The organism is Natrialbaceae archaeon AArc-T1-2, assembly GCF_030273315.1.
Classification (GTDB): Archaea; Halobacteriota; Halobacteria; order Halobacteriales; family Natrialbaceae; genus Tc-Br11-E2g1.
Genome location: NZ_CP127174.1, coordinates 512,434 through 620,861 on the forward strand (window position 1 = coordinate 512,434; position 108,428 = coordinate 620,861).

Here is a 108,428-nt window from a genome sequence, read left to right on the forward strand (position 1 = left end):
GATCCGGCGATTCGGCGGCTCCTCCGTGGCGTCCACGACGACGAGACGCTTGGCTTTCTGCTCGAGCTCGCAGAACGAGGGGCGACGGACGTTCGAACGATCCTCGAGCGGTACGACGTCTGTGAAAGCGACCTCCACGGCCGGCTGGCCGAACTCGCCGCCGCCGGATTGCTCGAGGAGGTCGACGTCGACGGCGAACGCGGCTACCGGATCAGCGACGACTGCGAGCGAGCGCTGTCGGCGATTCGGGACGCGACGACTGCGAGCGAGGACGAATTGACCGCCGACGCGCCGGACTAGTCGGACGCGAGCAGCTCCGCCTCCGGCGGGTTCCCGCGTTCGAGTCGCGACCGGTTCGAGGTGGCGTCTTTCTCGACGCGGACGAGCGAGTCGGCCGCACCGACGAGTTCCTCGTCGTGGCTGACGACGACGATCTGTTCGACGCCGAGTTCGCGCATCGACTCGACGAGCGAGACGAGTTGCGTGACGTGGCCCGAATCCAGGAAGACGGTCGGCTCGTCCAGAATGAGCGGCGGCATCGGCGCGGTCCCGTCGACGCCTTCCGCGAGCAGCCGGTAGATCGCACATCGCAGACTGAGGTTAAACAGCGCCCGCTCGCCACCCGAGAGCTGGTCGGGTTCGAGCGACTCGCCGTCTTTCTGGTAGACCGTTAACCGGTACTCGCCGTCGAGGTCGATGCCCGCGTAGGAGTCGTTCCGGTAGACGAGTTCGAACGTCTCGTTCAGCAGCCGCTCTAAGGTTTCGACGTTACGCTGGCGCAAGTCAGCACGGAGGTCGCCGTAGGTCGCCTGTAGCTGTTCGGTCTCCGCATACAGCGATTCGAGCCGGTCACACCGACTCTCGACGGCCCCGAGTCGGTCCCGAAGCGATTCGAGCTCCTCGAGTTCGTTCTCCGTCGCGCCGATTGCACCCTGTACCTCTTCGAGGGTGCCCTCGAGTTCCGCGAGTTTCGTCTCGACTTTCTCGATGTAGTCGGCAGCGTTTTCGGCGTCCTCGCGGGCGGATTCGACTCGGGTTTCGTCGAACTCGGCCTCGAGGTCGCGTTTGCGCTCGCGTTTCTTAGAGAGCGTCTCGCGTCGCTCCGCGTTCAGCGTCTCCCAGTTCTCGCGACGCTCGCGTCGCGTCTCGATCTCGCGTTCGAGTGTCGTCCGTTCGTCGGCGATCGTTTCGACTCGCTCGAGCGCCTCGAGACGCGTTCCGATCTCGCCGCGTTCGGTGTTTATCTCGCCGAGTTCGGCCCGGACCTCCTCGAGGTCGCTCTCGCGTTCCTCGGCTTTCGTCCGTTTCGTCTCGGCTTCGGTCTCGTACTCCTCGGCGTCGGCCAGCAATCCGTCCCGGTTCTCGCGGCGGGTGTCGATCGCCTCGCGCTTCTCCGCGAGCAGCCGGGAGACGTCCTCGCGTCTATCCTCGAGGCGGTCGACCGTCCGCTCGGCCTCCCGAAGCCGTTCGGCGCGGTCGATCCGCTCTTCGAGGTCGGCTCGCTCCTCGGCGAACTCGTCACGCCGAGTCTCGAGTTCCGCGAGTTCGTCGCGGCGGTCCTCGAGGACGTCGACGTGTGGCGAGTCAGCGACCGGCTGACCGCATTCGGGACACTTGCCTTCTTCGAGCAAGGCCTCGCCGTCTTCGATCGCCGCCTCGACGGTCGCGATCTCGGCCTCGAGTTCGTTCGTCTCGGCGAGGAGTTCCTCGCGGTCGGCCTCGAGACGCTCGAGGTGACCGGCCGCGTCACCGAACGCGATCGGGGCGTCCTCGAACGTTTCCCGTGCGCGTTCGATCTCGACCTCGAGTTCGTCGAGGTTCCGTTCGCGTTCTGTGAGCGTCTCCTCGTCGTCTTCGAGCGTCGATTCGATCTCCTCGGCCTCCTCGCGAGCACGCTCGGCCCGTTTCTCGAGGTCGTCGGCCGCCGACCGGAGTCGATCGACGTCGTTCGTCCCCTCCTCGATCGCGACCTGTATCTCGGTGATCCGCTCTCGAAGCTCCTCGTCGCGGGCCTCGAGTTCGTCGATCCGGTCTTCGACCGACGCGCCCTCGAGGTCGGCGTCTGCGAGGAGCCGGTCGCGTTCGTCGGCGAGTTCCTCGCGACGGCTCTCGAGTTCGCGGATTTCCTCGGCGGCGTCCTCGCGTTCGCGTTCGGTCTCGGCGATCTTCTCACGTAACTCCTCGATCTCCGTCTCGAGGTCGTCGATCTCCGTTCGCGTCTCCTCGTGACGGTCGAGAACCTCGCGGGCCTCCTCGAGGGTCCGGCGGGCCTGCTCGCGTTGGTCCTCGAAGCGGTCGATCTCGTCACGAACGGCGACGCGACGGGACTCGAGGCCGTTCAGGCGCTCGTGGAGGTCTTTGTTCTCTTTGGTCTCGACCTGTTCGCGCAGATTCTCGAGGACGTCTCGCTGGCCGTCGAGTACCGTCTTCACGCCCAGACGGGCGTCGCTGGCTCGCTCGCGGTACTCCTCGAGCGAACCGAGCTGGAGGAGGTCGTCGATCATGTCCTGGCGGTCACTCGGCGAGGCGTGGATGAGCTTGTTGACCTCCCCCTGGCGGACGTACGCGCAGTTGACGAACGCGTCGGCGTCCATCCGCAACAGCTCGGTGATCCGCCGGCGGACGTCACGGGCTCCTTCGATCGTTCCGTCGGGCGTCTCGAGGACGCATTTCGTCGTCGCCGCCCGGTCGCCGCGTCGTTTCAGGCGACGGTCGACGTGGTAGTCCCGTCCGTCGTGGGTGAACCCGACCGCGACCTCACACTCGTCTTCGCCGGTCGTGATCACGTCGTCTAAGGTGCGGTCGTCGAGGGCCTTCGAGCCGTACAGCGCGAAGAAGACGGCCTCGAGCAGCGTCGACTTCCCGCTGCCGTTGACGCCGTAGACGACCGTGACGCCGTGTTCGAGCGCGAGGTCGGCGTCGTCGTAACACTTGAAGTTTCGCAGGCGGATCCGCTCGACTCTCACGAGTACTCACCCATCGAGATCTGTTCGCCGTCGGTCGGTTCGCCCGTCGTCTCGGAGGCGTCTCCGTCTCCGTCGCCGTCGCCTTCGTCATCGTCGACGCCGTCTGCAGACGCCCCTGTTTCTTCGACGGCCGCCTGCCCGTCCGCTGCCGGCTCGAGCGTCGTGGGATCGTCCTCGAGCAGCTCCTGGACCCGTCGTTCGACCGTTTCGCGGACGTTCGCGTCCGCGACCGCACCGTCTCTGACCGTCCGGTCGATCTCGCGGGCGGCGTCGCTCAGTCCGAGCTCGCGAACCCGCTTGCGGACGGCGTCGTCGGGGTCGGCGAAGTGAACAGAGAGTTCCTCGTCGTCTCCTTCGATCTCCCGGCGGTCGTTGACGCGAGCGATCAGGGCACCCCGCTCGAGGGCGAACTCCTCGATCGCGGCGGGCGTGATCGGTTCGCCCTCGCCCTCGACGGTGACGATTACGACCGCATCGGCGAGGTCGTACTCCCGAACCCGGTCGCGGACTCGATCTGCCCCTTCGTCCTCCGCGAGAGTGACGTCGACGAAGACGAACTCGCGGGCGTCCTCGATGGCACGGCGGGCGATCCGGACGTCGTCTGCGAGGGTGAGGAGGTTGTAGCCACGCGCCTCGCGTTCGCTCGCGCTCGCGCGTTCGGTCGAGCCGCAGTACGTGACCCAGGTGTCGGCGACCTCGGCGGTGCCGGGGGCGTGATTGTCCCCGAGCAACACGGCGTCGAAGTCGACGGTCGCCTCCTCGAGGACGGTTTCGGTGTCCCAGTCGGCGTGGGCGAACGGTTCGAACAGGCCGTGGCCGACGAGGACGGCGTGGTCTGCCGTCTCGGGGACGGGTTCGAATTCGTAGGCGAGGTCGTCGCGTCGCGAGCGCGGGACGAAATCGAGGCCGTAGAAAGCCACGTCGTCGATCACGTGGGGCGTGGCACCCAGCCGCGTGGCCAGTCCCAGATCCTCGAAGAGATCGAGCCACTGGGCGTCGCGTTTCCCCTCGTGGTTGCCGACGATCGCGAGAAACGGAATCCCCGCTTCGGAAAGCGTCCGGAGGACGTCGATCGTCCCCTGGAGGTCGACCAGCCCTGGCCGGCGGTCGTGAAAGAGGTCGCCGGCGTGGACCACTGCGTCGACGTCGTCGGCGACGGCGTCTGTAGCGACCGATCGGAACGCCTCGAGGAAGTCACGTCGTCGCTCGGGCGCGTTGTACTGCTGGTACCCGATGTGGGTGTCGCCCGTGTGTATCACCCGCGTCATCTATCAGCCCGTTGGACACCGTCCCCTAAAGGGGTTCGGAGAGCGCAGTGAAACTGATCGGAACCGGACGTCAACGGCCCACCGACGTGGGGAGATCACCGTCGACGGACCGCTCGCGTGAGCTCAGGATTCGATGTCCAGACTGTACAGTCGCTTGCGAGCGTCCGAGAAGGAAAACCGGGAGTCGACGACGTGTTCCTCGTCGAGACGGTTGAGGGCGTACCGAACGGTCCGAGTCGGAAGCAGGGTCTCCTCGGCGATCTCCTGTTGGGTCATCGTGTCGTTGTACTCGAGTACCTTCGCGACCAGTTTCGCACTCGGAGGGAGCTCTCGAACGTCTTCCCAGCTCCCGCGGGAGTTGGATTCGTCCTGTCGGAACGGCTCTGTTGTGCTCATCGTACTCCGCAGTTGTGCATACGGCTTAATAATATTTTCTGTTCCTATATATAACTTTGAGTAATTGGCATGGGCCGGCTGTGGCTACCCGAAGTCTCTTATGAACCAACCCCTTACGCACGGGTGATGAGCGATACTGTGGACGACGTCGACCTCCCGTACGACGAAGAGGAGGCGTCCCAACAGGAGAAAATACGGGCGCTCGAGGAACGCCTGGAGGTTCTCGAGAGTCAAAACGAGGAGATGCGAGATAAACTCCTCGATGCGAACGCCGAGAACAACAAGTACCAGCAGAAACTCGAACGCCTCACCCACGAGAACAAAAAGCTCAAGCAGTCGCCGCTTTTCGTTGCCACGGTTCAGGAGATGGCCGACGAGGGGGTCATCATCAAACAACACGGCAACAACCAGGAGGCGCTGACCGAGGTCACCGAGGAGATGCGCGAGGGTCTAGAGCCAGACGCACGCGTGGCCGTCAACAACTCGCTGTCTATCGTCAAGACGCTCTCCGACGAAACGGACGTGCGTGCTCGCGTGATGGAGGTCACCGAGAGCCCCGAGGTGAGCTACGAGGACATCGGCGGTCTCGAAGAACAGATGCAGGAAGTGCGAGAGACGGTCGAGATGCCCCTAGAGAAGCCCGATATGTTCGAAGAGGTCGGCATCGATCCGCCGTCGGGCGTGTTGCTGTACGGGCCGCCGGGGACGGGCAAGACGATGCTCGCGAAGGCCGTCGCCAACCAGACCGACGCGACCTTCATCAAGATGGCCGGCTCCGAACTCGTCCACAAGTTCATCGGCGAGGGGGCAAAGCTCGTGCGTGACCTCTTCGAGGTCGCACGCGAGCACGAACCCGCCGTGATCTTCATCGACGAGATCGACGCCATCGCCTCGAAGCGCACGGAGTCGAAGACCTCCGGCGACGCCGAGGTCCAACGCACCATGATGCAGCTGCTCTCCGAGATGGACGGCTTCGAGGAACGTGGCGAGATCCGGATCATCGCCGCGACGAACCGGTTCGACATGCTCGATCGCGCTATCCTCCGGCCGGGACGGTTCGATCGGCTCATCGAAGTTCCCAAGCCAGACGCGGAAGGCCGCGAGATCATCTTCGAGATCCACACCCGCGACATGAACGTCGCCGACGACGTCGACTTCGCGGCCTTAGCCGAAGAAGCCGAGGACGCCTCTGGTGCCGACGTCAAGGCCGTCTGTACCGAAGCCGGTATGTTCGCCATCCGCGACGATCGCACCGAGATCCGCATGGAGGACTTCCGCAACGCCTGGGAGAAAGTCCAGGCTGAAAGCGACGAGACCGACGAGGTCTCGAAGACGTTCGCCTGATCCGTCACGGTCCGTCGGCGTAGTCATCGCTCCACCTCATTTTCTCTTCGCACGGTCGGGATCACAGTCACGGCGAACGCATCGCGTTCGACTACAACATTGCGAACAACAGCCACGGCACGAGAAACAAAACGACGGTCAACACAACCAGAATTAGCAGGTAGCCCACGACCGTCCCTCCGATCGCCGTCCACGCCGGATGATCGAACTCGCTCAGGTCGACTGTCATACCCACACACTGTAGCGACGGCGACATAAACGTACCGAGAGTGAGGCGACACCGGTCCGGGTCGCTTTTGTCCGCCCGGTCGCTACGGGCCGTCAATGACCAGAATCGTCGTGGTAGATAACCACGGACAGTTCACCCACCTCGAGCGCCGGGCGCTTCGTGACCTCGGCGTCGACGTCGCGTTGGTCGACAACGATACTCCGCCGGAAGACGTCGACGCCGACGGAATCGTGCTCTCGGGCGGTCCCGACATCGAGCGACGCGGCCGATCGGCGGCGTACCTCGAGGACGACCGACCCGTCCTTGGCATCTGTCTCGGCATGCAGATCATCGCCGACGAACTCGGCGGCCGCGTCGACGAAGGCGAGTACGGCGGCTACGCCGACGTCTCCGTCGAGATTCTCGACGACGAGGATCCGCTCGTCGGCTCGCTCGCCCCGGAGACCCGCGTCTGGGCGAGCCACGCCGACGAGGTCAAGACGGTTCCCGAGGGGTTCGACCGGACGGCCCGAAGCGACGTCTGTGGCGTCGAAGCCATGAGCAACACCGATCGTGACCTCTACGGCGTCCAGTGGCATCCTGAAGTCGCCCACACCGAAGAGGGCGAAGCAATCTTCGAGAACTTCCTCGAGATTTGTGAATCGGCATAGGGGCAGTTTAATACTGCCGGACGTAAGTCGTGAAAGATTCTCGCCGCCTCGGGGTGGCGAGAATCTTCACACAGTTACGTCCGACAGTATAAGTATCACCGGCCCTGAAAACCCTCTATGAGTCTGGGACAGCGCGTCTCGAGCGACCACCAGCTCGCCCGGCTCCTCCAGATCGGAGTCGTCCTGGAGGAAGTCGTCGAGTCACGCGCCGCCCACCACCTCGAGTCCCTCCCGGAACACGAACGGGAGGCGATCGACGAGGAGGTCCGGGAGCTGCTCGCCGAAGCGACCGAAGAATCCGCCGACCACCGCGAGCGCCTCGAGGCGCTGATCGACGAGCTAGAGGCCGAGACGGTCCCCTACGAGGAGATAAACGCCTTAGTCGACGCTCGCTACGGGCCGCCCGAAGATACGGACGGCGTTCTCTACGATCAGCTCTGTAACGAGGAGACGGCCTACAAGTTCTACGACGATCTCATCGCGGCGATCGAGGCTGCAGACGTCGAATTCGCCGTCGATCGAGATCGGGTCCTCGAGACGCTCCGTGACATTCGCGAAGAAGAGAAAGAGGGGGCCGAGGAAGTGACCGAGATCATGGAGCAACGAGCATGATGGGGGTACCGACGGATACGGACGGTGATCAGGCGTGAACACGGCCGACCAGTACCTCAAGGCGGTCTATCTCGCACAGCGGATCGAAGACGGACCGGCCTCGACGGGTACACTCGCGGAGATGCTCGAGGTCAGTCCCGCAAGCGTCAACGAGATGATCGGCAAACTCGAGGACCGAGAGCTCGTCGAACACGAGAAGTACAAGGGTGCGACCCTGACCGACGACGGCCTCGAGCGAGCCCACGACGCCCTCCAGACCTACTGCATCATCGAACGATTCCTCGCAAACGTCCTCGAAGTCGAACAGTTCCGCGAGGAGGCACGGACCTTAGAGAGCGTCATCGACGACACTGTCGCCGAACGGCTCGATACGATCATCGACCGCCGGGCGGAGTGTCCGGACTGTTTCGATCCCGACCGGGACTACTGTGAGTACCTGGAAGTCGAGGTCGAAGGCCGGGCCGATTAGTCGGATCCGATGAGGTCGTCGTACGACGAGCGTTCGATTCGAAACGAGCCACAGCGCGTACAGGCCTGTCTGTTCAGTTCGAACTCGCGACCGCAGTTGCGACACTCGTAACAGCCCTCCACAGAGCGGCTCTCGAACAGCCGTCGGACGCGGCGAGAGAGTGTCATTTATCGAGATATTCACGGACTCGAGTATTGTTATCGAGAGACTACGACGCCGAGCGATCGGGATTCGAGACGGACGAGCCACGTGTTCGATCACGGCGACGTCTTGCGATTAATACGGGAATTACTTTCTGGAAGGAACGTCACCGTCGCGAGGACGACGTCGGCTGCGGGCCGTCGCCGAGGGTCGACGCGAGCCACATCGCTTTTGGGTCGACGTGTGAACGAGAACACATGGACAGCATCGGCGTCGTCGTCAATCCCATCGCAGGGATGGGCGGCCGGGTCGGGCTGAAAGGTACCGACGGCAAGGTCGAGGAGGCGCGTCGGCTCGGAGCCGAGCCACGGGCACCCGACCGGGCCCGCGAGGCACTCGAGGCGCTGTTTCGGCGCGAGGCCGACCTCACGGTCTATGCAGCCGGTGGTGAGATGGGAGCACGCCAGGCCCGCGCGGCGGGCTACGATCCCGAGGTCGTCTCCAAACCCGACGGCGAGGAGACGACTGCCGCAGACACGAGAGTCGCCGTCCGGGAGTTCATCACACGCGGCGTCGACCTGATCCTCTTCGTCGGTGGCGACGGGACGGCAGTCGACGTGGCCGACGTCCTCGAGGACGAAGACGCGGAGACGCCGATGCTCGGAGTGCCGGCAGGCGTGAAGGTGTACTCGTCGGTGTTCGGCGTGACGCCGACCGACGCTGGCCGGATCGCCGCCGACTTCGACCGCGTCGAAGACCGGGAAGTGAACGATATCGACGAAGAAGCCTACCGCGAGGGCGAGGTTCGCGCGGAGCTGCGGGCCGTCGTTCCCGTCCCGGTCGCCGAGGACCTGCAGTCGAGCAAACAGCTCGCGAGCGGAAGCGTCGACGCGCTCGCGGAGGGGTTCGCTCGCGAGGTCGAACCCGACCGCACCTACGTCTTCGGCCCCGGTAGCACGGTCGGTTCGATCGAGCGGGAGCTGGGGGTCGATCCGTCGCCGCTCGGGGTCGACGTCTGGCGTGACGGCGAGGTGGTGGTACGTGACGCGAGCGAGGACGACATCCTCGCGGTCCTCGCGGATCCGGTGACGATCGTCGTCTCGCCGATCGGCGGCCAGGGCTTTATCTTTGGACGGGGTAATCACCAGATCTCGCCGGCCGTGATCGAACGGGCCGACGAGATCGAAGTCGTCGCCTCGAGCGAGAAGCTCGACGACCTCGACACATTGCGCGTCGACACCGACGACGAGGACGTCGACGAGTCGTTGCGGGGGTGGCTACGGGTCCGAACCGGCAGGTTCACGACGCGGCTCGTCGAGGTTATATAATCGACATTGTTTAAGGCTCCTCGTCGTGCCGCGCTTGCCTAGATGCATTACCCACATGAGAGGGAATATAATTGGAATATAGTCAAGATTAAGGCACGGAGGTTCCTACCCCATGTCATGGAAACGCGGAAAGTGCAGCGGCTCGGTCCATCAACGCTGGCGATGACGCTGCCTGCGGAGTGGGCCTCGGAACACGGCGTCGAGAAAGGTGACGAGGTATCGCTTCGAACCGGTGGGAAAGGAACCCTGACGGTGATGCCCGAGTCCGCCAGTTCGGAGGAGACGGAGGCGATCATCTACGCCGACAACTTGGACGCCCAGGCGGTCGAGCGTGCGATCGTCGCCCAGTACGTCCTCGGTCGACGGATCATCCGCATCGAGTCCGGCGAAACGCTCGACTCAGAGCACATAAATGCCGTCTACCAGGCGGAAACGCAGCTGATGGGTCTCGGCGTCATCGAGGAGACGCCCGAAAGCATCGCCATCCGGTGTTCGGTCGATCCCGAGGACTTCACGCTCGACAACTTACTGGAACGGCTCGAGCGCACTGGGAGTACGATGCGCGGCGAGGCGATCAAAGCGCTCGCACACGGCAACCCCGACCTCGCACAGCGGTCGCTCAACCGGGAGCGTCAGGCGAACAAGATCTTCGTGCTCTTGCTCCGGCTGATCTTCACTGCCTACCAGAACCCGAACCTCGCGCGTGCGGTCGGACTCGATAACGGCTTCCCGCTTATCGGCTACCGTTCGATCGCCAAGAACTTAGAGCTCACCGCGGACAACGCCGAAGATATCGCCCACATCATGCTCGAGGCCGACGACAACACCCTCGACGTCGGGCAGTCGACGATCCGACAGATCCGCGAGCTGAACGACCTCGTCGACGAGATCACGTCGGTCGCAGTCGAGGCCGCGGTCACCCGCGATTACGACAAGACCATCGAGGTCCGGGAGCTGTTCGACGAGATCAGCGACAGCGAACGCGAGATTCTCGACGGGTTGCCCGAGATGGACAACGAGAACCTGCTCCAGGTCAGGGAGGTGCTCGTCAGTCTCCAACAGACCGCCCAGTACGCGATGCGAAACGCCGAGATTGCGGCCAACCTCGCGCTCAACGAGGAGTCAGAACACACGACGATAAAGTAACCGCGGCACGCTTTCGGCCCGTTTATTCGTTCGCGCTGACTATCGTCACTCGTGACAACGACACTCGACCGAAAAGGCGGCATCGCCACCGTACGGGAAGCGGCTAGCTGGCTGGGACAGAACCCGGTGTTGATCGTCGCGTATCTCGCATTGGGAATCGTCAACGCGCTCGGCGAACTCGGCGTGCTGGCCGGTCTGTTGTCGATCGTGGGACTGTTCGTGATGCTGTACGTCGACGGACTCTCACACCTGGTGGCTAGAGACGAAGGCTTCGGCGAAACCGTCGATCTCTCGAGTGCCTCGGAGACCGTCGTCGATCAGTTTCTCTCGTTGATCGGGATCTTCATCATCTACGCCGTGGCCGTCACAATCGGGCTCATTCTCCTCATCATCCCCGGCATCTACCTCGCGTTGCGACTCTCGCTTGCGTTTCCCGCCTGTGTGATCGACCGCAAGGACACCTTCGAGAGCATCGACGCGAGCTGGGACGCCGCCGGCGGGAACCTGCTCAAACTCCTCGGCATTACGATCCTCGCTGCGCTCGTCTTCGGTGTGGCGACCGGCGTGGCCGCCCTCCTCACCGGTCTCGACGAGACGTTCTTCGCCGTCACGGTCGCCGTCTCGGCCGTCGTGACGGCGATCGTCGGACCGCTCGTCGAGCTGGCTTACGCTCGCGTCTACCTCGAGAACCGCGACCGGGCCGTCGACGAGCCGGACGACGGCGACACGACGGACGAACCGTGGGACGACGAACCGTGGGACGAGGGTGACGATACGTGGGACGACGGGACGGAGGCCTGGGACGAGCCGGAGTCGACCTCGTGGGACGTCGACGACGACGACCGCGACCGTCGAGATCGTTGACGCCTACGTGTCGACCACCAGCACCCGGAGATCGTTGACGCCTACGTGTCGACCACCAGCACCCGGAGATCGTTGACGTTCGTCCCCGTATAACCCGTCTCGAGCAACGCATCGGCGTCCTCGAGTGCGGTGTAGGCGTCGTTGTCCGCGAGCGCCCCTCGGGCCTCACTCGCGTCGTCGATCGTCTCGCGATCGACGATCGCCCCGCAGGCGTCGGTCGGGCCGTCGATTCCGTCGGTGTCGGCGCTGCCACAGACGGCGTCGGTGTCGGTCGCAGCGAGTTCGAGGGCCACAGCCAGCGAGAACTCCTGGTTCGGTCCGCCCGTCCCGTCGCCATGGATCGTCACCGTCGTCTCGCCGCCTGAGAGCACGACGGCCGGCGGCGTGACGGGATCGCCCACCGTCGCGATTTCCTCGGCGACTGCGGCGTGGAACCGGCCGGCCTCGCTGGCTTCCCCACGGATACGACTCGAGAGAACTATCGTCTCGTAACCTCGTTCTCGGGCGGCCTCGCGAGCGGCGTCGATCGCCGTCCGCGCGTTGGCGAGCAGGTGCCAGCCGGCCCGTCTGACGGCCGGATCGTCTCGTCCCGGCGTCTCGGCGAACTCGCCCGCGACACCGCGTTCGAGACGGCCGGCGACGGCGTCCGGAACCTCGAGGTCGTATCGCTCACACACCTCGAGTGCGTCCTCGAACGTGCTCGGGTCGGGGACCGTCGGTCCGCTGCCGATCACCGAGGGATCGTCGCCGACGACGTCGCTGATCGCGAGCGTCGCCACGGTCGCGGGGGCCGCCTCGCGTGCGAGCTGGCCGCCTTTGATCGCCGAACAGTGTTTGCGGACGGCGTTTATCTCGTCGATCGACGCGCCCGACGCGAGCAAGGCGTCGGTGGTCGCCTGCAGGTCTGCAAGCGAGAGGCCGTCGGCCGGTCGACACCACAGCGCGCTCGCACCGCCGGTGACGACCGCGAGAACGAGCGTCTCCTCGCCGGCATCCCGGGCGAACTCGAGCACCCGTCGGGTTCCCGCCACGTTTCGCTCGCTGGGCGTCGGGTGATCGCCCTCGTGGACGTCGACGCGGTCGGCGTTCGCCCCCGCTGTCGTCACGACGATACCGCCGGCGAGTCGGTCGCCGAGGACGTTCTCGAGCGCCCGTGCGACGCCGCCTGCGGCCTTGCCGCCGCCGAGGACGACGATCCGGTCGACGCTTGCGAGGTCGTAGGCGGCGTCGTGAATACGGAGTTCGGCGTCCGCGAGCGAGACTGCGTCGGAGACGACCTCGGCGGGGAGCGAGGCACGGATCCCGGCCTCGAGACAGTCGAGTGCGGTCTCGTGTGCGTCGGTACTCGCGTGTCGGCCCCTGTGAGTGAACATGAGGAGACGTTCGCGCGCTCGCGACAAGAAGGCTACTCGAACCCGCAGTGTCGTTTCAACGTCGACCGTCTCTATACACCCGGTCATGATTCGTTCAACAGTCGGCTGCCGGGAGTGGCCTCGATACGGGTTCAGTCGGTCGTTCAGTCCACGCGACCGTTGACTGGTCCATGACCGGGTGTATATACCACTCAACGGTTCGAACTCCCTATACGGTATCGTCTTCCTCTTATAGCAACAAGACGGCTATTCAGAGGCCCAAACGGGAAAAACATCGTTATCGGTTTTGATCGGCAGGTCTCCAACTCACGACCCTACCGAAAAGTCGCTTTAGTCCCAGACAGCACTCACGGAGAACGGGGGCACCATCATACAGCCATAATAGCAGTGTAAAGGCCCCCATCCCGATCTGAATCCAAATATACGTCGAGAGGTCGCCTGCCAGCAACTCTCTCTGATATCGAGCAAAGAGCACCATGAATTCATCAACGAACCCGTGATGATGCCCGTGGGTTTCTCCTTGGGCAAGTGGCCAGAGCATGATCCCGAAATCGAGTTCTCCGCTTCCTCTAGCGTAGCCGTCGGTCACGTCGGCAGGAAGGTGAAGGAGATAGCCTACCCCGAAGGCGAGACCCGCCCGTGAACGTCCATGTGATCGCGCGAACATTCCGACGACGATCGTCAGTGGGACGGCAAAGAAGACCGAGTGTCCGAGCGCATATCCCGTCTCGAAGACGCCAAACTCCCACGCCAGCGGTTTATCGATGATATCCGGCAGAATGGAGCCGAACACGACCGCGAACGCTTCGAGTCCACGAGGTGAATCCCGGTAGTACAGGTGACAAAACAGCGAATAAACGAGATAGCCCATTACTGCGTGTTCCCATGGCCACATAGGCGACGGCAGTCTGCTTTCGCTAGTAGTTATACGTCACATAATAGCCGTGTGTCGTTGGTGGTCCACTTCTCGAATATACGGCCAGTGCCGTCCGACAAACCAAATCAGAACCTGCCCATACACGTCGGACAGGTACATAGCCGTTCGTGCGCCCTAGCGAGCACTTCTTCCATTTGCTCCGACTCACCGTTTCGCTCCTCAGTTCGGGCGGGTATCGCTTCATTTTCAGTCGATACGCCAGTATCGGGTGACTCCGAAGTCGTGGAATCAGACCGAGCAGCGTCTGTCCCGGGTTGGCTCGCACCAAAACCTAGTGCAAGAACGGAGACGATACCGAAACTGAACGTGCGTCTCGTGACGTGATCAGCGACCATGTTTGTTCTATTAGGTTGATGGATATTAACGTTCGGCCGCTCCCTGTTACACTCACTGTCCCAGGGTGACGAGTGTTCGTACTGCCCTCAGTCATTTATCGGTCGTGTCCCAAACTCGTCTAGAGTCGTAACTGACTCCTGTGGAAACAGGGTCACCTCTGGTACCTACCCCGAAGTGACCCATGCACGCCACAATCGACGCGCAAGTCACGGTTAGCATCGACTTAGACAAAACGCTACCGCTTGCCACTCTCGCTGAATCTCTCACAGAGCTTCACCTCGAGGCGACGATCCTCGAGGAGCTTGTCAAAAGCCTCGACGAGCGCCTCGTCGAGGCGTACTGTGGGGAGAAACACGCGCGCGGAAACGGCGATCGCCGTTTCCAGCGCGCCGGAACCACAACACGAACAGCTGTGACAACCGCAGGAGAGCACGAATTTTCCCTTCATCACGTCAAAGACACCGCTGCCACCGGTGACGATCCTACCTACTTCCGCCCTCTCGAAGATCTCATCAAATTCGACGGGCAGCGCATCTATCAAGAGGATATTTCGCTCCAGAGTACCGAACTCGCTACGTCGCTCAGCTTTCGTGATGCCGTTGCCCACGGCGACGGCTTCACTCCGATGCCTTCGAGAACCACGATCAACCGCCGAGTCCGTGAGTACGGCAGCAAACTCGGTGACTTCGTTCGTGATCGGCTTCCTGGGACGAATGCAGACACTGTCGTTCCTGACGGAACGAAGTGTCATAGCCAGGACGATCACTGCACGTACCACGACGTCAACGTCACTCTCGGACAGATCACCGAAGACAACGCGGAAACCACGCTCTTAGACGTCAATGTCAACGAACCGTGGGACGATACAGCAGAAGATCTCGAAGAGAACGAGGCGATCACTGACGACGCGACGGTCGTCAGTGACGCCGAGGAATCCCTCGTCGACGCCTTCGAGACCAGCTATCGATCTCATCAGCTCGATCTCGTTCATGTCGGTCGAACGCTTGGATACAAGCTGTGGAAGGACGGTACCTTTTCGCTCGAAACGCGGAAAGCGATCGCCTCAGACGTCACAAACGACTTGTTCCATCTGAAAAACTCGGTTGCGCTCCATGCATCGAGGAATGAGCGTTTGGCGATCCGCGAGCGGATCGACCAAACGCTCGAGAACCTCACGAAGGAGGCGTGGCGCTTAGAGCAACAGGACTCTCCAAAAGCAGCGGCGTACCTCCGAAAATGGGCACAAGCAACCGTCACATTCGCCGAACTCGCACTCGAGGGACAAGAGGTTCTGTGGACATCGAACGTGGTTGAACGAGCCATGGGCGAAATCTCGAAGCGGTGTAAAAACCAGTGGATGAGATGGACAGAGTCCGGCTTAGAATCGCTCCTCTGGCTCAATCTCGTGAGATATGCCGATTCCGAGCAGTTCGCGGCGTTCGCCGACGAACTGCTCGAGCGTTCAGCCAAAACAGCCATGACATTGGAGGTGTCAGTTGACGCTACCAGAGGCGAACTCTAGACGAGTTTGTGACGGGACCCATTTATCGGGAAGGATCGTCTTGAACAAGTCCAGTGGAGTGGCCGATACACGCTTTGTATCTTGCACGCACCAATGGAAATGTCCAGTCTGAGACAGGTGTGTGAAGCGAGTAGCTATCCGCAAGTCCGCAATTGATCACCCACTCAGACGAGCTTTCGAAGGAGGCCGTACGCCGCGTCCCGCAGCCGGGCGGGGAGAAATCGAGCGTAGACTCCGTACTCGGCGACCGGTCCGACGGGATACCGGTCCGGCGGCTCCGCACAGGTCGCCGAATCGACGATCGCCGCGGCCACCTCGTCGGAGTTGACGGCGAGCGGTCCACCGCCACCGATCAGCTGGGCGTCGTCGTAGATCTCGTACAGTTTCTCGTATGCGGGCGTCTGTCCGTCGGGGAGCTCCTGTTCGACCCGGTCGACGAACTGCGTGTCCACCGGCCCGGGCTCGACGAGCACCACGTCTATGCCAAACTCCTCGAGTTCGGCACGCAAGGCGTCGCTCATCGCCTCGAGGGCGAACTTCGAGCCCGAGTACGCGCCCGTCCCGGCGAAGGCGATCCGTCCGAGGACGCTCGAGACGTTGACGATTCGTCCGTCACTCTGGGCGCGCATGTGCGGGACGGCGGCCCGGGTGAGCCGGTGAGGACCGTAGACGTTGACGTCGAACTGCCGGTGGAGGTCGACGGTGGAGACGTCCTCGAGTGGCCCCATCTGGGCGTAGCCCGCGTTGTTGACGACACAGTCGATCGCACCCCCGAGTTCGACGGTCTCCTCGACGACGGTCGCGACCTGGTCGGGATCGGTGACGTCAAGCGCCATCGTTTCGCAGCCGGCCTCGGCGAGGTCTGAGATGTCGTCCGGGTTGCGAGCCGTCGCGACCACGAGCCAGTCGTCCTCGAGGAACGCGCGTGCGGTCGCCCGGCCGATGCCGGACGAACAACCGGTGATGAGCACGCAGCGTTTTCGGGTGTAGCGACCCTCGTCGGCCGTGGTCGGCGCGTCCTCGTCGGTCGTCCCCGACGGCGGTTCGTCGTCGCTCGAGTGCGACCCGTCCTCGCGGGACGAGCCCGCCTCTTCGACGTCCGCTGTCCCTGCCATACGCGAGACGTTCACGCGAAGCTACCTAAGTACCGACGGTTCGGTTCGTCGTGTCCATCGATCGAGACCGACTGCGCTCACGTGACGACCATCGCGCCACCCCAAAGCGCCAGTAACACGCCGACGACGACTCCGGCAGCGGTCCGGGAGAGACCGTGGGTCTCCTCGAGGCCGGCGGTGAGGATAACCCACTGCCAGACGAAGACGACGACCGTTACGGGCAAAAGCGGCGTCTCGAGCGAGGCAAGCGCCGCCAGCAGCTGGTCGGGGTAGCTCTCGACCGGACCGGTCAGCTCGAGTCGACCGAGGGCGTACCGGAGCCCGAGGAGGGCGACGACGAGCCGGAGGAACTCGGGAACGACGGCCCAGGCGGCGACGCCTAGCGTGTCGAGGTAGCCGCCGTCACCACCCGAGAGGCGTGCCGTGATGAACAGCGTCGTTCCGGCGATCGGCCAGAGCAAGAGCCCACCGAGGAAGGCGTGGGCGGTACGGTCGTAGGCGGCCTCCCGGAGCATCGCGCCGGCGTCGCGTTCGATCGTCTCGGGTTCGTCACAGCCGTCGTCGATGTCGCCGACGTCGGGAGAGGGGCCGTCACACACCCACTCCGGCGGTCGGTCGGGATTGTCGACGGTGACGGTCGCGTCGGTCGTGTCGGCGAGCAGTCCACCGAGGTAGACGACGCTTCCTGCGAGTGCGAACGCGAACGCGAGGACGACGACGAAGCCGACGGCGGCGCTTCTCGCACGCGGATGGTCACGAAAGAACGTTCGCGGGGACCGAAAGAATCGCCTGGCTGCTCGGATCGCGGCTGGAGGCATACGCGAGCGTGATCACCGCTCGCTAAATACGTTCTCGTTCGGCTGAGCTCTCCTCGTACTCGGCTTTCGCCTCGTCGGCGTAGCCGTCGGCCAGCCGGATCGGTTCGGGAAGTTTGTACGTCGAGGCGAGCTCGAGGGCGACGTCGGCGGCGGTCTCCGGGCCGACGCGGTGACCAGAGCTCACGTAGAGAGGGTTGATGTGGCGGTTCGGCGAGTCGTACTGTCTCGTCTGGACCGCATAGCCGAGTACGGTCCCTTCGGGAGCCTCGACCCGTTCGGTCGCCTCGATCGGGACCCGAGTACCGACCGGCAGGTTCTCGAGGCCCTTCCGCGGTCGTCCACAGAGCAGGCTCTTGGCGACGCCGACGCTCGGAACGTCACAGACGACGCCGATGTGGGTCGCGATACCGGCCTGCCGGAAGTGGATGCGTCCGCTGCCGTCGAACAGGAACAGGTCGGGCTCGACCGACAGCTCCGCGAGTGCTGCGAGGATCGGCCCGCCCTCCCGGAAGGAGAGCAGTCCCGGGATGTAGGGGATCTCGAGGTCGGCAACGGCGTGGACGCGCTCGATCACCTCGCCGGCCTGCATGGCGACGATCGCGCTGAGCCCACGGTCGTCGTCGAGAAACGACTGGTCGACGCCGGCGACGATCGGCGGGTCCCCGCTCGCGGTCGCCGCGAGCGGATCGGCAAGCGCCGCGGGATCGACCCCGAGGTCGTGGTCGTCTTCGAAGACGGCCGCGCGTGCGATCTCGCGCTGGAGGGCTTTCATCTCCGTTCGCGTGAGTTCGGGATCGGGTGCGAGATCGGGTCGTGGCGATGTCATCGGATGGTATGTCTAACGCGCGTACTCGAGCGAGCGCCGTTCAAAACGGGCCGCGACCGCCAGGGCCGCCTGGACCGCCCGGCCCGCCCGGGCCACCGGGGCCACCACCGAGTTGGATCTGACTCGGCGTGCGAACGTTCTGGGTTCGCTTGACGTACTCGCCGTAAGCCAGCCCGATCAGGAGGCCAACGAGGTGGGCAGCGTGGGCGATGTCGAATGCCCCCGCAGCACCCCCGCCGATGAACGCGAGGCTAAGGAGAGCGATCCCGGCCGTGAGGACCCAAAGCGGCATCGGGAGGATGAAAAAGAGGTACACCCGGAGGTTCGGATTCAGGATCGTCAGTACGCCCATGATCGCCAGGGCGGCACCGCTCGCACCGAGTACGCCCGGCGTCGTCGGCGTGATTCCGCCCTCGAGCAGCCGGATGCCGACCTGGCCGAGCCCCGCGAGCGCACCGCTTGCGAGAAACAGGATCGAGAACTTCCGGGATCCAACGTACCGCTCCACGAGCGGGCCGAAAAAGAAGATCACGATGCTGTTGAAGACGATATGCATCAGGTCGCCGTGTGCGAAGATCGAGGTGAACCACGTCCAGACGTACTCGGGGTTCTGGGGCGTCAGGACGAACAGCGTCCGTGCAACCCCAACGCCGAACAGGGCGGTTACGAACAGTTGGGCTGCGAAGGTGATCCACATCAGCACGAGCACGGCGTACGTCGCGTTCCCCCGGAAGTACGCGAGCGGTCCACCGGGACCCGTATCGATCGGGAGCTTGTCGGCGAGACTCGAAGACGTCGACCGGCGGTCGCCGACGCTGTCGTCGAAGCCACTGTCGAAGACGCCGCCGGGATCGTTCCAATCTTGCAACCCGGAGCAGCCGTGGTTCTCCGGCAGCCTGTGTTCGGAACAGTACGTCCCCCCACAGTGCCGACAGTTGTACGGCATGCTTTCTTCGCTCCCACACACGTCACACTTCGCCATTGGGCAGGGGTATGCGGCCGAATGGTATGGGGTTTGGGGTTCCAATTTCGGCTGGGTCGCTCGAGTCGGCGCGTTTTTCTCCTCGCGGTCGAACGATCCGGTATGGACGCGGTAGCGCTCGAGAACCTCCTGGCGCGGGACAGACGGAGCGATCGACCGGCGCTCGAGGACGCGACGGGCCGGAGCTACGACTACCACTGGCTCTGTACTACCGCCTGGAAGTCGGGCAACTTCCTGCGTCACAGCGGCGTCCGGGCTGGGGTGACCGTCGGCGTCGTCGGTGCCGGTCCGCTCGCCCTGTTGGCCTTTCTCGGGACGGCGCTGCTCGAGGGGACGACCCGGTTCGATCCGCCGACCGAACTCGGCGACGACGAGTCGGTTCGAGCGCTCGTCGCCCCCGTCGACGACCTCGAAAGTTACGATCTCCCGCGGGGGGCCCAGCGCGTGGGCTACGGCGACGAACCCGATCGACCCGACGTCCACTACTTCGACACCGGCCTGTGGAGCGAGAATCCGTCGTTTCCGCCAGTCGAGATCGACCCCGAGACGGCACTGCTCTCCGACGGCGAGTGGACCGTCTCACACGAGGCGGTCCTCGAGGCGGCCGGCAACCTCGTCGCGGCGTACGGGATCGACGAGGGGACTCGCGTCGCCGTCGCCGGGCCGCTGTCCGATCATCGGACGGTGACAGCAGGCGTAGTTGCACCGTTGCTCGCCGGCGGCGTGATCGTTCTCCCGGGTGCGGGCACCGACGACGCCGTCGATCTCGCCGTCGGTGACGACGTCGGCGGAGCCGACCGCGTCGCTCTCGAGGCCGTCTCCCTGGACTGAGAGCACGAGCCGCTCGTCGCTCGCGCCGGATAATTCGGCATTACGCTACCGAAAACAATCGTTACGTTCCGCGTCTCGGATCGAAAAACACGCGTAGTGGCGGGCGGTCAGGACGCTGGTCCCGTCGCGCTCAGTCGTCAGCGACGGGCGAGACCGTGGTGTCGTCTGTCGACAAACCGTCGTCCGCTGGCGGCTCGGCACTCGTCGGGTCGACGCCCCACAGCGCGTACGCGACAAGTAGTGCGGAGCCGACCGCACCGACGCCGACGCCGTAGGCCACCGACACGCCGATGGCCGACGCGATCGCGGCTCCGAGCACCAGCGGTACCGGAATCGTCCCGAGGAGGTAGTCGTACACCGTTCCCTCCACGACTGGGCCGGTACGACGACGAGTGACGTCTACCACGGTCATACTCGATCCCTCTATTTGATACTACTACATCCCCCCACTTAATAATTATCCTAGGAATGTATACCACTGTTTGGTAAACAAACAGGGTTATATATTTATAAGTTATCTCTATTATTTAGAGCGTCGGATCAGGAAGGGGGTTGCCGCGAGAAACGCTTTTCTGTCTCGACCACCGAACCCACACATCGTCGATGTTCGGGTACTACGAACGGCTTCTCGTCGCCATGGCCGGATCGATACTGCTCGGCGTGGCGGCGAGTTTCCATCCGGTGGTGGAACTCTACCAGGGGGCCGGTACCGGTGCGCTCGTCGCGACCGTCTTCCTCTACGAGGCGCTGTTTCGGAACCCACCGCTGCCGCCGACGGATCCACGCGTGGCCGCGGGAACCGCCGTCTGGCACGGCTGTCTCGCAATCGTCGTCCTCGTGGCCTTGCTGTGATCGGCTCGTGACGGCTCCGATCGAACCGCCACGCCGCGAGAACGAACCGCTTTACCGGCGGGGGCCGAATCGCTACCACGGATGCGTCCAGCCCACCCCACGGAACGGGCCGTCGGCATGGAGTACTACGTCAGCGACGCCGACGGCGTCGGCGGCCGGTTGCGCGGAAGCGACGACCAGTTTCGCGTACGTGAACTCGAGCGGTTCGACACCGAGCCCGTCGACGCCGATCCCGACGCCTATCCACACCTCGTGTTTCGGGCGACGCTGTCGGGCTGGGACACCAACGACTTCGCCGCGCGGCTGTCGGACGCACTCGGCGTAAGCCGTGAGCGGGTCGACTGGGCCGGGACGAAAGACAAGTACGCCGTGACGACGCAGCTGTTTTCGGTCTACGGCACCGATCCCGGCGACCTTCCCGAGATAGCCGGCGTAACGATCGAGGTACTCGGCCGAGCCGGGCGCGGCCTCGAGTTCGGCGATCTCGCGGGAAACGCCTTCGGACTCGTCGTCAGCGATCCCGACGATCCGGAGCGGGCAGCGACGATCACGGCCGAACTCGCGAGCTTCGGCGGCCTCGGGGACGACGGAGACGGCGGTGACGGCGAGTCGACGTCGATCGGCGTCCCGAACTACTTCGGCCAGCAGCGATTCGGTAGCAAGCGCCCGATCACTCACGAGGTCGGTCTCGCCATCGTCCGGAGCGACTGGGAAGGGGCCGTCATGGCGTATCTCGGCGATCCGGCCGACGCCGAACCGGCGGAGACACAGGCCGCCCGCGAGTTCGTCGAGGAGACCCACGACTGGACCGAAGCGCTCGAGCGATTTCCCGACCGGCTGCGCTACGAGCGGTCGCTGTTGCACGAACTCGCCGAGTGCACCGGCGAGCCGGGTCCCGAGACGTTCCGGGCCGCCCTCGAGCGGTTCCCTTCGAATCTCCAGCGGTTGCTGGTTCACGCCGCCCAGTCGTACGCCTTCAACCGGATGCTAAGCGAACGTCTCGAGCGCGGACTCCCGTTCGATCGCCCCGTGGCGGGTGACGTCGTCTGTTTTTCCGACACCGACGCGCCGGACGGACTCGCCCTGCCGGATCCCGACCGCACCCAGTGCGTCGACGAACGACGGGTCGGGTCAGTCACGCGACACTGCGAGCGTGGGCGGGCGTTCGTCACCGCGCCGCTTGTCGGCACCGAGACCGAACTCGCCGACGGCGAGCAAGGCGAACTCGAACGGGACGTCCTCGACGAGCTGGGACTCGAGCCCGGCGACTTCGACCTGCCGGGAGAGTTTCACTCGACTGGGACCCGCCGGGCGATCCTCGTCCGGACCGATCTCGAACTGGAAGAGGATCCGTTGACGCTCTCGTTTGCGCTGCCGAAAGGCTCCTACGCGACGGTGGTCGCACGGGAGTTCCTGAAGGTCGATCCGGTGTGTCTCGGCTGACGGTGGTCGACGGACGGTACCGGGACGTCGGTACAGCACTCCGTATCAGTCGACCTCGAGCGACGCGAGCGGCCAGCGACCGTCGGACCGATCGGCCAGCCGATCGGCTGCGTCGTCGGTGATTCGATATCCTTCGTCCGTCGGTTCGACCTCCCCGTCTCGCGTCAGGTGCTCGAGGTGGGCGTAGGCCTCGCCGGGGCCGTGGAGGACGTGGATGTCCTCGAGGTCGCCGAAGAGGTGAGCGCTCACCGTCCAGGCGTCGGCCGGTCCGTGTTCCGCGAGCACCGACAGCACCCGGTAGGCTCGTTCCTCGTGGTGTTCGATGATCGTCCGAGCGCGTCCGGCAGGGTCCTCGATCGGGTCCCGATGACCCGGCCACGCCCGCTCGAAGCCCGCCGTGGCGATCGCCTCGAGCGTCTCGAGGTAGCGCTCGAGTGGCCTGTCGACCCGGACGTCGGCACCGCCGACGTTGGGCGTGTAGACGGGCAACAGCGCGTCGCCGGTGAGGACCTCGTCGGTCTCGAGAACGAACATCGCGAGGCCAGCGGCGTGACCCGGCGCGTGGACGGCCTCGAGTTCGAGGTCGCCGAACTGGAGCCGATCGCCGCCGTCGAACGGTTCGACGGCGGGATCCGGACCGCGCAGTTCGGCTCCGCTCTCGAGGTATGCGAGTAAGTCCTCGCGATCGTCCTCGGGCATGCCCCACTCCGTGAACAGCCGTCGGTGGGTCTCGCGGACGTCGTCCCACGCGCTCTCGACGCCCGCGATCAGCGGTGCGTCGGCAGTGTGGGCGTGGACTGTCGCCCCGCTTGCAGCCTGGATCTCGCCGGCCAGACCAGCGTGATCGGCGTGATAGTGAGTGAGTACGACGGCGTCGACGTCGGCGAACTCGAGCCCGTGTTCGGCGAGGCCGGCCTCGAGGTCGGCCCGTGACTCTGAGACGGCGACGCCGGTGTCGACGAGGACGATCTGCTCGCCCGAAAAGAGGTAGGCGTTGTTCTCGCCTTCGAAGACGGTGTTGCCAAGCGTGATGCGATGCATTACGTCCCGGTAGCGGCTGCGGCTAGTATATGTCGTCCGGTTCGAGTCGACGGCGTGTCGGCTGTGGTGAAGGTCTCATACTGACTGCTGTACATCCGTACCGGGGACACCGCAAGACGAGGCGCGGTTGCCCCGGTACATCGGTACAGCAATCCGTATCACCGGTCGCTGCGCTCCTCGAGGTACTCCCTCGTCCGTCCGAGCACGACGTAGTCAGTCTCCTGTAACTCGCTGATGGAGGCCGAGCCGGTGACGAACATCGCCGTGATGAGCTCGAGACGGAGGTCCTCGATCAGCTCGACGACGGGCTCTTCGCCCCGGCCTGCGGGGCCGAGAAACGGCTTCGCGAGCCCGCCCGCCGTCGCGCCGAGTGCGATCGCTTTCGCGACGTCCATGCCCGATCGAACGCCGCCGCTTGCGATGACGGTGTCGTGGGCACTTGCAGCCTCGAGGGTGCTGACGGCGGTTGGAACGCCCCAGGCGCGAAAGAGCTTGCCGACTTTCTCCTGGCGAGTCGCACCGACGGCCGCGGCGCGGTAGGACTCGATGCCCGACCACGTGGTGCCGCCTTTCCCGGCGGTGTCGATCGCGTCGACGCCCGCCGCGGCGAGGCGTTCGGCGGTCTCACGGGAGATGCCGTTGCCCGTCTCCTTGACGATCACGGGGACCGACAGTTCCTCGGCGACGCCGGCGATCTCCTCGAGACAGCCCCGGGCGTCGACGTCGCCTTCGGGCTGGACCGCTTCCTGCAGGAAGTTGAGGTGGACCGCCATCGCGTCGGCCTCGATCATCTCGACTGCCTCCTCGACGTCTCCGACGTCGTACTCGAGCAGCTGGGCCGCGCCGACGTTACCGTAGAGGAAGGCGTCGGGGGCCGCGTCGCGCACGACGGTGTAGGACTCGAGTAGCTCCTCGTCGTCTAACTCGAGGCCGGCGCGCTGGCTGCCGACGCCCATCGCGATTCCGGTCCGCTCGGCGGCGGCGGCGAGGTTGCGATTTATCTTCGTCGTGTTCGGATGCCCGCCGGTCATGCTCTCGATGACGATCGGCGCAGCGAGCTCGTGGCCGAACAGCGAAATCGACGTATCGATCTCGTCGCGGTGGATCTCCGGCAGCGCCTCGTGGACCAGTTCGACGTCCTCGAAGCCGGTCCCCGAGGTTTCGACGTCCTCTTCCTCGATGATTCGTATGTGGTCGTCCTTCCGGTCGGATGTTTCGGGCATCTCGTACGTCTCCATCACGCAGTGTGCGATAGGGGCGTGAAAAGGTGTCCATTGTCGTCGGCGACGGACGACGCCGGCCGTCCGTCGGATTTCGCCTAGCCGAGCCCCGCAAGCGCCGCGTTGAATCCAACGCCGACGACGACTCCGATGGCGACGACGGTTGCGACGTAGATCGCAAGTAGTCGCCGCTCGAAGAGCTTGTTGAGCAGGATCAAATTCGGGACGCTCACACCGGCACCGCCGATGACGAACGCGAGGACGGTTCCGATTGGAATCCCCTGGTCGGCCAGTGCTGCCGCGATCGGAAGCATCCCACTGAGACTGACATAAAGCGGCGCGCCGGCAAGCGCTGCCAGCGGCACGGCGAGTGGGTTCTCGGGACCGGCGATGCGCTGGAGCAGCGTCTGCGGGACCGCACCGTGGATCAGGGCACCGACGGCGATTCCCAGGAGGAGGTACGGAAGGGTCTCCCGGAAGAACGACAGCGCCCCGTGGCCGGCCGTCGAGATCCGCTCGCGGTGGCTCCGGTCGGGCTGCTCGAGGGCACACGAACAGCCGGCGGGTCCGTCGTCGGAGCAGCCCGCAGTCCCGCCGTCTGTGGTGATCGTCCGGTTCCCTGCCGTCACCTGGACGTCCTTGACGTACCGCTCGAGGGAGAGCGACTCGATAACGAGCCCGCCGACGATCGCGGCGATCAGGGCGGCGAGGACGTAGATGACGGTGATCTCGAGTCCGAAAATGCCCAACAGGAGAAACGCGGCGATCCAGTTGACGATCGGCGAGGCGAGCAGAAACGAGAACGCGAGTCCAAGCGGCGCACCCGCACCCAGCAGGCCGGCGAGAACGGGGACGGTCGAACACGAACAAAACGGCGTCACGGCGCCGAGCCCGGCGGCCGCAACGTTGCCAGAACCGCGGTTGCGTTCCTTGAGAAACGCCTCGACGCGCTCCGGCGGGAGGTACTCCTGGACCAGTCCGACGAGAAAGGACGCGCCGATAAACAGCGGGACGAGCCGGACCAGCAGGTAGACGAAGTAGTCCCACGACTCGGCGAGCGTGTCGGCCGGGAGCTCGATCATTCGTCGGGATCGGTCGTCTCGAGTGCGGCCGCGAGATCGAGCAGTTGCAGCGTCGCCGTGTCGGCGATCCGGTAGTAAGTCCACTTACCCGATTTCCGGGTGTTGACCAGTCCGACCTCCCGGAGCCGTCCGAGGTGAGTAGCGACGGTCGACTGTGGAATATCGAGGATCGCCTCGAGTTCACAGACACAGAGCTCACCGTCGCGCAAGGCCTCTAAGATGCAGATTCGGTGGTCGTTCGCCAGCGCCTTGAACGCGCGGTGCTGGCGCGTTAGCCGTTCCTCGTCGACGCGTCGGTCCCGGAGTTCGGGCAGCGTACACGTCGTAGCCTCTTCGAGTCGGTCGGGAAGGGAATCCTCGAGGTCGGTTCCGTCACTCATGGTCAGTTTTCGGATTCGGTTTCCTCGATCTGAACGCCACAGCAACAGTCGTCCTCGGCCCCCGTTTTGCCGGTGAGTGCGTCGATGATGCGTCCGACCAGCGAATTCGATGACATACGTATCGATTAAATACGATCTGTGTTAAGCGCTTCGGTGATAGAAGCGGCTGTTATCGATTACAGACGACCCAAGTCTGTATACACAGTTCGAACGTTCTCGATACGTTCTTCATCATCCGAATACGCTCGTTCCGTCGCAGCCGGCCACAGCGGGGCGACAGCCACCGGAATCGTCGCTTGCTCCGAAAAACGAGGGGAAGACCGCGTACCCGTTCGTACACCCGATCAGTACGTTCTCCGTTCGACCCCGCCTTCAGTTCCGACGTAGGTCGCGTTCACGAGGTCGACGAACAGGCCGTGCTCGAGGATGCCCGGGATCGCGGACAGTCGCGTCGCCAGCGCGTCGGGGTCGTCGATCTCGCCGAACTCACAGTCGAGCACGAGGTTGCCGTTGTCGGTGACGACGGGGCCGTCTTTCCGTTCGGCCGCTCTGAGCGCCGGTTCGCCGCCGAGTTCGCGGACGCGACGTTCGACGACCGGACGGGCGTCGGGCAACACTTCGACGGGGACGGCCCGCTCGAGCCGGTCGGCGAGCTTCGAGGGATCTGCGACGACGACGAATCGCTCCGCCGCCGCGTCGACGACTTTCTCTCTGGCGTGGGCCGCGCCGCCGCCTTTGATCAGGTCGCCGTCTGCGATCTGGTCTGCGCCGTCGATCGCGAGGTCGATTCCGTCGACCTCCTCGAGCGTCGTCAGCGGGACGCCGACGTCGATCGCGAGCCGTCGGGACTGGTAGGAAGTCGGGATGCCCCGAATCTCGAGACCGTCCTCGACGCCCCGGCCGAGTGCCCTGATCGCGTGTGCGGTCGTCGAGCCGGTGCCGAGACCGACGACGTCGCCGTCTTCGACGTCTTCGGCCGCCCGTTCGCCGGCGCGGCGTTTGGCCGCGTCGGATCCGCCGTTCGACTTCATGTCCACACGAGTACGCGGCAGTGCCAAAAGGGTGTCTGACTCGCCCGTTAGAGCCGTTTCCGACCACGGCAGTCGGTCTGCCGTCGAAGGTCGTCGGAATTACGAAACTCACCAATGCTCGAACGACGGGCCTGTGGGTGCTCCGGACCGGTGACTTTTTTCCCGTGCCCACCCTCGTAGACGATGAGACCGATATCTACCGGCCGTATCGTAACGATTTTGTTATACATGCCACATTCGATACGCTTTTAGCGCGGTAGGCCAAACCGACGTATATGTCAGCTGCAACGACGCCGGCCGTCGGCCACGACGAGCTCGCCGTCCTCAAGCTACTCGCACTCGAGGGGGGACTCACCGGCTCACTCAAGATTTCCTGTTCCGGACTCGCCGACCGGCTCGACGCGTCGAACCAGACCGCCTCGCGGCGGCTCCGACGACTCGAGAACGCCGACTTCCTCGAACGCGACACCGTAAGCGACGGTCAGTGGGTTTCGATCACCGAGGCGGGCGAACGGGCACTGCGGGCCGAGTACGAGGACTACCGGCGCATCTTCGAGACCGACGCCGAGGTCGAACTCGAGGGAACCGTCACCAGCGGCATGGGCGAGGGACGCCACTACATTTCGCTGTCGGGATACAAACGACAGTTCGAAGACCGACTCGGCTACGAGCCGTTCCCGGGAACGCTCAACGTCGATCTCACGACCGAGAGCGTCCGACGCCGGAGCGCCCTCGAGTCGCTCGATCCGATCCCGATCGACGGCTGGGAGGACGAGGAACGAACGTACGGCCCGGCAGTCTGTTATCCGGCGACGGTCGAGACCGCAGACGGCGAGCGTTACGAGGGTGCACACACGATCGCCCCCGAACGCACCCACCACGACGAGGACCAACTCGAGATCATCGCACCCGAGAAACTGCGCGACGAACTCGATCTCACCGACGGCGATCACCTCACCATCTATGTCGGAGACCACTGACATGCACGGCCGATCGTCCGGCACGGCATCGTTCGAGCACGCACTCGAGTCGCTCGCGGCCGGCGAGCCGATCCTCGTCCACGACGCGGCCGACCGCGAGGGGGAGACGGACCTGATCTATCACGCGAGCGCGGTCACGCCCGATGCCGTTTCCCGGCTGCGAAACGACGCGGGTGGACTCGTCTGTGTGGCACTCGGACACGACGTCGCCGAGGCGTTCGATCTCCCCTTCCTCGCCGAGGCGGTCGACCATCCTGCGGTCGGGGACCACGATCTCGGCTACGACGAACGGTCGTCGTTCTCGCTGACCGTCAACCACCGTGACACCTACACGGGGATCACCGACAACGATCGCTCGCTGACGATTCAGGAGCTGGCCGCGGCCGCTTGCGCCCCCGAGGAGACGACCTTCGCCGAGGAGTTTCGCGTCCCCGGTCACGTCCACGTGCTGAAAGGTGCACCCGAGCTGCTCGCCCAGCGGGAGGGTCACACCGAACTGGGGCTCGCACTTGCAGCCGCCGCCGACCTCCCGCCCGCCGTCGTCGTCTGTGAGATGCTCGACGACGAGACCGGCGAGGCACTCCCGCCCGCTGCCGCCCGAACATACGCCGGGCGCCACGACGTCCCCTACCTCGAGGGCCGAGCCGTTCTCGAACAGCTGGGATAGCCCAGCCGCCGCGTTGGCGAACGACCGAGCCTGGGCGGGCGTTCCCACGGAAATCGCGAACGTTCATTACGCAGGCTTCCGTCACCCCGCCTATGAGCTTCGACGAGATGGACGTCGATACGATCTGGATGGACGGGGAGTTCGTCGACTGGGACGATGCGCAGATCCACGTGCTCACACATGGGTTGCACTACGGGACGGGGGTCTTCGAGGGGGCGCGGTGTTACGACACCGAGGAGGGACCGGCGCTCTTTCGCTGGGACGAACACCTGCAGCGGCTCTACCAGTCCGCCAAACCGTACGAGATGGACATCGGCTACGAGCCCGACGAACTCACCGACGCGACGATCGAGCTCATCCGCCGTCAGGAACTGCCCTCCTGTTACGTCCGTCCGATCGCCTTCTACGGCTACAACAGCCTCGGCGTGAGCCCGACGGACTGTCCCACCCGGACCGCCATCGCCGTCTGGCCGTGGGGTGCTTACCTCGGCGAGGAGGCCCTAGAGAACGGTATCGACGTGATGATCTCCTCGTGGCGGAAACACGCCTCGAGCCAGATCCCGACGAACGCGAAGACGACGGGGCTGTACGTCAACAGTATGCTCGCAGGCGAGGAAGCCCGCCGGAACGGGTACGCCGAGGCCATCGTGTTGAACAAGGAGGGCAACGTCGCCGAAGGCCCCGGCGAGAACCTCTTTCTCGTGCGCGACGGCGAACTCTACACGCCGGGGCTCTCGGAGTCGATCCTCGACGGTATCACTCGCGACACCGTGATCACGCTGGCAGAAGATCTCGGCTACACGGTTCACGACAACGTCTCGATCTCGCGTGGTGAACTCAACACCGCCGACGAGCTCTTTTTCACTGGCTCGGCCGCCGAGGTCACGCCGATCCGCAAGGTCGACAACGTCGTCATCGGCGACGGCTCCCGTGGACCAGTTACCGAAGAGATCCAGTCGACGTTCTTCGAAGTCGTCGAACGTCGGACCGATTCCTACGACGAGTGGTTCACGTACGTCTGAGTCCGATCCGCCCCCGGAGTTAAGACCCGATCGCCCGAACCCACGACCATGACGTTCGTCGTTCCATTCGACGGCTCCGATCTCGCCGAAGCAGCACTTCGTAAAGCGACGGCGTACGGCGACGCACTCGAGGAAGACGTCGTCGCCGTCACCGTCGTTCCCGAACGAAAACGCTACGCACGAGAGAAAGGCTGGATCGACGAGGACGAACCCTACGACGTCGCCGCGGCCGTCGAAGCCCTCAGAGAGCGGGCCGAAACCGTCGCCCCCGAAGCGTCGTTCGAGTACGAACGAATCCGGGAGTTTCCGCCCGCCGAAGGGATCGCAGACCGTATCGAACGACTCGCCCTCGAGCACGATGCGACGGTCCTGTTTCTCGGAAGTGACAACGTCGGTCGCGTCGTGACGCCGCTTGCAAGCGTCGCGGTCAACGTCACGGCCGAGGACGCCTACGACGTCTACCTCGTTCGAGATACGAATCCGCCGTCCGTCGCGGGGCTGGCGGACGCCGACGGCGAGAGCGCGGGACGATAATCTCCGTTCAGTCGTCGTTCCGTTCGGCTGCGCGTTCGTCGACGACGTCGATGGGGACGCCGCCTCCGATGCCGCTGTTGCGCTCCGAGTCGCCGAACCCGGCGCTCAAGACTCGTGTCAGCGCCTCTTCAACGTCTTCGTCGATCTCGGTTATCCGGTCGGACTCGACCTCGATGACGAATCCGGTGGTGATGTTCGGCGACGTCGGCAGGAACAGCACTTCACGTCCGTCGTCGGTCGTCTTTCCGGTTTTGAACGCGGTCATCCGAAGCCCGTTCCAGGTCTCGAGTTTGACGGGTTCTTGCAGCGACTCCTGTTCGCCGAAGGCGGTCTCGGCGGCCATCTTCGAGGCGTTGTAGACGACTCGAAGTCCGGGAACGCGGTTGGCGACGTCGTCGACGACGCGTTCGACGAGGCTGCCGACCGTCGTTCGCATGAGATAGCCGACCGAGAGCGTGAGAATGGCAAAGACCGAGAGCGCGACGAGAACGCGAAGGAGCTGTGCGATCTGTTCGCGCGTCTGGACGGCCTGATCGCTACCGCCCGGGATCAGCGGCCGGAGAACGTCGGCGTCGAGGATCAGTCCCGGGGTCAGTCCCGCAACGAGTCCGTAGAGCCAGTAGATGATGTAGAGGGTAACGAGTATCGGGCCGAGAACAATGAGCCCGCTCGCGAAGTCCCGCTTCCAGGAGGTCATGTCCGGTAACTCACACCACGGGATTATGAGCCCTTCCTTTCATCGCCCCAAAACGGCTCGGGCCGCGAACGTGATGTTCTCCGTGCGTTCTGTCATGCGTCGATAGAAGTACGACTTCCACCGGTCGCCGTGAGGGACGTACTGCCAGACCTCGTACTCCGATGCCAGTTCGTACTGTGTGTCTTCACGAACACCCATCAGCATCTGGATCTCGAAGTCCGTCCCGTAGGTTTCATGGAGTGCAATCGCGCGTTCGATCACCGCCGGATCGTGACTCCCGACCGCAACCGCGCCGTCGTACTCGGCGAAGGCGTACTCGAGCAACGACAGGAGCTCACGGTCGACGACTGTCTTGTCCGTGTACGCGACCGACGCCGGCTCGTCGTAGGCACCCTTCGTGAACCGCACCTTCCCGGGGACGTCGGCCAGTCGTTCGACGTCGTCGCGAGTCCGTCTCAGGTTCGCCTGCACGCAGACGCCGATCCCGCCCCCGTGTTCCCGTGCGAGCTCCTCGTAGGCCTCGAGCGTCGCGTCGGTCGTCGTGTGATCTTCCATGTCGAGCCAGACGAAGACGTCCCGCTTGCGGCCGTGGGAAACGACCGCCGCGAGCAGCTCCCGGAAGACGTCCTCGCCGACGTCCAGCCCGAGCTGAGTTGGTTTGACCGAGACACACGCCGACAGCTCGGCGGCCGCAATGTCGTCGATCAGTCGGCGGTACTCGTCGGCGTCGTCTGCGGCGGACTCGCGGTCCTCGTAGTGTTCCCCGAGCAGGTTGAGGATGGCGTTGACGCCGCGGTCGTTCAGTCGGCGGGCGTGCTCGAGCGCCACGGCGGGGTGTTCGCCGGCGACGAACCGGTTCGCGATGGGCGGGATCATACGACTCCGTACCTCGTCGAGTCATAAGGGTGTTGGTGGTTCACACGGAATGGTGTGTCGGGACGAATCGCCGGACGAACCACCGGCCGTTAAGGCGGGCGACTGCGTTCGGCCGGACATGGCAGTACTCGAGACGATCGTCGTCGCGTTCTGGGCGATGTTGCCCGCCTACGTGCCGAACAACGCCGCAGTGCTTGCCGGCGGCGGCCGACCGATCGACGGCGGCCGGACTCTGGGTGACAGTCGACTCCTCGGCGACGGCAAGACCTGGCGTGGAACGGCTGCGGGCATTCTCGCAGGCGCGGCACTCGCGGCGGTGCTGACGCTGCTTGCAGACGACGTGAGCGCGGCGATCGGCATCGACGTGCCGGCGTTTACGCCCGCTGCGGCCCTGGGGCTTGCAGCGGGAGCCATGCTCGGTGACATTCTCGCCTCGTTTCTCAAGCGCCGGACGGGCAGAGAACGCGGCGCGATGTTCCCCGGCCTCGACCAGCTCGATTTCGTCGTCGTCTCGCTGCCGCTGACCGCGCTCGTGGCGACGGAGTGGTTCCTCGAGGTCTTCACCTGGGGCGTGATCCTCGCCGTCGTCGTGCTCACGCCAGTGTTACACGTCGGGACGAACGTGATCGCTTACAAGCTAGGACTGAAAGACGAGCCCTGGTGATCGCTCTGCGAACGTCGGGATCTCGGAGACCGCCGTCAGCGCTCGAGGTCGACGGCGACGTCTGTCGCGATCCAGCCGTCTGCGTTGTTTCGTTCGACGAAGACGACCTTGCCGGGTCGGGGTTCGTGGCTGGTGACGATCGACGACGGCGCGTCGCGTTCCGTGTCGGTTTCGGTTCGTTGCTCGACGGGTGCGTCCATCACCACGTGTTAGGCGGGCCTAAAATTATAAGGATTTTGGTCGACCTAGTCCGTCGGCTCGTGATCGAATAGGTCCTTTTTTCACGAGCGGGGCCGTGGCCCCAGTATGGGTTCCCACGAGGGGTGGTCACACGGGGCGTCAGGCGTACGTGGCGGAAAAGAGCTCGTCAGCGAACTATTCGACGTCGACGTCGCCCGTGTTCAGTCGTTAAGCTGGTCGCTGGGCCGTCGCCTCACCGTCGAGAGCGATGCGAGGCAGCGTTTCGAACTCGAGTCCCGACGGACGAACCGCTCGCTCACCGTCTTCGAGGCGAGCGACGACACGTGCGTCCTCCGTCTTCGAACGCCAGTCGGTCGGGAACGATTCTACGGCGTCGCGACGGTCGACCTCGAGGGCGGCCCCGAAAAGGGGGACTGGGTCCGGACCGAGTGATCGCGGCCACGCCAATCTTCATTGTCCGGCCGGCCGATACGACCGCGTATGGAGTTCGACGTCGTTCAGGGCGACATCGCCGCACAGGAAGCAGACGCCCTCGTCAACGCCGCCGGGACGAGCCTCCGGATGGGTTCCGGCGTCGCCGGCGCACTCCGTCGCGGGGCCGGCGAGGGGATCAACGAGGAGGCGATGAGCAAGGGGCCAGTCGACCTCGGCGACGTCACCGTCACCGACGCCTACGACCTCGCGGCCGAGTACGTCATCCACGCCGCTGCGATGGCTCACTACGGGGACGGGAAGGCGACCGAAGAGAGCATCCGCGATGCGACCCGGAACGCCCTCGAGAGAGCCGACGAGCTGGGCTGTGAGTCGCTCGTGATCCCCGCACTCGGCTGTGGCGTCGCCGGCTTCGACCTCGCGGAGGGTGCCCGGATCATCGCCGAGACGATCGCCGACTACGAGCCGGAGACGCTCGCGGACGTCCGGTTCATCACCTACAGTGACGACGAGTACGCGACGATCCGAGACGTTGCCACGGCCGTCGAGAGCTGATACGGCCTGCTGTACCGGTTTCTCGGCGAAACCAAGATGGACCGTGGTCTCGCCGGCACTGACGGACAGCGGTCCGTACGACGCGACGAACCCGATAAGTCGTCGGCGAACACAGGAAGGCGTATGCGACCGCCTGCCCAGAACGCCGAACTCGCACTCTTGCTCGAGGTCTCGGGCACGCCGAAACCGGGCAACGTCGATCGCCGTCGTAACCTGTCGGAGTTGCGATACGAACACTTCCTCGCGGGAGCCGTCGGCGCGAGGGACGGCCTCCGGATGGCCGAACACGGCGCAGCGCTCGGTGCGGCCTTCGAGCGCGCCGTCGCCGGCATGAGCGCACAACGCGGCGGCAACACCCAGTTCGGGGCGTTGCTGTTGCTCGTCCCGCTTACCCGTGCCGCCGGCGAAGACCTCTCGCCGCCGGTGCTCGAGTCGATCCTCGAGGGGACGACCGTCGCCGACGCCGCCGACTTCTATCGCGCCTTCGAGCACGTCGACGTCGGCGTGGGAGAGCCACCCGAGGGACTCGAGGCACTCGACGTCCGCCGGGGCAGCGACGCGATCCCCGACCTCGAAGAGCGCGGCCTGACGCTTCTCGACGTGATGGACCGGAGCGCGCCGGTCGACGACGTCGCCCGCGAGTGGGTCACCGGGTTCGAACGGTCGTTCATCGCAGCCGAGCGGATCACCGACGCGGACGGACCGGCGACCGACCGGGCCGCCGTGACCTTCCTCTCCCTGCTCGCCGAACGCCCCGACACGTTCGTCGCGAAACGCCACGACGAGGGCGTCGCCCGGGAAGTGACAGACCGCGCAGCCGACCTCTACGACCGAGACGCCCTCGATCGTGACCCCGAGGCCGTCGAGGACTTCGCCGACGAGCTCGTCTCCCGCGGGATCAATCCGGGGACGACGGCAGACCTCACCGCTGCCGGGCTGTTCATCGCGCTGGAGCACGACACCCTCGAGATATGAGCGACGACAACCCGGCCGAGTGGCCCGTCTCTCTCTCCGGCGTCACCGAATCGGTCGTCACGACGCTCGGACCGAACGACCGCTGGAACGTCGCTGCACTGGGACTGTTCGCGGGCGAAGACGACCTCGTCACCGCGCGCACGTGGGGAAACACCCGTACGCGACGGAACTTCCACCGCCACGGCGAGGGCTACGTCCAGTTCGTCGCCGATCCCCTCATCTTCGTCGAGGCCGCGCTCTCGATCACCGAACGCGACGACCCCGTCCTCGAGGCGGCCTGTGCCTGGACCCGCGTCGCACTCGAGCAGGTCGACGCCGGCGAGGACGAGGGAACCGACTGGGAGGAGTGGGAGCTGTGCCCGCTCGAGTCGACCGTCCGTGAGCGTCGGGTGCCGACGATCGACCGTGGATTCGGGGCCGTGATCGAGGCGACCGTCGCCGCCTCCAGACTCGAGGTTTCCGGCTACGACGAGGACGCGCTTCGCGAGCGACTGGCAGACTACGAGTCGGTCGTCGAGCGAGCCGGCAGCGAGCGGGAACGAGAGGCGCTCGAGCGCGTTCGTGAGTATTCGTCGTGGTGAGCAGCGTCGGTACCTATTGGGTTCCACCGCTTCAGGCTGAAGAGAAAGGGATTAAGAGCCTCTGGACGGAACCTGCCTGTATGGCAATCAAACCCGCCTACGTCAAAAAGACCGGGAACATCCTCCTCGAGCGATACCCGGACGCGTTTACGACCGACTTCGAACAGAACAAAGAGAGCGTCGAGAAGCTGACGAACGTCGAGTCGAAGGGCGTCCGCAACCGGATCGCGGGCTACGTCACCCGAAAGAAAAGCGCGCAAGTTCCGGCCTGAGCTGGTTTTCTCATCCCGTCAGGAGTCGTCTCGAGTGGTGACGCCGCCGTCTCTCGAGACGAAAGCGTGCGAACGGGATCCAAACGGTTTTGAGGGCACGCCACCCATGACCGTCAATGGCAGTACGAGTAGGCGTACTCGGCGCTACGGGCGCCGTTGGACAGCGATTGATCGAACTTCTGGACCCACACCCCGACTTCGAGATCGCTGCGCTCACCGCGAGCGACTCGAGTGCGGGAAAGCAGTACCGTGACGTCGCGAAGTGGCGCGTCGACAGCCCCATTCCCGAGGACGTCGCCGGGATGACCGTCTCGGCGACCGACCCCGACGAGGTGAGCGACGACGTCGATCTCATCTTCTCGTCGCTTCCCTCGAGCGTGGGTGCTGCGGTCGAACCCGACTTCTGTGAGCAGGGCTACGTCGTCTCCTCGAACTCCTCGAACGCACGGATGGCCGACGACGTCCCGCTCGTCATCCCCGAGGTCAACGGCGATCACCTCGACTTACTCGAGGTCCAGCGCGACGAGCGTGGCTGGGACGGCGCGCTCGTGAAGAACCCGAATTGCTCGACGATCACGTTCGTCCCCACGCTGGCTGCGCTCGCAGAGTACGGCCTCGAGACGGTCCACGTCGCGACCATCCAGGCGGTCTCGGGTGCCGGCTACGACGGCGTCTCCTCGATGGAGATCATCGACAACGTCATTCCCTACATCGGTGGCGAAGAGGAGAAACTCGAGACCGAGTCCCGCAAGCTGCTCGGCAGCTTCGACGGGGCCTCCCTCGAACTCGACGACGTCGAGGTTGGCGCGTCCTGTAACCGCGTGCCGACGATCGACGGCCACCTCGAGAACATCTTCGTCGAGACGACCGAGGACATCTCGCCCGAAGAGGCGGCCGAGGCGATGCGGGCGTATCCCTCGCTTTCCCTCCGATCCTCGCCGGACCAACTCATCGAGGTCTTCGATGCTCCCGATCGCCCACAACCACGTCTCGACCGTCACGTCGGCAACGGCATGGCCATCGCCGCTGGCGGCATCCGCGAGTCCACGTTCGGCCTCCAGTACAACTGTCTTGCCCACAACACGATCCGCGGCGCTGCCGGCGCAAGCGTGTTAAACGGCGAGTTGTTGCTCGAGAACGGCTACCTCTAGTCCTCGTCGTCCGATCTCGGTAGCGACACTTTCGGAAGCGCAATCACCGGGACCGACCCCTCTCGGATCAGTCGACGCGCCATGTTGCCGGTGAGCCATTCGGTGATCCGGCCGCCCTCACGCGGAGTGAACGCAATCGCGCTCGCGTCCCGCGTTTCGGCTGCGTCGAAGATCGTCGCGACGACGTCGTCGCCGTACAGCGTCTCCGTCTCGACGGTCGCGTCGCTTCCCTCGAGGGGGGCGCAGGCGCGGTCGAGAATCTCGTTTGCGTACTCTTCGCGAGGCGTCGTGGCCTGTCCGTCGTCGTTTTCGATGACGTGAACGATGATCACGGTGCTCGTCCGGTCGAGCCGTGGGGCAAGCGCGGTCGTCGTTCGTTCGGCGTCTTCCGGATCGGCGACGGGGACGATAACCCGGTCGTCGAACGTCAACGTCATTCCCATCCCCCCGGTCGACGACTGGCACGATCGACGTCAGTTCGTTTTCGTCGTCCGTCCGATCGAACTGGATCCATCGTCCTAGCGGTGTATCTCGACTCAGTATAAAGGTCGGCCGATCCCGTTTCGCACTCGGGGGTAAATTCCCGGCTGTTATGAAGCATCACAGGGTCCGTTCGGTCTCGATCCGCGTCGCGAACGTCGCCACGAGATCCGAAACCGCCGACGGTCTGTGAAGCGGACAGACGTGGCCGCTGCCGTCGACCGTGACGACTCGAGCCTGGCTGTCGGTGCCGCCCGCTTCGGCGTGAGCCGGCGCTTCCTTTCGCATGAGTCTGTCGCTTTCCCCGTTGACGATCATCACGGGACCGGAGTAGGTCTCGAGGTCGGCCCGGAAGTCATAGCCCGCGAGGTTCGGACCCGCCATTCCGAGCTGGCGCGGATAGAGTCCCGCCTCGAGGATCTCGGCTTCGTGTTCCGGTCGAAGGTTGCGATTGCGAACCCACCGCTTCCCGAGCCGTTCGACGGAACGCTCGAAGAGGGAGCTTCTGGTGACGACCCGCGTCGCCATGCTTAGCAGCCGCGTCAGGATCGCCGTCGACTCCACCGGGTTAGCGCTGCTTCCGACCAACATCAGTCCGTCGACCCGGTCGGGGAACCGTCCCGTATACGCCGTCGCGACGTAGCCGCCGAGCGAGAGGCCAACGAGTACCGCGTGGCCGCCCGCTCCCGTGCGGACGACGGTCTCGAGAAGGTCGATCGCCGAGCCGAGGTGAAACGGTTCGCCAGCGCGCGTTCCGTGACCGGGGAGGTCGGGCGCAACGACGTGGAACTCCTCGGCCAACGCGTCCCGCTGTGGCGCCCACTGTGCCCGGCTGAACGCCGTTCCGTGCAGGAAGACGATCGACTGTGCGTCTCTCGGGCCGGCGACGTCGACACCCTCACGTTCAGGATCGTCGATCAGCTCGTCCATCGACGGCTCCGTACACTTCGGACGGCCTTGACTTCCAGGCGTAACCACGCGTGGTTTCGATGTCGGAGTTGGCGGTGTCGAGCTGTGACGAACCGCGACGGCCAGCAACTATATCGGAGTCGCTTCCAAACGTCGAGGTGGCGGGGGGACGACGACGGTCCGTATCACACGAGCCGGTCTCGATCTATCACTAGCGACCCCGCCAGAGGGTTCGCCCTCATCAATAGCCTTTCTCGGATCGACGGCGGCGGCGGACGTCTCGAGAACGAACCGCCGAATCGCGGGTACCGATTCGGAAACGGCTACCGGTCAACAGCGAGAGAGTCCCCCTTTTCGTGAGACGAGTGCACCGACAATGAGTGTCGGAACTGAGGATCGAACAGGGCGGGGCGTGGATCGCGTTCACGTTCACTCCGCTTGCCTCGGATTTATTCCGACGGCTGAACGACGTCGACCGTCCCGTCGCTCGAGACGACGACGTCTACGTTTTCGTACGTAAAGGAAAGCGACACTGTGGACGTGGCGGTCATCAACAGCGTATCGAGCGCGTCCACGTCGATGACGTCGTTGAGCGGCTGCATCCGGACCGGATCTCGGTTACGGACAGCAGCGACAGTCATGACGATCGCAACGCTCGGCGTGTCGAACCCGGACCAGTCAGAAATGACGTGTCCGTCCGACGTACCCCCCGTTCGGGAGCTGTCGTCGTCCATCGTCGATCACGTCGCGTATACAGCCACGTCCCGTTTACGCTTGACGAACCGATTCATCAGGATGATAGATATCCTCGAACACTATAAGGCTGTTGTGATGAACCGAGTTACTACCCACGACCGTCGCCACACTCTGGTGTCTACCGAACCGACGTGAAGACTGCCGTGAGGGCAGTCAGCACGTGGTATGCGAGGTTGGGACCCGTAGTGTACCACGTGCGTGTACGAGTAATGCGCGCATTCCATTTAGCATTTTGTCATTATGTGAGTGAAGACACATGTGTCGGGAAAAGCGACGGTTCGACAGAAACACCGTAACGAAAACGGTTTTGAAAGCAGGGTTCGAACGCCTCCATGCTGTAGACGGAATCGGTAGGTTGGGACCCATGACGGCATACTCTGCACGAGATACGGCAATCGAACTGTTACAACAGCTCGGGTTGAAAGAATACGAAGCACGGAGTTTCGTCGCTCTCTCACAGCTTCCAACCGGGACGGCAAAGGAGATAAGCGACGTCTCCGACGTCCCTCGGACACGGGTTTACGACGCGGTTCGCGCCCTCGAGACGAAAGGGCTCGTCGAAGTACAGCACTCGAACCCCCAGCAGTTTCGGTCGGTCGCCGCCGCCGAGGCGATCGAAACGCTCCGTCAGGAGTACGAATCGCGGCTGGAAGAGCTACGCGACGCGCTCCAGCAGGTCGACGCCGTCAACGCTGACGACGACGCCGACGGCGTCCAGGAGGTGTGGTCGCTCTCGGGGGAAACGGCGATCTCGACGCGGACGGAGCAGTTACTCGAGGCGGCCGACCGGGAGGTCGTGCTCGCGATCGGCTCCGAGCGGGTGCTCTCGGCGGACCTGCTCGAGACGCTTGGCTCGCTCGACGAGCTGACAGTGATCGCCGCCGCGCCGACCGACGACCTGTGTGACCGACTGCAGGCGGCCGCTCCCGACACGGAGGTGTTCGTCTCGGAACTCGAGTGGCTCGCGCCGTCTCCGGACGATCCGAACGCGAGCGTCGCGATCGGGCGGATACTCATGGTCGATCGGGATCGGATCCTGGTCAGCTCGCTCGCCGACGACGGAAACGGGATCGGGGAACGGGCGGTATCGGGTCGTGGGATCGGTAACGGACTGGTCGTCGTCGTTCGCCAGCTAATCGCAACCGAGTTGTTACAGTCTGGGTGAACGCGGTCCGATACGGCTGGCGTTTGCCGATACGACACCGGCTCGATCGGTCTCCTCGTTACAGCGGTAGCGAGGCGAAAGCCCACCGGCTTTAGCCGTGAGAATATGTCAGTCCCGTTTCACGGCGGGGTTCGTCACCGCCCCGTTGGCCGCGGAGTCGAACGCTCGACCGTACTTCGCCAGCACGCCGCTCTCGTAGGCGGGTTCGGGATCGTAGCCCTCGAGTCGGTCCTCGATCTCCTCGTCGGTGAGATCGACCGACAGCTCGAGGTCGTCGATGTCGATCGTGATCGTATCGCCGTCCTCTAAGGCGGCGATGGGACCGCCGACGTAGGCCTCGGGGGCGACGTGGCCGATGGAGAAGCCACGGGTCGCGCCGGAGAAGCGCCCGTCGGTAAAGAGCGCGACGTCCTCGGCGTGGCCCTGGCCGGCGACGGCGCTCGTGACCCCGAGCATCTCGCGCATGCCGGGACCGCCCTGGGGCCCCTCGTTGCGGATACAGAGGACGTCGCCTTCCTCGACGTGTCCTTCCTGGACGTAGCGCATCGCCTCCGATTCCTCCTCGAAGACCCGGACCGGGCCCTCGTGGTGGAGGTGGTCCTCGCCGGTGATCTTGATGACCGCGCCGCCGGGGGCGAGGTTGCCCGTCAGGATGCGGATGGCACCGCGCTCGTGGATCGGGTCGTCCACGGTGTGGAGGAAGTCGGCGTCGAGTTCCTCGATCCGAACCGGGTCGACGCGCTCGAGTGCCTCGGCCATCGTCTCGCCGGTCACCGTGAGCGCGTCGCCGTAGAGCAGGTCGGCCTCGAGCAGTTCCCGGAGGACGACGGGGACGCCGCCGGCCTCGTGGAGGTCGTTCATCACCCGCTCGCCGCCGGGCTGGAGGTCGGCGATCTTCGGCGTCCGGCGGCTGATCTCGTTGAAGTCCTCGACGTCGAGGTCGATACCGGCCTCGGCGGCCATCGCCAGCAGGTGGAGGACGGCGTTGGTCGAGCCGCCGACGGCGACCTGCAGGGCGATGGCGTTCTCGAAGGACTCGCGAGTGAGGAAATCGGAGGGACGACGCCCGTCCCTGACGGCCTCGACGGCGAGTTCGCCGGTCTCGTAGGCGACGTCGTAGCGGCTCTCGTCCTCGGCAGGTGGGGAGGCAGAGCCAAGCGGCGCGAAGCCGAGTGCCTCGGAGATCGAGGACATGGTGTTCGCGGTGAACATGCCACCACAGGAGCCTGCACCGGGGCAGGCGTGGCGTTCCATCTCGTCGAGTTCCTCGGGAGCCATCTCGCCGTCGGCGACGGCTCCGACGCCCTCGAAGACGTTCTGGATCGTCACTTCGCGACCCTCGTGCTCGCCGGGCATGATCGAGCCGCCGTAGAGGAACACCGAGGGCAGGTCGGTCCGGATCGCGGCCATCATCATCCCGGGCATGTTCTTGTCACAGCCGCCGATGGTGACGAGCCCGTCCATGCGCTCGCCGAAGGCGACGAGTTCGACGGAGTCGGTGATCACCTCGCGGGAGATCAGCGACGCCTTCATCCCCTCGGTGCCCATCGAGATCGCGTCGGAGATGGTGATCGTCCCGAACTCGATCGGCATCCCGCCGGCCTCGTCGACGCCCTCGATCGCCGACGCCGCCACGTCGTCTAAGTGGACGTTACACGGTGTGATGTCCGCGGCCGGGTTCGCCACGCCGATCATCGGCGAGGAGAGATCGTCGTCGTCGAAGCCCATCGCCCGAAACATCGCCCGGTGAGGTGCCCGTTCTGCCCCCTGGGTCACCTCGCGGCTCGGCAAGTCGTCTTTCTCGTAGTCGAAGTGCTCGTCGTCGCTCATTCGATCGGTCACTCGAGTCGAACAACTCACCCGACGGGTTCAAGCGTTGCGGTCGACGGCTGAACGCGTCCGACCAGAAGTCGGCTGTCGGAGTCGAAATCCCCTTTTCCGTCCCGTTCCCATACCGAGTATGGTCACCGTCAGCGCGAGCGCACGACTTCACTTCGGCTTCCAGAACCTCTCGCTGGCCCGCGAGCGACTGTACGGCGGCATCGGCGTCGCCCTCGAGGAGCCGCGGGTGACGGTCGCGGCCGACCCTGCCGAGGACGTCGTCGCCAACGATCCGCTGCTTACCGAGTACGCCGAGCGGGCGGTCGACCTGCTCGAGGTGCCGGGCGTCGAACTTGCTCTCGAGCAGGCGCTCCCGCGTCACGTCGGCCTCGGCAGCGGCACCCAGCTCGCGCTGACGGCGCTTGCGGCGACGGCGCGTACGTACGATCTCGATGCGCGCGTACGAGACCGTGCGCCAGCGCTCGGCCGTGGGGGACGAAGCGGCGTCGGCGTCGCGACCTTCGAGGCGGGCGGGTTCGTCGTCGACGCCGGCCACCCGACGGGACGGTTCACGACCGACCGTCCTGCAGACGGCGACTGGACGGTGCCGCCGGTCGTCGCCCGCCACGCGCTGCCGACGGAGTGGCGCTTTCTCGTCGTCGTGCCGGCGGCCGAGCCGGGACGCAACGGCGACGACGAGGACGCGAGCATCCGGACGGTGATCGAACGCGCCGACCCCGCCGTCGCCGACGAGATCGCGGGCGTGCTCACCCGAAAGCTGTTGCCCGCCGCCGCCGAGGGACGACTCGAGGCTTTCGGCGACGCCGTCGGGGAGGTTGGCCGGAAAAACGGCGTCTGGTACGCCGACACCCAGGGCGGGGTGTTCCGCCCGCCGGCGGGCGATCTCGTCGCGAAGCTCGAGGAACGTCCCGTCCTCTCGGGCGTCGGCCAGTCCTCGTGGGGGCCGACGGTCTACGCCGTCACCGACCGGGCTCACGCCGATGAGGCCCGGACAGCCGCTCTGGACGCGCTCGCGGCGTGTGACCTCGAGGGCGACGTCGTTCTCGCACGGCCGGCAAACGACGGCGCACAGGTGTGGTGATACTGTCGGTCATACCGACGTGAACACGGCTGGTGACAGCACGGCCAGACACACGTTCAACGGCCGGATCACCCGGACACCAGTTCACAGGTCCATGACCGACAGTATGACGACCGCAATCGAGCCGGACGTTTTTGGGGACCGACCACTTACGGGCGGGCATGCAGTTCTGTGACGACTGTGGCTCGATGATGAAAGCCCAGGGCGACTGCATGGTCTGTACGAACGAAGACTGTGCCGCCTCGAGCGAGCGCGACCCCGACGCGGAAGCCGCGTTCGTCACCACCGAATCCCAGACGGACGACGACGTGATCGAATCCGACGAGAACGCCAACTTCGAGGGCAAACCGAAGGCGACGGACGTCCGCTGTGAGGCGTGTGGCAACGAGGAAGCGTGGTACACGCTCAAGCAGACGGCCTCGGCCGACGAGCCGCCGACGCGGTTTTTCAAGTGCACCGAGTGTGGAAAGCGCTGGCGCGGATACAACTGAGTTCTTCGAACTGGCTGCTCCCGTCAGAACGCCGCCGTCACCAGGTTCCAGTACTGTAGCTGCCACACCAGCGCGAGGAGTGCGAACGCGAGGACCGTCAGGTATGCTAGCCCGTATCTGTTCGTCGAGGCCCCATCGAGGTCCCGGGTCTCGAGGACGCGTTTCCACTCGAGGGCGACCGCGGCGACGGCGACGGCCGCCGCCACCGCGAACACGGGGAGCACGGCGAGCGTGAGCCACAGCCACGGCGAGTAGCCGTACGCGAACTGGAGCGGATCGGCTGTCGCGTTGGCGAGCAGGCCGACGAGAAACGCGACGAGAAGCGCCACACAGCCGAGCACCGCGGTCCGAGGCCGGGTGAGATGCTCGCGCATCCGCCCCCAGCCGCGGCGGCGGTAGGCAGTCGCCGGCCAGACGACCACCGTCGACAGCAACGCTGCGAGGGCGACCGCGGCGACCGCGGCCTGGACAGTGGCCGTCTCGTACCACGAGAGCCGCTCGTAGGGTGCGCCGGGCGCGTTGGTGTAGAGGCGATCGTCCTCGATGGCCATGCTCGTCCCGGCGAACGCTGCATCGTCGTCCGACTTCGGTTCGAAGACGCCCGGTTCGACCTCGACCCAGCGGTCCGTCTGCCCGGTTAGATCGGTCACCTCGAGCACGCCGTCGTCGGTCACCGAGACGGTCACGGTACTCCCGAGCGTGACGAGTTTCTCGTGGCTCGTCCGGACGTTCGTCAGCCGGTACTCGCCTTCGTACTCGCCCGCCCGCTCTGTGGTCGCCGGATCCGCCTCGCGGTCGGGTTCGGCGTCGACGCCCAGCCCGTCCGTCATGAAGCCGTCGACGACGTCGCCGAGCCCGGGTGCCGGCGTGTTGAAGCTCACGAAGAGGGCGGCGTCGTGGTCGGGAAACAGGACGAAGGCCGTGTTGAAGTACTCGGTGCCGCCGGTGTGCCAGACGAGTCGCTCGCCGCGGTACTCAGAGAGCATGTAGCCGTAGCCGACGCCGTCGACCCCGGGGTGGTTCGTCGCGCGCTGTTCGAACATCGCCTCGACCGACGCCGCCTCGAGCATCTGTGTCTCCTCGCCGGCATCCTCGAACGTCCCGTCCTGGAGCTTCGCGATCGCGACGTTGCCCATGTCGGTCGCGCTCGCGGTCATCGACCCTGCCGGTGGAACGCCGACGATCGCCGGGTCGTCCGTCTCGAAGCCGTCGTCGGTCGGCACGTGACCCTTCGAGAGCGTCCGATCGTCGGGGACGGGCTGTTCGAACGTCGCCTGTTCCATCGCGAGCGGCTCGAAGATTTCGTCCTCGACGTAGGTCTCGAACGGCTCGTCGAGGGCCTCCTGGACGACCAGGCCGGCGAGTCCGGTGCCGTGGTTCGAGTAGACGATCGTCTCGCCCGGTTCGTCGATCCGGGCCGGCATCTCGGCCTCGAGGGTGTCCTCCCAGTCGTCGATCGCCTCGTGCTCGTCGACGAACAGCCCCTCGAGACGCTCCTCGTAGCCCGCCGTGTGAGTGCCGAGATGCTCGAGGGTCACCTCCTCGTCGCCCTCGAACTCGTGGTCCTCGAGGTAGGTGCCGACGGGCTCGTCGAGCTCGAGCGTCCCGTCCTCGACGCCCTGCATCACCGCCGTCCAGACCATCAGCTTCGCGACCGAGCCGACCGCGAAGGCGGTCTCGTTCGGGTCGACGGGCTCGCCTCCCTCGTAGTCGGCGTAGCCGTAGCCCTCGGCGTGGACGATCTCGTCGTCCGCTACCACCGCGACGCTCGCGCCAGCGACGTCGTGGTCGTCCATGGTCTCCGCGAGCAACGCGTCCATCCCCTCCTCGAGGTCGTCGTTGGTCTCCCACCCGCCGTCGGGTTCGTCGGCCGCGACTGATGTCGTCCCGAACGGAGCGACCATCCCGAAGACGACCAGTACGCACACCGTAAGCGCTAGCACAGTCTCGAACTGCCGGCTGCGTTCGATCATCCCCTCTCTCTAACGGAACGGCCGACGATAGCTTTCCGAGCACGACTTCGCGAACTGAAGCCGTGAGTACGTATTATATACCGGTTCGATCTTCGTGTTATACTATCGGACGTAACTGTGTGACGGTTCTCGCCACCCCGGGCGGCGAGAATCGTTCACGACGTACGTCCGGCAGTATTACCCCCACTGGATTCCCCTACCGCAGGTGTTTTTGGGGTTACACACGTACGGCCGTGCCATGACACTCCACAACAGAGACGTCAGACAGGACGTCCGCGAGCTCGGTGCGTTACTCGGCGAGATTCTCGAGGCGCAGACCTCGAGACGGGCGTTCGAGACGGTCGAATCCTGCCGGACGACCGCCATCGACTACCGGTCGGGTGAGATCGACTCCCGCGAGCCACTCGTCGCCGAACTCGAAGGGCTGTCGCCGAGTCGACAGCGCATCGTCGCGCGGGCGTTTACGACGTACTTCGAGCTGATTAACCTCGCCGAAGAGCGCGAACGGGTCCGATCGATCAGGGAAGACTCACAGGCAGACGAACTCGAGGATAGCCTCGAAGCGGCAGCTGTGGAACTGGCCGATGCTGATCCGGAGACTGTACGGGAGGTCCTCGATGACGTCCTGATCGAGCCGACGTTTACGGCCCACCCGACGGAGGCCAGACGCAAGACGGTCAAAGCGAAACTCTGGGAGATCGCGACCCACCTCGAGACGCTCGACGAGCGGCTGTTGACAGAGAAGGAGTCCGGGCAGGTCTGGCGCGACGTCGATGCCGAGGTGACGAGTCTCTGGCAGACTCCACAGGTCCGCAAGCGCCAGCCAGAACCCGAAGACGAGGCCCGTAACGTCCAGTGGTACCTAGAGAACACGCTGTTCGACGTCGTCGGCGAAGTGTACGACGAACTGGCAGACGCGTTGGACGACGAGATAACCACTCCCCCCGCGATCCCGAAGCTGTTCGAGTTTCGCTCGTGGGCCGGCAGCGACCGCGACGGCAACCCCTACGTCACGCCCGACGTGACTGCGAACACTCTCGAGCGACAACGCGGCGTCGTCCTCGAGCGCTACCGCGAGGAACTCAAACGACTCTCGGGAGTGTTGAGCCAGGACGGAGACCGAATCGACGTCGGCCCCCAGTTCAAAGCCTCCCTCGAGAACGACTGCGAGGACTTACCCGGTAGCGCCCGAACTGCGAGCGAGCGCTACCCCGGAGAGCCCTACCGTCAGAAACTCAAACTCATGCGTTCTCGACTCGAACGCGTCGGCGACGTCAGACCCGGCGGCTACGACGATGCCGAAGCGTTGCTCGCGGATCTCGAGATCATCGCCGACAGCCTGCGGGACAACGGCGCAGAGACGGTCGCCGAGGCCCACGTCGATCCGCTTCGGCGACAGGTCGAGACGTTCGGCTTCTCGCTTGCGAGTCTCGACCTGCGCGATCACCAGCAGAAACACACCACCGCCATCGCGGAGGCGCTCGAGCGCGAGGGTATCGAGTACCGCTCACTCGGCGAGGACGAGCGCGTCGACCTCCTGACCGATGCGATCTTGCAAGACGAGCGGGTGATCGACCTCGAAGACACCGACGACCTCTCGGAGGAGACCGCACGCGTCCTCGAACTGTTCTCCAGACTCGCCGACTGGCAAGCCGAGTACGGCGTCGACGCCATCGACACCTACTGTATCTCGATGACCGAAGAGCCGAGTCACGTCCTCGAAGCGCTCTTTCTCGCCGACCAGGCCGACGTCGTCTCCCTACCCGAACACAGCGGACTCGACATCGTCCCCCTGCTCGAGACCGAGTACGCTCTCTCCGGCGCCCGCCGGATCATGGGCACGCTGTTCGAGAACGAGGCCTACGAGCAGGCTCTGGAGGCGCGCGGACGCACCCAGGAGATCATGCTCGGCTACTCCGACTCGAACAAGGAGAACGGCTTCCTGGCGGCGAACTGGTCGCTGTACAAAAACCAGCGCCGGCTCGCGGCGATCTGTGACGACCACGACGTGACCGTCCGGCTGTTTCACGGCCGCGGTGGCTCGATCTCTCGAGGTGGCGGGCCGATGAACGAGGCGATGCTCGCCCTGCCAAACAGCACGGTGACGGGACAGATCAAGTTCACCGAACAGGGCGAGGCCATCGCCGAGAAGTACGGCAACCTCCGCATCGCCGAGCGCAACATCGAACAGATGCTCAACGCCCAGCTGCGTGCCCGCATGCAGGCACTTTCCCAGCCCCACGAAGACGTCCCCGAGGCGTGGCTCGAGGCCATGGAACTGATGGCCGACGCCGCTCGTACCGAGTATCGGGATCTACTCGAGAGCGATGGATTCGTCCGATACTTCGAAGAGGCGACCCCGATCAGGGTCATCGAAGATCTCGATCTCGGCTCTCGGCCCGCCTCGCGGACGGGCGAGCGAACCGTCGAGGACCTACGGGCGATCCCGTGGGTGTTCTCCTGGACCCAGTCTCGGTGTATCCTGCCGGGCTGGTACGCGCTCGCGACGGGACTCGACGCCTTCCTTGCGGATGGTGGATCGATGGAGACCTTACAGGAGATGTACGACGAGTGGCCGTTCTTCCGGACCACGCTGGACAACGCCGCGCTCTCGCTTGCCCGTACCGAACTCGAGATCGCCGCCGAGTACGCCGCCCTCGCCGACGACGACCTCCGCGAGCGGTTCTTCCCCCGGCTGTCGACGGAGTACGAGCGTGGGGTCGAGCTGGTGACGACGATCAGCCAGCGGGACAGCCTCCACACCCGCGACTGGTTCGCCGAACACCTCGAGCGACGCAACCCGTACGTCGACCCGCTGAATCTGCTGCAGGTGTACCTGCTCGGACGGACCCACCGGACCGACGTCGAGGAGCGGACGCTCCGACTGACCGTCAAGGGGATCGCGGCCGGGATGAAAAACACCGGGTGACCGACTCGAGAGGCCGACGTGGTCGTCCCCCGTCCCGGACGGTGATCGTTCTCACACGGGGCGACGAACCGAAACGGATAAAATCGTTACCCGGGTAGTAGTCGATGAGCCGAGATAGCCTAGCCCGGCCAAGGCGGCAGATTCGAAATCTGCTGTCCTCACGGACACGGGAGTTCAAATCTCCCTCTCGGCGTTTTTACAGCGACAACGACTGTGAGCGGTGCGTGGCGCTACGTGCCACGGAAGTGCGAACGGCGAAGCCGTGAGCAACGCGAGCAGTCCAGTCGCTGTAAAACCCGGAGAGATTTGAAGTAGACGAGACGCGCGCAACGAAGTGAGGACGTCTCGACGTGGTTCAAATCTCTCTCTCGGCGTTTTTCCGCGACTAATACGGCGAGACCGTTTCGCGTGTGCTCGTCAGCCTGTGTCGTGACAGCGGCCACACGCGAGCCACGAGAAGTGGTCAGTGTTGCGTATCCTGTCAGCAGTACCGACCGAGAAAACCACTCGCCACCTGTCGGAAACCAATGGCAATATCGTAAAGCTAATTAGGTCTACGTTATATATATGTCACGGAGTCTGTGAACATGGAGCATACACGAAGGAAGTTCGGGGCTTTCGTCGCCCTCGGTGCCGCAGGGGTAAGCGGTTGTCTCGGCGGCGGTGACGATCCAGCGACAGACGACGAATCGGAGGAAGACGACAGTGACGATACGGCGGCCGACGACACCAGCGAAAACGCAGAAGACGACGATGGAGTCGGCGTCGAAGATCAGCCCGACGACGCAGCCATCGCATTCGACACGCCCGCAGACGGCGCTACCGTCACGTCGCCAGTCGAGGTAAAAGCCGACGTCGAAGCTGTCGATATCGTCCCGCCCGACGATCCAGTCCCGGGTGAAGGTCACGTGCACGTACTCGTCGACAACGACTGCTTCGAAGACGGTGAGAGCATCCCCGGTCCGAGCGAGGAGGCCGAGGAAGAGGGCATCTATCACTGGCCCGAGACCGAAGGCGAGATCGAACTCGAGCCCGGCGAGTACGATCTGTGTCTGCAACTCGGCGACGGCGATCACAACGCGTTCGGCGAGACCGACGAAATTACCATTACGGTCGAAGAGGACGACGATGACGTCGGCGTCGAAGACCAGCCCGACGACGCAGCTATCTCGTTCGTGACACCTAAAGACGGCGCCACCGTCACGTCCCCCGTCGAGATCAAAGCCGACGTCGAAGCCGTCGACATCGTCCCGCCCGACGATCCCGCCCCGGGTGAAGCTCACGTACACGTGCTCGTCGACAACGACTGCTTCGAAGACGGCGAGACCATCCCCGGCCCGAGCGAGGAGGCCGAGGAAGAGGGCATCTTCCACTGGCCCGAGACCGAAGGCGAGATCGAACTCGAGCCCGGCGAGTACGATCTGTGTCTGCAACTCGGCGACGGCGATCACAACGCGTTCGGCGAGACCGACGAGATTACCGTTACGGTCGAAAAAGGGTAGCGAGTATACTGCTGGAGAACAGTTAGCGAACACCCGATCGCGCCGCGACGTCTGTCGCTGCTGGCGACAGCGTCTCGATTGCGATCGGCATGTGAACCGTTTTCTCCGGCGGCGTATTCGAACGAAACCCGGACGGACACCGGAGCCACACCCCTCTCCCTGCTGGATCGTACTACTGTCGGGCCGTTTTTACCCGTCGGGACGCTATCCCGGTGCAGTGACCGCGAGCGAACAGGACCGTCCCGGCGTGACCCGCGAGTCGCCCACGCTCGAGACGGCCCGAGACGCGATCGCCGAGGGAATCGCTCGAGGAACGCTCGTCACCGTCGTCGGCCGCTGTACCGTCGAGTACGACGGCCGAGCGGCGAGTACGCTCGAGGCCGGCGACCGCCACGTGATGTGCAAACCCGACGGAACGGTGCTCGTTCACACCGACGAGGGCCAACAGCCGATCAACTGGCAGCCACCCGGCTGCGACCAGGAGACGTTTCTCGAGGACCGGCGACTCCACCTCGAGAGCCTGCGGTCGAGCCCGGCAGAACGACTGCTCGTGAGCTTCGATCGCGTCTATCAGGTCTCGTCGTTTCGGATGACCGACCCGGAAGAGCTCGCCGTCGTCGGCACCGAACGGGACCTCAAGGAACGGATCCTCGAGGATCCCGACCTGCTCGAGGCCGGCTTCCGACCGCTTGCCACCGAACGGGAGACGCCCGCAGGCGCGGTCGACATCTACGGCGAGGACGAGACGGGACGGACCGTCGTCGTAGAGCTCAAGCGACGGCGAGTCGGTCCCGACGCCGTGGGACAGCTCCGCCGGTACGTCGACGCCGTAGAGCGCGATCTACACACCGAGGCCGAGCTTCGCGGGATCCTCGTCGCGCCGTCGGTGACAGACCGGGCCCGGCGACTGCTCGCGGAACACGGTCTGGAGTTCGTCTCGCTCGAGCCGACGGCCGACTAGACGAGCTCGCCGGAGACGTTGATCCCGACGAGGAGGGTACTCACGACCGCCGCGGCGATGGCCCCAAGCGGCGTCAGGGCGCCAGCGACGGCGAGCGGGATGGCGATCGCGTTGAACACGAGTGCCAGTCCGACGCTTCGCTCGAGGCGTTTCCGGGCCGCCGTCGCGAGGTCGAACGCCGTCTCGACGGCCCCGAGGTCGTCTTCGACGATCGCGAGGTCGGCGGCGTCGGAGGCGAGTGCCGTGCCGCTTCCGAGCGAGATTCCGAGATCCGCCGCGGCGAGTGCCGGCGCGTCGTTGGTTCCGTCGCCGACCATCGCGACGCGTCCGTCGGTCTGGAGGCGACGAATCGCTTCGGTCTTGCCGGCGGGCGGGACGTCTGCGAACACGTGGTCGACGTCGAGATGGCGGTCGAAGAACGCGGTCGCGGCCTCGTCGTCGCCGGTGAGGACGACCGTCTCGATGTCACGCTCCGCGAGTGCGGTGACGGTCTCGTCCCAGCCGGCGCGTGGCTCGTCACCGACGACGACGATTCCCTCGGCGACTCCGTCCCGGCCGACGACGACCGGGAGCCGGCCGAACCCGCGGGCGTCCGCCGCTCGCGTCGCGAGCTCGTCGGCGAGCTCCCAGCCCCGTTCCACGAAGAGGTCTGGATGCCCGACGAGGACGTCGGTCCCGTCGACGGTGCCTTCGATGCCCGTCTCGTGGCTCCGAACGTCCGCGACCCGGTCGTCGTGTACGCCGCCGTCGGCTCGCGTCGCGTCCTCGTCGCGCGTGTCGAACGCGGCCACGATCGCGTCCGCCGCGGGGTGGGTCGCCCGTCTCTCGAGTACGGCCGCGGCCTCGAGCAGATCCGGCGGGGCGTCGGTCTCGAGGACGTCCATCTCGCCGGTCGTGAGCGTCCCCGTCTTGTCGAAGACGACGACGTCGATCCCCCGGAGTCGCTCGAAGATACTCTCGTCGAAGACGACGATCCCCCGGTCGGTCGCCTCCCGGATGCTGGTGGCGACCGAAAGTGGCGTCGCGAGTCCGAGCACCCACGGCGAGACGACCACGAGTGCGAGCAAGACGGCGAGTACCGAACCGGTCGTTCCCGTCCCGAACGCGAGCGAGCCGAAACCGACGAGGACTGCCGTCGCCGCGACGGCCGGGACGAGACGGGAGGCGAGTTCGTCGGCGCGTTGCTGGACGCCGTGGTCTGCGCTCTGGAGGTTCCAGACGACGGTCGTGAGCCGGTCGATACTGCTCTCGGCGGTCGGGCCGACGGTGACGACGGCGGCCCCGTTCGTGACGACCGATCCGCCGACGAGGTCGTCGCCGGCTTGCTTTGCGACCGGGAGGTTCTCGCCGGTTATCACCGCTTCGTCGACCGTGCACTGTCCCTCGGCCAAGACGCCGTCGACGGGGATCCGTTCGCCTTCGCGCACGAGCAGCCGGTCGCCGGGCGAGACGTCCGCGACGTCGACGTCGGTCGTCCCGTCGGCCTCGAGCAGGCGGGCCGTCCCGACCTGTGAGATCGTCAACTCGGTGAGCCGGTCCATCGCGCGTCGTTTGACCGACGCCTCGTAGTAGAGTCCCGCCATCACGACGACGACGATCGCGATCGTCAGATCGTAGTAGACGTCGACCCGTCTAAGCGCAGTCGCCGCCACGCTGTAGCCGAAGGCAGCGACCGCGGCGACGGCCACGAGTAGATCCGTGGTCGGCCGACGCAGTTTCAGGCTGACGTACGCGCCACGCAACAGGGGCATCCCCGTGACGTAGAGGACGAAGCCCGTCAGCGTAAAGAGCATGAGATAGAACATCACGCCGACCGGGCTCGCGAGGGCCCGTTCGAAAACACCGACGAGCGCCTCGTCGTAGACGTACGGAACCGACATCGGGTAGAAGATCACCAGGTACTGCAACAGCACGAACATGCCGAAGACGATGCCGGCGATGTACCGTCCCTCGAGCATGTCCCAGGTCCGTCGACTGCGAAGGCCGGTCATCTCACGGGATCGGCGGGTCGTCCCCGTCTCGTCGTCGGTCCCGGTCGCATCGTCCCGGAGATAGGCCGTGTAGCCGGTTCGACTCAACGCGTCGCGAAGCGTCGTCGCCGAGACGCGGTCGGGATCGTGATCGATTCGAATCGTCTCCGTGACGTAGCTCGCCTCGGCGTCGTAGACGCCGTCGCAGTCGATCGAGAGCGACTCGAGGTAGGTTTCGCAGGTCACCCGGTGCATCCCGTCGACGCGGAGATACGTCCGGACGTACTCCCCGTCTCCGTCCAGGCCGGCCCGATCGCTCACCGCGTTTCGATCGGGTTCGGCTTCCGTCGTCCGATCGCCGTCCCGTCGCCTCGGCTCGTCGGCGACCAGTTCCGTGTAGACAGCCCGACACCCCCCACAACAGAACTCCTCGTCGCCGCCGCCGCGTCCCTCGGATCGAGGCCTGGCACACAGCAGACAGCCCTCGCGGTCACGACGGTCGGGAGTCACGACCCGTCACACCTCGACACATGGTCGCCACTACGGGTCCGACGACCAAAAACGACCCCGTCGTCCGGCCGCGGTTGCGGATCCGCGAGAGCGTCACGCGTCTCGTTCGTCAGCCTGCTCGAGATCGGCGCCAGCCCGCTCGCGGTGGTCGACCTCGAGACGGTCGACTGTATCGTGTTCGTCGATCACCACCCGGACGACGAAGACGACGGCGGAAAACGGCTCGAGCGGAAATTTTTCGACACGCTCGAGCCGGCTCCGCTCACTCGATGTCGATCGTGTGACTGTCCGCGGTCGGATCCGCCTTCGGCAGCGTAACCGTCAGTACGCCGTTGTCGACGGTGGCGTCGACGTCGTCGACGTCGACCGGCTCGGGGATCCGAACGCGACGGTCGAACGACTGGACGTGTCGTTCGCGACGGACGTACGCTTCTTCGCGTTCGTCTCGCGTTTCTCGGTGTTCTCCGCTGACGCGGAGGGTCTCGCCGGCAAGCCGGACCTCGAGGTCGTCGGTCTCGTAGCCGGGGACGTCGATCGTCACGACGAATTCGTCGCCACGATCGAGGAGGTCCATCGCGTTCGAGCCGCCGTCACCGGTCTCCGGGCGCTCGAGACCGCCTTCTTCCTCGCGATCCCAGGAACGGGCCGCGTTCTCGAACTGTCGGCTCATCTGTTCGAACAGTTCCTCGAGTCCCTGAAACGGGTTCGGTCGTCTGTCTGTCATATGCACGTGGGTTCGACGGCAGTCGTGTTAAACCTTCGACGGGGGAGAGGGGATACGGAACCGTCGACGGCGTCGACGACAGGATACCGACGGCCACAGGCTTTACTCTCTCCGTGTGATAGGGCGTGTCACTATGACGTCCGTACTGTTCGTCGTCAGCGAGCACGGCTACTGGGGAGAGGAGTGCATCGAACCCCTCGAGACGCTCTCCGAGGCCGGCCTCGAAATAACGGTAGCGACGCCGACCGGATCGCCGCCGGCGATCGACGAGCGCTCGGTCGATCCCGAGACCGTCGGCGAGGAAACGGCAGCTCACGTCCAGGACGTACACGAGAGCGACGAACGACTGAACGATCCGATCCCAGTCGCCGAGGCGCGTGCGGACGCCTACGACGCTCTCGTGTTGCCCGGCGGTCACGGCACGGAGTGGGACGTCACCCAGGACTCACACGTTCGAACGCTCTTGCGGGAAATGGTCGAAGGCGACGACGGGACGGCGCTCGTCGTCTGTCACGCCGTCGGCGCCCTCGCGTTCACGCGTGATAGCCACGATGCCTTTCTGGTCACCGGCCGCGAGGTCACCGGCTTCCCCAACGAGTGGGAAGAAGACATCGTCGACGAGAACGATCTGCTGCCCGACGGGCGCAAGCTGCCGTACTGGGTCGAAGACGAGGTGAAAACCGCTGGCGGCGAGTGGGATGCAGCGCTCGAGTCGGACACGAGCGTCACCGTCGACGGCGACTTGATCACTGCACGCGGCCCCGGGTCCTCGCGTGTGGCTGCCGAAACGCTGCTCGAGGAACTGGATGTGTAGTCGATACCGACTCGTCGTCGAGTCGTCCGTGTCGAATGCGTCCGGTTAATCGCCCGCGTGAAAGAGCGTGTACTCACTCGCCTCGTAAATGTTGATCAGCTCGGTTATCAGCTCGTCGTAGGACTCGTCCTCGACGCGCAACGCGTCCAGTCGTTCGATCGTCTCCTCGTCGAGTTCGACGGTAGGCATAGACGAACGTTGGGTATCGAACACCATAAAAGCCGACGTGGAACCCACACCGACGGCTCGCCCGCTGGTGGACAAAGCCACACATCTTTACGTCCGCCGGGAGTCGGTGGAGGTATGACCGACAACATCGAGACGGTCACGTTCACCATTCGACCAGACGACGGCACCGACGACGACGAAGACGAGGTCACACTCCCCGTCGGGCTGCTCGATCTCGTCGCGGAAGGCGACCAGACGCCCGCCGAGACGGTCGGCGACGTCACGTTGCTTTCACTCGCCAGCCGTGCCCACCACGTCGTCCACCACGGCGATGGAGCCGACGAGGAGATGGAGGCACAGGAAGAACGCGTGATGGAACTGTTCGAGGACCGCTTCGGCGTGACGTTCGCCGAGGCGACCGGTCACCAGCACTAAGACCACGACGCCGAACGCGCTCATCCGATCGCTCGAGGCGTCCGCGAGCCTCCCAACCGACCGCTCGGTTTCGAGTGGGCTGTACCGGCAGGTTGATGCGGACGAACCAGCCGAGTAACGAGAACGTCGATCGCGCCGAATCCGTGCGACACCCCTGATACCCCCGCACCCGTCGACTCGCGGATCGTGTTCTCGTTGGCGCGTCGCTTTTACCACGTAGTAACAGCCCCGCCGTCAAACGAGGGTCGGACTACGCCGCCGAGTCGGCTTCCTCGAGTGAGTCGCCGTCAGGCCCCGGTTCGGCGGAGGGCTCATCATCGTCAGCGGAACCCGTCTCTTCGGGCGAATCGTCTTCTTCGGCCCCCTCGGGTGAGTCGTCCTGATCTGCTGTCGGCGGTTCGCCGGCTGGCCCGGGATCGTCCGGTTGCTCGCCGTCAGGTTCTCCTGGGGGTCCTGGATCGTCCGGCTCGGCTTCCTCGGGTGGTCCAGGCTCCTCTGGCGGTCCTGGGTCGTCCGGTTCAGCTTCTTCCGGCGGTTCGTCCGGCTCTGCCTCCTCGGGTGGCACTGTCACCGGCTCGACGGTGATCGTCGTCCCGTCGGCGTCGTCCTCGCTTGCCACCTCGAGGTCGTACTCGCCGGGTTCCTCGATCACGGTCGAGAGCGTCACCGCACCCGGCTCCCCGGCCGCGAGCGAGATGGCGTCCTCGTCGACGACCTCGCCGTCGACGGCCAGCGTGACGTCCTGGGTTCCCGTTTCCCCGCCGACGTTCTCGACTGCCGTCTCGACTTGAAGGGTCTGGCCGGCCTCGATCGGGGCGTTCGTCCCCGTGATCACGACGTCGAATGCGGCGGGCTCGGTCGGTGCGATATCGCCGGCGGGCGGCGTCGAGACGGTGATTGGCTCGTCGTAGCCGTGATCGGTCACGTCGAACGACCAGGTGAGCACCTCGTCGTCGGCTTCGGGCGTCCACGTGACCGTGAACGTCGTCTCGCCGGGCTCGAGATCGACTGGCGGCTCGTCGTCGGTCGTTCCCTCGACGAACTCACTGGCGGCAGTGACTCTCGCGTCGTTAGGGTTCTCGGCCGCGAAGGTGACCGCGATGCCGTCGTCGGTCGGCTCCGTCTCCGCGACGGTCAGTTCGGGCAGGTCGGGCCGGACCGCCTCGAGACAGGCGTCGCCGTCGGGGTTCGTCTGCTCGGGACCGAGTTCGCCATCCTCGGAGAGCTCGACCGATCGGAGGATCGAAGACGTACCCGCCTCGGTGCCGACGAAGACGCCGTCGTCTCCGATCTGGACGACGCGCGTGCCGTCGTCGTCGGTCCAGGCCTCGGCCTCGGGGCCGATCTGGACGATCGTCGTCTCGCCTTCCTCGGCGAGTTCGTCCCAGGGGAACTGCGGTGAGGCGATCTGATTGCCGAACCCTTCGCTCATGTAGAACTCCTGTGTGTACCGGACGGTCTCGACGGGGCCGGTGATCGCCACTGCGGTGCAGTTCAGGAACTCGACTTCGGGCTCGGGTACGGGCTCGGGCTCCTCGACGGTCACGACCGCGTCGTCGGCGACGACCACGCCGTCGTCGAGATAGGGTCCGTCGTCCTCGCCGTCTGTCTCGGCGAACGCGAACGTCTCCGTCCCATCAGTGTCCTCGTGGGCGACTGCGACCAGACTGTGCTCGCCTGCCTCGAGCGTATCCTCCTCGAACGCGAGGCCAGGGACGTCGAAGAGGTCGATCTCGACGTCCTCGTGTTCGCCCGGCTCGAGGTAGTCGGAGACGCCGACGGCGGCGTCCGGCTCGAGATCGTCGGGCTCGAGTTCGCCGGGGTCTGCCTCCTCGAGGTCGTCCGCGTCGTAGATCGCGACGAAGCCACCGCCGGGAACGTCGACGCTCTCGACGTCGACCGACGTCCCGTCGCTTTCCTGGTCTGCGAACGCAACGGTCGCGACGGGTTCCTCCTCGAGCGTGTACTCGATCGTCTCGCTCGCGAGGACCTCGTCCTCGAGGGTTCGAACCTCGACGTCGAGCGTCGCGTCGGCCTCGAGGGGTGGCTCGAGATCGATCTCGAGGTCCGAAACCGGCTCGCCAGCCTCGAAGGGATCGGTCTCGCCGATTCGGTCGTCCTCGTCGGTGGCAGTCAGGACGTACTCCTCGGGCGCGTTCGCCTCGTCGACGACGAGCGTCTCGCCGTCACCGTCCTGATCAGCGACCGACAACGTCGCCTCGGGGAGTTCCGCCTCGATCGCTTCTTCGAGGACGATCTCGCCAGCGGCGTCGCGGACGACGACGACGTCGCCGGTTTCGTTCCAGACCTGGCGATCGACGTCCCAGTAGAGCGTGTCGTCAGTGTCCTCGCCGTCTCCGGTGACCAGTGTCACATCCTCGTCGGGCTCGAGTGTGAACTCGGGGAACTCGTAGGGTGTGAGCGCGTCGGCGGCGACGAGGCCGTCGTCCTCGCGATCCTCGACGGTCCAGCCCGTCATCTCGAGGGGGACGTCCTCGACGTTGCGGAACGTGACGAACTCCTCGTCGGGATCGTCGCCGACGATCTCGTAGTCGACGACCGCGAGTGCGCCCACGGCCTCGGGGGCGGCGTCGATCACGTCGGGTTCGGGTTCAGGTTCAGGTTCAGGTTCAGGTTCGTCGACGCTCACGAGTGCCTCGTCGTAGACGGGCGCACCGTCCTGATCGACGTAGGGAACGTCCTCCTCGCCGTCGGTGTCGACGTAGTCGAACGTCTCGTCGTCGGTGGTATCGAGGTGGGGTACCGCGATCAGCGTCCGGTTCTCTTCGATCGGCTCCTCGAGGTCGATCTCGACGTCCTCGTGCTCGCCGGGTTCGAGGTACGCCGAGACACCACGGACGCTTTCGACCGGCTCGCCCTCGAGGAATGCCCCGTCGTGGATGGCGACGAAGCCACCCTCCGAGAGGTCGAGGCTGTCGACGACGACCGTCTCGCCGTCGCTCTCCTGGTCGGCAAACGAGATCGTCGCTTCGCCCTCGAGTTCGTCGATCTCGTCGACTCGCTGCTCGGCATCCTCGAGTGCGGCCGCAAGGATCTCTTCGAGGCCGTCGGTGTCGACGTCGACCGCGTAGTCGGTCGCGTCGGCGGCCGTCGACTCGACGAGAATCTGGAGCTGGGTCACGCTGACGCGCTGGTACTGGATCGCCCGGGCCGTCGATTCGCCGGCACTCCTCGCTGCAACCTGGAGCTGTTCGACCGTCGCGACCTGAGCCTGTGCGAGCGCACCCGAGGATGCGCCCTCGGCGAGCACCTGAACCTGCGTGACGTCGACGATCTGTTTCTGGATCACCGCACCCTCGCCGGCACCGAAGGCGGCCGCCTGTATCTGTTCGACCTCGACGACCTGGTGCTGGACCGCCGAGGCGACGGCTCCTTTCGCGGAGCCGAACGCGGCCGTTTGGGTCTGGGCGACGTGGACCTCCTGGTGCTGGAGCACGCCGCCGGCCGCACCCGTCGCCGCGGCCTGGATCTGTTCGACGGTGGCCTCCTGGCTCTGGTAGATCGCGCCCTTCGCGGCCCCGAAGGACGCCTCCTGGATCTGCGTGATCGTGACGCGCTGGACCTGTTCGATCCGGACGTCACCGACTCGCTCGAGTGCGCCCTTGCCGGCTCCGCGTGCGGCGACCTGGGTCTGTTCGATCGTCACCTCCTGTTTCTGGACTAACGCGCCCTTTCCTGCGCCTTTGGCTGCCTTCTGGATCTGCTTGATCGTCACCTCCTGGTATTGTTCGACGTCGATATGTACTGCGCCCTCGAGTGCGCCCGCCGACGCGCCCGCCGCCGCGTGCTGGACGTGTTCGAGAGTGACCTGCTGGCGCTGTTCGGCGGTTATCTTCTGGTACTGCGTGACGACGCCGTAGGCCGCCCCCTGGGCAGCCTCCTGGATCTTCCCAGGTGCGTCGACATCGCGTTCGCCGGCTTCGCTCGCGGCGCCCGAAGCCGCACCGTGGGTCGCCACCTGGAGCTGTTCGACGGTCACCACCTGTTTCTGGGCGATTGCACCGTGGGTCGCTCCCCACGTCGCGCTCTGTAGCTGAGTCGCGTTCGCCACCTGGTGCTGGGCGAGTGCGCCGTCGGTCGCGCCGCCGACGGCGGCCTGGACCTGTTCGACCTCGACGTCCTGATCTTGTACCAGCGTACCGTGGACGGCACCCGCCGTCGCTGCCTGGACCTGTTCGACGTCAGCCGCCTGATGCTGGGCGACAGAGGCGAGTGCGCCCTCGGTCGCCGCCGCCTGCTGTTCCTGGCTCACCTCGACGCCCTGTGACTGGGCGAGTTCGATACCGTCCTCGACGCCGGCCTCGACGGCGTCTTGCTGTTCCTGGACGAGTACATCGATCGCCGCGTCGGCCGTCGCGTCTGCGGGCGCTTCCAGTTCAATCGCAGCTCCGTCCTGGTGTGTGTTCGCTCCGGGCGATTCGTCGCCGACGTCGGCTGCACCGTCGGCTTCTGCCGTCACGGCCGCTCCGGCACCGCCGAGAACGGGGAGTGCAACGCCGCTTGTAACCATCCCTGCCGCGGCGAGGATCACCACGGCGACCTCGAGACGGCTCATGGGATCCCTCGGTTCCACCCTAAATATTGGCTATCTGATGACGCGGACTGCATAGTTCTCGGGGGCGGCGACGATTCGAGTCATAAGCCCCCCGGTCGTTTCAGTTGAGGTGTCGACACAATATCCCGTTACGCGGCGTTCCGTCCGCCCGACCGCGCCTTGAGGTCGAACCCGCTCGACGACATCGTCTGGTGATAGGAATGAGCCCGTTGAAGCAGCGGCGCTCGGTCCTCGCGGCGGCTGTAAACCGAAGTTTTGATTTGGGTTTACGGGACAGTCGAGGTATGGCAACTGGAACCGATTCGGTCGATCTCGTCGACGCATCCGTCGTCAGACCGTTCGCCCGCGCGGCGTTGCTGGCGGCGCTTACGGCCGCGCTCGCGTACGTCGCGTTCCCGAACCCGTGGGCGACGGCACCGGTGACGCTGCAGGTACTCGGCGTCTTCCTGGTCGGGCTCTATCTCACCCCCCAGTGGGCGGCCGTCTCGATGATCCTCTATCTGGCAGCCGGGGCGGTCGGCGCGCCCGTCTTCGCGGGCGGATCCGCCGGAATCGGCGTACTGCAGGGACCGAACGCGGGCTTTCTCTGGTCGTTTCCCGTCGCCGCGGCGCTGATCGGGACGCTCGTCCATCGGAACAGGACGCCCACGAACCCCGCCGACCGATCGCTACCGGTGCTCGCGGGCGCGCTCGTCGCCGCGACCGTCGTGATCTACGCCGCCGCCGTTCTCTGGCTCATGTGGCTGCTCGAGCTCGGCCCCGTCGAAGCGGCGCTGGTCGGGGCTTTCCCGTTCATCCCGTTCGAACTGCTCAAGGCGGTCGTCGCCATCGCCATCGTCCGAAGCGACGTGATCGATCCGACGTGACTCGGCGATGATCGAGTTCCGATCCGTCACCTTCCGTTTCGAGGACGTCGCGGTCCTCGAAGACGTCACGCTGTCGATCGACGACGGCGAATTCGTCGTCCTTGCGGGGGCAAACGGCAGCGGCAAGACGACGCTGTTGCGCCACTGTAACGGCCTGTTGACTCCCGACGAGGGCGAAGTACTGGTCGACGGCACCGACGTCGCCGACGATCCCGTCGGCGCGCGCACGAGCGTCGGGATGGTCTTTCAGCATCCACGCGATGGCTTCGTCGCCGCGACCGTCGGCGCGGACGTCGCCTTCGGCCCCGAGAACCTCGGGCTCTCCCGCGAGGAGATCGATCGCCGCGTCGGGGCCGCACTCGAGGCAGTGAACATGGCCGGCCGCGAGGACGACCGGATCGACCAGCTGTCGGGTGGCGAACAGTCCCGCGTCGCCATCGCCGGTGCGCTCGCGATGGAGCCGACCCACCTCGTGCTCGACGAGCCGTTTACGGGTCTCGACGAGCCCGCACGCCGCTCCGTGCTGGGTCGACTCGAGGAGCTCTCGGCGGCCGGCACCGGAATCGTCGTCGCGACCCACGACCTCCGGGACGTGCTCGCGCTTTCCGACCGGGCCATCGCGATGGCAGACGGCGAGGTCGTCGTCGACGCACCGCCGCGGCGCGCTTGCGACCGCCTCGAGGGCGTCGACGTCCGCGTTCCACGCCGATGCTGAGCTACGAGCCCGACGAGACGCTCGCCCACCGGCTCGACCCGCGGTCGAAACTCGCCCTCCAGATGGGGTTTGCCGTCGCCGCGGTCGGCCACGCTGATCCCCTGGCCCTCGCCGCGTTGACGGTACTTGCGGCCCTCGCACTCGCGGCTGCCCGGCTGTCGCCGCTCCGGGCGCTGTACGCCTACCGGTTCGCGCTGATCGTCCTCGCGGCCGCGCCGCTTGTCTCTGCGCTGACGCTTGGCTCGCCGTGGCTCGAGCCCGCCGACGCCGTTGCCCCCGCGCTGGCGAGCTACGGCGTCGCGTTGATCCTGCTGGTCAGCGCCGCCTACGTCCGCTCGACGCCGGTCCGGGAGTCCCGGGCGGCCATCCAGCGGACGATCCCCGGCAAACCCGGGCAACTGCTCGGCGTCGGCATCGCGCTCGTCTTCCGGTTCCTGCCGGTCCTGCTCGCGGATCTGCGGACGATCCGGGAGGCGGTCGCGGCCCGGCTGGGCGATCAGCGCGGGCCCCTCGAGCGCGCCAGCCGGATCGGCGTCCTGGCGCTGTCACGAGCGTTCGAACGGGCCGACCGCCTCGCCGTCGCTTTACAGGCTCGGTGTTTCGCCTGGAATCCGACGCTGCCGGCGCTGTCGTTCTCGCGGATCGATGTCCCCGTCCTCGCACTCGCTGCGATACTCGTACTGTCGCCGCTTCTGTGAACGGTCACCGGGACTTTTAGGCCAGGCCACCGGTCGTTCGGATGATGAGTCTCATCGCGGAGTACGAACTGTCCAACCCGATCCTCCGGGGTACCAGGCGAGCGCTTCCCGACCTGCAGTTTCAGGTCGAGGACGAACAGCTCTCGCGGTCGGAGTTGCCGAAGCTGGTGTTTTGGACGACCGGCGATGAGCGCGACCTCGAGCGCCTCGAGGACCTGCTCGCCGACGATCCGACAGTCGACGACGTCGAACGACTCGCTGCCCTCGGCGGACGGCGGCTGTATCGCGTCGCACTCACCGAAGTAGGAGTCGTCGGTATGACCTACCAGGACGCGGTAGAACTCGGCATCACGTTCCTCGACATCAGGGTAACGGGCGAGCCGATGCAGTACCGGGCACAGGTCCCCACGCGAGAGGCGTTGTTCGCCTACCGGGAACGCTGTCGCGATCGGGGGCTGTCGTTTCGACTCGTCGGACTCTACGAGGGGAAGGCGGAGCCGACGAATCGGTACGGCGTCACGGATCGACAGCGCGAGGTTCTGCTTGCAGCCCTCGAGCACGGCTACTTCGACGTACCTCGGGGAACGACGCTCGAGGAACTCGCTGCCGAGTTAGACGCCTCCGGACAGGCGCTCTCGGCGCTTTTGCGCCGTGGACAGGCGAACCTTCTCCGGCACACCCTCGCAGCAGACGGCACTTAAAACGTTGGATGACAAATGGACGGGTATTCCACCGCTCGCCCACTATTCACTCGTAGATCAAGCAATGTCTACTACCCAGCCCCAGCCCTCCGCCCACGACGAAACCGTCACGTACGCACTCGACGGAACCGAGACGCCGAGCACGGCGATCGTCGAAGCCGTCGCGGCCGCGTCGGGACGAGACGCCGCCCCGTCGCCGGAAAGCTCCGACCCCCTCCCGCCACTTTTCAACACGGTCGATCCCGACGCGCTCGACTCGCTGTTCGCGTCTGCCGGCGAGGACGTCTCCCTCTCGTTCACCTACGCTGGCTACGAGGTCGTCCTCGAGAACGGGACGGTTTCAGTCACACCCGCGTAAACTCTCACTTTCGTCCCCGCTGGATTCGCTTCGGCAGACTTCGGACTACACCGCCGGACAGAACGGTTGATACGTTCATCGGAGGACGTTCCCGGTGACAGTGTATCAGCGCCGGTGCCGACGGTAAATGATCGCACCGAATAGCCCGACGGCAACGACGCCGAACAACGGTCGAAGCGGATCGAAGTACGTCATCAACGCCGAGGAGCTAAACAGCGCGAGCAACACGGCGTTGCAGGTCGGACACGCCACGGCGAGAAAGCCACCCGCCGTGCCGGCGTAGGCACACCTGTCACCCGAACACTCCTCGGAGTCGAGTGACGATCGCTGGATTACGTACACGGCCGCGAGCACCGACGTCAGCGCGAGAAAGGCGTAGTCAAGCGGCGTCCGCGGAACCATCCGCACGTACAGCGGGTTCGGGACGAGCCCGGAGACGATCCCGAACAGCAAGAAGACGCCGGCACCGACGGCGATGCCCTTCGCCAGCGTCCCACGCGTAGGTTTCATCGACAGTGTGTTTTCTCTGCAAGACTATATGAGCTGTGGTCGTTCGAGTCGCCGATCGCCAGACCGGATGGTTCGACAGGATCATCGCGCCAGACGGTATCGAACCGAAATCGGCCGGGACTGCCGACTCGAGAAGGGCTTTTTGACGCGGCCGACTAGGCCGACTCGGTTCTCGTGGCCCGACGATTTCCGAACCCGATCCGGCTGACGATCCTCTGGATCGGGCTCGCGCTCGCCCGACTCGGCCTGATCGAACGCGAGCGAGCGCGTCGTACGACGGACCTCGCCTGGCCCCGCATCGTGACGGGACTGGCACGGATGTCGAAAAACGCCGTCGACGTCGCGATGGTTGGGATCGCCGTCGGCTCGGCAGCGATCGCCGGCGTCGGCTTCGCCTCGCCGTTTTGGGGACTCGCGTTCTCGGTCGGCGGCGGGCTCGCCGGCGGCACGATCGCGCTCGTCTCCCAGCGCTACGGTGCCGAGGCCTACGACGGGCTCGGGCAGGCGGTTCGCTCGAGCATCGTCCTCGTGCTCGTCGCGACGATTCCGCTGACGGCGGCGTTCTGGCTGTACGCCACGGAGCTGATCGGCCTGCTTACCGACAACCCGGAGGCGCTCGAGCTCGGGGCGACCTACCTCGCGATCGTCGGCGTCGGCATCCCCTTCGCGGGGCTGAACCTCGTCGGGAGCCGGACGTTCGTCGGGATGGACGACGCCTGGACACCGATGGTCGTCCGGGCGGGCGGGGCCGTCGCGAACGTCGTACTCAACGCCGTCCTCATCTTCGGGTTCGGACTCGGCGTCGCCGGCGCAGCTCTGGGGACGGTGCTGGCGAACGCCGTGGTGACGGCGACGTTCGCGGTCGCGTTCGCCACGGGTCAACTTCCCGGGATCGGCCGCGTTCCGGTGACGGTCGATCCCACCGGTACCTACCTCGCGCCGGGAACGATGCGGGATCTGGTCACGATCGGCGTGCCCGTGATGGGCCGGAACCTCGTCTGGCGCGTCGCGGAGTTTCCGCTGCTCGCGATCGTCGACGTCTTCGGCCAGGACACCGTCGCGGCCTACGTCATCGCCCGCCGGATCTGGGACTTGATGGGCACCCCCGGCTGGGGCTTCGGCCTCGCCTCCTCGAGTCTGGTCGGCCAGGAACTCGGTGCGGGCGACGAACGGACCGCAGAGCAGTACGGCCGGGAGATCATCCGATTCGCCGTCGCCGTCTACGCCGTCTCGGCGGCGATCGTCTTCGCCTTCGCCGAGCCGATCACGCTCGTCTTCACCGACGACCCGACCGACCTCGCCGTGCCGACGGCAGTCTCGCTCGTCCACGCGGCCTGTATCGCCGTCGTCTTGCAGGCGATCTCCCGTGGCTCGTCCGGCCCGCTCAACGCGAGTGGTGACACCCGCTGGCCGTTCTACAGCCAAGTACTCGGCATGTTCGGGGCCGCGATCCCGCTTGTCTACCTCGGTGCATACGGCCTCACCGTCCCCGGGATCGTGACGATCCCGCCGCTTGGCCTGTGGGGGCTGTACCTCGCCTTCTTCGCCGAGACGGCCGTCCCCGCGGCGGTCAACTACTACCGCTTTACGACCGGCAAATGGAAGGCGATCAGCCGTTCGTACCGGCCCGACGTCGCTACCGGAGACGACTGACCGCTGGCACACTACTGACTACTTCGAGCCGCCTCGAGCAATGCGTCGTAGGCCGGCCCGTAGGCGTCGGCGATCCGGTCGGGATCGGTTCGGTCGTCGCCGGACAACGGTGGCACGGAGAGTCGCTCGAGCGGGTCGAGGTAGTCGATCACGTCCGGCACGCGCTTTTCGAGTTGGCCCTCGCGCGGGCTCGAGCGGGCGACCTCGCAGGCCCGACAGAAGCGATGTCCAGGATAGATCCGGACGCGGCCGGGTTCGACGGCGGCGACGGCGGCGACGGCAGAGTGCTCGAGCGACTGCAACGGCATCGCGACGTCGCCGTAGGACTCGACGACGGCGAGCGGTTCGGCCTCGATCCGGACCGCGAGGTCCTCGAACGCCGGTACGTACCGTCGCTCGATGGCCGCGTTCAGTTCCTCGACCGTCTCGACGGGGACGGCGTCCGCGAGTGGAAGCGTCCGCGCCACGCGGTCGGGAACGGCCGCGGTCGCGTTGACGACGAACGTATCGTCGCCGTCGGGGGTCCTCACCCGGTCGACGACGAACTCGCGGTCCTGGCGGCCGAGCAGGCCGGTGCCCCCGTCCGGTGACGGACGCCAGAGCCGGTGGACCGGGTTGAGCAGTTCGGGCTCGCGGCCGTCGCCTTCCGCACTCGCCAGCCGGGCGGCGTCCTTGCCGTAGAGCCGGCCGTCGGCGAGTGCGTTCAGGCAGTCGTCGTGGTCGAACCAGTAGTCGTTGCCCGCACGGGGCTTGTAGCCCGCGCCGCCGGTCCGGGAAAGCAGACCGGCCGAGAACGTCGTCTTGCCGGCGTCGACACGGTCCGCGCCGACGACCAGCAGGATCATTCGTTCAGGCCGTAGTACCCCGGCTCGTCCTCGCCGCGGGGTTCGGCGACGACGAGGTCGTCGGCGTTGGTCATGATCCACGGGATCGCCCAGTCGAGCAAGACGTCCTCGGTCTCGGGCTCGAGTTCGGCGTCGGGCTCGAGCTCCTGGAGCATGCGGGCAATCTCGTAGACGGTGTACATCTGGCCGGACTCGAGCAGCTCCTCGGCCGTGTAGAAGTCACACGGGTAGAGCTGCTCGAACTCGTCTTTCGGGAGTGGCATACCCGTCGGTACGGCGGTGTCGTGGGTAAACGGTGTGGTTTCACCCGCCGTGCGCGAGGGCGTCCGCGAGCGCCTCGATCGGGTGACGGGGCCGCTCGTAGCTCTCGAAGTCGCCGATCTGGGTGCGACAGGAGACGCCGGGTGCGACGACGGTCTCGGCGTCGCTGTCGTCGACGTGTTCGAGCAGCAAGCGACCGATCGCCCGCGAGAGGTCGTAGTGTTCGCGTTCGTATCCGAAGCTGCCGGCCATGCCACAGCAGCCGGTGTCGAGCGGGTCGACCGTATAGCCGGCCCGTCGCAAGACGGCGACGGCGTGGTGGTCCCGGCCGAGCGCCTTCTGGTGGCAGTGGCCGTGGACGGCGAGGGCCGCGTCGGGGGCGTCGAACGCGAGGTCCGAATCGAGGCGGTGGCGATCGAGGTACTCGCAGACGCCGTAGACGTTCGCCGACAGCGTCTCGACGCGTGGATCGGACAGCAACGAGCCGTACTCGTCGACGACCATCGAGGCGTCCGAGGGCTCGAGGAAGACGACCGACCAGCCCGCCTCGAGGGAGGACTCGAGATCGTCGAGCAACGCCTGTCCCCGCTCGGCCGCCCGGTCGAGCAGCCCCTGGGAGTAGGCGGCCCGGCCGGTCGGCCCCAGGTCCGGAATCGCGACGTGAACGTCGGCGGCCTCGAGCACCTCGACCGCGGCCCTGCCGGGGCCGAGGTTGCTGTAGTTCGTGTACGTGTCCGGATAGAGGACGACTCGATCGGTCGCCGCCGACTCGCTCACTCCCGATCCGCGATCTGCGAACCAGGAGACGAGCGACTCTGCACGAAACGTCGGGAGCGTCCGGTCGGGTGCGATCCCGACGGTTCGCTCGAGTGCCGTTCGCGCGCCCGGCGCGGACGCGGCGTAGTTCGTAAGCGGCGCGAACGCGGCCCCGACGGCGGCGAGTCGGTCGACGTTCGCGAACAGCCGCTCGCGCAGCGAGACGCCCTCGCGCTCGTGATAGCCGTGTTTGACCTCGGCTTTGAGCTTCGCCAGGTCGACTCCGGTGGGACAGTCACTCGCACAGCCCTTACAGCCGATACAGAGATCGAGCACCCGCTGCTGGAACTCGTCGGCGTACAGCTCCTCGGGATCGAGGTCGCCGCTGATCGCCGCCCGGAGCAGGTTCGCCCGGCCCCTGGTGGTGGCGAGTTCCTCCTTGCTCGCGCGGTAGGTCGGACACATCACGTCGGTGCCGGTTTGCCTGCAGGTACCACAGCCGTTACAGAGTTCGACGAGGTGGGAGAAGCCGCCCTCGGCCTCGAACTCGAGCGTCGTCGTCGGCTCGAGCGAGTAGTAGTCGGGGCCGTACCGGAGGTGATCGCGCATGTCGGTCGGCCCGTCCGACGAGCCGGCCGCCGAGTCGTCGTCACGGTAGACGACCTTGCCGGGATTCATGCGCCAGTTGGGATCGAACGCCGATTTCACCGCTTTGAAAGCGTCCCAGAGATCGGGGCCGTAGAGCTTCGGGTTGAACTCGGTTCGAGCGAGGCCGTCGCCGTGTTCGCCCGAGAACGAACCGCCGTGTTCGAGTGCAAGGTCGGTGACGTCGTCGGCGATCGACCGCATCGTCTCCACTCCGTCCTCGTCTTTGAGGTTCAACACGGGCCGAATGTGCAGCGTGCCGACGCCGGCGTGAGCGAAGTAGGCGGCCGTCGTGTCGTGAGCCTCGAGGATCTCCTGAAAGCCCTCGACGTACGTCGCTAGCTCGTCGGGCGGAACCGAGGCGTCCTCGACGAACGGGTACGGCTTCGGATCGCCGTCCATGCTCATCAGAAGCGGGATGGCGGCCTTCCGGAGCTTCCAGAGGCGATCCTGTGTCTCTGGCTCGAACGCTGGAACCGCCTCGAACGCGTCTCCCTCGACGAGCAACGCCTCGGTCGCGATCTCGAGCGCGTCCGAGAGATCGTCGTGCAGTTCGGAGTCGAACTCGAGCATCAGCGCCGCCGCCGTTCCGTCGGGGATCGCCTCGGCGTACTCGGCGTACTCCTGGGAGTCGTCGGCCAGCCGGAACACCTCCCGATCCATCAACTCGACGGCGCTGGCCTCGAGTTCGAGCGCGGCAGGAACCGCAGCGAGGGCTTCGATGAGGTCGTCGTAACAGTAGACGGCGAGGGCCGTCTCCGCGGGGCGGGTCACGAGCGACAGCGTCGCGCAGACGACGACGCCTAACGTGCCTTCCGCCCCGACGAGCAGCTTCGAGAGGTTGATCACGCACTCGCCGTCCTCGCGCTCTCTGATTACCTTCTGGAGATTGTAGCCGCTGACACAGCGTTTTAACTCGGGATACCGATCCTCGATCTCTGCCTCGTTGTCCTCGACGACGGCCCGGACGGTCCGGTAGAGCGCGGCTTCGCGGTCGTCTTTCGCGACGATTCGCTCGAACTCCTCGCCGTCGAGGACGACCTCGCGGGTGTGGATCAGCGAGCCGTCCGCGAGGACGACCCGACACTCCTCGACGTAGGCGTCGGTGATCCCGTACCGGACCGAGTGTGCGCCCGTCGAGTTGTTGCCGATGCCGCCGCCGATCGTCGCCCGGTTCGACGAGGCGGGATCGGGCGCGAACTGCAGTCCCCACTCGGCGAGGTGGTCGTCGAGGTCGTCCTGGACGACGCCCGGCTGGACCCGTGCGAGCCGGGCGTCGGGGTCGACCTCGAGGATTTCGTCCATGTGTCGCGACAGGTCGAGCACGACACAGCCGGGGCCGACCGCCTGGCCCGCGAGCGAGGAGCCGGCCCCCCGCGGGAGGACGGGCGCGTCGTGGTTGGCGGCGACTGCCACCGCAGCCCGGACGTCGTCGACGTCTCTCGGAAAGACGACGCCTGCGGGCTCGGCGCTGTAGATGCTCCCGTCGGTCGCGTACCCGATCCGGGTGTATCGATCGAACCTGACGTCGCCCACGCAGGCCGCCCGGAGATCGGCCGCGAGTCTATCGACCTCGGCTGATTCCAGCCGGTCCTCGACAGCCATACCCCGACAGAACGCCTCGAGCAGGATAAATGTGGTAGCTGGTATCAGGGGTTGCCGTCTACGACGTTCGCAAGGAGTCGGAGTCGTCAGTGCAGGGGGCGCACGTTCGTGCGCCCCGGACGAATCGGGGTTCGGCCCGTTCAAACGGCGAGCGAATCGCCAGCGTCGCGAGCCGTTATTCGAAGTGGCCGAGGCACTTCTGGTACTCTTCGGCGGCTTTGTCCCAGTCGACGACGTCGAAGAAGGCGTCGATGAAGCTCCCACGGTCCGGACCGTAGTCGTAGTAGTACGAGTGTTCCCAGACGTCGAGTGCGAGAATGGGGTGACTTCCCCACAGCGCGTGGAGGTCGTGGCGGTCGACCTTGAGGTTGCGAAGCTGTTTGGCGACGGGATCGTACACGAGCAACGCCCAGCCACCCGCGGCTCCAGCGGCGGCTTCGAACTCGCCTTTCCAGGCCTCGTAGGAGCCGAAGTCCTCTTCGATGCGATCCGCAAGATCGCCCTCGGGTTCGCCGCCGCCGTCGGGGGACATGTTCTCCCAGAACAGCGTATGGAGATAGTGTCCACAGCCGTTGTGAGTTACGTTCTCCATCGCGCCCGGCGTCGAATCGTACTCACCGGACTCGCGGTTCTCCGCGAGCGTCTCTTCGGCGCTGTTGAGGCCGTCAACGTAACCCTGGTGGTGCGTGTCGTGGTGCCAGGTGACGACCTGTTCGGAGATCGCCGGCTCGAGTGCGTCGTAATCGTACGGAAGCGGTGGGAGTTCGTGGTCGGTCATGGAATCACCGTTCCCTACGATGACCGCGAACATGTTAAACATTGAGGACGCGAATGTGACTCACCCACACGAAGACCGAAATCACCGGAGAGCGTCCCGCCGGTATCGAGCGACAGCGGTGCCGATCGGACGATCACCGCCTAGGACAGTTCCTTGTGACGTGCGTGTTCGAGCCACTCCTCGAGTGACGGCTGTTGCCGGTACCGAACCGTCTCGCTTCGACGATCGTACTCGAGAACAGCCGCGTCCTCGAGCCGCGGTAGATGCACGTGCTCGAGCGACATGACGATTTCCTGCCGGTGCTCCTGTGGGCTCGTCTTCGATTCCTCCTGTGAGGCAACGTACGCCGTAATCTCGTCGACCGTCGCCGTGTCGTCCGCGCAATCGTGCAGGTGATAGAGGACGAGCCGTCGCCGTCGATCCGAGAGCAGGTCGAAGACCCGGTCGAGCGATAGCGCGCCGGCAGCTGCTGCCCTCGCCGCCGTTCGCTCGGGTTTACGCATCGACGGACCACCTACCGTGTATTACCATTCGAAACCACCGACTCGAGTTACTCCATCCGGCACATTAGGTGTTACGTTTACCTAACTGCAAATACGTAATGATAGATAACGTGCGTATCGGTCCGGCGGGCTCGCCCGTCGCGGGGCTACAACGGTCACACCGACTGCTCGAGATCACTCGAACCAGGTGGAAAACGGGACACTGCGTCCTCGCGTTACTCGTAGAGCCACTCCGCGTCGTGTTGCTCGTAGTCGATCAGCTCGTCTTCCTCGAAGTGGATCGCGATTTCGCGTTCGTTCGCACCCTCGTCCTCGTGGTCCGCTGCGTGGACGACGTTCCGACCGAGGTCGAGCGCGTAGTCACCGCGAATCGTGCCAGGGTCGGCCTCGAGGGGATCCGTCTCGCCGATCATCTGACGGACCTGCCGGGTCGCGTCCTGGCCCTCCCAGACCATCGGCACCACGGGTCCAGAGGTGATGAAGCCGACGAGGTCGTCGTAGAACGGCTTGTCCTCGTGTTCACTGTAGTGTTCTTCGGCCCGATCGCGGGGCATGGTCTCGACTTTGATGCCGACGAGCTTGAGCCCGCGATCCTCGAGTCGCGAGATAACCTCGCCGACGAGCCCGCGCGCGAACGCGTCGGGCTTTACCATCACGAACGTACGCTCGCGTTCGCTCATTGCTGGTCGGCCTCCTCGACGTCGGCCTCGGCGTCAGCATCAGCTTCCTCGCCGTGGACCTCGTCTTTGGGTTCTGTCTCGGCTCGAACCCGATCGGTCGTGGCGGGTTTCTCATCGTCGTCGACGACGTCGGTCTCCTCGACGAAGTCGTCGTCTTCGGCGGCTTCGACCTGTTCGGCCGCTTCGACGGCTTCGCCGGCGGGGCCTTTGCCACGACGGCCTTCTTCGGTCCACTCCAGATCTCGTGGTTCGCGCCCGAGCTTGTAGTTTTTCTCCGCCTTCGAGTCGACGAAGTGGAGCACGGTGCCGTCGTTTTTGACGTACATGATGCCCGTGCCGGGCTCGATCTCTTCGCCCGTGTAGTCGCAGGTTCGTTTCTCGACCATCTTACTGTCCTCCGATGGAGTCCGCCTCGCGGGCGGTCTCGCGAAGTTGGAGGATGTCCCCCTCGCGGACCGGCCCGAGGCAGTTTCGGGTGATGATGCGACCCTGGTTCTCGCCCTCTTTGATCCGGCACTTGACCTGCATGGCCTCGCCGTGCATGCCGGTCTTGCCGACGATCTCGATGACCTCGGCGGGCGTGGAGCCGCTTTCTCCCTCTTCAGCACTCATCTCTGATCACCTCAGCGGAGGTCCTCTACCTTACCAGCGATGTCCTCGACGTCGCCGGATGCCTCGCCGGCGTCGACGATTGCGGCGGCGGCCGAGCCGACCTCGAGGCCGGCGGCGTGACCGACGTCGTCCTGAGTCTCGACGAAGACGTACGGGATTCCCTTCTCGTCTGCGAGTTCGGGCAGATGCATCACGATCTCTTCGGGAGAGACGTCTTCGGCGACGTAGACGAGGTCGGCGTTGCCACGCTCGATCGCTTTGGTCGTTTCGTTGGTTCCTTTCTTTACGCTACCTGTGTCTCGTGCGACCTCGAGCGCCTCGAGGGCGTCCTCTTGAAGGTCGGCTGGGACTTCGAAGTTGACGTATACTGACATCGGTTGTTCACCTCTCCTACGCGCAGGCTCTCGCTCCCCTGCCCGACCGGGGGTCGCCCGGGCCGGCAATCCGGCAGAGGTCCTGTAGGGCTAGGAGCATCATCAACCCCGCGTAGGGTGTACCGTTTCGTAGCGTTCCACCCCTTAAAAGCGTGTCCAAATGATCGAGAGAGTGCGAACGGTCCGCATCGTCTACGAACGAACAGCCTTACCCGGGAACCGGCCGAACGTCGGCTATGGACACCGTCGACGTCGCGGCCGACCTCCGTCGGGAAGCGATCCAAGTCGACGAACGCAGACTGCTGGTGCTTGCGGGCGATCGCGACCGTGGCTACGACCACCTCGAGGCGATCCTCGAGGCACTTTCCGTTCCGATCACCGGGACGACGCTCGTCGGTCCCGACGACCGCCTCCGCTGTGAACAGCTCCCACAGTCGAACGTGGATTCCCTCCTCGGGACGACGCGGGACGTGATCGCTCTCGACGCCCACGACGGCCTCCGGCCGAACGCGCTCGGGAAAGTGGTCGGCGCGGTCGACGGCGGCGGATTGCTCGTCCTGTTGACGCCGTCGTTCGAGACGTGGCCGGATCAGCGCGGCGGATTCGCCGCGTCGCTCGCCGTTCCTCCCTTCGACGCCGACGACGTCACCGGCCGGTTCGTACGCCGACTCGTCGAGACGCTCCGTGCCCACCGGGGGATCGCGATCGTCGACCTCGAGCGCGACCGCGTCGTCGACGATGGGCTGACCGACCCCGCACCACGTCTGGCGACGACGGTCGACACGCCGTCGCCGCCGCCGGACCATCGCTTTCCGACCGCGACGTACGAGGCCTGCCGGACGGCCGACCAGATCGAGGCCGTCGCCGCCGTCGAGTCCCTGTTCGACCGAGAGCGGGCAGCCGTCCTCGAGGCCGATCGCGGCCGGGGCAAATCCAGTGCGGCGGGACTCGCCGCGGGCGCGTTCGCCGCCGCTGGCGAGGACGTGCTCGTGACAGCACCGGCCAGACGAAACGCACGAGAGCTGTTCGAGCGCGCCAGAGAGCTGTGTGAGACGCTCGCCGAGGGACGGTCCGTCGAAGCATATTGCATCGAAACGGAAGCGGGAGGGAGCGTCGAATTTCGCGAGCCGACCGCGGCCGTCGACGAATGCGAGTCGGCGGACGTCGTCGTCGTCGACGAGGCCGCCGCCCTCCCGGTCGCGACGCTCGAGTCGTTGCTCGCCGCTTCCCGAATCACGTTCGCGACGACGATCCACGGCTACGAGGGCGCTGGACGGGGCTTTTCGGTCCGGTTCCGGGATCGTCTCGCCGAGAGCGACCACGAGGTCGCCGACTGCACGCTCGTCGAACCGATCCGGTACGCGGCCGGCGACCCCGTCGAGGTGTGGGCGTTCCGCGCGCTCGCGCTGGACGCCCGTCCGCCCGTCGACCCGCTCGTGGCCGACGCGACGCCCGCGAGCGTCACGTACCGCCAGCTCGAACCAGAGGCCCTGCTCGCGGACGAACGGCTCCTGCGGGAGGCGTTTGGACTGCTCGTGCTCGCTCACTATCGCACCGAGCCGAACGACCTCGCCCGGCTGTTCGACGCGCCGAATCTCACGGCACGGGCGCTCCTCGTCGACGGCCACGTCGTCAGCGTCGCCTTGCTGGCCCGCGAGGGCGGGCTCTCGGCAACGACCCGGGCGCGGATGTACGAGGGTGGTCGCATCCGGGGCAACATGTTGCCCGACGTCCTGACGAGCCAGCTGCGAGACGAGCGGGCGGGCGAGCCGACCGGCATCCGCGTCGTCCGCATCGCGACCCACCACGCCGCCCGCTCGCGGGGACTCGGCTCGCACCTGCTCGAGCAGGTCCGTGCGGAGGTTACCGGCGAGACGTCCGCAGACGCTGACCGGGAGCCGGTCGACTGGCTCGGCACCGGCTTCGGCGCGACGCCCGGCCTGGTCGCGTTCTGGCGTGCGAACGGCTACGCGACGGTCCACGTCTCGACGACCCGCAACGAGGCAAGCGGCGAGTACTCCGCGCTCATGCTTACCCCCACGAGCGACGCCGGCCGGGCGCTGCACGATCGCCACGCCGAGTGGTTCTGCCGGCGGTTCCCCGCCGTCGTCGGCGACGCTCTCGACGACCTCGAGCCCGACGTGGCCCGTGCGCTCTTGCGAAGCGTGGACGCGTCCCCGACGCTGTCGCTGTCCGATCACGAGTGGCGCGTCGTCGCCGGGGCCGCCTACGGGCCGGGGCTGTTCGACGTCGATCCCGGCCCGTTCCGTCGGCTCGTCGTTCGGTACTTCGTCGACGACCCCGACGGGATCGAGCTGACGGCCCGGGAGGAGCGACTGTTCGTCCTGCGAGCCCTGCAAGGCCGGGACTGGGAACCCGTCGCGGACCGACTCGCGTACCACTCCACCGGCCAGTGTATGCGTGCACTCGGGGACGCGCTGTGTCCGCTGGTCGATCGGTACGGGACCGAGACGGCACGCGCGGTTCGCGATCGATTCGTCGACGGCTAGTACGTTGAGATCGTCTCGGAGCCGACGACGAATAGGCGAAAACGCCAGGGCTTTGCCGTCAACGATCGTTCGGGTGGCATGGTCGATGCGGTCGTCGTGGTTACGCTCGCTCTCCTGGTCGGCGGCGTCCTCGGGACGCTCGTGCCGCTCGTTCCCGGCGGTCTATTGTCGCTTTCGGGTATCGTCTTCTACTGGTGGCAGTCGGGATTCGCCGAGCCAGGACCCCTCGCGATGGTCATCTTCGGCACACTCTGTGTGCTGACGCTGTTCGCGGAGTTTTTCGGTGGCGCTATCTCGGCACGCGTCGGCGGAGCCTCCTGGCGAACGACCGCCGTCGCCGCTGCCGTCGGCGTCGCCTTGCTCGTTGTGACCGGTCCGCTTGGGCTGCTCGTCGGCCTGTTCGGAACGGTCTTCGTCCTCGAGCTCGCTCGCGACGGCGACGTCGACGGCAGCGTCCGGTCGGCCGTCTACGCGACGGCCGGGATACTCGTCTCGACGGCCGTTCAGGTGACCTTGACGACGACCGTTCTCGTCGGCTTCCTGCTCGTCGTCTTGCTGTTGTGACGACCGTACGTACACCAGGCCAGGAAAGTAAAGTTTAGACGACTCTGGGAGGTCGGTTACGGTAATGGTGTCCAACCGGCTCGTCGCCTCGGTCTGTGTGCTCGCGTTCGTCGCGGTTCTCGGCGGCTGTGTCGCCCTCGAGCCGCCGACGAGCGACGAGCCCGATCACAAGGCGCTGTTCGAGCAGGCATTCGTCCACGGCGACGACCTCGAGGCCGTCTACGGCGAACGCGTCACCGAGGCAACCGACGGCGAGGAAACGGCCACAACCGTCCACGCCGTCGCCGAGCGGCCGTACGTCGAGTACCGCAGCGAGGTTCTCGAATCGGACGACCCCGACAGGGTCGGCGACGTCTACGTCTCGAACGCGACGACGACGTGGTGGTACGACCCTGACACGAACGTCACAGAGCGGTTCGTGACCGAAGAGCCGTTCGAGAACGAGGACGTCCGAACGGCCCGCGCCGACGAGGCCGACCGCCAGCTCGAGCTGGTCGACCTCGAGTACCGCGGCACCGACGTCGTCGCCGGCCGGGAGGCACACGTCCTCGAGATAGAGGCGAAAGCCGAGGCAGTCGAACGCGGCGTGTCGGTGCTCGTCGGGGACACCGAGTTCGTCTACGCACTCGAGACCGCAGACCCTGCCGACGAGCTGGTCGTCACCGAGCAGACGGTCTGGATCGACGCGGAGTACGGCTACCCGTTACAGGAACGGCTCGTCGTCGACGGCGACGAGGAGTACGTGTTGACCGAACGGTTCGAGACGGTGACGTTCACTGACGACCTCGCAGACGATACGTTCGTGTTCGAGCCGCCCGAGGACGCCGAGGTCGTGACGCTGTCGGAGTGACGACGAGGTTGAGACCGACAGCGGCGACGAGTTGCTCGAATGAACGACTGCCAGAACAGGCGTCCTACGGGTGGGTGTAGTACGCCACCGTCTCGTCGTCCTCGGGTACGCTGTCGATCCGGGCGAAGCCGACGCGTTCGAACTGGACCAGATCGTCGGCTGTGAGGAAAGCGACGCCGGGTTCGGCCCGTCCCGTGACGTCGCCGTCTATCGTCCGCATCCGAACGGGGACGCTCTCGTCTGTGGGAACCCAGTGGACGACGTCGACCTCGCCCTCGCGGACGACCTCGATGTCGTCGTCGGTGTACTCGAGGGCGTCGCCGGTGTAGCGAACACAGCCCAGTCCCTTGAGCCAGACGCGCTCGTCGGAATCGGGGAGGTCTGCGGGCTCTATGGAGACGGCGTCGCCGACGGGGATCTCCCGGACGCCGCGCTCGGCGTGATCGGGATGAAGCGGCGGGTTCGCCTCGTCGGGGACGTTGCCGGCGAGCGGGAGGTCGGTACCCTCCCGGACAAAAAAGCGCCGGTCGGTCTCGTCGTCGACTAACTCGCGGTTGGTAGCGTAGATCGAACTCATCGCGAGGTCGACGTCGCTGGTCGAGGTGCCGAGTTCGACCATCGCGTCGACGATGGCCTCGCCGCGGATCCCCCGACGCCGGAGGCTCGAAAGCGTCGGCGCGCGCGGGTCGTCCCAGCCGTCGAGAACGCCGTCCTCGATCAGCTCTTTGATCGTCGAGGTGCTCATCTTCACGTCGTAGGCGTCGACGTTGACGTGGCCCCAGTGGACGACTTCGGGGTACTCCCAGTCGAAGTAGTCGTAGACGAACCGCTGGCGCTTTGCAGAGTCTTGCAGGTCGATGCCCCGGATGATGTGGGTAATCCCGATCAGGTGGTCGTCGATGCCCGACTGGAAATCGAGCATCGGCCAGCACCGATACTCGCTGGCGTCCTCGCGGGGGTGGGGCGTGTCGATCATCCGGAACGCGACCCAGTCCCGGAGCGCGGGATTTTTGTGCTCGATGTCGGTTTTCACCCGCAAGACCAGCTCGCCGCTTTCGTACTCGCCTGCGATCATCGCCTCGAACTCCTCGAGGACGGTCTCTGTGTCCTTCTCGCGGTGTGGACAGGGCTCACCGGCGTTTTTCAGGTCCGAGAACTCCTCGCCCGGACAGGAACAGGTGTAGGCCCCGCCCAGTTCGATCAGCTCCCTGGCGTGGTCGTAGTAGGTCTCGAGGCGGTCGCTGGCCCGGTAGACGGCGTCGGGCTCGAAGCCGAGGTACTCGAGGTCCTCGAGGATGTCGTCGTAGGCCTCCAGATCGGGCCGTTTCGTCTCGGGATCGGTGTCGTCGAAGCGCACGCAGAACCAGCCGTCGTATCGCTCGCGGTAGGTGCCGATCACCGCGGGCATGCGGGCGTGACCGACGTGCCATGGGCCGTTGGGGTTCGGCGCACACCGCATCCGGACCTCGTCGTACTCGTCGGCGTTGGACAGGTCCGGAAGCGGGTGCTCCTCGCCCTCGTCCTCGGCCTCGAGCGCTTCGAGTTCCTCGGGGGCGAGTTCCTCGAGGCGGTCGCGTTTTTCCTCGGCGGAGAGGTCGTTGACCCGACCGACGACGCCGCCGATGACGCCTGGAATCTCGTCGCCGTGTTCGCGAAAGTCGGGGTTGTCGCCCATCAGCGGTCCCATGATCGCGCCGACGTCGGCGTCGCTGTCGTGTTTGACGGCGTTCAACAGCGCGTGTTTCTCGGCTTCGCGCTCGACGCGCTCGCGTAACTCGTCGTTCATTGGGGTGACGTTTTCGCCCCCTCGTCAAAACCCTCGCGGTGTCGGGTCGAGACGTTCGCAAGCGCGGCGACGAGAAGCGGATCGCACAACTCGAACGACGGGTCGAAAAGCTGGCGAACGAGCGCCAGTGAGGGCGTCGCCCTAGTACCCTCGTTCGATAAGGAAGTTCGCGAGCTCGAGCAACAGGTCGTGGGCCTCGTTCTCCGGCAACACGTCGAGGCGACCCTTCCCGCGATCGACGAGCTCTCGAGCCGTCTCCCGTGCGTATGCGACCGAGCCGGCCGCTTCGAGGGCGGCGACGGCGTCGTCGACCTCGGCTTCGGTGACGTCGTCGACGTCGTCCGTCTCGACGAGGCCGTCGATGTCGACGCCCTGTTCGCGAGCGTGGACGGTGATCAGCGTCTGTTTGTTCTCGACTAAGTCGCTGCCACGCTGTTTGCCGAGTTTCTCGCTTGGCACCGTGAGGTCGAGCACGTCGTCGTGGATCTGGAACGCACGGCCGACGTCGAGGCCGTAGCCGTACAGCGCGTCGACCGTCTCGTCGTCTGCGCCCAGCAAGATCGCAGGAAGACACGCCGACGCGGCGTACAACACCGCGGTCTTCTGTTCGACCATCTCGAGGTACTCTTCGGGCGTGACGTCCTCGCGGTCTTCGAAGTCGACGTCGAGGCTCTGGCCCTCACAGATTTGCGTGCAGGTGTTTGCGAGCACGTCGAGCGCCTCGACCGTTCGTTCGGGTGCTGCGCCCGTCTCGAGCATGATCTCGAAGGCCTTCGAGTAGAGCGTATCGCCCGCGAGAATCGCAGTCTCGAGGTCGTACTCCTTGTGGACGGCCGGCACCCCGCGTCTGAGGTCGTCGTCGTCCATGATGTCGTCGTGGATCAGCGTGAACGACTGGATGACCTCGACGCTGACGGCGGCGTCCATCACGTCGACGGTGTCGGGGTCGGTACACAGCGTCGGGAACTGACGGTAGTCGCCCGACAGCGGATCGACGTCGGCGAGTGCCTCCGCGACGGTGAGCAAGACGGTCGGGCGCAGTCGCTTTCCCCCGGCGTCGAGCAGGTATCGTGAGGCCTCATAGAGACGTTCCGGACACTGAACCGGCAGCTCTTCGGGAATTGCGTCGTTGACCAGTTCGCGACGTTCCCGGACCGCCTCGAGCACCGCCTGCTCCCGTCTCTCGAAACTGGTCATATCAATCGACGAGCTGGATGAGGTTTCCGTTGCGCGAGACGTGGAGGTCGCGGCCCATCCTGTATCCCTCGTCTTCACAGAGGTTCACGTAGCCCGACAGCCCCTTCAGGTCCTGGTGGGCGGGAATGATGTGCTGGGGCTTGAGGGCGTCGAGCATCGTGTAGTGACCTTCCTGGTTGAGGTGGCCCGAGACGTGGATGTCGTCGTAGATGCGAGCGCCCTGCATGCCCAGCAGTTTCTCGGCCTGGTAGCGCTGGCCCTCGTTGGTCGGCTCCGGAATGACCCGTGCGGAGAAGACGACCTTGTCGCCGTCGTCGAGTTCGTACGGCGTCTCGCCGCGAGCCATGCGGGTCAACATCGCACGGGGCTCGCCCTGGTGGCCCGTGACCACAGGTAAGAAATTCTCCTTGCCCTCGTTCATGATCCGTTTGAACGTGCGGTCGACGGACTTGCGGTGACCGAACATCCCGAGATCAGAGGGGAAGTCGACGAAGTCCAGTCGTTCGGCGGTTCCCGAATACTTCTCCATCGACCGGCCCAGCAGGACGGGCTGGCGGCCGATGTCCTTCGCGAACTCGACCAGCGAGGTCACCCGGGCGATGTGTGAGGAGAACGTCGTCGCGACGATCCCGCCGTCGTAATCTTCCATGCTGTAGAGGACGTCCCGCAGGTGCTCGCGGGCGACGTTCTCGCTTGGCGTGCGCCCTTTCTTGTTCGCGTTGGTACAGTCCTCGATGTAACAGAGCACGCCGTTGCCCTCGCGACCGATCTCGCGGAACCGCTTCATGTCGATCGGGTCGCCGATGACCGGCGAGTGGTCCATCCGTTTGTCAAGCCCGTAGACGATCGCGCCCTCGGGCGTGTGGAGGACGGGGTTGATCGCGTCGATGATCGAGTGAGTGACGTTGACGAACTCGAGGTCGACCTGGCCCGAATCGCCGATCGACATCGTCTCGCCGGCGTCCATCTTGATCAGGTCGTTCTCGACGCCGAATTTCTGTTCACCCTCGATCTGCTGTTTGACCAGCTCGATCGTAAACGGCGTCGCCACGATGGGCGCGTTGTACCGGTGGGCGAGTTTGCTGATCGCCCCGATGTGATCCAGGTGACCGTGAGTTGGGACGATCGCTTGGACGTCGCCCTCTAAGTCGGACATGACCCGGTCGTCGGGGATCGCGCCCATGTCGATCAGATCTAAGCTGTGCATCCGTTCGGTTTCGACGTTGTCGTGGATCAGTACCTGCGAGAGGTTCAGACCCATGTCGAAGATGACGACGTCGTCTCCGGCGCGGACGGCAGTCATCTGCCGCCCGACTTCTTCGTAGCCGCCGATTGTCGCGATTTCGATTTCCATGGTTGTAGCACTGAAAGCCGCGTGTCGACTCTCATCGAAACGGTCCGCGGACTCCCGGTTGTGCGGCCCCGGCGTCTTACAGCACGTCGGCCATCCCGCTATGCGCTCGCCGTGGCAGTTCTATGGACGAACGCACTTGCCCGCGGGTCTCGGTACGCGTACCTACGCAGCCAGGTGTTAAAAACACCGTGGGTTGCTCCTCGCCGACGCCGAGATCCGACGATTGGGTCGACACGCCCCGTCCCGACGCCAACAACCCTTCCAAACGTGTGTTGTAACACTCTCCAAAATCCCAAACAATTGTTTCTATAACGATTTAACCCCATCATCCTGGACCATATACACACAGATCTGGACTCTCGTCCAAAGCACGACCGATGGCGACCGATCTCGAGCGGGACCTCGGGCTGTCGGCGGTGATCGCGATCAGCATGGGTGCGATGATCGGCAGCGGCATCTTCATCCTGCCCGGGCTGGCGATGGCGGACGCGGGACCGGCCGTGATCCTCGCGTTCGTCCTCACGGCCGTGCTCGTCGTCCCCGCCGCGTTGAGCATCGCCGAACTCGACGAACTCTGTACCGTCCCGGTCGACTCGCGGATCGTCCGGACGAACGACGCGGTCGACGGTCTCACCGGCGACCTCGAGGACGCGGACGTGGTCCTGTTGAGTACGGTCACCCACCGACGGATCCCACATCTGCTCGTCGAACACCAGTCCGACCGCCTCGCCGCCCGAATCGACGGACCGGTGTTACTCGTCCACTCCAGGGAAACGAAACGCGGCTCGATACTGCGATCTGCCCTCGAGCGGACGCTGTTCGGGTAGTGGGGTGCGTTTCGACGCCGAACTGTCGGTTCGGATCGCGTCGGACGCCGGCTCGAACGAGTCGTCGACGCGTTTGCCAACGCTTAACCGACTCCTCGCCAGTGCATCCCACATGATTCGATCGTTCGACGGACACGTCCCCGAGATCGCCGCGTCGGCGTACGTCGACGAGAGCGCGACCGTCGTCGGTGACGTCACGATAGGCGACGACGTGAGCGTTTGGCCCGGTGCCGTGCTCCGGGGCGACCGCGGAAGGATCGTCCTCGAGGAGGGTGCCAACGTCCAGGACAACGCCACGGTCCACGAGGGTGCCGAGATCGGCCCGTACTCGACCGTCGGGCACAACGCCATCGTCCACGCCGCAACCGTCGGGAAGCGGTGTATGGTCGGGATGGGCGCGATCGTGCTGGACGACTCGACGATCGGCGACGAGAGTCTCGTCGGCGCAAACAGCGTCGTCACCGAGGGAACGGAGATTCCCGACTCGTCACTCGCCGTCGGCACGCCGGCGGAGGTCATCAAGGAGGTCGAAGACTCCTACTGGCACGACGCCGCCGATCGGTACATCGAGCTCTCGGCGACACACGAGGCGACGGGTGACGTACTCGACCGGGAGAAGACGTTGCCCGAGCGCTGACGACGACACGCTCGAGGTTGATCCGTCACTCGAGTACCGTCTCCGGGCGTTTGAGGTACGGATCCTGTTCGACCACCCGCTCGTAGACCCGATAGAGGACCTCGACGGCGTCTTCGTCGGGGTCGAACCGGACGTGCGGTGTCGCGTAGTATCCCCTGCTCGTGGTCAGAAAGGCATACAGCGTCCGGTGGTGAGCCGGCGTCGCGTCGACGACGCCGATCTCGCGGCCGGCGAGGTCGTCCGAGAAGTCGTTGAGTAACGCCGCGATGTCGTCGTGGAGGCGCTCGTCGGGCCGCTCGAGCGGCATCGCGAACGTCCGCTGGAGGAACTCGCTGGTCGCGTTCAGAAACGGGTTCGACTCGATGCCGGTCGGATCGACGGCGGCGAACGTCTCGTACAACTCGAGCAACGTCGACAGCTCGTCGCGAGTGATCGCGATCGGCATCACCGGCTCGCCCTTCGGGATCGAGTAGTCGGGAACGCTGTAGGCGCCCGGATCGGGAACGTCGTCGAACAGGTCCTCGAGTGCCATACTCGTCCTCCCACGCCGGCTCCCGTAACGCTTTGTGGGCGTCTCGGACGGTCCGAGAGCGTCCCCTCACTCGAGCGTCGTCCCCGGCTCTTCGCCCTCGAGAAACGCCTCGAGCGCGTCGAGTCCGAAGATCGAGGCTCGCCCCTCGAGTTCGAGCAACGTCCGCACTTTGCCTGCCATGCCGCCGGTGACGTCGGTCGCGTCGCTCGCGCCGAGGGCCGACGCGACGTCCTCGAAGGCGTCGATGCGCTCGATCACGCGGTCGTCGGCGTCGAGCACGCCGGGAACGGTCGAACAGAGCCCGATCCGGTCGGCCTCGAGACCGGCCGCCAGCTCGGCGATCAGTTCGTCGCCGCTGACGACAGTTGCACCCGCGCCCGCGTGAGCGATCAGATCGCCGTGTAAGACCGGGACGAACCCCTCGCCGAGCATGGTCGCGATCTGGTCCGTCGGCAGGCAGAATGTGCCGTCGGCGTCGCGGTGGGCCACGGAGAACGGGTGGACCGGTACGGCGGGAACGTCGCGTTCGTGCAGGCGGTCGAGGACGAATCGGTTCAGGGTCGTCATCGCGCCGTGGATCGCGAGGACGTCGTCGGCGTCGTCGGTGCCGTCGGTCGTGCTCACGCCGCGTTCGCTCGCGTGGTGGTGCCCGAAGCTGCCCCCGCCGTGGACGACGACGAGCCCGTCGGCGTTCCCGTCCGCGAGTGCCGCCGCGACGGCGTCTGCGGCTCGCTCGAGTGCCGCCCCGTCGAGCGTTTCGGGACGATCCTTCTCCGTGACGACGCTGCCGCCGAGTTTGAGGACGATCATTCGAGCCGTTTCACCCCGTCTTCGGCGAGCGCGGCGCGGAACGCGTCCTCACAGCCGGGCGTGAACTTCAGGGCCGTCTCCGTCGCCTCGGTCGGATCGAGTGCGACGATACAGCCGCCACCGCCCGCGCCGGTCAGCTTCGCGCCGTAGGCACCCGCGTCCCGTGCCGCCCAGACCATCGTATCGAGCGTCCGCGCGGAGACGTCGAGTGCCGACAACAGCCCGTGGTTGAAGTCCATCAGCCGGCCGAGTTCCTCGAGGTCGCCTGCGGCCAGCGCCTTCTCGCCGTTTCGGACCACGTCGCCGATCGCTTCGACAGTGTCGGCGGCGAAGTCGTACTCCTCGCGCAGGGCCCGAACGCCCGCGACGAGCGCGCCCGTATCACCGGCTCCGCCGTCGAAGCCGACGACGATGGGGAGATCGGGCGCTTCGATCGCCCGACAGTCCTCGCCCTCGACGCGGACGGCACCACCCACCGCCGAACAGAACGTATCGGCACGGGAAGCCTGTCCGTCCTGGACGTCGTACTCGGTCCGAAACGCCCGGTCGGCGATCTCTTCGCGCTCGAGGGTGACGCCGAGTTCACGCGTCGCGGCGTCGATAGCGGCGACGACAACCGCGGCCGAGGAGCCGAGGCCGGCACCGAGCGGGATGTCGCTTTCGATCGTGACGTCGAAGCCGACCTCGGGCTCGCCGGTCGCGTCCCGGACCTGTTCGATCGCCCCGTCGACGTAGCCCATCGCCGCGTCGACTAAGTTCTCGGCGACGTCGACGTCGGGACGGTCGTTCGTGTCGCCGCCGTACTCGACCGTGAATCCGTCGAGACTGAGGTCCTCGGCGTGGACGCGTAACTTCCCGTCGCTGCGTTGCTCGACGCCCACGCGGGCCCGTCGCTCGATGGCACACGGCACCGCCGGCTCGCCGTAGACCACCGCGTGCTCCCCGAACAGGTACACCTTGCCGGGGGCGCTCGAGAGAGTCATATCTCCTCGTTCGGGTGAGGCCGACTAAATAGCTGATCGTTCACGATCTGGTGTTCGAACGACACTAGCGACGGGTGACAGACGGGTACTGGTTAGGGCGTCGTCAACAGTTCGCCGTCGGTTCCGGCGTGGTGTGAGACGGTCTCACCTGCGTTGCGATCGTGCAATGTGGCGAACGCGCCGACGACGATCGCCCACAGTCCCGCCTGGCTCAGAAACGTACTTCCCTGGAACGCGTAGACGAGACTGTCGGCTACGTCCGGGTGGGTGATGATCGTCGGCGAGACGGTCGACAGCACCGTCACGGTCAGGACGGCCGGAACGCACGCGACGACGACTGCTCGAGCACGTCCCGTCGGTGCGAGCCGTCGATAGCTGGCGATCGACGCGGCCGAGACGACGGCGCCGACGCCGATCAGTCCGACGTAGATCGCAAGTCGTGTGTCGATCCCGAGCGCCTCCTCGGCACCGGGTGCTGCCGGCGGTACCACGGTCCAGGGCACGACGGACACCGAAAAGAATCCGGCCGCGCCGAGGACCGCCGCCTTCACGCCGGTTCGGCCGGGCAGTGCCGGCTCGAGGAAGTAGTACGCGATGGCGAAGACGCCGGCCAGGAGAACGGCCCAGAGCACGCCGCTTCCGACGCTGACGATCGCGTTCGTCGTCTCGGAGACGGCGTGGGAGTGGTCGTGTCCGTGGCCGTGGTCGTGGCCGTGGCCATGATCGTGGTCGTGACCGGCGTCGTGGATGTAACTCAGGAGCGGGTTCGCGACGACCGCGATGTACAGTCCGTACGCGAGGCCAGCGAGCACCCCCGCAGCGACCCCGCGTTTGAGATAGTCGTAGATCATCAGTGACACGTGATCCCGGCCGCGTGCCGGAAGTTGTGCATCGAGTCGTGAACGAGTGGCTCCTGGACGAAGATCAGTGCGAACGCGATAGCCGCAGCGAACGCAAGCGTCGCAGCCATCTGTCCCGGCGTCATCGCCTCTCGTGCAGTCACAACGCGGTCTCGAACGGTGTCGGATTCCGTCGTACTCATGAATGCTGACTTTCTCTACTGAAAGTCAGGTTGTAAAAGTTTCGGTTGGCGCGATATACCATCCCACGGAAGTGAGCAGGGACCGTCGTGACGCAACGCAAAAATACCGGATGATCGTACCGACAGACGATGACGCTCTCCGAGGAGACACGCGACCGGTTGGCAGACGTCGTGGAGTTACAGCCGACGAAAAACGCCGAACTCCAGGAACGGTGGGGCCTAGAAAGTGGTAGCGAGGTTCATCAGTACCTCGAGGACGAACTCGGGGAGTACTACTTCCGGGACGACAACAGTCTGATCCGTGCGACCGCGGAGGCGGCAGAACTCGTCGACGTCGAACCCGGCGTCGAGGGCGAGGAAGGCGGCCCGCCGTCCCGGATTCGCGTTCCCGAGTTGCAGGCACGGATCGTCGACGTGCTCGCAGAGCCGGACGAAGAGTCAGAAAGCGTCGTCTCGGTCCTCCACGGGCTCCGTGAGGCTTCCGACTACGACGTCGACCCCTCGAGCGACGACGTCCGCGCTGGGCTCCAGAGTCTCCGTCGGAAAGGCGTCGTCGACGTCGAGTACCGGACGGTTCCCACGTTCAGACTTGCCGTTTCGAGCGACGAACTCGAGGTCTCGGTCTCCGAGTGATACTGTCGGTCATACCGACGTGCACACGGCTGGTGACAGCACGGCCAGACACACGTTCAACGGCCGGATCACCCGGACACCAGTTCACCGGTCCATGACCGACAGTATGAGTTCCCCGATCGAACCGGACGGTCCTAGACGAGACTCGCCCCGTCGAACTCGCCGCGGCTGAACTCGACGTCCATCAACTCGAGAATCGTCGGCGCGATGTCGAGCAAGTCGGCGTCGCCGATCGAGGCGTCGGGGTCGTCGATGAACAAGGCGGTGTCGTCGAAGCTGTGCATCCCGTTTCGTGGACCCTGCTGGAAGACGTCGCCGTCTCCCTTGAAGCCAGCTTTGAAGTCAAAGCCGTTCGTCGGGATCGCGACGAGGTCGGGTGCGATCTCGTCGTGGTCGCCGCGGAAGGCGTCTTCGCGTTCGACGATGCGGTCGACGACCTGGCGACCGTCCGGCCCCTCGAGTTCGAGGAGCTCGGAGGCGAGCTGTTCACGAACCGCGTCGTACTCGTCTTCGGAGACGGAGCCACGCGGCTCGCGACCCTCGAGGTTGAGGTAGAACCGGCCGGGAATAAACGAGTACGCACGGGTGTCGTCGGTGATGTCGTTCAGCTCTTCGGGATCGTCGGTCTCGAACGAGAGCCACCCTTCCTCGCGGAGCCACTGGTTGAAGTGGACCTCGTAGTCCAGACTGGTAAAGCCGTGATCGGAGGCGACGACCAGAGTGACGTCTTCGGGTAAGGCCTCGCGCAGGCGACCGACGTAGTCGTCGAGTTTGCGGTAGAACTCGAGAAACTCTTCACGGTAGGCGCCGTCGTGTTCGTAGTCTCTGAACAGGAAGTGGTTGACCCGGTCGGTGGTCATGAAGACGCCGAAAAAGAGATCCCAGTCGTCCTGTTCGAAATAATGCAGGAACGCCTCGAAGCGAGCGTCGATCGTCTCGTGGGCGTCCTCGATGAACTCGGCTTTGTCCTCGCTGTGACCGAGTTTCGGGTCGACGTCGATCCGGTAGTCGATCGACTCGAGGTAGTCGCGGACGTCGTCGGGATAGGCGGCCTTGTCCAGCTCTGGCGAGAGAAAGCCCGAGACCATTCGCTGGACGTTTCGCTGTGGCGGGAACGTGACGGGGACGTTCATCACGGTCGCACGACGGTCTGCCTCCGTTACCCGGTCCCAGACCCGATCGGCCTGCACTTCCCGGCCCATCGGGACGTACGTGTCGTAGGTGTCGATCTCGCGGTCCTGGAAGCCGTAGACGCCCGTCTCGCCAGGGTTCATTCCCGTCGTCAGGGCAGGCCAGCAGGCACTGGATTCGGGCGGTACGATACTCGAGATCTCGCCGGCGGCTCCGTCATCGGCGAGCGCAGCGAAGTTGGGAAACTCCTCGGGATGCTCCGTGAGGAGACTGTACGGTACACCGTCGATCCCGATGAACGCGACACGAGGATCGTCGTCGCCCCGAAGTCGGTCGAACAGACCCATGGGCGGGGGTAGTTCGACCGGATATAAGAAGGTTCGTCTCGAGACACTGTTTTCGAGAATCGGCAGCGATTCCAAGGAGCGTCGGGGTTCATACTGTCGGTCATGGACCGGTGAACTGGTGTCCGGGTGATCCGGCCGTTGAACGTGTGTCTGGCCGTGCTGTCACCAGCCGTGTGCACGTCGGTATGACCGACAGTATCAGTCTCGACGACCGTTCGGCTCGTCGGGATCGAAGTTGACCGGGACAACAGTGAGGTGGGCGATGCCGACGTCGGTATCGGGCGCGCTCGAGGTCGGCTCCGAGCGGGGAGTGGCGGTGTGGTCGGCTGCCATAGCAACCACGCCTACCGTCCCCACGCGGATAAGATTACCCATGCTCATAACGAATCGGGGGACGAAGCGAGATAACTCCCGCGAATCGGACTCGTCGCGGTCGTCTCTCGGAACCTGGCGTAACGCTCGAGTGGACGGTGTCGGGAGATGAACGACGGCTGCGGTCAGTCGTCCTCGTCGACGATGACCTCGACGGGTTCGTCGTCGCCGGGCTCGTCGGCTTCGCTCTCGCCTTTCTCCTGGTGCCACAGCAAAGTGCCCGCCACGAGGATGACGACCCACGAGCGCCAGTTCGCAAGGTTCAGCGTGTAGCCGATGCCGAAGGGCTTCTCGACGAGCATCCCCTCACCGGGTTTCCAGTACGACGAGAGCATCCGTCCGACGCTGGGTCGTTCGAAGTTGTACGGGATTCCGAGAATCTCACCGGAAGTCGGTTTGTCTGCCATACTCGAGGGTACAATCCCCTGTAATAAGAGCGTTGTGTGCGCGTTCTCGATCCGGCCCGTCACTCGTCGACGTACCGCCCCCGGGTCTCGACGTCCGCGAGTCGCTCGAGGACGCGTTCGTCGCCGACCTCGCGGTAGCCCTCGCGTGCGGCCTCGCACAACGGTTCGGGGTCGTCGGCGGTGCCGACGAGGCTGCCGTCGAAGACGTGGACGTCCATCGCGTAGTCCTCGACGTGGTCGGTGTGATAGCCCAGTCCGAAGTCGACGAGGTAGGCCCGCTCGTCGTCGACGCGAACGTTTCGGGTCGTCGGATCGCCGTGGACGAACCCCGCGCCGTGGATCGTCGCGAGGTGGCGACCGACCGCCCGAACGTGCTCGCGGGTGAGGCGCTCGCGTAGCTCCGTCTCGCCGACGAACTCGAACTCGAGTGTCGACTCGGCGAGGTCGACGTCGAAGACGACCGGCGTCGGGACGCCCTCGCGGCGGGCGAGACTCGTCAGGCGAGCCTCGAGCGTCGTTCGCTCGCGTCGCAACCGGTCGTCGAGGTCGGGGTGGCGGTAGGACTTGGACAGCCGACGCTTGGAGACCCGCCCGCGTTCGGGCTCGAGGTCGACGACGGCTTCGGCACCCCTGATCCGTGTGCTCCCATCGTGGCCGACGACGACGTCCTCACCCTCGCGCCAGCTCACGGGGACTTCGTCCGGTCGAAAGTTCGGATCGACGCGGGAGGCGTCGATCTCGAGGGTATCACCCGCCTCGTACATCGTCGCACCGAGGACGGCGATCATGCCGGCGTTGTCCCGGAGAAAACGCGCCTCGGGAGCGTAAAAGCGCGCGCCGCGCTGGTCGCACATCGCCGCGAGCATCTCCCGGAGACGGTCGTTCTGGCCGACGCCACCGCCGAGTACGAATTCGTCGCTACCGGTCAGCGACAGCGCCCGTTCGGCGACCTCGGTCAGCATTGCGAATATATTCTCCTGAAGCGAATAACAGACGTCCTCGACCGGAACCCCCTCGTCGTAGGCGGCCTTCGCCGCCGACATGATCCCCGAAAACGAGAAGTCCATCCCCTTGACGACGTAGGGCAAGTCGACGTACTCGCCGTCCTCGGCAGCGGCCTCGACTTTCGGCCCGCCGGGGTGAGACCAGCCGACGTGGCGGGTGAACTTGTCGATCGCGTTGCCGACGCCGGTGTCCATCGTCTCGCCGAGCATCCGGTAGCGTCCGTTGCGGTAGGCGAGCAAGTGGGCGTTTGCGCCGCTTGCGTTCAGACAAACCGGCGATGCGAATCCGGAGAAGTGCCGACCGATCTCGAGGTGAGCGACCATGTGGTTGACCCCGACCAGGGGCACCTCGAGCGACCCGCTCAGCGCCCGCGCGGCCGTCCCGACGATCCGCAGACAGGGGCCCAGACCGGGGCCACGGGAGAAGGCGACGGCGTCGACCGGCGGTTCGGAGTCGTCGCGGTCGGCCGTCTCGCGGGCGTGTGCCAGTGCCGTCTCGACGACCTTAGGAATCGCCTCGTGCATGTGTTCGGCGGCCTCGCGCGGGTGAATGCCGCCGCTTTCGGGTTGGTAGGCGTCGGTCTCGATGAAGACGGCCTCGGTTCCGGAATCGTAGACGGCCGCGCTGGCCGCCCAGGCGGTGCCCTCGATTCCGAGTACTCGCGTGTCGGTGCTCACTGCTTTCGGGGGGCCAGCCTACTCCCACTCGGTGTAGCCACACTTCCCACAGTGTACGCGGTCGCCGTGGTCCGCGAGAAAGCTGTCACCACAGCGGGGACACTGCTCGCGGTCGGTCGTCCCGTCGTCGTTGTAGAGTTCGTGTCGGCTCATCTATGCCTCCTCCGCGTCGGCGTCGGCGTCGGCCTCTGTCTCCTCGGCGATCTTGTTTCGCTCGAGCATGTGGTCCTGTTCGACCTCGGTGGCGTGGTCAGCGGACTCGTAGACTTTCGCGTAGCCGACGGTCTTTCGCATCCCGAATTTGGTGTCGAGCGTGCGGACGACGACCTCGTCGGCCTCCTTGTTCAGTTTCGCCGCGAGGCTGTCACGGACCTGCAGACGCGACGGCGTCGCTTCCTCGTGGGTCAGTTCGAACGTGACGTCCGTCCGGTGCAACATGGGGTTTTCCTCCTCGGAGATGATGTCGACGTCCATGATTTCACTCAGTTACCCTACTATCCCCTCGTAGCGCCTAAAAGGATTTCGAACGGCTACCAGCCTCCGATCGACGTGCGAGGAGGCGATATCGAGGCCGAAAGCCGATCTTCGTCCGGCCTGCGCCGTACGATTGCACGCGACCTCGCGCCGAACACAACATAAAACGTATGCCAGTCGCCTGTCTCGGTCACCGTATGCCCTCCAGACGGTGGCTGCTGGCGGGAGCCGGGAGCGTACTCACCGCCCTCGTCGGCGGCCACGCAGTCGCCGGTCGGACCCGAAGCGACGGCGACTCCGTTCACTGGCCCATGGCTCGCTACGACGCCGCCGGGACCGGTCACAGCCCCGACGCGTCGGGACCGAAAGACGCCGTCCGGGTCGCCTGGGAGCGAGAGCTGGATACGTCGTTCAGCGGCGCGGTTTCGCCGATCCTCTTCGAGGGTACCCTCTACGCTGTCGGCGGTCCGGTCGTCGCCCTCGAGGCCGAGACGGGCGAGCTCGAGTTCACTCACGACGGCCCGTATCGCTCGAGTCCCGCACCGGCCGCGACTGACGTCTATCGGACCGACACGCTCGCGATCAGTTCGCCGGCGGGCGTCGTCGGGCTGAACGCCGGCGGCGGCTACAGGATTCCGCTGCTTGGCGGCCGGGTCGGCGTCGACCGCTGGCACGGCCCCGGCGAGGACCCCGACCGGAGCCCGCTCGGGCCGCCGGATGCGCCGCCACCGGTCGCCGTCGACGACGCGATCTACGCGGCGGTCCCTGGAACCAACGACCTCGTCGCGCTCGAGGCCACCGACGGGACCGAACGCTTTCGCGTCTCCCACGGAGCCGGAAGCGGCAACTGGCGGCCGGCCGTCAGAAACGACACCGTCTACGCCGTCGGCTACGCACGCGAACTCGGGGCCTACGACGCCGAGACGGGCGAGAACCACTGGACGGTGGAGATCGACGACCTGACGCCTCACGCACCGACCGTGACCGACGAGGTCGTCGTCGTGCCGGGCCGGGAGTCGGTGACGGCCGTCGAGGTCGACGACGGGAGCGTCCGCTGGGAGTACGACCACGACGGCAACGTTTCCCCTCCCGACCGCTCGGACGCCGCCGTCGCCGACGGCCGGGTCTTCGTCGCCGACGGGACCGGCTCGCTGCACGCGATCGACCTCGAATCCGGCGAGGAGCGCTGGACCGCGTCCGTCGGCGGGCAGGCGTCGCCGGTCGTCGCCGACGGCGTCGTCTACCTCACGCGGCGTACCGTCAGCGTGTACGCGTTCGACGCCGAAACCGGCGAGGAGCGCTGGGAGTACGATCTGGAACGGCCCACGTCGGCCCCGGCCGTCGGCGACGGGCGCCTCTACCTCGTCGGGAGTCGCCGAATCGTCGCGCTCGAGGAGGGAGACAGATGACCGGCGAACCGTTCGCGCCGCGGGAGGCGAACGAGAACGATCGACGCCCGGAGGGAACCGAAAGCGACCGGAAACTCTCCTGGGCCGGCGAGCTCGGGCGGGCGGTTGCACACGTCCGAGCCGATCCGTTCCTGTTCGTTCCGTTCGCTCTCGCCGGGCTCGTCCTCTCGGTGCTCGACCGGCTCCGGCTACGGGATCCGGTGCCGGTACTGGTCGAACGAGGGCTCCAGGGATCGACGATCGTCGAGTACTCGATCTACCCGACCGGAACGCCGGAGAGTGCCCGCCGGATCGGCGCGCTGGTCGACCTCGAGACGCCGTATCTGATCTGGGCGGTCGGCCTCGAGGTCGTCGCCGTGCTTTCGATCGCGATCGCCGGCTGGTACACCATCGCTCGAGCCGCCGGCGAGTCGACGACGGCGGGACTGGGCTCGTACGTCGGGTTCGTCGTCCTGGTCGCGGGGGTGACTCGGCTACTGGGTTCGATCGGTGAAATCACGCTCCAGGGAATCCTCGGGCTGGCCGTCTTCCTGGTCGTGTTTTTCGCCGTACTGATCCTGTTCGCACGGCTGTTCGTCGCGCCTGCACTCGCCGCTCTCGGGACGTCGCCGTGGACCGCGGTCAGACGGAGTGTGGCGCTTACAGGCGGTCACGAGCGTGCGCTCGTGCTGTTGGTGCTCGGCTACGGCATCCTGGTGTGGCTGCTCGGGAGCGTCCCGTACGTCGGCGCGCTGGTGAGTAGCGTCGTCGTCGCCGTCGTCCACGCCGTTTCGACGGTGACGGTCCTCGAATCGGTGACCGACGGCTCGCTCGAGTAACGTCCGGCTCGCTTGTGGTTGTTCCAGTAGATGGCTACACGAGCCGTATCACTCGATCGGAATCGTCGTCACCTCCCGCGTGGGACGTCGAATCGGGACGTCGACGTCGAGTTCGGCGTTCGTCGCCTCGAGTTCCGCGAGCGTGCGTTCGATGCCGTTGTGATGGCCCGCCCCGACGACCGCGACCACGTCGTGTCCCGCGTTCTGGAGCCGGTGGAGTCGCTCGGCCATAGCCCGATCGCGCCGATCGATCAGGACCGACGTGACCTCAGGGAGCAGCGTCCGCATCGCGTCGATCAGCGGCTCGACGTCGTCGCCGTGTTCGATCTCCCGGAACGGGGTCGTCATCACCTCGAGCTGGGCGAGGCGTTCGTGCGGACTCAAAAGCTGTGAGCGCACCATCAGCTTCGGGATCGTGTCGACGCCGACGGCTCTCGACAGCGCCGTCATGGTCTCGGTGATCGGCTCGTCGACGAGTGCGACGTCGGTTTCGGTTTCGGCGGCGGTCTCGATGGCGGTTTCCATCTCGGTCTCGCCGGGATCGAGTCCGTAGAGTCGCACGATCGTTCGCTGGATCGCCTGCAAGGTGGCGTAAACGAGCGCCGTCGGCGGCGGAAGCTCCTCGTAGACGTTCGCGAAACCGTCCCCACCGCGTCGCTCGAGGCGTTGGTACCGCCGCTCGTCGAGTTCGACGGCGACGACGTCAGGCTCTCGCTCGAGGATCATCTCGCGGACCCGCCGACGGTGAGTCGGCGAGAAGTGGACGCTCGGGACGACGGTGACGGTTCCGGTTTCGGTCGCGGTCATGCGATTCGTCTACACCGGACGTGCTCTTGAATCCCCTCCCGGTCGCTCGCTCACCCCTGTGGAGGTCGTCCGAGCGCTTCTTCGACGGCGGCGACCCGTTCGGCGGTGTGTTGTTCCCTGTTGGGCTGGTCGTCGACCTCGAGGGAGGTGATGATACGGTCTTCTTCGATCTCGTCGTGTGCTGCCTGTGCGGCGGCGAAGATCTCGCCGACGTCGTCGGCGGCGATGATCGTATCCATCGGCGTCAGCTCGTAGGTGACCTCGAACTCCTCGAGCGCCTCGATAGCCGAGGCGATTTCGTCTGACATGTGCTCTTCACGGATCGGAACGATCTCGAGTCTGGCGATTGCGGTCATGATACTCGTGAACGGCTCTCGGTGCCGCCCCGAGTCGTACCACGTCATCGCTCAAGTACCTTGGTCGGCCGTCACGCGCGACGCGTTCGGAAACGGGCTGGGTTCGACCCGACTTTCGAAACCACTTGTAGTTACGTCTCTTTGCATTCTCCAATGTACTTAACTAGTTTCATCCACAAGGGAGGCACATGCTCGCCGACGAGTTCGGGCGCGAGGTGACGGGAGTCCGCATCTCGCTCACCGACCGGTGTAACTTCGATTGCGTCTACTGTCACAACGAGGGGCTCGGAGATACACGTGGCCCGATGGAGCCTCAGGACGACGAGATGAGTACCGACGACGTCGTGCGCTTTCTCGAGGTCGCCGCCGAGTTCGACGTCGACGCCGTGAAGTTCACCGGCGGCGAACCGATGTTGCGACAGGATCTGGAGGAGATCATCGAGCGGACCCCCGACCCGATGGAAGTATCGCTGACGACCAACGGTACGTTCCTCCCCGGGCGCGCTCCCGACCTCGTCGAGGCCGGCCTCGAGCGGGTCAACGTCTCCCAGGACGCGCTCGATCCGGAGGCGTTCGCCGAGGTGACCCAGAGCGGGGCCTACGAGAAGGTGATCGAGGGCGTCGACGCCGCGCTCGAGGCCGGGCTCGATCCCGTCAAGCTCAACATGGTCGTCTTCGAGCACACGGCGGGCTACGTTCCGGAGATGGTCGATCACGTCGCCGAAAACGACGGGCTCCAGCTCCAGCTCATCGAGTACATGCCCGAACTCACCGGCAAGCCGGAGTGGGCGATCGACATCGATCGCGTCCACGGCTGGCTCGAGGAACAGGCCGAGTGGGTCGAACATCGCGAGATGCACGACCGCAAACGGTACTGGGTCGGTGGCGAGAACCAGTCCGAGGCCGGGATGGTCGAGATCGTCGACCCCGTCGAGAATCCCACCTTCTGTGCGAACTGCCACCGCGTCCGGGTCACCCACGACGGCCACCTGAAGGGCTGTCTCAATCGCAACGACGACCTCCGTCCGATGGGTGAGATGACCAAACCCGAGATACGCGACGCGTTTCGTGAAACGGTCGCGAACCGGGTCCCCTACTACGGCGAGTACATGGTCCGCAACGACGAAGGCGAGTGGGAGTTCAACGAGGAGTACATCGGCGTCTAGCTGGATTTTGTTCCGTCGGTCGAGTTGCCGAGTCGATCGATGACGTTCCGTGCAATCGACCGATCGCCTTCGGGTGTGTTCTCGTTTTCGAAGTATCGTTGTACCTCGCTACGGACGCACTCGAGTTCGCGAGCGGAGAACGAACACGGAGGCGGTGGAAGCGACGTGTAGATCACCACACTGACCGGGAACGCCGTCGTCGAGTTGACACGCCGGCGTCCGGGCGGACATTCGTTGCCCTTAAGTGTCCTACCCGGATACGTTCTGGTGCGATACGCTGTAGGGGTCCGGCCCCGAGTCCGAGAGGGCGACGATAGACTGCGAGTCGTGGTAGCCAAGCAGGCCCAAGGCGCATGGTTGCTAACCATGTGGCGTCAAGCCTCCGGGGTTCGAATCCCCGCCACGACGTCGAACACGAACTCCACCGGCCAGTGCCAGTGTCGGCCGGGGCTCGTATCGCGCACACAAGAGACACAGATACACGACACATGAGCGAGGAAGAACAACAACAGGAGGACGACGACCTCCAATACTTCGTCCGGATCGGACAGACCGACCTGGACGGGACGAAGTCCGTCGAGCGCTCGCTCTCGGAGATGAACGGGATCGGCCGCCGAACCGCCCGGATCATCGCCGACGAGGCGGGCGTCGACCGAACAGCGACGTTCGGTGCTCTCGAGGACGACGTCATCGACGAGGTCGTCGAGGTCGTAGAGAACTACGCCGAGGAAGTCCCCGACTGGCTCAACAACCGCCAGAAGGACTTCTACACCGGCGAAACGACCCACGAGATCGGGAACGATCTCCAGTTGACCCGACAGCACGACATCAACCGGATGAAGATGATCGACTCCTACCGGGGTATCCGCCACAAGCGCGGCCAGAAGGTTCGCGGCCAGCGGACGAAGTCTACGGGTCGTACCGAAGGAACCATCGGCGTCAACGTCGAGGAGATCCGCGAAGAGGAAGCCGCCGAAGGCGAAGAGGGTGGTGAAGAGTAATGCCGCTTGGAACCGACACCAAACAGTACGAGACGCCGAATCACCCCTTCCAGGGTGAACGAATCGCAACCGAGCACTCGCTGATCGACCGCTACGGGCTCGCGAACAAAGAAGAGCTCTGGCGGGCCCAGTCTCAGCTTCGGTCCTACCGACGCGAGGCTCGTGAGCTGCTCGCCCAGCCACAGGACGAAGAGACCGTCATGCGCCGACGCGAGGAGTTTCTCGGCCGGCTCAAGCGCATCGGCGTCCTAGACGAGTCGGGCGATCTCGGTGCCGTCCTCGGCCTCGAGATCGAAGACGTCCTCGAGCGCCGACTGCAGACGGTCGTCTACCGTAAGGGGCTCGCAAACACGACCCGGCAGGCTCGACAGTTCATCATCCACGGACACGTCGTGGTCGGTGACCGACGTCACCAGATCCCGTCGTACGTCGTCGACGTCGACGAGGAAGGACTCGTCGCGTTCGACGAGAACAGTCCGCTCGCCGACGAACTCCACCCCGAACGCGCGGAGGGACAATAAATGGCAGACGACGAGAAATGGGGCATCGCCCACGTGCACGCATCGTTCAACAACACCATCATGACCGTGACTGATCTCACGGGCGCGGAGACGATCGCCAAATCCTCTGGCGGAACGGCGGTCAAACAAAACCGCGACGAGGCCTCGCCGTACGCTGCGATGCAGATGGCAGAGGAGGTCGCCGAAGAGATCAAAAGCGCCGGCATCACCGGCCTGCACGTTCACGTCCGTGGTCCCGGCGGGAACCTCCAGAAGTCCCCCGGTCCCGGCGCGCAGGCGACGATCCGCGCGCTCGCCCGGTCGGGCATCGAGATCGGCCGCATCGAGGACGTGACCCCGATCCCACACGACGGGTCGCGTGCACCAAAGGGTAAAGGCGGCTACTAGACAATGACCGAAGAGTACGACGTCGAGTTCGTCGAACGCGAGGATCGGAAGGCGCGGTTTCTCGTCCGCGGAATCACGCCCGCGTTCGCAAACGGGATCCGCCGGGCGATGATCGCGGACGTGCCGACGATGGCAATCGACACCGTCAGATTCGTCGAGAACTCGTCGGTCATGTTCGACGAGCAACTCGCCTTGCGTCTCGGGCTCGTTCCACTGACTACGCCGCCTGCGGGAGAGTTCGCCGAAGGCGAGTCCGTCACGCTCTCGATCGACGTCGAAGGACCGGGCACCGCCTACTCGGGCGATCTCTTCTCGAGCGACGAGCTCGTCCAGCCCGCAGACGAGAACGTCCCGATCATCGAACTCACGGACGGTCAACGCCTCGAGGCTGAGGCAGACGCCGTCTACGACCGTGGCAAGAGCCACGCCAAACACCAGGGCGGAGTCGCCGTCGGCTATCGACACCTCCAGAAGGTGGTCGTCGAAGGCGATCTCCCCGAGTTCGAGGACGACGAGGCACGGATCGTCCGCGGCGTGATAGAAGACGACGGCGAGCTCGTTCCGACGAGCGAGTTCGACCACGATCTCTCGAACCGGTATCCGGGCAAGGAAATTCGGGTCGAAGACGTGCCGAACGCCTTCGTCTTCCACGCCGAGACCGACGGCTCGTTCACCGTCGACGAACTGGTCGCGCGCGCGGCCGACTCGCTCGAGTCGCGTGCGGTCGAACTCGAGAACGCAGTACAGCTATAGAATCGATGTTCCGACGCCTCTTCCCCCGATCGACGACGGTCGCCGGTGCCGCGAGCTACGAGGCCGGCGACGTCCCGAGAATCGAAAGGGGTTTGAAGGGGCGACGGGTAGACAGAAGTGCGAGCAGGGATAGCCAAGTCTGGCCAACGGCGCAGCGTTCAGGGCGCTGTCTCGTAGGAGTCCGCAGGTTCAAATCCTGCTCCCTGCATCCACTTCTTTCGGACCTGCAAACGGTCCACACCAGATATACGAGGACACCAATGAGTAGCAAAACGAATCCGAGGCTCAACGATCTCATCGCCGATCTGAAGTCGGCGTCTCGCGAGACGGACGCCGATGTCTGGCGTGACGTCGCGAGTCGCCTCGAGAAGCCCCGATCGACCCACGCGGAGGTGAACCTGGGGCGGATCGAGCGATATGCACGCGAAGACGAGACAGTCGTCGTTCCCGGCAAGGTGCTGGGATCCGGCGCGCTCCAGAAGTCAGTTACCGTCGCCGCCGTCGACTTCTCCTCGTCGGCAGAGACGAAGATCGACCAGGTCGGCGAACCAGTACAGCTCGAGCAACTGCTCGAAGAGAACCCGGAAGGATCCGACGTGCGGGTGATCGCATGAGCGTCAACACCGCAGAGTTCGACGCCGACGTCGTCGTCGACGCCCGCGACTGCATCCTGGGTCGGGTCGCGAGCCAGGTCGCCGAACGCGCACTCGAGGGCGACCGCGTCGCCGTCGTCAACGCGGAAGACGCCGTCATCACGGGCGACAAAAACGACGTCTTCGAAACCTACCGCAAGCGCCTGCAACTCGGCTCGGACAGCGGTCCGTACTACCCCAAGCGGCCGGACACGATCTTCAAGCGGTCGGTCCGTGGCATGCTGCCGTACAAGAAAAAACGCGGCCGCAAGGCCTTCGAGAACGTCCGCGTCTACGTGGGCAACCCCTACGAGGACGGCGACAGCGAGGCCGAGATCCTCCCGGACACGTCGCTGGATCGGCTCTCGAACATCCGCTTCGTGCACTTACACGAAGTGTCCGAACAGTTAGGTGCTAACGTCACATGGTAACGAACACGAGTGGCAAGAAAAAGACCGCCGTCGCTCGCGCAACGGTTAGCGAGGGCGAGGGTCGCGTGCGTATCAACTCCCAGCCGGTCGAGCTGGTCGAACCGGAGATGTCCCGGCTGAAGATGCTCGAGCCGTTCCGTATCGCCGGCGAGGACCTCCGCAGCGAGGTCGACGTCGACGTTCGCGTCGACGGTGGTGGCATCAGCGGCCAGGCAGACGCCGTCCGCACGGCCATCGCCCGGGGCATCGTCCAGCACACGAACGACGCCGAACTCCGCGACGCGTACATGGAGTTCGACCGGTCGCTGCTGGTCAACGACGTCCGCCAGTCCGAACCCAAAAAGTGGGGCGGTCCGGGAGCACGGGCCCGCTACCAGAAGTCCTACCGCTGAGGTGATCAGGATATGATGGTACCGGTCCGGTGTTTCACCTGTGGCACCGTCGTAGGCGAACACTGGGAAGCGTTCGACGAGCGAGCGAACGAGGGCGAGGAAGACCCACAGGAGGTTCTCGACGACCTCGGCGTCGATCGGTACTGCTGTCGGCGAATGCTCGTCTCTCACACCGACCTCGTCGACGTCGTCGCACCATACCAGTAATGCAGAGACAACGACACAACCGCTACGAGAAAGCGCGGATCCTCGGCGCGAGAGCGCTGCAGGTCTCACACGGCGCACCGGTGTTGATCGAAACCGACCAGTCGGAGCCGATCCTCATCGCCGCCGAAGAGTACGACGCCGGCGTGTTGCCGTTTACGGTCGACCGAGGTGAGGCGTAGATGACGCTGATCACCGACGTTCGACTCCGGCGTGTGCTCGACTCCCGTGGCAACCCCACCGTCGAGGCCGACGTGCTCACCGAAAGCGGCGGCTTCGGCCGCGCGGCAGCGCCCTCGGGAGCGAGTACGGGCGAGTACGAGGCGATCGAACGGCCGCCGAATGAAGCGATCGCCGCCGCCAGAGAACACGCCGTACCCCGCCTCGTCGGCGAGGCCTACGCCGGCAACCAGCGCGAGGTCGACGGGATCTTGCGCGCGGCAGACGGTACGGACGACTTCTCGGAGATCGGCGCAAACAGCGCGGTCGCCATCTCGATGGCCGCAGCGAAGGCCGGTGCCGACGTGCTCGGTGCGCCGCTGTACCAGCATCTCGGCGGCACGTTCCGTGGCGAGAACTTCCCTGTCCCGCTCGGAAACGTCGTCGGCGGCGGCGAACACGCCGCAGACGCGACGGATATCCAGGAGTTTCTCGTCGCCCCCGTCGGCGCACCCAGCGTCGCCGATGCCGTCTTCGCCAACGCGGCCGTCCACGGCGAGGTCGCCGCGTTGCTCGAGGACCGGGGCGTTCCCTCCGGCAAGGGCGACGAGGGAGCCTGGGCACCCTCGATCGACGACGCGGAGGCGTTCGAGATCGTCGACGAGGCGGTCGAAACGGTCGCCGAAGACGTCGGCTTCGAGATCGGTTTCGGGCTCGATATGGCGGCCGCCGAGATGTACGACGCCGAGGAGGGTGTCTACGAGTACAGCGACCGGACTCGAGACACCGACGAACAGATCGAGTACGTCGCCGACCTCGTCTCCGAGTACGACCTCGTCTACGTCGAGGATCCCCTCGACGAGGACGACTACGAGGCGTTTGCCGAGCTCACGGAGGAAGTCGGCGACCGGACCCTGATCTGTGGCGACGACCTGTTCGTGACGAACACGGATCGTCTCGCGACTGGGATCGAGGAGGGCGCGGCAAACAGCATCCTGATCAAGCCGAACCAGATCGGGACGCTTTCTGACGCCTTCGATGCGGTCGAACTCGCGACGAAAAACGGCTACGACGCCGTCATCTCCCATCGCTCTGGCGAGACCGAAGACGCGACGATCGCACACCTCGCCGTCGCGACGGACGCGCCGTTTATCAAAACGGGTGCCGTCGGTGGCGAGCGAACCGCAAAGCTCAACGAGCTCATTCGAATCGCAGACGACGCGACATGACAGAAAACGATACACCACAGGAGGGGCTCGACGCCGCCGAGGAGGAGATCGACGAGGAGCCGGCCGAAGGTGCCGGCCCCGCCGCCGAACCCGCCGAGGACGTCGAGCCCGCAGAGGAAGCGGACGCCGAGGCAGCCGCCGAGGCCGAACAAGACGACGAGGGACCGTCCCTCGACGACGACGTGATGAGCGACGAGGAAGCGGACCTGCTCATCCCCGTCGAGGACTACCTCGGAGCCGGCGTCCACATCGGTACCCAGCAAAAGACCGAGGACATGGAGCGGTTCATCCACCGCGTCCGGACCGACGGCCTCTACGTGCTCGACGTCTCGAAGACCGACGGCCGTATCCGCACGGCCGCGAACTTCCTCGCGAACTACGCTCCCGAACAGATCCTGGTTACCTCGAGTCGCCAGTACGGTCGCTTCCCGGCAGAGAAGTTCGCGGAAGCGGTCGGCGCTCGAGCACGCACCGGTCGATTCATCCCGGGAACGCTGACGAATCCGAAGTACGACGGCTACATCGAACCCGACGTCGTCGTCGTCACGGACCCGATCGGTGACGCTCAGGCCGTCAAGGAGGCGATCACCGTGGGTATTCCGGTCATCGCGATGTGTGACTCGAACAACCAGGTCAGTAACGTCGACCTCGTCGTCCCGACGAACAACAAGGGTCGCAAGGCGCTGTCGGTCGTCTACTGGCTGCTCGCAAACGAAGTCCTCGACCGCCGCGGTGCCGAGCCGGCGTACTCGCTCGAGGACTTCGAGAGCGGAATCTGAGTCCGTCGACGGTCGCCCGTTTTTCGTCCCGTCGTATCCTGCTCGAGGCCCCGAGCCCGCACACTGAAGAGTGTAGCGTCCTATGATAAAGTGTGTCATGTATGGTGTCCGGAATACGAGCGACGGTAACAGTCCGGAACCCGGCACACTGTCGGCTCGCACGCGTCGCCACAGCCACTGGGGAGACCGTCGGCCGGATCTCGAGAAGCACCGCGTTACCCGGACCGACGGGAACTGTAACCGAGTTTCTGGCCACTGAAGTACCGGACGACGTAGACGCGACGCCGGTGTGTCCGTACGGGACAGCGACGCTGTATCGGCTCTCTCACGACGGCGACCCCGACTGTCCATGTGAGTGTCTCGGCCAGTTCGGCTGTCCGATCGACCGGTACGTCGCCGAAGACGGTGGCGTGACGCTCGTCTTTCACGTCGCGGACTTCGAGCAGCTCCAGACGGTGATGGGCGAGCTCCGGGACCGGTTTTCCGACGTCGACGTCACGCGATTGCTCCAGGCGCCGGCCGACGAGCGGTCGGATGCGGGCGTCTTCGTCGACCGGGACCAGCTCACCGACCGACAGCTCGAGGTGGTACGGACAGCCTACGAGCACGGCTACTTCGAGCGGCCCAGACGGACGAACGCGACGGAACTCGCCGAGGAACTCGAGATCACCCGGTCGACGGTCACCGAGCACCTGCGGACGGCCCAGCGAAAGCTCCTCAAAGACGTGTTCGAGGACAGCCGGTAGCCCTCGGCCGGTCGCGGTGGCAGAGTTAAGTGTCGACGCGACGCATACGTGAACAATGTCACATGCCGAGGAAACGGCGATGACGGCGACCGAAATCGACAGCTGCCTCGGGCGTCACGAGACCGGTGTGTTGGGGCTTGCCCGGGACGACGAACCCTACGCCATCCCGATCTCCTACGGCTACGACGCCGACGAGCGAACGGTGTATCTCCGGCTGGTGTCGACGCCGGACAGCGAGAAGCGTCGGTTCCTCGGCTCGAGGCCTCGAGCCCGTCTCGTCGTCTACGACCGGGCCGAGACGGAACCGATCTACCGAAGCGCCGTCGCTGCCGGCCCGCTCGAGGAGCTGCCACCCGAGGAACTGACGGTCGATCACGTCGAACAGTACGGCGACGCGAAACGACCGCTGTTCGAGATCTGGGGCGAGCCGACGGCCGACCTCGACATTCGGCTGTACGAACTCGAGCCCGACGAATTGAGCGGTCGTCGGGTCGAGATCGACCGTTAACACGACGCGAAGTGGTCGGCCGTGACGGCCGCCCCACAGACGGGACACCCGTTCGACAGCGTCGCCTGGCGTAACGGATCGTCGAGTTCGATCTCCTGGCGACACTCCGGACAGCTGAATACGTATTCCATTGCCCCCCGCTGGTCGGAGCTGTCGGGACACAGCATCAAGGTGTTTGTGGTGTGGGCTCAAAGCGACAGCCGTCCCCGGAGCCCGCCGTCGACGAGCCGGCCGTCGTCGACGCCGTCTAGCATGGGCTCGAGGTCGTCGAACCTCGGTCCCCGGCCGATTTCGTTCGTCTCGGGATCCCACCGGACGAACCCGTGGTCCTCGAGCAAGGGGAGATGGACGTGGAACAGGCTGATGCATACGTCGCGGTCGTGGGTGTGCTCGGGTTCGTCGACGAGCGTCGACTGGAGCGTCGCGAACGCGACCGTCTCCGACGGGGAGTGGTCCGTGAGGATCGCTAACAGTCGCCGTCGCTCCGACGCTGCGAGCGCGCTGAACACGGCATCGGCGTCCTGGTCTGGCATCGGCAACACGTACATCCGGGACGTCCGTAGTTCGACACCCACGTTATGGTGGGAGTTTAAGAGGGGTCGCGATGGCGATCGGTCGACAGAAAGAGTTACCTGCCAGACGGTCTCCAGTTCCGGTATGCGAAACTACCTCTTCGAGTTCGAGGAGAAGAAGCTCCCACCGGCCGTCGTTCTGGCGACGGGGGTTCTGATCGCGATTTTTACGCTCGGGACGCTCGTTCGCATGCTGACGCTGGCGCTGTTTTGATCCTCGAGCGTCGAGACGGGAATGGTGGCTACCGCCTTCGGGCTTGGCCATCAGAGACGGCCCACGAGACCGTCGGAGCCGTCTCGGTCCGGACCAGTGACCGAGTGTACAAACGCGTCTCTTAAGTTTCCGCGCCCACCTACTCCGGAGTACCGATGGAGTTTTGCGACGAATGCGGTTCGATGATGAAAGCCGAGGACGGCATGTGGGTGTGTGGAAGCTGTGAGTTCACGAAACCGAAAGGAGACGCCGCCCAGTACACCGTCACCGAAGATCAGGAGGCAAGCGAGATCATCGAATCCTCGGAGGAGACGTCGTTGCCCGAGACCGACGCCAGCTGTCCCGAGTGTGGCAACGACAGGGCCTACTGGTACATGCAACAGATCCGCGCCGCCGACGAGTCAGAGACGCGCTTTTTCATCTGTACCGAGTGTGAGCACAAGTGGCGCGAGGACGACCACTGACGGTCGGTCCGTCCCCGACTCGGAGACACCCGCTTACTCCACGCCGAACACCCGAACCGTTCGATCGGACAAGTCGTCCGGACTCGCGACGGTCACCGGGAACTCGACGTCACGTCTAACGGTAGCAGTCTCGTAGCCGAGCGTGACCGTCGTCGTCTCGCCGAGTCCGAGCGTCACGGCGTCGGTATCGACGACCTCGCCGCCGACTGCGAGTTCGATCTCCTGGCTTCCCTCGCCGGCGAACGTACCCCCCTCGTTTCTCACCTCGGCCGTCACCTCGAGGACGTCGCCCGCGTCGACGGGATCGTTTGCATCGGCGATCTCGACGGCGAACGGCGGCCTGACGTCGGGACCGGGGACCGAGTCGACGTCGCCGACGACGCCCGCGTCGGAGACGACCGCAGCCGTCGTTTCGTACCCGCGTTCGATCCAGTAGGCGTCCTCGATAGGTCGTGAGAGCGTGGCCGTATCCCGGTCGTCGCTCACGTCGGATTCGTCGACGACGATGGCGTTGCCGGGCTCGAACCACAACACGCTGCCGAGCCCACCGTCGGGATGGGAGACCGTCGTAGTTACCTCGAGCGTGTCGCTCGACCCGGCGGTCTCGTCTTCGCCCGGTTCGCTCGAGAGGGTCTCGATCGATGGTGGGCCGGAGCCGTCGGGATCGACGTCGACGGTCCATCCGACCGCCGAGTCGTCGGCGACGACGCGTACCTCCCTCGTGCCGGTCGTCTCGAACGTCGGCGAGAGCGCCGCTCGATTCAGGTGCGTGGTAACCGAGCCGAAAAACAGCTCCTCGAGGTTCGACAGGGGGCCGTCGTCGTCGACGTACCACTCCGCCTCGACGGGATCGGAAACGGCGGCCTCGAAGAGGACCGTCGAGCCGGGCTGGACGGCAATCTCGTCGGCGGGTCCGATCCGGGCGATCGACGGGTCTTCGGTGCCGAACACGGTAACGACCCGTTCTGCCGTGTCGGTGCCCGCTGTGACGGTCACCGGGAACCTGGTTGTCCGTGCGACGGCCGCGGTTTCGTAGCCGAGCGTGGTCGTCGTCACCTCGCCGGCCGCGAGGGTCACGGTGTCGGTGTCGACGACCTCCTCGCCCACCTCGAGGCGGACGGTCTCGGCGACGTCCTCGTCACCGACGTTCTCGAGCCGGGCCGTCACCGAGAGCGCCTCGCCCGCGTCGACGGGGCCGCTCGCGTCGGAAACTATCACGTCAAGTGACTGTCCACGCTCGGCACGTGTCAGACGCCCGGCTGGATAGCCGAGTGCAAGCGCCGCGCCTCCCGCGACGGCTCCCAGATACGACCGCCTGCCGTAGCTTGCCATGCTGTCGCGTTGTTGGACCGAATACATCAATCATTTTTCAGTGGGTGGCGACTGTCCTGGCGGCCGACGGATCGGGTGGTCGCTGATGCCGGCGCGTGTCGACGAGTGGGAGCGAACTACGTTCTCTCGCGCTCCAGGTCGGTTTCGACCGCCGCGACGAGATCGGTGAGCTCTCTCGAGAGCATCCCGCGGTGGGCTGCGAGGTTGGCGACGCCGCTTTCCGGAAGCGTCTCGCGCAGCAGGCCGGAGTACTCGCGGCGGGTCTCGAACTCGCGGTCGAGTCCGTGCTGGATCGAGCGCAACGTCTCGACGTGGGAGTCGGCGTTTCGGTTCGCCCACGCCGTCAGGTTACCCATGATCGTGTCGTCGACGTCGCGGTGTACCCGGTCGTTGGCCAGCGAGTTGTGCCAGCGGGTGGCGTAGTTGAGTATCGCGAGCCGGTGGGGCCACGCGAGGTCGCCGACCCGGTCGGCGTCGACGCTCACGAACGAATCCATGACGTACGTGACGGTGATACCGTCGTCCGTCGTGGACACGTCGGCTCGAACGACGTCCTGTTCGACGATGGGGAGGGTCGTCCGGTCCGTTCGCCTGTAATAGTAGTAGCCGATCCCCGAGAGGACGAGCGAGAGAAAGATCGTGGGAAGCATAAAGAGAAAGCCAATGACGAGTGCCATCGCGCCGTAGGGTCCGTACGGTCGGTACTCGATCGTCCCGTCGTCGACCCGCCGCTCGTCGGCGACGGCCACGATCCGATGGTCGACGGACTCCCCGCTTTCGCGATCGTCGGTCGTCGCGTCGTCGGTTCGACACTCCCCGACGTGACGCTCCATACCCCGACGGAGGTCCTCGATCGCCACCCCGTCGTACTCTCGTTTCGTGACCGCCGCCCCGTTCGGGCGGTCCCGTCGCGTCCGGCCGTCGTCGGTACCCATTCATCCGGTGTATTACGCTGGCGTTATAAAAGAAGTTCGTCACTGGATCGGGTCGGGTCGTGGCTATCATCGAAGCTGAAGGTATCGGCGGTCGTCGTCGCGGTCGCGACGGGCGGGATACAGGACGACGAAATTTCCTGCCGAACGCGTCGCGATTCGATTCGGCAGTGTCCGAAGCTCCGGATGCCAGCCGACCGTTCCCCGGCGGGCACTCACTGCAACGACCAGGTCGTCCGGACCGATCTCGTCGCGGAGGAACGTCGAGACCTCCTCCCAACCGTCGACGCGATCGATCGTCGCGGTCGGTCCGGTGTCGACCGACGCGAGCGCGTGTTCGACCCGGTCGGCGTCACCGCCGATCGTGACCGCGCGAACGTCGGCCCCGGCGTGATCGGCGAGCTGTCCGACGCGATGGGCCGCCTCGCCGAACCCCTGATTGTCGACGATTTCCGGTGGGCACAACAGGACGAGACGCTCCGTGACGTTGAGCGGCCGTCGAATCCGGGCGACGAATACCTGGACGGTCGTTCGGACGAGAACCCGGTCGATGACGTCGCCGAAGACCCGCTGCCGACGCGAGCGCGCCCCGTCCCAGCCGACGACGAGCGTCGTGATCCGGTTCTCGACGGTCGCGCGGACGATCCCGGAAGCGACGTTGTGATCGATCCGCGTCCGGCGCTCGACCGGAACCTCGGCGCCAGCGCCGTACGCCTCGACGTCCTCGAGCAGCGCCTCGGCTTCGGCTACCGAGGGATCGGTCTCGGTCTCCGGACCGGGCTCGACGACGGTGAGCGTATAGATGGGGTCGGACGGACGGTGCAACGCCAGCGCGAGGTCGAACAGCCGCTCGTGGTACTGCGATTCGGGCGAAATCGGCATCATGATTCGCTGTGGGACGTCGTCGGGGTCGTACGTCGACCGCTCCGTCGCGCGGGCGATTGCTCGTCCGGAACGGTCGACGACGATCGATCCGAGGACGCTGGCGACGACGACCAGAATCACGACGGCGTTTATCACGTGTTCGTCTAGCAGTCCGACGTCGAACCCAACGAGAACGATCGCCAGTGCGGCTGCAGCCTGTCCGACCGAGAGACCGAACATCGTCGACAGCTGGTCGCTCGAGTAGTCGTAGTGATACGCGGTGAGCCACGCTGCGGCGTATTTGGTGATGATCGTGAGGACGATGAACGCGCCGGCGATGGCGAGCGTTTCCCCACCGGCGACGAGCACGCGGACGTCGACGAGCATCCCGACCGACAGCAAGAAAAACGGGATGAAGAGGGCGTTGCCGACGAACTCGATGCGGTTGAGCAACGGTCCGCGACGGGGGATCAGTCGATTGAGGACGAGCCCCGCGAGGAAGGCTCCGACGATCGGTTCGACGCCAGCCACCTCCGCGAGGACGGCACAGGCAAACAGCACCGCCATCACGAACAGGAACTCGTAGTAGCTCTCCTGGTCGACGGTTCGAAAGAACCACCGACCGAGTCGCGGGACGAGTACCCACACGCCGGCGAAAAAAAGTGCCAGCCCGACAGTCAACTCGAGCCAGAATCCGACGCCGATCCCCTCCTCGACCGAGGCGACGGCGACCGCGAGAACGAGCAACGCGAGCGTGTCGGTGAGGATCGTCCCGCCGACCGTCGTGGCGACGCTCTCGTCGGTCGCGATCCCGAGTCGGCTCACGATCGGATAGGCGAGCAACGTGTGTGAAGAGAATACGGCGGCAAACAGCGCTGCTGCGGCGATCGAGAACCCGAAGACGACGTAGCCGACGACCGTTCCCACTACCTGGGGGACGAGAAAGGAGAGCAGACCGA

120 protein-coding genes, 3 tRNA genes and 1 pseudogene (2 of these 124 only partly in view) are annotated in these 108,428 nt (G+C 65.4%); 64 read left to right on the forward strand and 60 right to left on the reverse strand.

The genetic code is table 11. The features are described 5' to 3' along the window. On the forward strand, window positions 1-300 hold the 3' portion of the coding sequence (locus tag QQ977_RS02515) for a DUF7346 family protein (RefSeq protein ID WP_285927346.1). 168 nt of this gene lie to the left of the window's left edge; 300 of the gene's 468 nt are visible here — the last part of the coding sequence; its start codon lies beyond the left edge, outside the window; the stop codon is at window positions 298-300. On the opposite strand, the gene rad50 is transcribed toward QQ977_RS02515, so the two are convergent. The 3 genes from rad50 to QQ977_RS02530 all read right to left on the reverse strand — a co-directional run bounded on the left by rad50 (window position 297) and on the right by QQ977_RS02530 (window position 4,630). Then, window positions 297-2,966 carry a DNA double-strand break repair ATPase Rad50 gene (gene rad50 / locus QQ977_RS02520; protein ID WP_285927347.1) on the reverse strand — a complete coding sequence of 890 codons (2,670 nt, stop codon included), beginning with the start codon at window positions 2,964-2,966 and terminating at the stop codon, window positions 297-299. The genes QQ977_RS02515 and rad50 overlap by 4 nt on opposite strands. Then, on the reverse strand, window positions 2,963-4,234 hold the full coding sequence (gene mre11 / locus QQ977_RS02525; protein WP_285927348.1) for a DNA double-strand break repair protein Mre11: 1,272 nt from the start codon (window positions 4,232-4,234) through the stop codon (window positions 2,963-2,965). The genes rad50 and mre11 overlap by 4 nt, the downstream gene beginning before the upstream one ends. Before the next feature lie 123 nt (window positions 4,235-4,357). Beyond that, window positions 4,358-4,630 (reverse strand): MarR family transcriptional regulator, encoded by a 273-nt coding sequence (locus tag QQ977_RS02530; protein ID WP_285927349.1) that lies wholly within the window; start codon window positions 4,628-4,630, stop codon window positions 4,358-4,360. Between the two features lie 126 nt (window positions 4,631-4,756). Between QQ977_RS02530 and pan1 the strand changes: the two genes are divergently transcribed. Further along, window positions 4,757-5,974, forward strand: a complete 1,218-nt coding sequence (pan1, locus tag QQ977_RS02535) for a proteasome-activating nucleotidase Pan1 (RefSeq protein WP_285927350.1) — start codon at window positions 4,757-4,759, stop codon at window positions 5,972-5,974. Window positions 5,975-6,065: 91 nt separating this feature from the next. Here pan1 and QQ977_RS02540 read toward each other — a convergent pair whose 3' ends face one another. Continuing rightward, window positions 6,066-6,203 carry a hypothetical protein gene (locus QQ977_RS02540; RefSeq protein ID WP_285927352.1) on the reverse strand — a complete coding sequence of 46 codons (138 nt, stop codon included), beginning with the start codon at window positions 6,201-6,203 and terminating at the stop codon, window positions 6,066-6,068. A 95-nt stretch (window positions 6,204-6,298) separates the two neighbouring features. Here QQ977_RS02540 and QQ977_RS02545 point away from each other — a divergent pair, with 95 nt between their 5' ends. The 3 genes from QQ977_RS02545 (at window position 6,299) to QQ977_RS02555 (ending at window position 7,934) form a co-directional block, all read left to right on the forward strand. Continuing rightward, complete coding sequence (locus QQ977_RS02545) at window positions 6,299-6,853, forward strand: GMP synthase subunit A (protein WP_285927353.1); 555 nt, start codon at window positions 6,299-6,301, stop codon at window positions 6,851-6,853. 117 nt (window positions 6,854-6,970) lie between these two features. Next, on the forward strand, window positions 6,971-7,465 hold the full coding sequence (locus QQ977_RS02550) for a ferritin-like domain-containing protein (RefSeq protein WP_285927354.1): 495 nt from the start codon (window positions 6,971-6,973) through the stop codon (window positions 7,463-7,465). Between the two features lie 34 nt (window positions 7,466-7,499). Then, window positions 7,500-7,934, forward strand: a complete 435-nt coding sequence (locus tag QQ977_RS02555) for a metal-dependent transcriptional regulator (protein WP_285927355.1) — start codon at window positions 7,500-7,502, stop codon at window positions 7,932-7,934. Here the strand turns inward: QQ977_RS02555 and QQ977_RS02560 are convergent. After that, entirely contained in the window at window positions 7,931-8,101 is a 171-nt protein-coding gene (locus QQ977_RS02560; protein WP_285927356.1) for a hypothetical protein, read from the reverse strand. The two genes, QQ977_RS02555 and QQ977_RS02560, sit on opposite strands and share 4 nt — an antisense overlap. A gap of 231 nt (window positions 8,102-8,332) precedes the next feature. Here QQ977_RS02560 and QQ977_RS02565 point away from each other — a divergent pair, with 231 nt between their 5' ends. From QQ977_RS02565 to QQ977_RS02575, 3 genes are all read left to right on the forward strand, one after another. Next, window positions 8,333-9,403: an ATP-NAD kinase family protein gene (locus QQ977_RS02565; protein WP_285927357.1), complete on the forward strand. Its 1,071-nt coding sequence runs from the start codon at window positions 8,333-8,335 to the stop codon at window positions 9,401-9,403. Window positions 9,404-9,520: 117 nt separating this feature from the next. Beyond that, window positions 9,521-10,549 carry a phosphate uptake regulator PhoU gene (locus QQ977_RS02570; protein ID WP_285927358.1) on the forward strand — a complete coding sequence of 343 codons (1,029 nt, stop codon included), beginning with the start codon at window positions 9,521-9,523 and terminating at the stop codon, window positions 10,547-10,549. A 51-nt stretch (window positions 10,550-10,600) separates the two neighbouring features. Beyond that, window positions 10,601-11,413: a hypothetical protein gene (locus QQ977_RS02575; RefSeq protein WP_285927360.1), complete on the forward strand. Its 813-nt coding sequence runs from the start codon at window positions 10,601-10,603 to the stop codon at window positions 11,411-11,413. Window positions 11,414-11,454: 41 nt separating this feature from the next. Here QQ977_RS02575 and QQ977_RS02580 read toward each other — a convergent pair whose 3' ends face one another. After that, entirely contained in the window at window positions 11,455-12,786 is a 1,332-nt protein-coding gene (locus tag QQ977_RS02580) for a glycerate kinase type-2 family protein (protein WP_285927361.1), read from the reverse strand. Between the two features lie 277 nt (window positions 12,787-13,063). Then, the gene (locus QQ977_RS02585; protein ID WP_285927363.1) at window positions 13,064-13,681 is read right to left on the reverse strand and encodes a metal-dependent hydrolase; all 618 of its coding nucleotides are present in this window, start codon (window positions 13,679-13,681) and stop codon (window positions 13,064-13,066) included. A gap of 559 nt (window positions 13,682-14,240) precedes the next feature. Between QQ977_RS02585 and QQ977_RS02590 the strand changes: the two genes are divergently transcribed. Then, window positions 14,241-15,581: an ISH6 family transposase gene (locus QQ977_RS02590; RefSeq protein WP_285926620.1), complete on the forward strand. Its 1,341-nt coding sequence runs from the start codon at window positions 14,241-14,243 to the stop codon at window positions 15,579-15,581. A gap of 164 nt (window positions 15,582-15,745) precedes the next feature. Here QQ977_RS02590 and QQ977_RS02595 read toward each other — a convergent pair whose 3' ends face one another. The 4 genes from QQ977_RS02595 to QQ977_RS02610 all read right to left on the reverse strand — a co-directional run bounded on the left by QQ977_RS02595 (window position 15,746) and on the right by QQ977_RS02610 (window position 19,322). Then, window positions 15,746-16,696, reverse strand: coding sequence for an SDR family oxidoreductase (locus tag QQ977_RS02595; protein ID WP_285927364.1), 951 nt, complete (start codon window positions 16,694-16,696; stop codon window positions 15,746-15,748). Between the two features lie 77 nt (window positions 16,697-16,773). Further along, window positions 16,774-17,514 (reverse strand): Yip1 family protein, encoded by a 741-nt coding sequence (locus tag QQ977_RS02600; RefSeq protein ID WP_285927365.1) that lies wholly within the window; start codon window positions 17,512-17,514, stop codon window positions 16,774-16,776. 22 nt (window positions 17,515-17,536) lie between these two features. Beyond that, window positions 17,537-18,340 (reverse strand): endonuclease V, encoded by an 804-nt coding sequence (locus QQ977_RS02605; RefSeq protein WP_285927366.1) that lies wholly within the window; start codon window positions 18,338-18,340, stop codon window positions 17,537-17,539. Between the two features lie 40 nt (window positions 18,341-18,380). Next, window positions 18,381-19,322 (reverse strand): rhomboid family intramembrane serine protease, encoded by a 942-nt coding sequence (locus QQ977_RS02610; protein WP_285927367.1) that lies wholly within the window; start codon window positions 19,320-19,322, stop codon window positions 18,381-18,383. Between the two features lie 102 nt (window positions 19,323-19,424). Between QQ977_RS02610 and QQ977_RS02615 the strand changes: the two genes are divergently transcribed. Continuing rightward, window positions 19,425-20,153 carry a hypothetical protein gene (locus tag QQ977_RS02615; protein WP_285927368.1) on the forward strand — a complete coding sequence of 243 codons (729 nt, stop codon included), beginning with the start codon at window positions 19,425-19,427 and terminating at the stop codon, window positions 20,151-20,153. A 130-nt stretch (window positions 20,154-20,283) separates the two neighbouring features. On the opposite strand, the gene QQ977_RS02620 is transcribed toward QQ977_RS02615, so the two are convergent. Beyond that, on the reverse strand, window positions 20,284-20,565 hold the full coding sequence (locus tag QQ977_RS02620) for a hypothetical protein (protein ID WP_285927369.1): 282 nt from the start codon (window positions 20,563-20,565) through the stop codon (window positions 20,284-20,286). A gap of 191 nt (window positions 20,566-20,756) precedes the next feature. On the opposite strand from QQ977_RS02620, the gene QQ977_RS02625 reads away from it, so the two are divergent. Together QQ977_RS02625 and truD are read left to right on the forward strand one after the other, a co-directional pair. Then, entirely contained in the window at window positions 20,757-21,005 is a 249-nt protein-coding gene (locus QQ977_RS02625; RefSeq protein ID WP_285927370.1) for a hypothetical protein, read from the forward strand. An 81-nt stretch (window positions 21,006-21,086) separates the two neighbouring features. Continuing rightward, window positions 21,087-22,448, forward strand: a complete 1,362-nt coding sequence (truD, locus tag QQ977_RS02630; RefSeq protein WP_285927371.1) for a tRNA pseudouridine(13) synthase TruD — start codon at window positions 21,087-21,089, stop codon at window positions 22,446-22,448. A gap of 45 nt (window positions 22,449-22,493) precedes the next feature. Here truD and QQ977_RS02635 read toward each other — a convergent pair whose 3' ends face one another. The 5 genes from QQ977_RS02635 to rpiA all read right to left on the reverse strand — a co-directional run bounded on the left by QQ977_RS02635 (window position 22,494) and on the right by rpiA (window position 27,202). Then, window positions 22,494-23,489, reverse strand: a complete 996-nt coding sequence (locus QQ977_RS02635; protein WP_285927372.1) for an MBL fold metallo-hydrolase — start codon at window positions 23,487-23,489, stop codon at window positions 22,494-22,496. 158 nt (window positions 23,490-23,647) lie between these two features. Further along, entirely contained in the window at window positions 23,648-24,712 is a 1,065-nt protein-coding gene (fni, locus tag QQ977_RS02640) for a type 2 isopentenyl-diphosphate Delta-isomerase (protein WP_285928735.1), read from the reverse strand. A gap of 95 nt (window positions 24,713-24,807) precedes the next feature. Then, window positions 24,808-25,791, reverse strand: coding sequence for a permease (locus QQ977_RS02645; RefSeq protein ID WP_285927373.1), 984 nt, complete (start codon window positions 25,789-25,791; stop codon window positions 24,808-24,810). Beyond that, the gene (locus QQ977_RS02650) at window positions 25,788-26,171 is read right to left on the reverse strand and encodes an ArsR/SmtB family transcription factor (protein ID WP_285927374.1); all 384 of its coding nucleotides are present in this window, start codon (window positions 26,169-26,171) and stop codon (window positions 25,788-25,790) included. The genes QQ977_RS02645 and QQ977_RS02650 overlap by 4 nt, the downstream gene beginning before the upstream one ends. Before the next feature lie 344 nt (window positions 26,172-26,515). Next, window positions 26,516-27,202, reverse strand: coding sequence for a ribose-5-phosphate isomerase RpiA (gene rpiA, locus QQ977_RS02655; RefSeq protein WP_285927375.1), 687 nt, complete (start codon window positions 27,200-27,202; stop codon window positions 26,516-26,518). Between the two features lie 275 nt (window positions 27,203-27,477). Here rpiA and QQ977_RS02660 point away from each other — a divergent pair, with 275 nt between their 5' ends. The 4 genes from QQ977_RS02660 (at window position 27,478) to QQ977_RS02675 (ending at window position 30,405) form a co-directional block, all read left to right on the forward strand. Next, window positions 27,478-28,182 carry a CTP-dependent riboflavin kinase gene (locus QQ977_RS02660; protein WP_285927376.1) on the forward strand — a complete coding sequence of 235 codons (705 nt, stop codon included), beginning with the start codon at window positions 27,478-27,480 and terminating at the stop codon, window positions 28,180-28,182. A 1-nt stretch (window position 28,183) separates the two neighbouring features. Next, window positions 28,184-28,849 (forward strand): 3,4-dihydroxy-2-butanone-4-phosphate synthase, encoded by a 666-nt coding sequence (gene ribB / locus QQ977_RS02665; RefSeq protein WP_285927377.1) that lies wholly within the window; start codon window positions 28,184-28,186, stop codon window positions 28,847-28,849. 92 nt (window positions 28,850-28,941) lie between these two features. Beyond that, window positions 28,942-29,871: a branched-chain amino acid transaminase gene (locus tag QQ977_RS02670; protein ID WP_285927378.1), complete on the forward strand. Its 930-nt coding sequence runs from the start codon at window positions 28,942-28,944 to the stop codon at window positions 29,869-29,871. A 48-nt stretch (window positions 29,872-29,919) separates the two neighbouring features. Next, window positions 29,920-30,405: a universal stress protein gene (locus QQ977_RS02675; RefSeq protein WP_285927379.1), complete on the forward strand. Its 486-nt coding sequence runs from the start codon at window positions 29,920-29,922 to the stop codon at window positions 30,403-30,405. Window positions 30,406-30,412: 7 nt separating this feature from the next. Here QQ977_RS02675 and QQ977_RS02680 read toward each other — a convergent pair whose 3' ends face one another. Both QQ977_RS02680 and QQ977_RS02685 read right to left on the reverse strand, forming a co-directional pair. Further along, window positions 30,413-31,102 carry a DUF502 domain-containing protein gene (locus tag QQ977_RS02680; RefSeq protein WP_285927380.1) on the reverse strand — a complete coding sequence of 230 codons (690 nt, stop codon included), beginning with the start codon at window positions 31,100-31,102 and terminating at the stop codon, window positions 30,413-30,415. A 39-nt stretch (window positions 31,103-31,141) separates the two neighbouring features. Then, complete coding sequence (locus QQ977_RS02685) at window positions 31,142-31,978, reverse strand: proline dehydrogenase family protein (RefSeq protein ID WP_285927381.1); 837 nt, start codon at window positions 31,976-31,978, stop codon at window positions 31,142-31,144. 118 nt (window positions 31,979-32,096) lie between these two features. Here QQ977_RS02685 and QQ977_RS02690 point away from each other — a divergent pair, with 118 nt between their 5' ends. Further along, window positions 32,097-32,642, forward strand: a complete 546-nt coding sequence (locus QQ977_RS02690) for a CDP-2,3-bis-(O-geranylgeranyl)-sn-glycerol synthase (RefSeq protein ID WP_285927382.1) — start codon at window positions 32,097-32,099, stop codon at window positions 32,640-32,642. Window positions 32,643-32,677: 35 nt separating this feature from the next. On the opposite strand, the gene QQ977_RS02695 is transcribed toward QQ977_RS02690, so the two are convergent. Beyond that, complete coding sequence (locus tag QQ977_RS02695) at window positions 32,678-32,842, reverse strand: hypothetical protein (RefSeq protein WP_285927383.1); 165 nt, start codon at window positions 32,840-32,842, stop codon at window positions 32,678-32,680. A gap of 106 nt (window positions 32,843-32,948) precedes the next feature. On the opposite strand from QQ977_RS02695, the gene QQ977_RS02700 reads away from it, so the two are divergent. From QQ977_RS02700 to asd, 6 genes are all read left to right on the forward strand, one after another. Further along, entirely contained in the window at window positions 32,949-33,275 is a 327-nt protein-coding gene (locus QQ977_RS02700; protein ID WP_285927384.1) for a hypothetical protein, read from the forward strand. A 48-nt stretch (window positions 33,276-33,323) separates the two neighbouring features. Beyond that, window positions 33,324-33,830, forward strand: coding sequence for a macro domain-containing protein (locus QQ977_RS02705; RefSeq protein ID WP_285927385.1), 507 nt, complete (start codon window positions 33,324-33,326; stop codon window positions 33,828-33,830). 123 nt (window positions 33,831-33,953) lie between these two features. Continuing rightward, window positions 33,954-34,805, forward strand: coding sequence for a triphosphoribosyl-dephospho-CoA synthase (locus QQ977_RS02710; protein WP_285927386.1), 852 nt, complete (start codon window positions 33,954-33,956; stop codon window positions 34,803-34,805). Further along, complete coding sequence (locus QQ977_RS02715; RefSeq protein WP_285927387.1) at window positions 34,802-35,386, forward strand: DUF447 domain-containing protein; 585 nt, start codon at window positions 34,802-34,804, stop codon at window positions 35,384-35,386. Before QQ977_RS02710 ends, QQ977_RS02715 begins: the two co-directional genes overlap by 4 nt. An 80-nt stretch (window positions 35,387-35,466) precedes the next feature. Beyond that, a complete protein-coding gene (locus tag QQ977_RS02720) occupies window positions 35,467-35,658 on the forward strand; it encodes a 30S ribosomal protein S17e (protein WP_285927388.1) in 192 nt (63 codons plus the stop codon). A gap of 116 nt (window positions 35,659-35,774) precedes the next feature. Beyond that, the gene (asd, locus tag QQ977_RS02725) at window positions 35,775-36,809 is read left to right on the forward strand and encodes an aspartate-semialdehyde dehydrogenase (protein ID WP_285927389.1); all 1,035 of its coding nucleotides are present in this window, start codon (window positions 35,775-35,777) and stop codon (window positions 36,807-36,809) included. Here the strand turns inward: asd and QQ977_RS02730 are convergent. The 3 genes from QQ977_RS02730 to QQ977_RS02740 all read right to left on the reverse strand — a co-directional run bounded on the left by QQ977_RS02730 (window position 36,806) and on the right by QQ977_RS02740 (window position 38,932). After that, complete coding sequence (locus tag QQ977_RS02730) at window positions 36,806-37,246, reverse strand: universal stress protein (protein WP_285927390.1); 441 nt, start codon at window positions 37,244-37,246, stop codon at window positions 36,806-36,808. The genes asd and QQ977_RS02730 overlap by 4 nt on opposite strands. Before the next feature lie 163 nt (window positions 37,247-37,409). After that, window positions 37,410-38,219: an alpha/beta fold hydrolase gene (locus QQ977_RS02735; protein WP_285927391.1), complete on the reverse strand. Its 810-nt coding sequence runs from the start codon at window positions 38,217-38,219 to the stop codon at window positions 37,410-37,412. 428 nt (window positions 38,220-38,647) lie between these two features. Continuing rightward, window positions 38,648-38,932, reverse strand: coding sequence for a HalOD1 output domain-containing protein (locus tag QQ977_RS02740; RefSeq protein ID WP_285927392.1), 285 nt, complete (start codon window positions 38,930-38,932; stop codon window positions 38,648-38,650). A 386-nt stretch (window positions 38,933-39,318) separates the two neighbouring features. Here QQ977_RS02740 and QQ977_RS02745 point away from each other — a divergent pair, with 386 nt between their 5' ends. Then, window positions 39,319-40,119: a TrmB family transcriptional regulator gene (locus QQ977_RS02745; protein WP_285927393.1), complete on the forward strand. Its 801-nt coding sequence runs from the start codon at window positions 39,319-39,321 to the stop codon at window positions 40,117-40,119. A gap of 108 nt (window positions 40,120-40,227) precedes the next feature. Here QQ977_RS02745 and ilvD read toward each other — a convergent pair whose 3' ends face one another. Continuing rightward, the gene (gene ilvD / locus QQ977_RS02750; protein WP_285927394.1) at window positions 40,228-41,949 is read right to left on the reverse strand and encodes a dihydroxy-acid dehydratase; all 1,722 of its coding nucleotides are present in this window, start codon (window positions 41,947-41,949) and stop codon (window positions 40,228-40,230) included. 130 nt (window positions 41,950-42,079) lie between these two features. Here ilvD and QQ977_RS02755 point away from each other — a divergent pair, with 130 nt between their 5' ends. After that, a complete protein-coding gene (locus QQ977_RS02755) occupies window positions 42,080-43,042 on the forward strand; it encodes a beta-ribofuranosylaminobenzene 5'-phosphate synthase family protein (RefSeq protein WP_285927395.1) in 963 nt (320 codons plus the stop codon). A 161-nt stretch (window positions 43,043-43,203) separates the two neighbouring features. After that, window positions 43,204-43,533: an RPA12/RPB9/RPC11 RNA polymerase family protein gene (locus tag QQ977_RS02760; RefSeq protein WP_285927396.1), complete on the forward strand. Its 330-nt coding sequence runs from the start codon at window positions 43,204-43,206 to the stop codon at window positions 43,531-43,533. A 23-nt stretch (window positions 43,534-43,556) separates the two neighbouring features. On the opposite strand, the gene QQ977_RS02765 is transcribed toward QQ977_RS02760, so the two are convergent. Beyond that, window positions 43,557-45,506, reverse strand: a complete 1,950-nt coding sequence (locus QQ977_RS02765) for a serine hydrolase domain-containing protein (RefSeq protein ID WP_285927397.1) — start codon at window positions 45,504-45,506, stop codon at window positions 43,557-43,559. 238 nt (window positions 45,507-45,744) lie between these two features. Between QQ977_RS02765 and ppc the strand changes: the two genes are divergently transcribed. The 4 genes from ppc to nucS all read left to right on the forward strand — a co-directional run bounded on the left by ppc (window position 45,745) and on the right by nucS (window position 50,898). Further along, window positions 45,745-48,435, forward strand: a complete 2,691-nt coding sequence (ppc, locus tag QQ977_RS02770; protein WP_285927398.1) for a phosphoenolpyruvate carboxylase — start codon at window positions 45,745-45,747, stop codon at window positions 48,433-48,435. Between the two features lie 108 nt (window positions 48,436-48,543). After that, a tRNA-Ser gene (locus tag QQ977_RS02775) sits at window positions 48,544-48,628 on the forward strand. Window positions 48,629-49,022: 394 nt separating this feature from the next. Continuing rightward, on the forward strand, window positions 49,023-49,937 hold the full coding sequence (locus tag QQ977_RS02780) for a DUF4399 domain-containing protein (RefSeq protein ID WP_285927399.1): 915 nt from the start codon (window positions 49,023-49,025) through the stop codon (window positions 49,935-49,937). A gap of 217 nt (window positions 49,938-50,154) precedes the next feature. After that, entirely contained in the window at window positions 50,155-50,898 is a 744-nt protein-coding gene (gene nucS / locus QQ977_RS02785; RefSeq protein WP_285927400.1) for an endonuclease NucS, read from the forward strand. On the opposite strand, the gene QQ977_RS02790 is transcribed toward nucS, so the two are convergent. Further along, entirely contained in the window at window positions 50,895-53,378 is a 2,484-nt protein-coding gene (locus QQ977_RS02790) for a heavy metal translocating P-type ATPase (RefSeq protein WP_285927401.1), read from the reverse strand. The two genes, nucS and QQ977_RS02790, sit on opposite strands and share 4 nt — an antisense overlap. A gap of 262 nt (window positions 53,379-53,640) precedes the next feature. Beyond that, complete coding sequence (locus QQ977_RS02795; protein WP_285927402.1) at window positions 53,641-54,102, reverse strand: Hsp20/alpha crystallin family protein; 462 nt, start codon at window positions 54,100-54,102, stop codon at window positions 53,641-53,643. A 133-nt stretch (window positions 54,103-54,235) separates the two neighbouring features. Between QQ977_RS02795 and QQ977_RS02800 the strand changes: the two genes are divergently transcribed. Beyond that, window positions 54,236-54,916 carry a type 1 glutamine amidotransferase domain-containing protein gene (locus tag QQ977_RS02800; protein ID WP_285927403.1) on the forward strand — a complete coding sequence of 227 codons (681 nt, stop codon included), beginning with the start codon at window positions 54,236-54,238 and terminating at the stop codon, window positions 54,914-54,916. Between the two features lie 45 nt (window positions 54,917-54,961). Here the strand turns inward: QQ977_RS02800 and QQ977_RS02805 are convergent, their stop codons facing one another. Beyond that, the gene (locus QQ977_RS02805; RefSeq protein WP_285927404.1) at window positions 54,962-55,105 is read right to left on the reverse strand and encodes a DUF7557 family protein; all 144 of its coding nucleotides are present in this window, start codon (window positions 55,103-55,105) and stop codon (window positions 54,962-54,964) included. Window positions 55,106-55,219: 114 nt separating this feature from the next. Between QQ977_RS02805 and QQ977_RS02810 the strand changes: the two genes are divergently transcribed. After that, window positions 55,220-55,519 carry a DUF7545 family protein gene (locus QQ977_RS02810; RefSeq protein WP_285927406.1) on the forward strand — a complete coding sequence of 100 codons (300 nt, stop codon included), beginning with the start codon at window positions 55,220-55,222 and terminating at the stop codon, window positions 55,517-55,519. A 250-nt stretch (window positions 55,520-55,769) separates the two neighbouring features. Here QQ977_RS02810 and QQ977_RS02815 read toward each other — a convergent pair whose 3' ends face one another. Next, a complete protein-coding gene (locus QQ977_RS02815; protein ID WP_285927407.1) occupies window positions 55,770-60,095 on the reverse strand; it encodes a DUF7282 domain-containing protein in 4,326 nt (1,441 codons plus the stop codon). A 284-nt stretch (window positions 60,096-60,379) separates the two neighbouring features. On the opposite strand from QQ977_RS02815, the gene QQ977_RS02820 reads away from it, so the two are divergent. From QQ977_RS02820 to QQ977_RS02840, 5 genes are all read left to right on the forward strand, one after another. Beyond that, entirely contained in the window at window positions 60,380-60,961 is a 582-nt protein-coding gene (locus QQ977_RS02820) for a biotin transporter BioY (protein ID WP_285927408.1), read from the forward strand. 7 nt (window positions 60,962-60,968) lie between these two features. After that, entirely contained in the window at window positions 60,969-61,676 is a 708-nt protein-coding gene (locus tag QQ977_RS02825; RefSeq protein ID WP_285927409.1) for an energy-coupling factor ABC transporter ATP-binding protein, read from the forward strand. Beyond that, the gene (locus QQ977_RS02830; protein ID WP_285927411.1) at window positions 61,670-62,374 is read left to right on the forward strand and encodes an energy-coupling factor transporter transmembrane component T family protein; all 705 of its coding nucleotides are present in this window, start codon (window positions 61,670-61,672) and stop codon (window positions 62,372-62,374) included. The genes QQ977_RS02825 and QQ977_RS02830 overlap by 7 nt, the downstream gene beginning before the upstream one ends. A gap of 41 nt (window positions 62,375-62,415) precedes the next feature. Next, window positions 62,416-63,075 (forward strand): helix-turn-helix domain-containing protein, encoded by a 660-nt coding sequence (locus QQ977_RS02835; RefSeq protein WP_345783349.1) that lies wholly within the window; start codon window positions 62,416-62,418, stop codon window positions 63,073-63,075. Between the two features lie 64 nt (window positions 63,076-63,139). Beyond that, window positions 63,140-63,433, forward strand: a complete 294-nt coding sequence (locus QQ977_RS02840) for a HalOD1 output domain-containing protein (protein ID WP_285927412.1) — start codon at window positions 63,140-63,142, stop codon at window positions 63,431-63,433. 105 nt (window positions 63,434-63,538) lie between these two features. Here the strand turns inward: QQ977_RS02840 and QQ977_RS02845 are convergent, their stop codons facing one another. After that, window positions 63,539-63,943, reverse strand: coding sequence for a hypothetical protein (locus tag QQ977_RS02845; RefSeq protein ID WP_285927414.1), 405 nt, complete (start codon window positions 63,941-63,943; stop codon window positions 63,539-63,541). A gap of 174 nt (window positions 63,944-64,117) precedes the next feature. Here QQ977_RS02845 and QQ977_RS02850 point away from each other — a divergent pair, with 174 nt between their 5' ends. Next, complete coding sequence (locus tag QQ977_RS02850) at window positions 64,118-65,596, forward strand: MATE family efflux transporter (RefSeq protein ID WP_285927416.1); 1,479 nt, start codon at window positions 64,118-64,120, stop codon at window positions 65,594-65,596. An 11-nt stretch (window positions 65,597-65,607) separates the two neighbouring features. Here the strand turns inward: QQ977_RS02850 and QQ977_RS02855 are convergent, their stop codons facing one another. From QQ977_RS02855 to rpl7ae, 9 genes are all read right to left on the reverse strand, one after another. Continuing rightward, window positions 65,608-66,441, reverse strand: coding sequence for an ATPase (locus QQ977_RS02855; protein ID WP_285927417.1), 834 nt, complete (start codon window positions 66,439-66,441; stop codon window positions 65,608-65,610). After that, a complete protein-coding gene (locus QQ977_RS02860) occupies window positions 66,438-66,704 on the reverse strand; it encodes a DUF5827 family protein (protein ID WP_285927418.1) in 267 nt (88 codons plus the stop codon). The genes QQ977_RS02855 and QQ977_RS02860 overlap by 4 nt, the downstream gene beginning before the upstream one ends. 40 nt (window positions 66,705-66,744) lie before the next feature. Further along, window positions 66,745-69,708 carry an FAD-binding and (Fe-S)-binding domain-containing protein gene (locus QQ977_RS02865; RefSeq protein ID WP_285927419.1) on the reverse strand — a complete coding sequence of 988 codons (2,964 nt, stop codon included), beginning with the start codon at window positions 69,706-69,708 and terminating at the stop codon, window positions 66,745-66,747. Between the two features lie 175 nt (window positions 69,709-69,883). After that, entirely contained in the window at window positions 69,884-70,486 is a 603-nt protein-coding gene (gene sod / locus QQ977_RS02870; protein ID WP_285927420.1) for a superoxide dismutase, read from the reverse strand. A 140-nt stretch (window positions 70,487-70,626) separates the two neighbouring features. Then, the gene (locus QQ977_RS02875) at window positions 70,627-70,989 is read right to left on the reverse strand and encodes a DUF7344 domain-containing protein (RefSeq protein WP_285927421.1); all 363 of its coding nucleotides are present in this window, start codon (window positions 70,987-70,989) and stop codon (window positions 70,627-70,629) included. Between the two features lie 215 nt (window positions 70,990-71,204). Next, complete coding sequence (gene ndk, locus QQ977_RS02880; protein WP_285927422.1) at window positions 71,205-71,669, reverse strand: nucleoside-diphosphate kinase; 465 nt, start codon at window positions 71,667-71,669, stop codon at window positions 71,205-71,207. Further along, window positions 71,666-72,055, reverse strand: coding sequence for a 50S ribosomal protein L24e (locus tag QQ977_RS02885; protein WP_285927423.1), 390 nt, complete (start codon window positions 72,053-72,055; stop codon window positions 71,666-71,668). The genes ndk and QQ977_RS02885 overlap by 4 nt, the downstream gene beginning before the upstream one ends. A gap of 1 nt (window position 72,056) precedes the next feature. Next, complete coding sequence (locus QQ977_RS02890; RefSeq protein ID WP_285927425.1) at window positions 72,057-72,281, reverse strand: 30S ribosomal protein S28e; 225 nt, start codon at window positions 72,279-72,281, stop codon at window positions 72,057-72,059. An 11-nt stretch (window positions 72,282-72,292) separates the two neighbouring features. Beyond that, window positions 72,293-72,655, reverse strand: a complete 363-nt coding sequence (gene rpl7ae / locus QQ977_RS02895) for a 50S ribosomal protein L7Ae (RefSeq protein ID WP_285927426.1) — start codon at window positions 72,653-72,655, stop codon at window positions 72,293-72,295. Window positions 72,656-72,891: 236 nt separating this feature from the next. Between rpl7ae and tmcA the strand changes: the two genes are divergently transcribed. The 3 genes from tmcA (at window position 72,892) to QQ977_RS02910 (ending at window position 76,579) form a co-directional block, all read left to right on the forward strand. After that, a complete protein-coding gene (gene tmcA, locus QQ977_RS02900; protein WP_285927427.1) occupies window positions 72,892-75,165 on the forward strand; it encodes a tRNA(Met) cytidine acetyltransferase TmcA in 2,274 nt (757 codons plus the stop codon). A 78-nt stretch (window positions 75,166-75,243) separates the two neighbouring features. Further along, window positions 75,244-75,729 carry a DUF456 domain-containing protein gene (locus QQ977_RS02905; protein ID WP_285927428.1) on the forward strand — a complete coding sequence of 162 codons (486 nt, stop codon included), beginning with the start codon at window positions 75,244-75,246 and terminating at the stop codon, window positions 75,727-75,729. 64 nt (window positions 75,730-75,793) lie between these two features. Next, window positions 75,794-76,579 (forward strand): LolA family protein, encoded by a 786-nt coding sequence (locus tag QQ977_RS02910; protein WP_285927429.1) that lies wholly within the window; start codon window positions 75,794-75,796, stop codon window positions 76,577-76,579. A gap of 64 nt (window positions 76,580-76,643) precedes the next feature. Here QQ977_RS02910 and QQ977_RS02915 read toward each other — a convergent pair whose 3' ends face one another. The 3 genes from QQ977_RS02915 to QQ977_RS02925 all read right to left on the reverse strand — a co-directional run bounded on the left by QQ977_RS02915 (window position 76,644) and on the right by QQ977_RS02925 (window position 80,916). Beyond that, complete coding sequence (locus QQ977_RS02915; protein WP_285927430.1) at window positions 76,644-78,365, reverse strand: glutamate--tRNA ligase; 1,722 nt, start codon at window positions 78,363-78,365, stop codon at window positions 76,644-76,646. Window positions 78,366-78,506: 141 nt separating this feature from the next. Further along, window positions 78,507-79,562: a geranylfarnesyl diphosphate synthase gene (gene idsA3 / locus QQ977_RS02920; RefSeq protein ID WP_285927431.1), complete on the reverse strand. Its 1,056-nt coding sequence runs from the start codon at window positions 79,560-79,562 to the stop codon at window positions 78,507-78,509. A gap of 1 nt (window position 79,563) precedes the next feature. Next, window positions 79,564-80,916 (reverse strand): ribonuclease J, encoded by a 1,353-nt coding sequence (locus QQ977_RS02925; RefSeq protein ID WP_285927433.1) that lies wholly within the window; start codon window positions 80,914-80,916, stop codon window positions 79,564-79,566. A gap of 377 nt (window positions 80,917-81,293) precedes the next feature. Between QQ977_RS02925 and QQ977_RS17315 the strand changes: the two are divergent. Both QQ977_RS17315 and QQ977_RS02935 read left to right on the forward strand, forming a co-directional pair. Next, a pseudogene (locus QQ977_RS17315) lies at window positions 81,294-81,482 on the forward strand (hypothetical protein); the annotation flags it as partial. Window positions 81,483-81,855: 373 nt separating this feature from the next. Further along, on the forward strand, window positions 81,856-82,380 hold the full coding sequence (locus tag QQ977_RS02935; RefSeq protein ID WP_285927434.1) for a gamma carbonic anhydrase family protein: 525 nt from the start codon (window positions 81,856-81,858) through the stop codon (window positions 82,378-82,380). A gap of 25 nt (window positions 82,381-82,405) precedes the next feature. On the opposite strand, the gene QQ977_RS02940 is transcribed toward QQ977_RS02935, so the two are convergent. From QQ977_RS02940 to QQ977_RS02960, 5 genes are all read right to left on the reverse strand, one after another. After that, complete coding sequence (locus QQ977_RS02940; RefSeq protein WP_285927435.1) at window positions 82,406-82,912, reverse strand: hypothetical protein; 507 nt, start codon at window positions 82,910-82,912, stop codon at window positions 82,406-82,408. 66 nt (window positions 82,913-82,978) lie between these two features. Further along, entirely contained in the window at window positions 82,979-83,722 is a 744-nt protein-coding gene (locus tag QQ977_RS02945) for an isopentenyl phosphate kinase (protein ID WP_285927436.1), read from the reverse strand. After that, complete coding sequence (mvk, locus tag QQ977_RS02950) at window positions 83,719-84,705, reverse strand: mevalonate kinase (RefSeq protein ID WP_285927437.1); 987 nt, start codon at window positions 84,703-84,705, stop codon at window positions 83,719-83,721. Before mvk ends, QQ977_RS02945 begins: the two co-directional genes overlap by 4 nt. 92 nt (window positions 84,706-84,797) lie before the next feature. Beyond that, window positions 84,798-85,556, reverse strand: coding sequence for a CbtA family protein (locus tag QQ977_RS02955; protein ID WP_285927438.1), 759 nt, complete (start codon window positions 85,554-85,556; stop codon window positions 84,798-84,800). Further along, entirely contained in the window at window positions 85,556-85,747 is a 192-nt protein-coding gene (locus tag QQ977_RS02960) for a CbtB domain-containing protein (RefSeq protein WP_285927439.1), read from the reverse strand. The genes QQ977_RS02955 and QQ977_RS02960 overlap by 1 nt, the downstream gene beginning before the upstream one ends. Window positions 85,748-85,876: 129 nt before the next feature. Here QQ977_RS02960 and QQ977_RS02965 point away from each other — a divergent pair, with 129 nt between their 5' ends. After that, window positions 85,877-86,380: a DUF5797 family protein gene (locus QQ977_RS02965; protein WP_285927440.1), complete on the forward strand. Its 504-nt coding sequence runs from the start codon at window positions 85,877-85,879 to the stop codon at window positions 86,378-86,380. A 134-nt stretch (window positions 86,381-86,514) separates the two neighbouring features. Here QQ977_RS02965 and QQ977_RS02970 read toward each other — a convergent pair whose 3' ends face one another. The 6 genes from QQ977_RS02970 to QQ977_RS02995 form a co-directional block, all read right to left on the reverse strand. Then, on the reverse strand, window positions 86,515-87,858 hold the full coding sequence (locus tag QQ977_RS02970; protein ID WP_285927442.1) for an alkaline phosphatase family protein: 1,344 nt from the start codon (window positions 87,856-87,858) through the stop codon (window positions 86,515-86,517). A gap of 198 nt (window positions 87,859-88,056) precedes the next feature. Beyond that, window positions 88,057-88,191, reverse strand: a complete 135-nt coding sequence (locus QQ977_RS02975) for a hypothetical protein (RefSeq protein WP_285927443.1) — start codon at window positions 88,189-88,191, stop codon at window positions 88,057-88,059. Between the two features lie 164 nt (window positions 88,192-88,355). Next, window positions 88,356-88,637, reverse strand: a complete 282-nt coding sequence (locus tag QQ977_RS02980) for a DUF5808 domain-containing protein (protein ID WP_285927445.1) — start codon at window positions 88,635-88,637, stop codon at window positions 88,356-88,358. Window positions 88,638-88,696: 59 nt separating this feature from the next. Then, a complete protein-coding gene (locus QQ977_RS02985; RefSeq protein ID WP_285927446.1) occupies window positions 88,697-90,319 on the reverse strand; it encodes a bifunctional N(6)-L-threonylcarbamoyladenine synthase/serine/threonine protein kinase in 1,623 nt (540 codons plus the stop codon). Between the two features lie 18 nt (window positions 90,320-90,337). Continuing rightward, complete coding sequence (locus QQ977_RS02990) at window positions 90,338-90,472, reverse strand: 30S ribosomal protein S27ae (RefSeq protein WP_285927447.1); 135 nt, start codon at window positions 90,470-90,472, stop codon at window positions 90,338-90,340. Beyond that, complete coding sequence (locus tag QQ977_RS02995; RefSeq protein WP_285927448.1) at window positions 90,473-90,793, reverse strand: 30S ribosomal protein S24e; 321 nt, start codon at window positions 90,791-90,793, stop codon at window positions 90,473-90,475. It abuts the gene before it with no gap. A gap of 197 nt (window positions 90,794-90,990) precedes the next feature. Between QQ977_RS02995 and QQ977_RS03000 the strand changes: the two genes are divergently transcribed. Both QQ977_RS03000 and QQ977_RS03005 read left to right on the forward strand, forming a co-directional pair. Beyond that, entirely contained in the window at window positions 90,991-92,202 is a 1,212-nt protein-coding gene (locus QQ977_RS03000) for a PQQ-binding-like beta-propeller repeat protein (RefSeq protein WP_285927449.1), read from the forward strand. Next, window positions 92,199-93,020, forward strand: coding sequence for a hypothetical protein (locus tag QQ977_RS03005; RefSeq protein WP_285927450.1), 822 nt, complete (start codon window positions 92,199-92,201; stop codon window positions 93,018-93,020). Before QQ977_RS03000 ends, QQ977_RS03005 begins: the two co-directional genes overlap by 4 nt. 48 nt (window positions 93,021-93,068) lie before the next feature. Here the strand turns inward: QQ977_RS03005 and QQ977_RS03010 are convergent, their stop codons facing one another. Together QQ977_RS03010 and QQ977_RS03015 are read right to left on the reverse strand one after the other, a co-directional pair. Next, window positions 93,069-93,827 carry a TraB domain-containing protein gene (locus tag QQ977_RS03010; protein WP_285927452.1) on the reverse strand — a complete coding sequence of 253 codons (759 nt, stop codon included), beginning with the start codon at window positions 93,825-93,827 and terminating at the stop codon, window positions 93,069-93,071. A 50-nt stretch (window positions 93,828-93,877) separates the two neighbouring features. Beyond that, on the reverse strand, window positions 93,878-94,231 hold the full coding sequence (locus tag QQ977_RS03015; protein WP_345783350.1) for a thiamine-binding protein: 354 nt from the start codon (window positions 94,229-94,231) through the stop codon (window positions 93,878-93,880). 140 nt (window positions 94,232-94,371) lie between these two features. On the opposite strand from QQ977_RS03015, the gene moaA reads away from it, so the two are divergent. The 16 genes from moaA to QQ977_RS03095 all read left to right on the forward strand — a co-directional run bounded on the left by moaA (window position 94,372) and on the right by QQ977_RS03095 (window position 103,091). Next, entirely contained in the window at window positions 94,372-95,349 is a 978-nt protein-coding gene (gene moaA / locus QQ977_RS03020; protein ID WP_285927455.1) for a GTP 3',8-cyclase MoaA, read from the forward strand. Window positions 95,350-95,673: 324 nt separating this feature from the next. Further along, window positions 95,674-95,757 (forward strand) — tRNA-Ser (locus QQ977_RS03025). An 80-nt stretch (window positions 95,758-95,837) separates the two neighbouring features. Continuing rightward, a complete protein-coding gene (locus QQ977_RS03030; RefSeq protein WP_285927457.1) occupies window positions 95,838-96,350 on the forward strand; it encodes a 30S ribosomal protein S13 in 513 nt (170 codons plus the stop codon). After that, complete coding sequence (locus tag QQ977_RS03035; RefSeq protein WP_285927458.1) at window positions 96,350-96,871, forward strand: 30S ribosomal protein S4; 522 nt, start codon at window positions 96,350-96,352, stop codon at window positions 96,869-96,871. The genes QQ977_RS03030 and QQ977_RS03035 overlap by 1 nt, the downstream gene beginning before the upstream one ends. After that, window positions 96,872-97,258: a 30S ribosomal protein S11 gene (locus tag QQ977_RS03040; protein ID WP_285927459.1), complete on the forward strand. Its 387-nt coding sequence runs from the start codon at window positions 96,872-96,874 to the stop codon at window positions 97,256-97,258. Window positions 97,259-97,261: 3 nt separating this feature from the next. Continuing rightward, entirely contained in the window at window positions 97,262-98,011 is a 750-nt protein-coding gene (locus QQ977_RS03045) for a DNA-directed RNA polymerase subunit D (protein WP_285927460.1), read from the forward strand. Window positions 98,012-98,134: 123 nt separating this feature from the next. After that, a tRNA-Leu gene (locus tag QQ977_RS03050) sits at window positions 98,135-98,219 on the forward strand. A 52-nt stretch (window positions 98,220-98,271) separates the two neighbouring features. Then, on the forward strand, window positions 98,272-98,625 hold the full coding sequence (locus tag QQ977_RS03055; RefSeq protein WP_345783351.1) for a 50S ribosomal protein L18e: 354 nt from the start codon (window positions 98,272-98,274) through the stop codon (window positions 98,623-98,625). Then, a complete protein-coding gene (locus QQ977_RS03060) occupies window positions 98,622-99,074 on the forward strand; it encodes a 50S ribosomal protein L13 (RefSeq protein WP_285927461.1) in 453 nt (150 codons plus the stop codon). Before QQ977_RS03055 ends, QQ977_RS03060 begins: the two co-directional genes overlap by 4 nt. After that, window positions 99,068-99,466, forward strand: a complete 399-nt coding sequence (locus tag QQ977_RS03065) for a 30S ribosomal protein S9 (RefSeq protein WP_285927462.1) — start codon at window positions 99,068-99,070, stop codon at window positions 99,464-99,466. The genes QQ977_RS03060 and QQ977_RS03065 overlap by 7 nt, the downstream gene beginning before the upstream one ends. A 12-nt stretch (window positions 99,467-99,478) precedes the next feature. After that, entirely contained in the window at window positions 99,479-99,673 is a 195-nt protein-coding gene (locus QQ977_RS03070) for a DNA-directed RNA polymerase subunit N (protein ID WP_285927463.1), read from the forward strand. Next, on the forward strand, window positions 99,673-99,852 hold the full coding sequence (locus QQ977_RS03075) for a DNA-directed RNA polymerase subunit K (RefSeq protein WP_285927464.1): 180 nt from the start codon (window positions 99,673-99,675) through the stop codon (window positions 99,850-99,852). Before QQ977_RS03070 ends, QQ977_RS03075 begins: the two co-directional genes overlap by 1 nt. Further along, window positions 99,853-101,058 (forward strand): phosphopyruvate hydratase, encoded by a 1,206-nt coding sequence (gene eno, locus QQ977_RS03080; protein ID WP_285927465.1) that lies wholly within the window; start codon window positions 99,853-99,855, stop codon window positions 101,056-101,058. Next, a complete protein-coding gene (gene rpsB / locus QQ977_RS03085; RefSeq protein ID WP_285927467.1) occupies window positions 101,055-101,837 on the forward strand; it encodes a 30S ribosomal protein S2 in 783 nt (260 codons plus the stop codon). Before eno ends, rpsB begins: the two co-directional genes overlap by 4 nt. 101 nt (window positions 101,838-101,938) lie before the next feature. Then, window positions 101,939-102,583, forward strand: a complete 645-nt coding sequence (locus tag QQ977_RS03090; RefSeq protein ID WP_285927469.1) for a helix-turn-helix domain-containing protein — start codon at window positions 101,939-101,941, stop codon at window positions 102,581-102,583. Between the two features lie 55 nt (window positions 102,584-102,638). Continuing rightward, window positions 102,639-103,091, forward strand: a complete 453-nt coding sequence (locus tag QQ977_RS03095) for a pyridoxamine 5'-phosphate oxidase family protein (RefSeq protein WP_285927470.1) — start codon at window positions 102,639-102,641, stop codon at window positions 103,089-103,091. On the opposite strand, the gene QQ977_RS03100 is transcribed toward QQ977_RS03095, so the two are convergent. Together QQ977_RS03100 and QQ977_RS03105 are read right to left on the reverse strand one after the other, a co-directional pair. Next, window positions 103,088-103,222 carry a DUF7560 family zinc ribbon protein gene (locus QQ977_RS03100; RefSeq protein WP_285927471.1) on the reverse strand — a complete coding sequence of 45 codons (135 nt, stop codon included), beginning with the start codon at window positions 103,220-103,222 and terminating at the stop codon, window positions 103,088-103,090. The two genes, QQ977_RS03095 and QQ977_RS03100, sit on opposite strands and share 4 nt — an antisense overlap. Window positions 103,223-103,279: 57 nt before the next feature. Continuing rightward, complete coding sequence (locus QQ977_RS03105; RefSeq protein ID WP_285927472.1) at window positions 103,280-103,624, reverse strand: DUF7344 domain-containing protein; 345 nt, start codon at window positions 103,622-103,624, stop codon at window positions 103,280-103,282. Between the two features lie 124 nt (window positions 103,625-103,748). Between QQ977_RS03105 and QQ977_RS03110 the strand changes: the two genes are divergently transcribed. Beyond that, window positions 103,749-103,877 carry a hypothetical protein gene (locus QQ977_RS03110; protein WP_285927474.1) on the forward strand — a complete coding sequence of 43 codons (129 nt, stop codon included), beginning with the start codon at window positions 103,749-103,751 and terminating at the stop codon, window positions 103,875-103,877. A 155-nt stretch (window positions 103,878-104,032) separates the two neighbouring features. Continuing rightward, window positions 104,033-104,341, forward strand: coding sequence for a transcription factor S (locus tag QQ977_RS03115; protein WP_285927475.1), 309 nt, complete (start codon window positions 104,033-104,035; stop codon window positions 104,339-104,341). Between the two features lie 33 nt (window positions 104,342-104,374). On the opposite strand, the gene QQ977_RS03120 is transcribed toward QQ977_RS03115, so the two are convergent. From QQ977_RS03120 to QQ977_RS03130, 3 genes are all read right to left on the reverse strand, one after another. Continuing rightward, on the reverse strand, window positions 104,375-105,673 hold the full coding sequence (locus QQ977_RS03120) for a hypothetical protein (protein WP_285927476.1): 1,299 nt from the start codon (window positions 105,671-105,673) through the stop codon (window positions 104,375-104,377). Window positions 105,674-105,789: 116 nt separating this feature from the next. After that, complete coding sequence (locus QQ977_RS03125; protein ID WP_285927477.1) at window positions 105,790-106,608, reverse strand: hypothetical protein; 819 nt, start codon at window positions 106,606-106,608, stop codon at window positions 105,790-105,792. A 66-nt stretch (window positions 106,609-106,674) separates the two neighbouring features. Then, window positions 106,675-108,428 carry the 3' portion of a cation:proton antiporter gene (locus QQ977_RS03130; RefSeq protein ID WP_285927478.1) on the reverse strand. The gene runs 289 nt beyond the window's last position, so 1,754 of the gene's 2,043 nt are visible here — the last part of the coding sequence; the start codon falls outside the window, past its right edge; it ends in the stop codon at window positions 106,675-106,677.

Coding starts and splice junctions, on each gene's coding strand:
- QQ977_RS02995 (WP_285927448.1), bottom strand. CDS start 90,793: ATGGACGTCGACATCATCTCCGAGGAGGAAAACCCCATGTTGCACCGG.
- QQ977_RS02745 (WP_285927393.1), top strand. CDS start 39,319: ATGACGGCATACTCTGCACGAGATACGGCAATCGAACTGTTACAACAG.
- eno (WP_285927465.1), top strand. CDS start 99,853: ATGACGCTGATCACCGACGTTCGACTCCGGCGTGTGCTCGACTCCCGT.
- QQ977_RS02835 (WP_345783349.1), top strand. CDS start 62,416: ATGATGAGTCTCATCGCGGAGTACGAACTGTCCAACCCGATCCTCCGG.
- QQ977_RS03040 (WP_285927459.1), top strand. CDS start 96,872: ATGGCAGACGACGAGAAATGGGGCATCGCCCACGTGCACGCATCGTTC.
- QQ977_RS02545 (WP_285927353.1), top strand. CDS start 6,299: ATGACCAGAATCGTCGTGGTAGATAACCACGGACAGTTCACCCACCTC.
- QQ977_RS02990 (WP_285927447.1), bottom strand. CDS start 90,472: ATGAGCCGACACGAACTCTACAACGACGACGGGACGACCGACCGCGAG.
- QQ977_RS02805 (WP_285927404.1), bottom strand. CDS start 55,105: ATGCCTACCGTCGAACTCGACGAGGAGACGATCGAACGACTGGACGCG.
- QQ977_RS03030 (WP_285927457.1), top strand. CDS start 95,838: ATGAGCGAGGAAGAACAACAACAGGAGGACGACGACCTCCAATACTTC.
- QQ977_RS02560 (WP_285927356.1), bottom strand. CDS start 8,101: ATGACACTCTCTCGCCGCGTCCGACGGCTGTTCGAGAGCCGCTCTGTG.
- QQ977_RS02955 (WP_285927438.1), bottom strand. CDS start 85,556: ATGATCTACGACTATCTCAAACGCGGGGTCGCTGCGGGGGTGCTCGCT.
- QQ977_RS02855 (WP_285927417.1), bottom strand. CDS start 66,441: ATGATCCTGCTGGTCGTCGGCGCGGACCGTGTCGACGCCGGCAAGACG.
- QQ977_RS02885 (WP_285927423.1), bottom strand. CDS start 72,055: ATGGTCGAGAAACGAACCTGCGACTACACGGGCGAAGAGATCGAGCCC.
- QQ977_RS02755 (WP_285927395.1), top strand. CDS start 42,080: ATGGTCACCGTCAGCGCGAGCGCACGACTTCACTTCGGCTTCCAGAAC.
- QQ977_RS02840 (WP_285927412.1), top strand. CDS start 63,140: ATGTCTACTACCCAGCCCCAGCCCTCCGCCCACGACGAAACCGTCACG.
- QQ977_RS02530 (WP_285927349.1), bottom strand. CDS start 4,630: ATGAGCACAACAGAGCCGTTCCGACAGGACGAATCCAACTCCCGCGGG.
- QQ977_RS02820 (WP_285927408.1), top strand. CDS start 60,380: ATGGCAACTGGAACCGATTCGGTCGATCTCGTCGACGCATCCGTCGTC.
- QQ977_RS02610 (WP_285927367.1), bottom strand. CDS start 19,322: ATGGCGAAGTGTGACGTGTGTGGGAGCGAAGAAAGCATGCCGTACAAC.
- tmcA (WP_285927427.1), top strand. CDS start 72,892: ATGGACACCGTCGACGTCGCGGCCGACCTCCGTCGGGAAGCGATCCAA.
- QQ977_RS03045 (WP_285927460.1), top strand. CDS start 97,262: ATGACCGAAGAGTACGACGTCGAGTTCGTCGAACGCGAGGATCGGAAG.
- QQ977_RS02875 (WP_285927421.1), bottom strand. CDS start 70,989: ATGCGTAAACCCGAGCGAACGGCGGCGAGGGCAGCAGCTGCCGGCGCG.
- QQ977_RS02815 (WP_285927407.1), bottom strand. CDS start 60,095: ATGAGCCGTCTCGAGGTCGCCGTGGTGATCCTCGCCGCGGCAGGGATG.
- truD (WP_285927371.1), top strand. CDS start 21,087: ATGCGTCCAGCCCACCCCACGGAACGGGCCGTCGGCATGGAGTACTAC.
- ndk (WP_285927422.1), bottom strand. CDS start 71,669: ATGAGCGAACGCGAGCGTACGTTCGTGATGGTAAAGCCCGACGCGTTC.
- QQ977_RS02940 (WP_285927435.1), bottom strand. CDS start 82,912: ATGGCACTCGAGGACCTGTTCGACGACGTTCCCGATCCGGGCGCCTAC.
- QQ977_RS03000 (WP_285927449.1), top strand. CDS start 90,991: ATGCCCTCCAGACGGTGGCTGCTGGCGGGAGCCGGGAGCGTACTCACC.
- QQ977_RS02960 (WP_285927439.1), bottom strand. CDS start 85,747: ATGAGTACGACGGAATCCGACACCGTTCGAGACCGCGTTGTGACTGCA.
- mvk (WP_285927437.1), bottom strand. CDS start 84,705: ATGACTCTCTCGAGCGCCCCCGGCAAGGTGTACCTGTTCGGGGAGCAC.
- QQ977_RS02700 (WP_285927384.1), top strand. CDS start 32,949: ATGGGTTCCCACGAGGGGTGGTCACACGGGGCGTCAGGCGTACGTGGC.
- QQ977_RS02580 (WP_285927361.1), bottom strand. CDS start 12,786: ATGTTCACTCACAGGGGCCGACACGCGAGTACCGACGCACACGAGACC.
- rpsB (WP_285927467.1), top strand. CDS start 101,055: ATGACAGAAAACGATACACCACAGGAGGGGCTCGACGCCGCCGAGGAG.
- QQ977_RS02720 (WP_285927388.1), top strand. CDS start 35,467: ATGGCAATCAAACCCGCCTACGTCAAAAAGACCGGGAACATCCTCCTC.
- QQ977_RS02915 (WP_285927430.1), bottom strand. CDS start 78,365: ATGAACGACGAGTTACGCGAGCGCGTCGAGCGCGAAGCCGAGAAACAC.
- QQ977_RS03010 (WP_285927452.1), bottom strand. CDS start 93,827: ATGACCGCGACCGAAACCGGAACCGTCACCGTCGTCCCGAGCGTCCAC.
- QQ977_RS02660 (WP_285927376.1), top strand. CDS start 27,478: ATGTCAGCTGCAACGACGCCGGCCGTCGGCCACGACGAGCTCGCCGTC.
- QQ977_RS02735 (WP_285927391.1), bottom strand. CDS start 38,219: ATGGACGAGCTGATCGACGATCCTGAACGTGAGGGTGTCGACGTCGCC.
- QQ977_RS02965 (WP_285927440.1), top strand. CDS start 85,877: ATGACGCTCTCCGAGGAGACACGCGACCGGTTGGCAGACGTCGTGGAG.
- QQ977_RS02625 (WP_285927370.1), top strand. CDS start 20,757: ATGTTCGGGTACTACGAACGGCTTCTCGTCGCCATGGCCGGATCGATA.
- asd (WP_285927389.1), top strand. CDS start 35,775: ATGGCAGTACGAGTAGGCGTACTCGGCGCTACGGGCGCCGTTGGACAG.
- fni (WP_285928735.1), bottom strand. CDS start 24,712: ATGCCCGAAACATCCGACCGGAAGGACGACCACATACGAATCATCGAG.
- QQ977_RS03105 (WP_285927472.1), bottom strand. CDS start 103,624: ATGCCAGACCAGGACGCCGATGCCGTGTTCAGCGCGCTCGCAGCGTCG.
- QQ977_RS02715 (WP_285927387.1), top strand. CDS start 34,802: ATGAGCGACGACAACCCGGCCGAGTGGCCCGTCTCTCTCTCCGGCGTC.
- QQ977_RS03115 (WP_285927475.1), top strand. CDS start 104,033: ATGGAGTTTTGCGACGAATGCGGTTCGATGATGAAAGCCGAGGACGGC.
- sod (WP_285927420.1), bottom strand. CDS start 70,486: ATGACCGACCACGAACTCCCACCGCTTCCGTACGATTACGACGCACTC.
- QQ977_RS03075 (WP_285927464.1), top strand. CDS start 99,673: ATGCAGAGACAACGACACAACCGCTACGAGAAAGCGCGGATCCTCGGC.
- QQ977_RS03070 (WP_285927463.1), top strand. CDS start 99,479: ATGATGGTACCGGTCCGGTGTTTCACCTGTGGCACCGTCGTAGGCGAA.
- rpl7ae (WP_285927426.1), bottom strand. CDS start 72,655: ATGTCAGTATACGTCAACTTCGAAGTCCCAGCCGACCTTCAAGAGGAC.
- QQ977_RS02935 (WP_285927434.1), top strand. CDS start 81,856: ATGATTCGATCGTTCGACGGACACGTCCCCGAGATCGCCGCGTCGGCG.
- QQ977_RS02890 (WP_285927425.1), bottom strand. CDS start 72,281: ATGAGTGCTGAAGAGGGAGAAAGCGGCTCCACGCCCGCCGAGGTCATC.
- QQ977_RS02600 (WP_285927365.1), bottom strand. CDS start 17,514: ATGCCTCCAGCCGCGATCCGAGCAGCCAGGCGATTCTTTCGGTCCCCG.
- QQ977_RS02970 (WP_285927442.1), bottom strand. CDS start 87,858: ATGGGTCTGTTCGACCGACTTCGGGGCGACGACGATCCTCGTGTCGCG.
- QQ977_RS02865 (WP_285927419.1), bottom strand. CDS start 69,708: ATGGCTGTCGAGGACCGGCTGGAATCAGCCGAGGTCGATAGACTCGCG.
- QQ977_RS02705 (WP_285927385.1), top strand. CDS start 33,324: ATGGAGTTCGACGTCGTTCAGGGCGACATCGCCGCACAGGAAGCAGAC.
- QQ977_RS02910 (WP_285927429.1), top strand. CDS start 75,794: ATGGTGTCCAACCGGCTCGTCGCCTCGGTCTGTGTGCTCGCGTTCGTC.
- QQ977_RS03035 (WP_285927458.1), top strand. CDS start 96,350: ATGCCGCTTGGAACCGACACCAAACAGTACGAGACGCCGAATCACCCC.
- QQ977_RS02680 (WP_285927380.1), bottom strand. CDS start 31,102: ATGACCTCCTGGAAGCGGGACTTCGCGAGCGGGCTCATTGTTCTCGGC.
- QQ977_RS03090 (WP_285927469.1), top strand. CDS start 101,939: ATGGTGTCCGGAATACGAGCGACGGTAACAGTCCGGAACCCGGCACAC.
- QQ977_RS03095 (WP_285927470.1), top strand. CDS start 102,639: ATGTCACATGCCGAGGAAACGGCGATGACGGCGACCGAAATCGACAGC.
- QQ977_RS02905 (WP_285927428.1), top strand. CDS start 75,244: ATGGTCGATGCGGTCGTCGTGGTTACGCTCGCTCTCCTGGTCGGCGGC.
- QQ977_RS02825 (WP_285927409.1), top strand. CDS start 60,969: ATGATCGAGTTCCGATCCGTCACCTTCCGTTTCGAGGACGTCGCGGTC.
- QQ977_RS02595 (WP_285927364.1), bottom strand. CDS start 16,696: ATGGCAGGGACAGCGGACGTCGAAGAGGCGGGCTCGTCCCGCGAGGAC.
- QQ977_RS02620 (WP_285927369.1), bottom strand. CDS start 20,565: ATGACCGTGGTAGACGTCACTCGTCGTCGTACCGGCCCAGTCGTGGAG.
- QQ977_RS02565 (WP_285927357.1), top strand. CDS start 8,333: ATGGACAGCATCGGCGTCGTCGTCAATCCCATCGCAGGGATGGGCGGC.
- QQ977_RS02710 (WP_285927386.1), top strand. CDS start 33,954: ATGCGACCGCCTGCCCAGAACGCCGAACTCGCACTCTTGCTCGAGGTC.
- QQ977_RS03015 (WP_345783350.1), bottom strand. CDS start 94,231: ATGACGTGGTACGACTCGGGGCGGCACCGAGAGCCGTTCACGAGTATC.
- QQ977_RS02675 (WP_285927379.1), top strand. CDS start 29,920: ATGACGTTCGTCGTTCCATTCGACGGCTCCGATCTCGCCGAAGCAGCA.
- QQ977_RS02945 (WP_285927436.1), bottom strand. CDS start 83,722: ATGATCGTCCTCAAACTCGGCGGCAGCGTCGTCACGGAGAAGGATCGT.
- ppc (WP_285927398.1), top strand. CDS start 45,745: ATGACACTCCACAACAGAGACGTCAGACAGGACGTCCGCGAGCTCGGT.
- QQ977_RS02690 (WP_285927382.1), top strand. CDS start 32,097: ATGGCAGTACTCGAGACGATCGTCGTCGCGTTCTGGGCGATGTTGCCC.
- QQ977_RS02830 (WP_285927411.1), top strand. CDS start 61,670: ATGCTGAGCTACGAGCCCGACGAGACGCTCGCCCACCGGCTCGACCCG.
- QQ977_RS02925 (WP_285927433.1), bottom strand. CDS start 80,916: ATGGAAATCGAAATCGCGACAATCGGCGGCTACGAAGAAGTCGGGCGG.
- QQ977_RS02570 (WP_285927358.1), top strand. CDS start 9,521: ATGGAAACGCGGAAAGTGCAGCGGCTCGGTCCATCAACGCTGGCGATG.
- QQ977_RS02860 (WP_285927418.1), bottom strand. CDS start 66,704: ATGCCACTCCCGAAAGACGAGTTCGAGCAGCTCTACCCGTGTGACTTC.
- ilvD (WP_285927394.1), bottom strand. CDS start 41,949: ATGAGCGACGACGAGCACTTCGACTACGAGAAAGACGACTTGCCGAGC.
- QQ977_RS03055 (WP_345783351.1), top strand. CDS start 98,272: ATGAGTAGCAAAACGAATCCGAGGCTCAACGATCTCATCGCCGATCTG.
- QQ977_RS02795 (WP_285927402.1), bottom strand. CDS start 54,102: ATGACAGACAGACGACCGAACCCGTTTCAGGGACTCGAGGAACTGTTC.
- QQ977_RS02685 (WP_285927381.1), bottom strand. CDS start 31,978: ATGATCCCGCCCATCGCGAACCGGTTCGTCGCCGGCGAACACCCCGCC.
- QQ977_RS03125 (WP_285927477.1), bottom strand. CDS start 106,608: ATGGGTACCGACGACGGCCGGACGCGACGGGACCGCCCGAACGGGGCG.
- rpiA (WP_285927375.1), bottom strand. CDS start 27,202: ATGAAGTCGAACGGCGGATCCGACGCGGCCAAACGCCGCGCCGGCGAA.
- QQ977_RS02730 (WP_285927390.1), bottom strand. CDS start 37,246: ATGACGTTGACGTTCGACGACCGGGTTATCGTCCCCGTCGCCGATCCG.
- QQ977_RS02585 (WP_285927363.1), bottom strand. CDS start 13,681: ATGTGGCCATGGGAACACGCAGTAATGGGCTATCTCGTTTATTCGCTG.
- QQ977_RS02980 (WP_285927445.1), bottom strand. CDS start 88,637: ATGGCAGACAAACCGACTTCCGGTGAGATTCTCGGAATCCCGTACAAC.
- QQ977_RS02540 (WP_285927352.1), bottom strand. CDS start 6,203: ATGACAGTCGACCTGAGCGAGTTCGATCATCCGGCGTGGACGGCGATC.
- QQ977_RS02635 (WP_285927372.1), bottom strand. CDS start 23,489: ATGCATCGCATCACGCTTGGCAACACCGTCTTCGAAGGCGAGAACAAC.
- mre11 (WP_285927348.1), bottom strand. CDS start 4,234: ATGACGCGGGTGATACACACGGGCGACACCCACATCGGGTACCAGCAG.
- QQ977_RS03120 (WP_285927476.1), bottom strand. CDS start 105,673: ATGGCAAGCTACGGCAGGCGGTCGTATCTGGGAGCCGTCGCGGGAGGC.
- QQ977_RS02765 (WP_285927397.1), bottom strand. CDS start 45,506: ATGATCGAACGCAGCCGGCAGTTCGAGACTGTGCTAGCGCTTACGGTG.
- QQ977_RS03065 (WP_285927462.1), top strand. CDS start 99,068: ATGGTAACGAACACGAGTGGCAAGAAAAAGACCGCCGTCGCTCGCGCA.
- moaA (WP_285927455.1), top strand. CDS start 94,372: ATGCTCGCCGACGAGTTCGGGCGCGAGGTGACGGGAGTCCGCATCTCG.
- QQ977_RS03100 (WP_285927471.1), bottom strand. CDS start 103,222: ATGGAATACGTATTCAGCTGTCCGGAGTGTCGCCAGGAGATCGAACTC.
- QQ977_RS02740 (WP_285927392.1), bottom strand. CDS start 38,932: ATGGACGACGACAGCTCCCGAACGGGGGGTACGTCGGACGGACACGTC.
- QQ977_RS02975 (WP_285927443.1), bottom strand. CDS start 88,191: ATGGCAGCCGACCACACCGCCACTCCCCGCTCGGAGCCGACCTCGAGC.
- QQ977_RS02645 (WP_285927373.1), bottom strand. CDS start 25,791: ATGATCGAGCTCCCGGCCGACACGCTCGCCGAGTCGTGGGACTACTTC.
- QQ977_RS03110 (WP_285927474.1), top strand. CDS start 103,749: ATGCGAAACTACCTCTTCGAGTTCGAGGAGAAGAAGCTCCCACCGGCC.
- QQ977_RS02670 (WP_285927378.1), top strand. CDS start 28,942: ATGAGCTTCGACGAGATGGACGTCGATACGATCTGGATGGACGGGGAG.
- ribB (WP_285927377.1), top strand. CDS start 28,184: ATGCACGGCCGATCGTCCGGCACGGCATCGTTCGAGCACGCACTCGAG.
- QQ977_RS02760 (WP_285927396.1), top strand. CDS start 43,204: ATGCAGTTCTGTGACGACTGTGGCTCGATGATGAAAGCCCAGGGCGAC.
- QQ977_RS02845 (WP_285927414.1), bottom strand. CDS start 63,943: ATGAAACCTACGCGTGGGACGCTGGCGAAGGGCATCGCCGTCGGTGCC.
- QQ977_RS02590 (WP_285926620.1), top strand. CDS start 14,241: ATGCACGCCACAATCGACGCGCAAGTCACGGTTAGCATCGACTTAGAC.
- QQ977_RS02615 (WP_285927368.1), top strand. CDS start 19,425: ATGGACGCGGTAGCGCTCGAGAACCTCCTGGCGCGGGACAGACGGAGC.
- QQ977_RS02800 (WP_285927403.1), top strand. CDS start 54,236: ATGACGTCCGTACTGTTCGTCGTCAGCGAGCACGGCTACTGGGGAGAG.
- QQ977_RS02695 (WP_285927383.1), bottom strand. CDS start 32,842: ATGGACGCACCCGTCGAGCAACGAACCGAAACCGACACGGAACGCGAC.
- pan1 (WP_285927350.1), top strand. CDS start 4,757: ATGAGCGATACTGTGGACGACGTCGACCTCCCGTACGACGAAGAGGAG.
- QQ977_RS03005 (WP_285927450.1), top strand. CDS start 92,199: ATGACCGGCGAACCGTTCGCGCCGCGGGAGGCGAACGAGAACGATCGA.
- QQ977_RS02550 (WP_285927354.1), top strand. CDS start 6,971: ATGAGTCTGGGACAGCGCGTCTCGAGCGACCACCAGCTCGCCCGGCTC.
- QQ977_RS03060 (WP_285927461.1), top strand. CDS start 98,622: ATGAGCGTCAACACCGCAGAGTTCGACGCCGACGTCGTCGTCGACGCC.
- QQ977_RS02605 (WP_285927366.1), bottom strand. CDS start 18,340: ATGACATCGCCACGACCCGATCTCGCACCCGATCCCGAACTCACGCGA.
- QQ977_RS02810 (WP_285927406.1), top strand. CDS start 55,220: ATGACCGACAACATCGAGACGGTCACGTTCACCATTCGACCAGACGAC.
- QQ977_RS02780 (WP_285927399.1), top strand. CDS start 49,023: ATGGAGCATACACGAAGGAAGTTCGGGGCTTTCGTCGCCCTCGGTGCC.
- QQ977_RS02650 (WP_285927374.1), bottom strand. CDS start 26,171: ATGAGTGACGGAACCGACCTCGAGGATTCCCTTCCCGACCGACTCGAA.
- idsA3 (WP_285927431.1), bottom strand. CDS start 79,562: ATGACCAGTTTCGAGAGACGGGAGCAGGCGGTGCTCGAGGCGGTCCGG.